The organism is Marinobacter sp. DSM 26671 (assembly GCF_900112835.1).
Classification (GTDB): domain Bacteria; phylum Pseudomonadota; class Gammaproteobacteria; order Pseudomonadales; family Oleiphilaceae; genus Marinobacter; species Marinobacter flavimaris.
Genome location: NZ_FONF01000012.1, coordinates 1 through 115343, shown reverse-complemented (window position 1 = coordinate 115343; position 115343 = coordinate 1). Strand labels below are relative to the sequence as shown.

At 55.5% G+C, this 115343-nt stretch carries 97 protein-coding genes, 2 tRNA genes and 1 riboswitch (1 of these 100 running past the window's edge); of the genes, 52 read left to right on the top strand and 47 right to left on the bottom strand.

Translation table 11 applies throughout. The features are described from left to right. The 4 genes from BM035_RS14255 to BM035_RS14240 all read left to right on the top strand — a co-directional run. Positions 1-694, top strand: partial view of a protein kinase domain-containing protein gene (locus BM035_RS14255; protein WP_092032714.1) — the 3' portion only. The gene continues 1145 nt to the left of window position 1, outside the view; 694 of the gene's 1839 nt are visible here — the last part of the coding sequence; its start codon lies off the left edge, out of view; it ends in the stop codon at positions 692-694. Between the two features lie 288 nt (positions 695-982). Further along, positions 983-1948, top strand: a complete 966-nt coding sequence (locus tag BM035_RS14250; protein ID WP_092032711.1) for an ABC transporter substrate-binding protein — start codon at positions 983-985, stop codon at positions 1946-1948. 256 nt (positions 1949-2204) lie between these two features. Continuing rightward, complete coding sequence (locus BM035_RS14245) at positions 2205-4070, top strand: methyl-accepting chemotaxis protein (RefSeq protein WP_254775514.1); 1866 nt, start codon at positions 2205-2207, stop codon at positions 4068-4070. 116 nt (positions 4071-4186) lie between these two features. Continuing rightward, positions 4187-5065, top strand: coding sequence for a peptidoglycan-binding domain-containing protein (locus BM035_RS14240; RefSeq protein ID WP_254775513.1), 879 nt, complete (start codon positions 4187-4189; stop codon positions 5063-5065). Between the two features lie 3 nt (positions 5066-5068). Here BM035_RS14240 and BM035_RS14235 read toward each other — a convergent pair whose 3' ends face one another. From BM035_RS14235 to BM035_RS14230, 3 genes are all read right to left on the bottom strand, one after another. After that, positions 5069-5320: a hypothetical protein gene (locus BM035_RS14235; protein ID WP_008171147.1), complete on the bottom strand. Its 252-nt coding sequence runs from the start codon at positions 5318-5320 to the stop codon at positions 5069-5071. Between the two features lie 234 nt (positions 5321-5554). Further along, a complete protein-coding gene (locus tag BM035_RS22640; protein WP_008171150.1) occupies positions 5555-5707 on the bottom strand; it encodes a hypothetical protein in 153 nt (50 codons plus the stop codon). Positions 5708-5877: 170 nt separating this feature from the next. After that, a complete protein-coding gene (locus BM035_RS14230) occupies positions 5878-6129 on the bottom strand; it encodes a YdcH family protein (protein WP_008171152.1) in 252 nt (83 codons plus the stop codon). A 167-nt stretch (positions 6130-6296) separates the two neighbouring features. On the opposite strand from BM035_RS14230, the gene BM035_RS14225 reads away from it, so the two are divergent. Both BM035_RS14225 and BM035_RS14220 read left to right on the top strand, forming a co-directional pair. Continuing rightward, the gene (locus BM035_RS14225) at positions 6297-7265 is read left to right on the top strand and encodes a beta-ketoacyl-ACP synthase III (RefSeq protein ID WP_092032703.1); all 969 of its coding nucleotides are present in this window, start codon (positions 6297-6299) and stop codon (positions 7263-7265) included. Between the two features lie 148 nt (positions 7266-7413). After that, positions 7414-7686: a YebG family protein gene (locus BM035_RS14220; protein ID WP_008171158.1), complete on the top strand. Its 273-nt coding sequence runs from the start codon at positions 7414-7416 to the stop codon at positions 7684-7686. A gap of 30 nt (positions 7687-7716) precedes the next feature. On the opposite strand, the gene BM035_RS14215 is transcribed toward BM035_RS14220, so the two are convergent. Both BM035_RS14215 and BM035_RS14210 read right to left on the bottom strand, forming a co-directional pair. Continuing rightward, positions 7717-10173 carry a YbcC family protein gene (locus tag BM035_RS14215; RefSeq protein WP_092032701.1) on the bottom strand — a complete coding sequence of 819 codons (2457 nt, stop codon included), beginning with the start codon at positions 10171-10173 and terminating at the stop codon, positions 7717-7719. Beyond that, positions 10170-11789, bottom strand: coding sequence for an NADH-quinone oxidoreductase subunit L (locus BM035_RS14210; protein WP_092032698.1), 1620 nt, complete (start codon positions 11787-11789; stop codon positions 10170-10172). The genes BM035_RS14215 and BM035_RS14210 overlap by 4 nt, the downstream gene beginning before the upstream one ends. 100 nt (positions 11790-11889) lie before the next feature. On the opposite strand from BM035_RS14210, the gene BM035_RS14205 reads away from it, so the two are divergent. The 4 genes from BM035_RS14205 (at position 11890) to BM035_RS14190 (ending at position 16138) form a co-directional block, all read left to right on the top strand. Next, on the top strand, positions 11890-12801 hold the full coding sequence (locus BM035_RS14205; protein WP_014577006.1) for a LysR family transcriptional regulator: 912 nt from the start codon (positions 11890-11892) through the stop codon (positions 12799-12801). Between the two features lie 84 nt (positions 12802-12885). Continuing rightward, positions 12886-14382, top strand: coding sequence for a flavin-containing monooxygenase (locus tag BM035_RS14200; RefSeq protein WP_008171165.1), 1497 nt, complete (start codon positions 12886-12888; stop codon positions 14380-14382). Positions 14383-14461: 79 nt separating this feature from the next. Further along, on the top strand, positions 14462-15139 hold the full coding sequence (locus BM035_RS14195; protein WP_008171167.1) for a FadR/GntR family transcriptional regulator: 678 nt from the start codon (positions 14462-14464) through the stop codon (positions 15137-15139). A gap of 3 nt (positions 15140-15142) precedes the next feature. Next, a complete protein-coding gene (locus BM035_RS14190) occupies positions 15143-16138 on the top strand; it encodes a bile acid:sodium symporter family protein (RefSeq protein WP_053115301.1) in 996 nt (331 codons plus the stop codon). 14 nt (positions 16139-16152) lie between these two features. On the opposite strand, the gene BM035_RS14185 is transcribed toward BM035_RS14190, so the two are convergent. Continuing rightward, positions 16153-16797 (bottom strand): molecular chaperone DnaJ, encoded by a 645-nt coding sequence (locus BM035_RS14185; RefSeq protein ID WP_092032695.1) that lies wholly within the window; start codon positions 16795-16797, stop codon positions 16153-16155. Between the two features lie 158 nt (positions 16798-16955). Between BM035_RS14185 and BM035_RS14180 the strand changes: the two genes are divergently transcribed. From BM035_RS14180 to BM035_RS14170, 3 genes are read left to right on the top strand one after another with little or no spacing between them, the layout of a single operon-like run. Continuing rightward, positions 16956-19079 (top strand): TonB-dependent receptor plug domain-containing protein, encoded by a 2124-nt coding sequence (locus BM035_RS14180; protein ID WP_008171173.1) that lies wholly within the window; start codon positions 16956-16958, stop codon positions 19077-19079. Between the two features lie 32 nt (positions 19080-19111). Beyond that, a complete protein-coding gene (locus tag BM035_RS14175; RefSeq protein WP_008171175.1) occupies positions 19112-20104 on the top strand; it encodes an ABC transporter substrate-binding protein in 993 nt (330 codons plus the stop codon). Then, the gene (locus BM035_RS14170; RefSeq protein ID WP_008171178.1) at positions 20097-22040 is read left to right on the top strand and encodes a HAMP domain-containing hybrid sensor histidine kinase/response regulator; all 1944 of its coding nucleotides are present in this window, start codon (positions 20097-20099) and stop codon (positions 22038-22040) included. Before BM035_RS14175 ends, BM035_RS14170 begins: the two co-directional genes overlap by 8 nt. 38 nt (positions 22041-22078) lie before the next feature. On the opposite strand, the gene gorA is transcribed toward BM035_RS14170, so the two are convergent. The 11 genes from gorA to gspE all read right to left on the bottom strand — a co-directional run bounded on the left by gorA (position 22079) and on the right by gspE (position 31974). Then, positions 22079-23440: a glutathione-disulfide reductase gene (gene gorA, locus BM035_RS14165; protein ID WP_008171181.1), complete on the bottom strand. Its 1362-nt coding sequence runs from the start codon at positions 23438-23440 to the stop codon at positions 22079-22081. A gap of 26 nt (positions 23441-23466) precedes the next feature. Then, on the bottom strand, positions 23467-24138 hold the full coding sequence (locus BM035_RS14160; protein WP_008171182.1) for a GNAT family N-acetyltransferase: 672 nt from the start codon (positions 24136-24138) through the stop codon (positions 23467-23469). Between the two features lie 56 nt (positions 24139-24194). Continuing rightward, a complete protein-coding gene (gene gspM, locus BM035_RS14155) occupies positions 24195-24725 on the bottom strand; it encodes a type II secretion system protein GspM (RefSeq protein WP_092032693.1) in 531 nt (176 codons plus the stop codon). A gap of 3 nt (positions 24726-24728) precedes the next feature. Next, complete coding sequence (gene gspL / locus BM035_RS14150; protein WP_008171184.1) at positions 24729-26033, bottom strand: type II secretion system protein GspL; 1305 nt, start codon at positions 26031-26033, stop codon at positions 24729-24731. 2 nt (positions 26034-26035) lie between these two features. Continuing rightward, positions 26036-27040 (bottom strand): type II secretion system minor pseudopilin GspK, encoded by a 1005-nt coding sequence (gene gspK, locus BM035_RS14145; RefSeq protein WP_008171185.1) that lies wholly within the window; start codon positions 27038-27040, stop codon positions 26036-26038. 6 nt (positions 27041-27046) lie between these two features. Then, on the bottom strand, positions 27047-27826 hold the full coding sequence (gene gspJ / locus BM035_RS14140) for a type II secretion system minor pseudopilin GspJ (protein ID WP_008171186.1): 780 nt from the start codon (positions 27824-27826) through the stop codon (positions 27047-27049). Further along, complete coding sequence (gspI, locus tag BM035_RS14135; protein WP_092032690.1) at positions 27823-28197, bottom strand: type II secretion system minor pseudopilin GspI; 375 nt, start codon at positions 28195-28197, stop codon at positions 27823-27825. The genes gspJ and gspI overlap by 4 nt, the downstream gene beginning before the upstream one ends. Further along, on the bottom strand, positions 28194-28724 hold the full coding sequence (gene gspH / locus BM035_RS14130; RefSeq protein ID WP_092032688.1) for a type II secretion system minor pseudopilin GspH: 531 nt from the start codon (positions 28722-28724) through the stop codon (positions 28194-28196). Before gspH ends, gspI begins: the two co-directional genes overlap by 4 nt. Positions 28725-28730: 6 nt before the next feature. Continuing rightward, positions 28731-29183 (bottom strand): type II secretion system major pseudopilin GspG, encoded by a 453-nt coding sequence (gene gspG / locus BM035_RS14125; RefSeq protein ID WP_008171190.1) that lies wholly within the window; start codon positions 29181-29183, stop codon positions 28731-28733. A gap of 67 nt (positions 29184-29250) precedes the next feature. Next, complete coding sequence (gene gspF, locus BM035_RS14120; protein WP_092032685.1) at positions 29251-30462, bottom strand: type II secretion system inner membrane protein GspF; 1212 nt, start codon at positions 30460-30462, stop codon at positions 29251-29253. 3 nt (positions 30463-30465) lie between these two features. Beyond that, complete coding sequence (gene gspE, locus BM035_RS14115; protein WP_092032682.1) at positions 30466-31974, bottom strand: type II secretion system ATPase GspE; 1509 nt, start codon at positions 31972-31974, stop codon at positions 30466-30468. Between the two features lie 166 nt (positions 31975-32140). Here gspE and BM035_RS14110 point away from each other — a divergent pair, with 166 nt between their 5' ends. From BM035_RS14110 to BM035_RS14090, 5 genes are all read left to right on the top strand, one after another. Beyond that, positions 32141-32791 carry a type II secretion system protein N gene (locus BM035_RS14110; protein ID WP_092032680.1) on the top strand — a complete coding sequence of 217 codons (651 nt, stop codon included), beginning with the start codon at positions 32141-32143 and terminating at the stop codon, positions 32789-32791. A gap of 8 nt (positions 32792-32799) precedes the next feature. Beyond that, positions 32800-33462: a transglutaminase-like cysteine peptidase gene (locus tag BM035_RS14105; RefSeq protein ID WP_008171198.1), complete on the top strand. Its 663-nt coding sequence runs from the start codon at positions 32800-32802 to the stop codon at positions 33460-33462. A gap of 123 nt (positions 33463-33585) precedes the next feature. Beyond that, positions 33586-35190, top strand: coding sequence for an FAD-binding oxidoreductase (locus BM035_RS14100; protein ID WP_092032677.1), 1605 nt, complete (start codon positions 33586-33588; stop codon positions 35188-35190). Between the two features lie 26 nt (positions 35191-35216). Continuing rightward, positions 35217-36815, top strand: coding sequence for a glycerol-3-phosphate dehydrogenase/oxidase (locus BM035_RS14095; RefSeq protein WP_092032674.1), 1599 nt, complete (start codon positions 35217-35219; stop codon positions 36813-36815). Beyond that, the gene (locus BM035_RS14090) at positions 36805-38364 is read left to right on the top strand and encodes an FGGY-family carbohydrate kinase (protein WP_092032672.1); all 1560 of its coding nucleotides are present in this window, start codon (positions 36805-36807) and stop codon (positions 38362-38364) included. The genes BM035_RS14095 and BM035_RS14090 overlap by 11 nt, the downstream gene beginning before the upstream one ends. Here the strand turns inward: BM035_RS14090 and BM035_RS14085 are convergent. Then, entirely contained in the window at positions 38345-39565 is a 1221-nt protein-coding gene (locus BM035_RS14085) for a D-amino acid dehydrogenase (protein WP_008171203.1), read from the bottom strand. The two genes, BM035_RS14090 and BM035_RS14085, sit on opposite strands and share 20 nt — an antisense overlap. A 163-nt stretch (positions 39566-39728) precedes the next feature. Then, a riboswitch (glycine riboswitch) is annotated at positions 39729-39821 on the bottom strand. Between the two features lie 105 nt (positions 39822-39926). Here BM035_RS14085 and BM035_RS14080 point away from each other — a divergent pair. Both BM035_RS14080 and BM035_RS14075 read left to right on the top strand, forming a co-directional pair. Continuing rightward, the gene (locus BM035_RS14080) at positions 39927-41024 is read left to right on the top strand and encodes a DUF3336 domain-containing protein (RefSeq protein WP_092032669.1); all 1098 of its coding nucleotides are present in this window, start codon (positions 39927-39929) and stop codon (positions 41022-41024) included. A gap of 124 nt (positions 41025-41148) precedes the next feature. Beyond that, positions 41149-42855: a putative bifunctional diguanylate cyclase/phosphodiesterase gene (locus BM035_RS14075; RefSeq protein ID WP_092032665.1), complete on the top strand. Its 1707-nt coding sequence runs from the start codon at positions 41149-41151 to the stop codon at positions 42853-42855. An 11-nt stretch (positions 42856-42866) separates the two neighbouring features. Here BM035_RS14075 and BM035_RS14070 read toward each other — a convergent pair whose 3' ends face one another. The 4 genes from BM035_RS14070 to BM035_RS14055 are packed head-to-tail and all read right to left on the bottom strand — an operon-like array spanning position 42867 to position 48536. Beyond that, complete coding sequence (locus tag BM035_RS14070) at positions 42867-43436, bottom strand: condensin complex protein MksE (RefSeq protein WP_092032662.1); 570 nt, start codon at positions 43434-43436, stop codon at positions 42867-42869. Then, positions 43429-44829, bottom strand: a complete 1401-nt coding sequence (locus tag BM035_RS14065) for a hypothetical protein (RefSeq protein ID WP_092032660.1) — start codon at positions 44827-44829, stop codon at positions 43429-43431. The genes BM035_RS14070 and BM035_RS14065 overlap by 8 nt, the downstream gene beginning before the upstream one ends. Continuing rightward, complete coding sequence (locus BM035_RS14060) at positions 44822-47761, bottom strand: hypothetical protein (RefSeq protein WP_092032657.1); 2940 nt, start codon at positions 47759-47761, stop codon at positions 44822-44824. The genes BM035_RS14065 and BM035_RS14060 overlap by 8 nt, the downstream gene beginning before the upstream one ends. After that, entirely contained in the window at positions 47754-48536 is a 783-nt protein-coding gene (locus tag BM035_RS14055) for a hypothetical protein (RefSeq protein WP_039881870.1), read from the bottom strand. The genes BM035_RS14060 and BM035_RS14055 overlap by 8 nt, the downstream gene beginning before the upstream one ends. A gap of 112 nt (positions 48537-48648) precedes the next feature. Between BM035_RS14055 and BM035_RS14050 the strand changes: the two genes are divergently transcribed. From BM035_RS14050 to BM035_RS14030, 5 genes are all read left to right on the top strand, one after another. Next, positions 48649-48873 carry an addiction module protein gene (locus BM035_RS14050; RefSeq protein WP_008171217.1) on the top strand — a complete coding sequence of 75 codons (225 nt, stop codon included), beginning with the start codon at positions 48649-48651 and terminating at the stop codon, positions 48871-48873. Beyond that, positions 48873-49163 (top strand): type II toxin-antitoxin system RelE/ParE family toxin, encoded by a 291-nt coding sequence (locus tag BM035_RS14045; protein WP_008171220.1) that lies wholly within the window; start codon positions 48873-48875, stop codon positions 49161-49163. The genes BM035_RS14050 and BM035_RS14045 overlap by 1 nt, the downstream gene beginning before the upstream one ends. A gap of 85 nt (positions 49164-49248) precedes the next feature. After that, a complete protein-coding gene (locus BM035_RS14040; protein WP_199185513.1) occupies positions 49249-49509 on the top strand; it encodes a hypothetical protein in 261 nt (86 codons plus the stop codon). A gap of 79 nt (positions 49510-49588) precedes the next feature. Next, the gene (locus tag BM035_RS14035) at positions 49589-50125 is read left to right on the top strand and encodes a CIA30 family protein (protein ID WP_008171223.1); all 537 of its coding nucleotides are present in this window, start codon (positions 49589-49591) and stop codon (positions 50123-50125) included. Next, complete coding sequence (locus BM035_RS14030; RefSeq protein ID WP_008171225.1) at positions 50122-50940, top strand: SDR family NAD(P)-dependent oxidoreductase; 819 nt, start codon at positions 50122-50124, stop codon at positions 50938-50940. Before BM035_RS14035 ends, BM035_RS14030 begins: the two co-directional genes overlap by 4 nt. Here the strand turns inward: BM035_RS14030 and BM035_RS14025 are convergent. Genes BM035_RS14025 through BM035_RS14015 form a run of 3 tightly spaced genes read right to left on the bottom strand, consistent with a single transcriptional unit; the run spans position 50933 to position 54480 of the window. Further along, positions 50933-52255: an NADH:flavin oxidoreductase/NADH oxidase family protein gene (locus BM035_RS14025; RefSeq protein WP_092032655.1), complete on the bottom strand. Its 1323-nt coding sequence runs from the start codon at positions 52253-52255 to the stop codon at positions 50933-50935. The genes BM035_RS14030 and BM035_RS14025 overlap by 8 nt on opposite strands. 28 nt (positions 52256-52283) lie before the next feature. After that, positions 52284-53966 carry a class I SAM-dependent methyltransferase gene (locus BM035_RS14020; RefSeq protein WP_092032652.1) on the bottom strand — a complete coding sequence of 561 codons (1683 nt, stop codon included), beginning with the start codon at positions 53964-53966 and terminating at the stop codon, positions 52284-52286. Positions 53967-53988: 22 nt separating this feature from the next. Further along, positions 53989-54480, bottom strand: coding sequence for a very short patch repair endonuclease (locus BM035_RS14015; protein WP_092032648.1), 492 nt, complete (start codon positions 54478-54480; stop codon positions 53989-53991). Positions 54481-54553: 73 nt separating this feature from the next. On the opposite strand from BM035_RS14015, the gene BM035_RS14010 reads away from it, so the two are divergent. Beyond that, positions 54554-56128, top strand: coding sequence for a DNA cytosine methyltransferase (locus BM035_RS14010; RefSeq protein WP_092032646.1), 1575 nt, complete (start codon positions 54554-54556; stop codon positions 56126-56128). A 158-nt stretch (positions 56129-56286) separates the two neighbouring features. On the opposite strand, the gene drmB is transcribed toward BM035_RS14010, so the two are convergent. From drmB to BM035_RS13965, 9 genes are all read right to left on the bottom strand, one after another. Continuing rightward, entirely contained in the window at positions 56287-58173 is a 1887-nt protein-coding gene (gene drmB / locus BM035_RS14005) for a DUF1998 domain-containing protein (protein ID WP_092032643.1), read from the bottom strand. Next, positions 58174-61857, bottom strand: coding sequence for a helicase-related protein (locus BM035_RS14000; protein WP_092032641.1), 3684 nt, complete (start codon positions 61855-61857; stop codon positions 58174-58176). A gap of 10 nt (positions 61858-61867) precedes the next feature. After that, complete coding sequence (locus BM035_RS13995; protein ID WP_092032638.1) at positions 61868-63586, bottom strand: nuclease-related domain-containing DEAD/DEAH box helicase; 1719 nt, start codon at positions 63584-63586, stop codon at positions 61868-61870. A gap of 3 nt (positions 63587-63589) precedes the next feature. Further along, a complete protein-coding gene (locus tag BM035_RS13990) occupies positions 63590-65056 on the bottom strand; it encodes a hypothetical protein (protein WP_139216050.1) in 1467 nt (488 codons plus the stop codon). A 74-nt stretch (positions 65057-65130) separates the two neighbouring features. Further along, entirely contained in the window at positions 65131-66000 is an 870-nt protein-coding gene (locus BM035_RS13985) for a hypothetical protein (RefSeq protein ID WP_217646354.1), read from the bottom strand. 693 nt (positions 66001-66693) lie between these two features. Continuing rightward, positions 66694-69333 carry an AAA family ATPase gene (locus BM035_RS13980; RefSeq protein WP_092032629.1) on the bottom strand — a complete coding sequence of 880 codons (2640 nt, stop codon included), beginning with the start codon at positions 69331-69333 and terminating at the stop codon, positions 66694-66696. Next, positions 69330-70454: a metallophosphoesterase family protein gene (locus tag BM035_RS13975; protein ID WP_092032626.1), complete on the bottom strand. Its 1125-nt coding sequence runs from the start codon at positions 70452-70454 to the stop codon at positions 69330-69332. Before BM035_RS13975 ends, BM035_RS13980 begins: the two co-directional genes overlap by 4 nt. Positions 70455-70590: 136 nt before the next feature. After that, positions 70591-73482: a formate dehydrogenase subunit alpha gene (fdhF, locus tag BM035_RS13970; protein WP_092032623.1), complete on the bottom strand. Its 2892-nt coding sequence runs from the start codon at positions 73480-73482 to the stop codon at positions 70591-70593. Positions 73483-73493: 11 nt separating this feature from the next. Further along, positions 73494-75209, bottom strand: a complete 1716-nt coding sequence (locus tag BM035_RS13965) for an NADH-ubiquinone oxidoreductase-F iron-sulfur binding region domain-containing protein (RefSeq protein WP_092032621.1) — start codon at positions 75207-75209, stop codon at positions 73494-73496. A gap of 212 nt (positions 75210-75421) precedes the next feature. Between BM035_RS13965 and BM035_RS13960 the strand changes: the two genes are divergently transcribed. After that, positions 75422-76405: a ribose-phosphate diphosphokinase gene (locus BM035_RS13960; protein WP_092032618.1), complete on the top strand. Its 984-nt coding sequence runs from the start codon at positions 75422-75424 to the stop codon at positions 76403-76405. Positions 76406-76469: 64 nt separating this feature from the next. Here BM035_RS13960 and BM035_RS13955 read toward each other — a convergent pair whose 3' ends face one another. After that, positions 76470-76976 carry a hypothetical protein gene (locus tag BM035_RS13955; RefSeq protein ID WP_008174494.1) on the bottom strand — a complete coding sequence of 169 codons (507 nt, stop codon included), beginning with the start codon at positions 76974-76976 and terminating at the stop codon, positions 76470-76472. A 245-nt stretch (positions 76977-77221) separates the two neighbouring features. Here BM035_RS13955 and BM035_RS13950 point away from each other — a divergent pair, with 245 nt between their 5' ends. From BM035_RS13950 to BM035_RS13925, 6 genes are all read left to right on the top strand, one after another. After that, on the top strand, positions 77222-78718 hold the full coding sequence (locus BM035_RS13950) for a DUF3375 domain-containing protein (protein WP_092032617.1): 1497 nt from the start codon (positions 77222-77224) through the stop codon (positions 78716-78718). A gap of 6 nt (positions 78719-78724) precedes the next feature. Next, positions 78725-79468, top strand: a complete 744-nt coding sequence (locus tag BM035_RS13945; protein ID WP_008174489.1) for a DUF4194 domain-containing protein — start codon at positions 78725-78727, stop codon at positions 79466-79468. Next, a complete protein-coding gene (locus BM035_RS13940) occupies positions 79465-82788 on the top strand; it encodes an ATP-binding protein (protein WP_008174487.1) in 3324 nt (1107 codons plus the stop codon). Before BM035_RS13945 ends, BM035_RS13940 begins: the two co-directional genes overlap by 4 nt. Next, positions 82772-83926, top strand: coding sequence for a Wadjet anti-phage system protein JetD domain-containing protein (locus BM035_RS13935; RefSeq protein ID WP_092032614.1), 1155 nt, complete (start codon positions 82772-82774; stop codon positions 83924-83926). Before BM035_RS13940 ends, BM035_RS13935 begins: the two co-directional genes overlap by 17 nt. A 139-nt stretch (positions 83927-84065) precedes the next feature. Beyond that, a complete protein-coding gene (locus tag BM035_RS13930; protein WP_008174483.1) occupies positions 84066-84302 on the top strand; it encodes a type II toxin-antitoxin system Phd/YefM family antitoxin in 237 nt (78 codons plus the stop codon). Beyond that, complete coding sequence (locus tag BM035_RS13925; RefSeq protein WP_092032612.1) at positions 84302-84736, top strand: type II toxin-antitoxin system VapC family toxin; 435 nt, start codon at positions 84302-84304, stop codon at positions 84734-84736. The genes BM035_RS13930 and BM035_RS13925 overlap by 1 nt, the downstream gene beginning before the upstream one ends. 57 nt (positions 84737-84793) lie before the next feature. Here the strand turns inward: BM035_RS13925 and BM035_RS13920 are convergent. After that, positions 84794-84867, bottom strand: a tRNA-Cys gene (locus tag BM035_RS13920). Positions 84868-84927: 60 nt separating this feature from the next. Next, positions 84928-85003, bottom strand: a tRNA-Gly gene (locus tag BM035_RS13915). A 224-nt stretch (positions 85004-85227) separates the two neighbouring features. Here BM035_RS13915 and BM035_RS13910 point away from each other — a divergent pair. The 4 genes from BM035_RS13910 to BM035_RS13895 are packed head-to-tail and all read left to right on the top strand — an operon-like array spanning position 85228 to position 88821. Continuing rightward, positions 85228-86394, top strand: coding sequence for an MlaE family ABC transporter permease (locus BM035_RS13910; RefSeq protein WP_175497400.1), 1167 nt, complete (start codon positions 85228-85230; stop codon positions 86392-86394). A 2-nt stretch (positions 86395-86396) separates the two neighbouring features. Beyond that, entirely contained in the window at positions 86397-87230 is an 834-nt protein-coding gene (locus tag BM035_RS13905; protein WP_441295079.1) for an ABC transporter ATP-binding protein, read from the top strand. Positions 87231-87232: 2 nt separating this feature from the next. After that, complete coding sequence (locus tag BM035_RS13900; RefSeq protein WP_092032603.1) at positions 87233-88171, top strand: MlaD family protein; 939 nt, start codon at positions 87233-87235, stop codon at positions 88169-88171. Beyond that, positions 88168-88821, top strand: coding sequence for an ABC-type transport auxiliary lipoprotein family protein (locus BM035_RS13895; protein WP_139216048.1), 654 nt, complete (start codon positions 88168-88170; stop codon positions 88819-88821). The genes BM035_RS13900 and BM035_RS13895 overlap by 4 nt, the downstream gene beginning before the upstream one ends. Here the strand turns inward: BM035_RS13895 and pgsA are convergent. From pgsA to BM035_RS13870, 5 genes are all read right to left on the bottom strand, one after another. After that, complete coding sequence (gene pgsA / locus BM035_RS13890) at positions 88754-89332, bottom strand: CDP-diacylglycerol--glycerol-3-phosphate 3-phosphatidyltransferase (RefSeq protein ID WP_092032598.1); 579 nt, start codon at positions 89330-89332, stop codon at positions 88754-88756. The genes BM035_RS13895 and pgsA overlap by 68 nt on opposite strands. 7 nt (positions 89333-89339) lie before the next feature. Next, on the bottom strand, positions 89340-91202 hold the full coding sequence (gene uvrC, locus BM035_RS13885) for an excinuclease ABC subunit UvrC (protein ID WP_092032595.1): 1863 nt from the start codon (positions 91200-91202) through the stop codon (positions 89340-89342). Then, positions 91186-91848, bottom strand: a complete 663-nt coding sequence (gene uvrY, locus BM035_RS13880) for a UvrY/SirA/GacA family response regulator transcription factor (protein WP_092032593.1) — start codon at positions 91846-91848, stop codon at positions 91186-91188. Before uvrY ends, uvrC begins: the two co-directional genes overlap by 17 nt. Before the next feature lie 100 nt (positions 91849-91948). Next, entirely contained in the window at positions 91949-92200 is a 252-nt protein-coding gene (locus tag BM035_RS13875; RefSeq protein ID WP_092032590.1) for a hypothetical protein, read from the bottom strand. An 84-nt stretch (positions 92201-92284) separates the two neighbouring features. Next, the gene (locus tag BM035_RS13870; protein ID WP_092032587.1) at positions 92285-93904 is read right to left on the bottom strand and encodes a methyl-accepting chemotaxis protein; all 1620 of its coding nucleotides are present in this window, start codon (positions 93902-93904) and stop codon (positions 92285-92287) included. 168 nt (positions 93905-94072) lie between these two features. Here BM035_RS13870 and BM035_RS13865 point away from each other — a divergent pair, with 168 nt between their 5' ends. Together BM035_RS13865 and BM035_RS13860 are read left to right on the top strand one after the other, a co-directional pair. Then, on the top strand, positions 94073-94777 hold the full coding sequence (locus BM035_RS13865) for an AzlC family ABC transporter permease (protein WP_092032584.1): 705 nt from the start codon (positions 94073-94075) through the stop codon (positions 94775-94777). After that, on the top strand, positions 94770-95099 hold the full coding sequence (locus tag BM035_RS13860; RefSeq protein ID WP_092032581.1) for a branched-chain amino acid transporter permease: 330 nt from the start codon (positions 94770-94772) through the stop codon (positions 95097-95099). Before BM035_RS13865 ends, BM035_RS13860 begins: the two co-directional genes overlap by 8 nt. An 11-nt stretch (positions 95100-95110) precedes the next feature. Here the strand turns inward: BM035_RS13860 and BM035_RS13855 are convergent, their stop codons facing one another. Then, positions 95111-95515 carry a DUF1330 domain-containing protein gene (locus BM035_RS13855; RefSeq protein WP_092032578.1) on the bottom strand — a complete coding sequence of 135 codons (405 nt, stop codon included), beginning with the start codon at positions 95513-95515 and terminating at the stop codon, positions 95111-95113. Positions 95516-95676: 161 nt separating this feature from the next. Here BM035_RS13855 and BM035_RS13850 point away from each other — a divergent pair, with 161 nt between their 5' ends. The 9 genes from BM035_RS13850 to BM035_RS13810 all read left to right on the top strand — a co-directional run bounded on the left by BM035_RS13850 (position 95677) and on the right by BM035_RS13810 (position 109141). Further along, positions 95677-96138 (top strand): (2Fe-2S)-binding protein, encoded by a 462-nt coding sequence (locus BM035_RS13850; protein ID WP_092032576.1) that lies wholly within the window; start codon positions 95677-95679, stop codon positions 96136-96138. Then, positions 96135-98468, top strand: coding sequence for a xanthine dehydrogenase family protein molybdopterin-binding subunit (locus BM035_RS13845; protein ID WP_092032573.1), 2334 nt, complete (start codon positions 96135-96137; stop codon positions 98466-98468). The genes BM035_RS13850 and BM035_RS13845 overlap by 4 nt, the downstream gene beginning before the upstream one ends. 152 nt (positions 98469-98620) lie before the next feature. Beyond that, positions 98621-99568 (top strand): AEC family transporter, encoded by a 948-nt coding sequence (locus BM035_RS13840; RefSeq protein WP_053115083.1) that lies wholly within the window; start codon positions 98621-98623, stop codon positions 99566-99568. Positions 99569-99904: 336 nt separating this feature from the next. Beyond that, complete coding sequence (locus BM035_RS13835; protein WP_175497399.1) at positions 99905-100978, top strand: tyrosine-type recombinase/integrase; 1074 nt, start codon at positions 99905-99907, stop codon at positions 100976-100978. Further along, a complete protein-coding gene (locus tag BM035_RS13830; RefSeq protein WP_092032566.1) occupies positions 100965-103244 on the top strand; it encodes a hypothetical protein in 2280 nt (759 codons plus the stop codon). The genes BM035_RS13835 and BM035_RS13830 overlap by 14 nt, the downstream gene beginning before the upstream one ends. Before the next feature lie 7 nt (positions 103245-103251). Beyond that, on the top strand, positions 103252-106020 hold the full coding sequence (locus BM035_RS13825) for a hypothetical protein (RefSeq protein WP_053115079.1): 2769 nt from the start codon (positions 103252-103254) through the stop codon (positions 106018-106020). Position 106021: 1 nt separating this feature from the next. Then, entirely contained in the window at positions 106022-106528 is a 507-nt protein-coding gene (locus BM035_RS13820; RefSeq protein WP_053115078.1) for a hypothetical protein, read from the top strand. A 1-nt stretch (position 106529) separates the two neighbouring features. Continuing rightward, positions 106530-106967: a VPA1267 family protein gene (locus tag BM035_RS13815; protein WP_053115077.1), complete on the top strand. Its 438-nt coding sequence runs from the start codon at positions 106530-106532 to the stop codon at positions 106965-106967. Continuing rightward, positions 106964-109141, top strand: a complete 2178-nt coding sequence (locus BM035_RS13810; RefSeq protein ID WP_053115076.1) for an ATP-dependent DNA helicase — start codon at positions 106964-106966, stop codon at positions 109139-109141. Before BM035_RS13815 ends, BM035_RS13810 begins: the two co-directional genes overlap by 4 nt. Before the next feature lie 218 nt (positions 109142-109359). On the opposite strand, the gene BM035_RS13805 is transcribed toward BM035_RS13810, so the two are convergent. Beyond that, positions 109360-109584: a helix-turn-helix domain-containing protein gene (locus tag BM035_RS13805; RefSeq protein WP_053115075.1), complete on the bottom strand. Its 225-nt coding sequence runs from the start codon at positions 109582-109584 to the stop codon at positions 109360-109362. Positions 109585-109700: 116 nt separating this feature from the next. Between BM035_RS13805 and BM035_RS13800 the strand changes: the two genes are divergently transcribed. The 3 genes from BM035_RS13800 to BM035_RS13790 all read left to right on the top strand — a co-directional run bounded on the left by BM035_RS13800 (position 109701) and on the right by BM035_RS13790 (position 111980). Continuing rightward, the gene (locus tag BM035_RS13800) at positions 109701-110252 is read left to right on the top strand and encodes a hypothetical protein (protein WP_053115074.1); all 552 of its coding nucleotides are present in this window, start codon (positions 109701-109703) and stop codon (positions 110250-110252) included. Further along, entirely contained in the window at positions 110249-111646 is a 1398-nt protein-coding gene (locus BM035_RS13795) for a DEAD/DEAH box helicase (protein ID WP_053115073.1), read from the top strand. The genes BM035_RS13800 and BM035_RS13795 overlap by 4 nt, the downstream gene beginning before the upstream one ends. Positions 111647-111761: 115 nt before the next feature. Next, a complete protein-coding gene (locus BM035_RS13790; RefSeq protein ID WP_082220585.1) occupies positions 111762-111980 on the top strand; it encodes an MbcA/ParS/Xre antitoxin family protein in 219 nt (72 codons plus the stop codon). A 382-nt stretch (positions 111981-112362) separates the two neighbouring features. Here the strand turns inward: BM035_RS13790 and BM035_RS13785 are convergent, their stop codons facing one another. From BM035_RS13785 to BM035_RS13775, 3 genes are all read right to left on the bottom strand, one after another. Continuing rightward, entirely contained in the window at positions 112363-113265 is a 903-nt protein-coding gene (locus BM035_RS13785; protein ID WP_053115071.1) for a GGDEF domain-containing protein, read from the bottom strand. Positions 113266-113513: 248 nt separating this feature from the next. Beyond that, the gene (locus tag BM035_RS13780) at positions 113514-114059 is read right to left on the bottom strand and encodes a GlcG/HbpS family heme-binding protein (protein ID WP_217646353.1); all 546 of its coding nucleotides are present in this window, start codon (positions 114057-114059) and stop codon (positions 113514-113516) included. A gap of 149 nt (positions 114060-114208) precedes the next feature. Then, positions 114209-115024 carry a hypothetical protein gene (locus tag BM035_RS13775; RefSeq protein WP_092032559.1) on the bottom strand — a complete coding sequence of 272 codons (816 nt, stop codon included), beginning with the start codon at positions 115022-115024 and terminating at the stop codon, positions 114209-114211. Positions 115025-115089: 65 nt separating this feature from the next. On the opposite strand from BM035_RS13775, the gene BM035_RS13770 reads away from it, so the two are divergent. Next, positions 115090-115343 (top strand): transposase (locus BM035_RS13770; protein ID WP_139216015.1); only part of this gene is annotated, 254 nt, incomplete at its 3' end.

The window sequence follows — 115343 nt, the reverse complement described above, 5'->3', positions numbered from 1 at the left end:
GGGCGAAACCGAAAAGGCGTTTCTGGCAGCCGTGAGCCGGCTCGGGCGCTACCCGGTGGAAGGTGGGCTGGCCGTGCGCTGGGAAACCGATGGCATCTACATCGACACTTCCCTGAATCTGCACGATCCTGCCTTGAAGTCGGCGTTTGTGCAGGCCGTCAACAATATGGTCTACCTGGCTCAGGCGATTTATCGCAAGGGGATTTTCAAAAGCTGCCTGTTCAACGCCCGCAATACCCTGCACTTTGATCGCGATGACCCAACCCACCCCTTTGTTGTATCACCGGATATGAAATTGCACTACGAGGTCAGCCCGGCGCCTGAGGTTGAAGACGAAAGCCGGGTCCACTCCTACTTCGAGGATGGGCCGGACCCGGAGGAATTCCTGGTGCTGCCCGACACCATTATCCATGCCCTGGAAGAGCTTAACGCCATCCATCATACCGGCATGATCATCTTCGAGGCCCTGCCCCGCCATCTCAAAATCCACAGCCATTATCGGCTGCTGGACCCGGATCGGGAGCAGGATTTCCGCCGACTACTGGACGTAATCCTGTCATCGGTGGAACAGATTAGCGGCCTGGGTGTCTCCGGATTCATGAAAATGCCCTACAAGGACACCCGCTTCTTCCCTCACATCGAACGCCTCCCTGAGCGGTATTACCCACGCAATCCAAGGACCGAGCTCGCGTAAACCTCGGCCCAGACTCGCTTTTCCATGTCCGATTTTTCGGACGCAATTGTCCGGTAAATCCAACACATTCAGCCCAGCACGCCGCCAACTGTCCAGTACACCGGACACATCACGCTAAAAACGGGAAACCAAACCCTCCATATCATTAAAAAACCCTTATTTTCAGTGAGTTGGCCAACTGGCACGGTTTCTGTATTCAAGCCGGTAACAATTATAAAAACTGCCTGAAGAACAAATCGCTAAGTATTCGGTTTTTCAACCTTGCTCGGACAATAATAAGGAACATCTATGCGTTTACTCTTCCTGGCTCTTTTGGTGGTCAGCCCCCTGTGCTTTGGCAAAACCGTCGTCATCATCCAGAGTTACCACCTCGAGTACAAATGGGACGCGGACTATATCGATGCGGTCCGCTCCGTACTCGGTCAGGATCACGACCTTCACGTGTTCGAACTCGACACCAAGCGCCTGTCGAAACCGGAATGGCCACAGAAAGTGGCTGAAATCCAGAGCAAAATTCCAAACGTTAATCCCGACGTTGCCATTCTGGGTGATGACAACGCCTTTACGTTGATGGCTGACCACCTCGTCGCCCAAAAGATTCCCGTGGTCTTTCTTGGTGTGAATGGTGGCCCCGTTCAGCACCCTACCCTTGAACACCCGCTGGTCACTGGCATCCTCGAACGCCCGTTCTTCTCCGAGAGTATCCGTCACCTGAGAAAGATACTCCGGCAGAAAGAGCGTTTCCTGGTTCTGATGGATGACTCACCTACCATGCGTAATGCGGTGAACGAATACTTTGGTGACAAGCGCCAGGCCACGATCTATGGTTCCGAACTGGACATCGTTCTGACCAACGACAGGGACACTTGGTTGGACACGGTCGTAAATGCCCACGAACGTTATGATGCTGTTGTGCTGGGCACCCACCACACCATCCGTGACAGAGATGGCGAGTACGTCATACCCCATGATCTGCTGAAGGAAGCATTTTATCGGGCTCAGCTCCCACTGTTTTCATTCTGGGATATCTTTGTTGGCGAAGAACAAAGCATCGGCGGATTCACTATCTCGGCCAAACAAGAGGGGCTCACCGCAGCCAGGCTGGCCTCGTTGATCCTCAATGGCATGAGACCCGATCAGATACCGCAGCTTAAATCCCTAAGTGGGCATTACGTGTACAGTGCGAGCGGCCTTGAACACTGGAATCTTGATCTCTCCCCCATGATTGCGAGCCAGGCCAACTTTGTCGAGTAACCGGGGCGCCGCTCAACCAGAGACGGCTGCGCCCAAATGAAACACCGGCCTTAAGGCTTCAGGTTTCAGTGGCGCTGCCGATAATCACTAAAACAACTTACTGAAGGATGACGTTTTGGCTTCCTCTGTCCTCTCATCTATAGAGCGTAAACTGGGTGTCCCAGGGAAACTGTTGATTGCGCCGGTATTCATTCTTTTGCTCTTTGCCTCGGTAACTTTTTTCAGTGTTTATGAATTCCAGGAACTAGACCGTCGAATGAACACCGTCGCCAGGGACTTGGCACCGGACACCTCTATTGGGACCGAATCGGTCATCAGCGTCTATCGGATGCGCCTGCGTGTTTTCGACTATTTCACCACTGGCGATGAAGAAACCCTTGCCCACTTCGGCGAGCTAGAAGCCGAGTTCAATGAGGTGATGGCGAGAGCGCAGGAGAACATCCAGGACCCTGATGCGGCCAAACTGGTGGATCGGATCAAGACCACCACCGATGAATACATCAAGGCATTCCAGAACGAGCTGGTTCCGGCCAAACGCCAGGTCCTGAAAATTATCAAGGATGAGCTGGACGTATACGGTCCAAATGCCACCAAGGCATTGCGGATGGCCCTTAACGGGGTTGCCAACCGGGAACCCGAAAGCGATTTGAGGGCCGGCCTCGAGCAACTGCTGAACGATGCCATGGTCATGCAATTGACCGCCCAACGCTACCTGACCAACGGTGATGAGGATTCCCGCAAGGCTCTCGGTTGGGCCATAGAAGACCTGACCGATGCACTGGAGCTGCTGCAACCTGAAAATGGCCCGGACTTTGTGCAGGTCTACATGCAAACCGTTGTCGAAGAGCTGGCAAACTATCAGGCTGCAGTTCAGAGAATGGTGGAACAGCAGAATATCGTCGTCAGCGTCAAGGCAGACCGACTCGATGTACTCGGGCCCGAAATCGCCCGCATGGCGCGCGAGTTGGAGGCCAGTATTTTCGCGTCTCTCGAGATGGAAGCGGATGAGGCAACGGCTGCCACTGATCTTGCACTCAAATTCACGCTCATCGCTTTTGTTGCTTCTGCGGTTCTCGGATTGATCGTTGCGGTATTGATGAGTCGCTTGATGGGCTCAAGCGTGAAGCGTGCGAAAACAGAAATTCTGGGCTACCTCGACGACATCGCCAACAATAACGGCGACTTGTCCACCAGGCTGACCCCGGGTCGCCCAGACGAAATCGGTGACTTCATCGACGCAGTCAACACCTTCCTGCAAACGCTTGAGGAAACGATTTCCCGAATTGTGACGGCGTCTCGCCAACTGACCGGCGAGTCCGAATCACTTTCCGGTATCACGGAGCGCACAACTGCCAATTCGGAGCAACAGCGCGACCAGATCACGCAGGTGTCTGCCGCCATGCAGGAAATGGTGTCCACCTCCGAAGAGATCGCCTCGAACACCAGTGAAACGGACGAATCGGCCCGTAAGGCCTCATCGCTTGCGGATTCCGGACAGGAAACCGTTGGCTCTGCGATTCGGGCGGTTACCAACTTGGCCAATCAGGTTGAGAAGGGGTCTACACGGATCCAACAGCTGGAGAACGAATCGGCCGAAATCGGCAATGTGCTGGCTGTTATCCAGAGCATTGCTGAGCAAACGAACCTTCTGGCGCTCAATGCCGCCATTGAGGCGGCTCGAGCCGGTGACGCCGGGCGGGGTTTTGCCGTGGTTGCCGATGAAGTTCGGGGATTGGCCAAGCGCGTTCAGGAATCAACCGTTGATATCGAGCGGATTGTGTCCCAGCTCCAGAGTGGCGCGGCCGGCGCAGTAGTGGACATGAGCAAGGCCAAGCAGATGGCTGAAGAGGCCAGCGAGGAGGCAAGCAAATCGGGCGAGGCTTTGACGGACATTCTCGCGGCGGTAAACAGCATTGTTGAAATGACCACCCAGATTGCGAGTGCCACCGAGCAGCAGAGAGCGACCGCCGCGGAGATGACCCAGAATGTGGAAATAAGCAGTGGCGCAATTGAGGAACTGGCCGGAGACATTTCCCAGGTGAATCACTCAAGCCGCTCTCTGGCGAACATGGCTGATGAATTGAATACGCTCGTGCGACGCTTCAGGGCCAGTGAATCCTGAACACACAATGGTTGCAGATGTTAACCAATTCACGAGAGCGCAGATGATTACCTGATACCTTTGGGTTTCAAGTTACACAATGTAACTGGAAACGGACTGCCCGGAGGTATCCCGCCATGACGCGCTCTCAATCACCCAGGAAGCAAGGCGCTCGCGGCCCTGTCATTGCCATGCTGACAGCGGCTGCCTGCCTCGGCACTGCTCAAGCCGCCGAACCCGAGAAAGTTATTTTCGCCGCCGAAAATGCACTTTACGGTGCCGGTCATGATATCGGACGTGCGGATGGGTGGATTGATGAGCAACTCCGAGCTGCCATACGCGCCTATCAAGCTCAAAATGGGCTGCAAACCAACGGCAACCTGGATACGGCAACACTGAAAGCGCTCGGCGTGGCCAAAACATCCAGCGCACCCATCACTGCAAATTCAGTCGGCAGTCGAAAGGCGTCATTGGCACAGCTCGGTTTGTCCCTCCCCGAGCCCGCGCCCAATACCCCGACCATTGCCATGGCTGAACCAAAGCCTGCACCAGAACCTACCCCGGACCCCATTCAAAAATCTTCCGAACAGGGCGAGCCAACAACTTCGCTCGATGCCGAACCTGATGAAAACCAGATAGTTACTGAGGTACCCTCGAAAAAACCTGAAGTAAAGGCACAAGAAAAAGTGGCGGAAGCAGCCCCGAAAGCACCCGAACCGGTAGCTTCAGAGCACCCTGCTCCAACTTCAGCTCCAACTCCCGCGCCGGAACCTGCGGTCGCCGAAGAAACAACACCAGAAGCCACCAAAGAACCAGACCCGGTGCTGGCCCAGCTCCCTGCAGAGCCCACCAGTGCGGGACCCGCCGAGCCGAAAGCAGCGGATACGAAGAAAGCCCAGCCAATCGAGGGAGAAACCACTGCATCGACAAATTCCGCGGTTGCCGATAATTCCCATAGCACCGGCGGCGGGTTTTTCAGCGTCTTATTCGATTTCTTGTTTGGCTGGCTGGTGTGAGCGTCAGCTCTGCAACCGGTCTTTAAAGACTTTCCAGTCAATCACGTTGCCGTCGGAATCGAAGTGGACGTATCCGCGGAAACTCGGATCATCTTCCCAGGCCTTCACAAAGCCTACGGTTTCACCGGAGTCTGAGACGATCTCAAAGGCTTCGCTGCGGGCATTGGCAATGTCTTTATCAGGCTCGGTATCTGAACGCTTGAGGCTTACGGAGGAGTCTAAGGGCAAATTGCTTTGAAGGAATTCCTGGATCATCGTCGAGCTCTCCTTTCAGGGTGAACCGGTCTGGTTCTGGAGGTAGCGTAACTATAGGACGATCCGGTAGAAGAGAATACAGATTCAGATCAATTTTCTTAGATTTTTTCGAGATAAAAGGGCTTTAAGAACAATGGGATATTTCATTCTTGTGACAGTCTGTAACCTTCTGGGCTGATTATTTTTCAACCAGTTCAGAAGGTTACCGAAAGCAGAGTCGATCAGTCACGAGGATCAGAATTTCCAGAACGGAGTGCTCAGTTTCTGTTCAACCAGTTCAGGGGAGAATCCCACATCGTTCAGCAACCGACGATCCATAGTCATCACCAGATGGATAAAGTTGCGCTTCATCCGCCAGCCTTTGTAAAGCGAAGCAGCTCTTTTCATTTCATTACTCCTTGGTCAACCCAGAATATTGGTCTCTGAAAACAGGGACCTTGTTTAATTAGGGTCCTATTCTAAGCTTGACGAGGAGCTTTCTGAATACTTGGAAACCCCTATAAACAGGGGCTCCAAGCATTATTGGGTGTCAGAATTGTGTACTTTTGATGGCAGTCTTATGACGCCTTGGCGTTTGAAAGTAACACTTGGTAAAGGTCATCTTTCAGCTGTGCGCGTTTCTGCTTCATGCGGTGGAGTTTGTCATCACCGATGGGAGAATCCCTCTTTTCCAGCCCTTCAATTTCGTGGTCGAGATGCGTGTACTCCTGAAGCTTTTCGTTGAACTTGAGATCATTGTTCTTGAGTTCCTGAATCAGTTCTCGGTACTGCGGGAATTCTACGTGAAGCTCATGGCTGGAAATGCCCATCGTATTCCTCTCCTCTTCTTTGCAGAGTGTTGATCAAGGCTGATCACCTTCAGCATAGACGAGCGTGCCAGTTTCTGGGCGTCTTTGACAAATCGCTAATTACGCACGACGTTGCATGGGTATAGCATGGTAGTACGTTATCCAGTTACGCCTCGGGACACTTGCGAATGACCTTTGCACGAATTACCGGCACCGGTTCCTACCTGCCTGAAAACATTGTTACCAACAAAGACCTCGAAAAAATGGTCGACACCACCGACCAGTGGATTCGCGAGCGCACAGGAATCGAACGACGTCACATTGCCGTTGAAGGCCAGACCACAGTGGATCTTGCGGAGCAGGCTGCCAGGAATGCCATTGATGCCGCGGGCATCAATGCGCAGGACATCGATCTGATCGTGTTTGCCACCTCCACCCCGGACAAGATTTTTCCGAGTTCCGCATGCATCCTGCAGGCGCGTCTTGGCATCCATGGCTGCCCCGCGTTCGACATACAGGCGGTATGCAGCGGATTTGTATACGCCCTCGCAACAGCCGAAAAGTTCATCAAGACCGGAAGCAGCAAGAAAGCCCTGGTCATCGGCGCTGAGGTCTTTTCCCGCATCATTAATTGGGAAGACCGTGGTACGTGTGTCTTGTTCGGCGATGGTGCCGGCGCGGTGATCCTGGAGGCCGACGAAGAAACCGGCATCCTTTCCACCCATATCCATGCCGATGGCCAGTATGCCGATTTGCTGCACGTTCCCTGCGGTATTGCCGATGGCTACGACCAGGTCAAGGCCGGGCGAGCATTTGTGGAAATGAAAGGCAACGAAGTGTTCAAGGTAGCGGTCAACACCTTGGGCAAGATCGTTGACGAAACCCTGGCAGCCAACCAGATGCAGAAATCCGAGATCGACTGGCTGGTTCCGCACCAGGCCAACCTGAGAATCATCTCGGCCACGGCAAAGAAACTGAACATGTCCATGGATCAGGTTGTCGTGACGGTGAATGAGCACGGCAACACGTCCGCTGCATCGATCCCCCTCGCCCTTGATGTGGCTGTGCGAGATGGGCGGATCAAGCGCAACGAGGTGCTTCTCCTTGAGGCTTTTGGCGGCGGATTTACCTGGGGCTCTGCACTGCTCCGTTACTGATCGGCCAGCTTTCTGATCGCCACTCGTTTTGAACCAAAGACGGGCTTCAGCTTTTGTTGAAGCCCATTTTTTCATTGTGTTTACCGCACCCTGTCAGATAGACTGTATTTTTATACAGTACCAATAACGCTCACTGCGAGGAATAACCATGGCAGTACAAGCAGTCTACTTTTCTGATAGGGACGGCCTGGATATGGCACTGAAAAATCCTGAGACGATGCTGTTCACTTCAAAAGCCGAAGCCGACGCCCGGGACAAAGTGCTCGAACTGGCGGAGGAAATTCAGGTATTCCTTGGCCGCAAGGTTGAAGGCCTGGGCGACGATCTGGCCGAACGCTGTGCCATGGCCATAGCGGAGGACAAAGACCTGTTCCAGAAAGCTCTCAAAAAGCCAGAGCTGCTGAACGCAGAACAGGAATAGCAGGACAGGGGCGGCGCGGCCGCCCTCCTCTCATGCCACGGCTACCCAGTTGCCATTGTCGTAACGAGCTACGCCCTGGCCAGACATCCGGTGCAGACTGACCCACTGGTTTTCCACCAGAGCCGCCACATCTGGCTGGCGGCGCAACACAGATTCGATCCGATCTTCCGGCGCATCAATCAGAACAGTAAGACGAACCGGTTCATGACGCCAATGCGTGCCATCGTGGACGGACTGCAGCGGCAGTCCAATTCTCAACCGTGCGTTATTACCTTCGACAACGCCGACATTCCCGCCAACCACGGAGTGCAGGAGCTTGTTACCCGAGCCATACACTTCGGGAACCGTTACCGAAGCGAAGTACTGAAGATTGATCCAGTTGGCGACGATCATCGGTGCCGCCAGCAAAGCCTCCAGAAGACCGCCATCTTCGTCCAGAGTCGGATCGTAATCGTGCAGGAATACGCGGCCGGACAGGTTGCAGCCCCGGGTCCTGCTGCGCTTCGCGAAGATGATTGCCGCGTTATTGGCCAGCCCCCACTCCGGACGAACCTCTGACCAGTCCCGGGTCCGGGTTTCCATGGCCTGCTTGAGGTTATCGTCGTCCAACCCGTTCAATTTCAGCGGCGTTGCCCGCTCTTTTCGAGCCCGGATGCCGGCTGTTTCGAATCCGGCTTCCAGATCTGCCAGGTGCTGCATGTGCGAATCCGGGATAAGATGGCGATCAGCAATCGTTACCTTGTCCGTCGCGGTGCAGTGCTCGGCAGCGACCGCCCAGGTGAAGTCCGGAATTCTGATACCTTCGTCGGCAAGCCCCGCCCTGACCTGTGGATCATTGACCAGGCTTGCTGCAAGCCGGGCGTTCACGCCGCCGCTCTGGCCGCCACATGCACCACAGTCGAGACCAGCCTGGTTCGGGTTGTTATCGGTATGACAGCCATGGCCAACAAGTACCAGCAAAGGCGCGAAACCACTGGTCAGAGACATCCCGCGGAGCATATTGGCCGCCAGCGCAACCCTCTCGGCATCAGAGAGCGGGTCGCCTCCGTGGCTATGGACCAGACGCCCCTCTACACTTTGGTCAGGGCGGGTTTTGTGGCCCTTTTTCAGAGTGTCTTTCACCAGTTTCCAGGCCCAGGCCAAACCGGTGGTCTCAACCAGCGTGAACGTCGACAAGCTGGTGTATTTCGCCTTTCTGACTGATTCACGGGCGATCTCTCTCTGATCGAGAGAGCGATTCACTGCCAGATCCTCTCGCAGGCTGCCCTTGGTATCAATCAACCGGAAAGACGCGGGCAACAGGCCCGGCAGTCGGCGGGCCGGGGCAAGCGGTCCGTGTTGCTGATGATCGATTGGCATTCCGAAAAAACCGGCGAATCCGAGCGTCTGCACGTCGGGGCACACTGCTTCAAGGTGGCGTCGCATCACTTCGGAGCGAACATCGATACAGAAAACCGCCTGGACTGCAGGAATGCCACGCCCGGAGTCTGGCAACGCCTGCTTGAGCGGCGCAGATTCAAGTGCCTGCCACAAGGTGCGCTGGTAACCAATCTCGAAGGCACGCTGCCACACCCACAGCCTGCTGCGGTCATCGTAGGCGCCCCTGCGACTCGCGCGGGCTCTCTGCCTCTGCCACTCTGCTTTCTGTGCCGTCGAGGCGAAGGCTACCCCTGCGGACTCCCAGACCAGCATGATCGCCAGAATGTCCTCACACCGATCGGATGAACGCCCCTCAAGGCCTGCCCGCCAGTCTTCTCCGCGACACCAGGAGGCCCAGCCGTTCACTCTCAACAACAGGCTATGGCACAGCGCTTCCAACTCATCTCCACGAGCGCCGATCCGATTCAGCGCCTCCTGTACTGCCTGATCCCTGCCGTCCGGAACCGTCTTGAAGAACGCACGGCCCCCTTTCAACCCGGTCGTAAAATCAAGCGCCAGATCCTGCCTGACTGATTCAAGCCAAAAACCGAACAACCCCCCATTGGCCTGGTTGCCCGAAACGGACCATCGGCTCTGGCGCTGATCGAAAAAGGCGCCGCAAACGCGAGAAACCTGGTCGCAAACGATGTCAGTCAGAACACCGGCCTCCTCGTGGGCATTCGCAACCGCAACGGTATCCAGAATGGAACCGCGCATTGGCGCAGTTATCGCCCCCTTTCGACCCAGCCAATCAAGGTACCAGGCGGTATTCCGCTCATCGCCGCGCTCCGCAATACTTGCCCTCAGATCGTCTTCCCGAATCCGGCCACCTTCCCAGGCTTCTCGATAAAACTCGGTTGGCATAAGCATACTGAAACCCGCGCGCTCGTTGAGCACCTGATCAACCCGCGGGGCCGGAAAATGTCTCAGCCCCCAGAACGGATTCACCGCTATCCACTGATCGAGAGGCCAAACAGGGGCGATCAGGTCGCAGGCCTGTTTAACCGGTTTACGCCAGTCATCGCTCAGCCACTGCAGTTCCGGTAACGGGGCGCTTACATCGCTCATGATCTCTCCTCCAGTCTGAACGGATGATGCGGAACCCTGCGGAACATGGCCGGCACCTTCAAAGCCTCCGCCGCCAGGAAGCGGGTCAACCGATCAAAGGGCAATTCCAGGTAAAGCCCCTGAAGAAAATGAACGCCCAGAGCGCGGGTGGCCGGGAAGCGAGCACCGAATACAATCATCAAAGAGCACACGGCGAGCAGCGTTACCAGAGTGGCGCCCGTTCCCAGAGCAATGCCGGGGACAGCAAACCCTTCCTGCTCGGGAACGGCCGGGCCGATGAGAAAGTGCAACAATGAGTACAGCGGAACCAGGAGCACTGCCAGTCCCGCAAGCTTCAGCTTCACCGCTTTGGTTGCTCCGGCCGGGATGCCCATGGCGGCCGCCGATACCGCCAGCACCAGCAATGCTCCGAAAACCGGATTGTTTTCCACGATCCACGGGAACTGAACCAGGATCGCCGCCGCCAACAGGCCGGTAAGCCCGGCCCAGGAGAGCCGGTTAGCAGAGGGAGATTCGGGAAAACGCGTTGCTGCCGATACCGCCACCGTGCGACCAGAAGCCAGGAACGAATGCGCCTTGTACAGCGAATGGGCCAGTAGATGCAGCAGTGCCAGTGTGTAGGCCCCCATGCCGATTTCGAACAGCATAAAGCCCATCTGCGCACAGGTTGACCAGGCAAGAGCATGTTTGACCGAGTACTGGGTCATCATGGTGAGAACCGCAACGACCGCCGTCATGCCGCCGATCACGAGCAGAATCATGTGGCCGGCCGTAAAGCCATCGAACACCGGGAATAAACGGAGCCAGAGGAAACCGCCAAGATTGATAACCCCGGCATGGAGCAGCGCAGACACGGGCGTGGGAGCCTCCATAACGCGGATGAGCCAGCCATGAAAGGGAATCTGGGCGCACTTGAGAACCGCCGCCAGAGCCAGAACCACCGAGGCAACTGTCAGCGCTGTTGAGCCACCGGCTCGGGCGCCCTCATTCTGGATGATGTCTGGCAGGTAAAAGGTGCCGTAATGCAGGTAGAGCGCCACCACACCAAAGACCACCAGCGCATCCCCCACCCGGCTGACGATGAACTTCTGAACCGCCGCCATTCGCGCCTGGGGCCGGTCCTGATAGAGGGTGAGCAAATGATGCAGGGCCAGACTGACACCAATCCAGGCGCCTGCCAGAATCAGCAGATGGTTGGTAAACACCAGTACCAGAACAGAGGCAACCGTCACCAGAAACCATGGAAGAAAACGGTCACGGCCAGGGTCCTGGCTGAGGTAGTTGTCTGCAAACCGAAGAATAACCCAGCCAATAAACGCCACCATCGTGGCCATCCAGACCGCTATCCCGTCTGGATACAGGCCGAAGCGCCCACCCAGGGTGGCTAAACGATTGCTGTCGCCTCCTGTATAGGGCTGAATCAGGAGGAGGATTCCCATCACGACCGAAACAGCCATGGAAGCCAACAATGCCCACCCGGCAAGTCGCCAGCAGTGGTTCACTTTCAGTGGATTCTTCAGCCAGCCAGTCAAACCGGCAAGCAGGAAGAGACCGACCGGCAGCAGCAGCCAGAGTGCGAGGATCGAGAGCAATGAAAATTCGGCGATTGGATTCATACTTGCAAACCTCCTGATTGCAAGTACTTTGCCGATCCTCGTCACATATAAAAAATGGTTTATACTTATCAGATCATTCGTTTTTAGAGAACGAAATCACATGAAGCTGAATTACCATCACCTTTACTACTTCTGGAAGGTCGCGCGAACCGGTCACCTGACGCGGGCAGCTGACTCGCTGCATATTTCCCAGTCGGCGCTGTCGGGTCAGATACGCAAGCTGGAAGACAGCCTGGGACACGACCTCTTCATTCGCGAGGGGCGGCGCCTCAAGCTGTCTGAAGCCGGGAGAATGGCATTCTCCTACGCCGAGGAGATCTTCCGCCAGGGTGAGGAACTGACGGCATTGTTCGCCTCCGGCGCTCAACCAAACCGCGAGATACTCCGGATCGGGGCGGTGGCCACCCTCTCCCGTAACTTCCAGGAAGGCTTTCTTCAGCCGCTGCTGAACCGCGAAGACCTTGAGTTGAGCCTGCAAAGTAGCCACATGGATGAGCTGCTAAGACGGCTCTCGGCGCATCGACTGGACTTGATCCTCGCAAACCAGGCGGTACAGGGAGATGAACAGAATCCCTGGCGGTCACGGCTGATTGCCAAGCAGCCGGTCAGCATCATCGGGCCGCGGGGAATAGACGTTCAGGGCGATTTTGTCGACGTACTGCGTGGCCGAAGCCTGATTGTGCCGGGCCCGGACAACAACATACGCCAGGCCTTCGACCAGTTGTGCGAGTATCACAGGCTGCGTCCCAACATCGCCGCCGAGGTGGATGATATGGCGATGATGCGACTTCTCACCCGGGATACCGGTCATTTCGCCATCATGCCTCCGGTGGTCGTGCGCGACGAAATGAAGAGCGGAACCCTTGCAGACTACGGCGCCCTGCCAGGCGTCTTCGAGGAGTTCTACGCCATCAGTATCCGGCGCCAGTTCGAGACGCCGGCACTCAGGGAACTGCTATCCCAGACTCAGGACAATTACCTGACCCGGACGCCGATTGGTCATTCTGACTAGCCCGAGTGGCGAAAAATGTCATCCATAAGGCTGACTTACATCCGTATACTGAAGCGGAAAGACCACAATAATAACGCCGGACATATGATCATGAGCCAAGCCAGCCTGCGAGAACACCCGTCCATTCTGATTATCGGTAGCGGTTTTGGTGGTCTGGGCATGGCCATCAAACTGAAACTGGCCGGATTCAATAACCTGACCCTGCTGGAAAAAGCCGACCGGGTTGGAGGTACCTGGCGTGATAATACCTACCCCGGTGCCGCCTGCGATGTGCAATCCCACTTTTATTCATACTCCTTCGAACCCAAGCACAACTGGTCGCGGAAATTCGGATTGCAGCCCGAAATACTCGGGTATATGGAGCACTGCGTTCAGAAATATCGCCTGGGCAGTCACATCCGGTTTAACTCCGAGGTGCAGGAAGCCGCGTTTGACGACGAAACAAATCAATGGTCGGTGACTCTCGCAAACGGTGAGCAGCTGACCGCCAACGTACTCATCACCGCCACCGGACAGCTCAATCAACCTGCCTGGCCAAACCTGAAGGGCCTGGACCTTTTCCAGGGCAAGATGTTCCATTCAGCCCGCTGGGATCATGATTACGACCTCTCCGATAAACGAGTGGCGGTCATTGGAACTGGCGCGAGTGCCATTCAGTTTGTTCCGGAGATTGCATCGAAGGTAAAGCAGTTGGACCTGTTTCAGCGCTCGGCGGCCTGGGTCCTGCCCAAGCCGGATCGGCCTTTCAAGCGCTGGGAGCAGACGCTGTTCCAGAAAGTGCCGGCCTGGGATCGCCTTTATCGATACCTCATTTATTGGAAAAACGAGAGTCGCGCCCTCGCTTTCACCAAATTCAGTGGCCTTCTCGAGTATTACGCGAACATGGCAAAGCGGGAGGCCAGAAAACAGGTCACAGATCCCGCCAAGCTGAAAAAGATCATTCCGGACTACAAGATCGGCTGCAAACGGATTCTGATTTCCAACGACTGGTATCCGGCCATCAACCGGCCGAACGTGAATCTTATTACCGACCCTATTGACCACATTGACGAGTCCGGCGTCATTACGCACGAAGGACACCACCATGAAGTGGACGCAATTATCTGCGGCACTGGTTTTCGGGCCTCGGAGTTCCTGTCACCCATCCGGATAACAGGCCGGGGCGGAAAGACCCTGAACGAGGCCTGGCAGAACGGCGCTGTGGCGTTCAAAGGCATCACCGTCAGTGGCTTTCCCAACATGTTCATGCTCTATGGGCCCAACACCAACCTGGCCCACAACTCGATTCTGTACATGCTTGAGTCCCAGTTTCGCTACGTTCTGGAATGTCTGGAGGCGCTCGAAAAGTACCCTCACTCCGCCATGGACGTCCGGCAAGACCGGCAGGACCGTTTCACCCATGTGGTTCAACAGGGCCTGGAAGACACGGTCTGGAGCTCCGGCTGCACCTCCTGGTACCTCGATGAGCATGGGCGCAATACCATCAACTGGCCGGGATTCACCTTCACCTACCGGTTCGCGACCCGCCGGGTAGACACCGCTGATTACCAGTTTCTTTACCCCGGCCAGACCGCGGGGTAATCGGGTGAAAGCCTTTGCCCTTGAACCTCGGCCATATTCATAGGATGATTGGGTTATAGGTTAGAAGGATGACATACACATGCTGGAACGTATTCGCAAAGGCTCGCTGGTCGAGACTGCTATCGAAAGTCTCAGAAACGCCATCGAAAAAGGTGACTGGTCGGTTGGCGATCGCCTGCCCGTCGAATCAGAACTTTCCGAATCCCTCGGAGTAAGCCGCAACACGGTTCGTGAGGCGGTTCGGGTGCTGGTACACGTGGGGATGCTGGAAACCCGCCAGGGGGATGGCACATACGTACGAGCGACACGGGACGCCGGGGAGACACTGCGGAGAATTGCCCGCACCCAGCTGGCGGAGCAGCTGGAGGTCAGGATCATGCTGGAAACGGAGGCCGCCAAGCTGGCAGGGCACCGGCGGACAGAACAGGATCTCCGGCACATGACCACAGCCCTCGATGCTCGCGCCAAAGCGGGAGATGACCTGCAGGCTCGCATCCGGCACGACGAAGCCTTCCATCATGCCCTGGTTGCCGCTTCTCATAACTCAGCGCTGATCGAGCTCTACGACTACTTTTCCCACGCTGTCAGCCAGACCATCGAGCAGACCGAAACCGACGCAGACCTGCCGGAACCCTCCCAGGAAGACCATGAACTCCTGCTCGCGGCGGTCCGGCGTCAGGATGAGGGCAAGGCAGAATCCCTGGCAAGGGCGCTTTTGAAACCCAGCCTCCAGGCCTTGAAGCGTCGGGAGTCCTGATTCATGAAATTCCGGATCGACACCTTTACCCTGCTGCTCCTGGGCGCCATCGTATTAGCCACCTTTCTGCCTGCAACTGGCCAGGCAGGCGAGGCACTGGCCACCGCCGGAACGGTCGCCGTCGCCCTGCTCTTCTTTTTCCATGGCGCAGCGCTGTCCCGGGACCAGATTATTGCCGGTGCCACCCACTGGCGGCTGCACATTCTGATCACTTCGCTCACCTTCGTATTTTTTCCACTTGCGGTGCTGCCGATTAACGGCCTCAGCAATATCGCACCATCCTGGATGCCGAAAGATCTTGGTTTGGGGTTTCTTTACCTGGGCGTCCTGCCGTCGGCGGTGTCCTCTTCCATCGCCTATACCGCGATGGCGCGGGGCAATGTTCCGGCGGCAATCTGCAGCGCAGCCGCCTCCAATGTCTTTGGCATGATGCTGACGCCATTCCTGCTGTTGCTGTTGGTAAGCACGTCCGGCGGTGGGGATTTCTCCGTAGCGGAAGCCCTGAAAGACATCGTTCTGCAACTGCTGCTGCCTTTTGCGGTTGGGCATGCGCTCCGACCATGGCTCGGCGGATTTCTTGGCAGAAACGAAACACTGATGGCCCGATACGATCAGTGCGTGATCTGGCTGATCGTCTACTCCGCTTTTTCACATTCGGTAGAGAGCGGACTCTGGGAGAATCTGCCCCTGCAGGCCATCCTTTTCGCCATTGCGCTGTGCCTGGGCTTGCTGCTGCTATTCATGGTGTTTGCCAGGTTCCTGGTACGGCGATTCGGGTTCAGCCTGGAGGATGAAGCCGCGGTGGTGTTCTGCGGCTCCAAAAAGAGCCTGGCGTCTGGTCTGCCCATGGCCAAGGTCCTGTTCTCAGGGCACCCGGGCTTCGGCATGATCGTGTTACCGATCATGTGCTACAACCAGATACAGGTTATCGTCGGAGCCTTCCTGGCCCAGAAGTACCGGGATAAAATTGAAAGGGCGAATGCAGAGAAAACGGGTTGATCTGGGCGGCGAAATCAACCGCCACCCATTCCGCCAAAGAGTGTGGCAAGAATCGCCAGCCCTACAATCCAGCCAATCACCGCCGGCCAGAAATTGACCATTTGCGGTGGCTGTTCGCCCTGCTCTTCAGCCATATCGGGTTCCGGGTAATTCCGATCGTCGGCCGCCTCAGGCGCCTGCTCCACAGTGAACCAGTCGAACCGCTCACCGAGAAACTGGGCCACCGGCGCCGGAAAGGTACCGTTTTCCGCCATCGGCCGTATCTGGGGCTCCAACTGGCGACCAATCTCGCGTCGCAACCGCGGCTGATCGGCGGGCGGCTCGTCCAGAATGGCTTTCCAGATGCCCGGGTCCTTGCTTCTTGAGGAGTCATTGAGCAAGGCCTTGATCTGGATAACCACCTCACGAACCACCTGGCCCTCGTTGGCATCCAGCGGACGATCAGGCTCCTCGTCCTGCACCTCGCGATGCGGTTCAGTCTGAACCGTGTCAGAAGCCTGCTTTACCGGGCCCGGATCGTCCCCGACTGCCTCCCGGAAAGCCGCTTCCAGGCTCTTTGCCTCGTCTTCCGAAGCAAACTTGAGCTGTTGCTCATACGCATCCTGGATCTTCCGGCGATCGCCGGTCGGCTCAATTCCAAGGATTTCCCAACAATTCATAAAGCTGCAACTCCCGGGCCTAGATTTATTACATTTCAGAGAGACAAACTGTCTGTAGTCCCTTACGATAGGACCTAATCATAATAAAACCGCTTTATCCTTTTTTCTCGGCAGATTATAGAACGTCAACCATGCATCAATCGACAAAAACGGCAGGAATGGGTGACCGCCGCCCTCTGGCAACCTGCTTCGGCATCAGCCTTGCCCTGTCCGCCCTGCTTCCGGCTACCGCGCTCGGCCAAACTGACACACCTGATTTCATGCCCGGCTTGCTTGCCCTCGAAGGCGAACAAAGCGAAATCCCCGAAGTACTGACTACGACACGATTGCGCCAGTCAAAACTCAGGGTTCCCGGCACCACCACGATCATCACCGGCGACATGATCCGTGACCTCGGCATCATGAACCTCGTAGAGGCATTCCGGCTGGTTCCGGGCATGGTGGTTGGCCACTGGGGAAGTACCAACCCGGTGGCAACCTATCGCGGTACTTCCCAATACGAGCAACGCCGCCTGCAGGTTCAGATTGACGGGCGAACCGCCTACAGAATCAGCCTCGCAGACGTAGATTGGCTGGGCATGCCGGTGGCACTGGAAAATATCGAACGTATTGAAGTGAGCCGGGGCCCAAATTCCGCCGCCTATGGCATCAACGCGTTTCTTGGAAGCATCAATATCATTACCCGCTCACCGCAAGACACGGCGGGGGTGGAAGCCTACACCTCGGTTGGGTCCCGTGGTCACCTTCGCACGTTTACCTCCGTGGGCGATACCGATGCCGACAAAAGTTGGCGGTTGTCGTACGAGAAGCGCAAATCCAACGGCTTTGATAGTCAGATTGATGGCGGCCAGGAGATCCCCTTTCACGATGGCCACGACATCAACAACTTCAATTTCGACAGCGTATTCCGAATTGACCGCCAGCATTCGGTTGACGTGCGAGCAGGCGTTCTGGATGGCGTAAATGAAGAAGATCTCGAGAAGTCCGGAAAGCTGGGCGCCACCACAAACCCGGACATTATCATGGATGACTACTACCTCCATGTCCGGTTCGACGGAGCGACCTCGCCCGACCACTTCTACCATATCCAGGCGAGCTATCAGAATCAGCGACAGAGGCAGCGGTGGACCGTTTCCGCGCCTGCAGCGGAGATCAATGCCCTGCTGCCGACAGGGTTCCCACCCTTCCCCGAGGATCAGGGTCCGTTCATCGCTGACCTGAACGAAGACCTGGAAGAAACCCGGCAGGAAATTGAATTCCAGGACACCATTATTTTCAGTGACCAGTTCAAGCTGGTCTCCGGTGTGGGCTATCGCAAGGACTCGTTCAATTCCGAAACCTTCTTTAACGGTAAAGGGGACAATTACCAATCCCGGGTATTCGCCAACGCTGAGTACTCGCCCTTTCGGTGGCTGACCTTCAACGCAGGCGGCAACTGGGAGCGGACCACGACCACCGATGAAGACTATTTTTCCCCCAGAGCCGCGGCAAATTTTATCCTGAACAACAACCACGCGCTGCGGTTTGTCTTTTCCCGGGCGGTCCGCACACCGGATGCCTTCGAGCAGAATCCGGACTGGTCCTATACACCGACCAACGTTCAGCCACCCTTTGAAGCACTGGATGGCCAGAGAATCAAAGTGGAAGACATCCTGGACCCGACTACGTCCACTTACGGGCAGGAGTTGGAAGAGGAGTGGATCACCTCCCGGGAGATCAGCTACTTTGGCCAGTTCCATCTGGAAAGTGCCCTGCTCTCGGTGGAAGTGCGCTACTTCAACGACGATTTCCATGACATGATCAGTGGCGTCATCAACGAAGAAGAATGGTATATCGCCAACAACGTTGATCTTGAGCAGGAAGGCGTCGAGCTGGAAACCTCGCTGGAGTTTTCCGGAACCAAGCTCCGGGCTACCTACGCGTATCTTGAGCAGGAAGGCAGATACACTGGCGACCCGGCCGCGCTTCCGGTCGACAAGCAGGAACGTGCCGTAGATCTTATGGGCCGTCTCTCCGCCCGTGACTCCGGTAGTTTTGCCTGGATCCAGGATCTGCCAATGGGCTTCATGACCTCAGCGGCCATGTACTGGACCAATGAAGTGCGCAATACCCGGTTCGAGCGGGCCGATTTCAGGCTCGCACGTCGGGTGGACAGAACCAACTACAGTTATATGCTGGCACTGACGATCCAGCATTACCTTAACCCCAAGCCATGGATCAGCCCTGACAACCGGATTGAGGATCAGAACCAGTTTTTTGTTGAAGCTGGGATTCGTTTCTGAATTTAACAAGGAAAGCGTGAGCCCTGGACGGTATGGAGCGAAGTACAGGCAAGGCAGATCAAAAACGGTCCATATGTGGAATCCGGAGTCTTTTCCCCAAGACCCTGTGCATTCTGCTGCTGACCGTTTTTTCCGTGTTTTCCGGCGCCCAGGAATCGCAAGGCCAGGAATCGCAAGGAAGAGTGGTTTACTTTGCGGGTTCGGGCAATGCCCCTCTCGACCAACACCTGATTCAGCTGCTGAGAGGAGAGCTGGCTCCAGCAACATCCCTGATAGAAATTACTGATGATCAGCTGGCCACCCTTGATTCCGGGCCGATCATCAGCGTGGGGCCCGCCGCCTTCTCCCGGGTCCGTCAGGCAAACCGCTCGGCACCCATATTGGCCATGCTGGTGGACAAGTCCTTTATCTCGGGGTTTGCAGAGCGGTCTCCGGGCCAGATCACCGGGGTGCTGTACAACGTACCCCTGATCCGCCAGGCCCTGACAGGGAAAGCCATCCTGCCCCAGGCCAACAAGATAGCCCTGCTGGCAACCGCAGACTCGGTGGAACTTTACGAACCGCTGATTGATGAGCTACCGGCCTATGGCATGTCGGCCAGAATATTTCTGGTAGAAAGCAACGACAACCTGATCTCAACACTTGTCCGGGCCCTGGGTTATGGAGATTTTCTGTTGGCCGCCCCAGACAGTGCCATATACAACCCCAGAACCATCAAACATATTCTGCTGACCGCCTACCGCCGTAACCAGATCGTCATCGGCCCCACTCAGGCTTATGTCAAGGCAGGCTCCCTGGCCTCCAGTTACGCTCCGTTCCCTGAAATGGTTGAGATGGCTGGCAGCTTTTTATCGACCTTTTTCGAAACTGGTGCATATCCGGAACCCTCGTATCCGGAAGAGTTTCGGGTCGAGGTCAATGCCCAGGTTGCACGTTCTCTGAACATTCCCTTGCCGAGCCGTGAGGATATTGCCACACGGGTGGATCGACAATTAGCGATTAATGGGGAGGCGTCTGATGAATAACAGCCACAGACAACAGCGCCCCATGTCCCGAAAGCTGCTGCTCCTCGGAGCTCTGCCAGCCATAGTCATGTTTATCGTGCTGATGGTGTTCTTCACGTCTGTGCGCCTTGAGGATGCGCGCCGGGATCTCTCCGACAGCAGCCAGATGCTTGCCGACAGCCTCGCCCCTGCCCTGGAATACGCCGTTGTCTCTGGCAACACTCTGGCACTGGACCAGATCCTTTCCCAGTCGCTGCGTCGCAGCAAAGCCGACTGGATCCGGGTTTCTGACGTTATGGGAGACCAACTCGGCTTCGTTTCCCACGAACCGATCAACCCGGGTGAAACACCCGAGCGCTACCAGATCTACGAAGCCGAGATTCTCCAGCAGCCCCTGGAATTTGGTTCGGAGCGCACTGCGGAGTGGTTTGAGCCAGACTATGGCTTTGGTTCCGGTTCTCTGAGGGTTGGCACTGTTCAGGTTGGCGTAAGTCAGGATGTTCTTGCCGAAAGGCGGCAGGATATTCTCTGGACATCGATCGCCGTTGGCGTGGCCCTGCTGCTGTTCAGCATTCTGATCATCAATCATTTCCTTGGAGCAATTCTGGCACCGATACGGGACCTCGCCGGGCGAATCGGTCAACTCACCGATGGTGACTACCAGGAACGTCCCCTGAATACTCACCAGAGTTCGAAGGAGATCGTTGCCATTGAAGAGCAACTCAACCAGCTGGCTCATCACCTGGCCGGCCTGAAAACAGCACGGGACCAGACCCTCGCCGCCTCCGAAGGTGCCCGGGAAAAGGCCGAGATGGCAAATCAGGCAAAATCCGAATTTCTGGCAACCATGAGCCATGAGTTGCGTACGCCCCTGAACGGGGTGCTTGGGATGGTCGATCTGATCCAGGAAGAACCGCTTACCCAACGCCAGCGCGAATACCTCAACACTGCCCGCCAGTCCACCGAGGATCTGTTGACCGTCATCGGGGACATCCTCGATTACTCGAAGATGGACAGCGGCACCCTGAAGCTCGACAGCCAGGAGTTTAACCTTCGGGAACTGATTTCCAACTGCACCGCCACCTACCGACACCTCGCCGAGCAACAGGGCCTAGCCCTCAACCTCAAGTTCTTTGGCGACTGGCCGGACAACCCCGTTGTCATCGGTGACCCCGCACGTCTGCGGCAAATTCTGGCGGGGCTGGCTGACAACGCCATCAAGTTTACCGGCGATGGCTTTATCAATATCCAGGCGGGCTTTTTCGCCCTGGAAGACAACTGCATCATTCTGAATTGCTCGGTCAGCGACTCCGGGTCCGGCATTCCGACCGAGCGCCTTCACGACATTTTCAACTCCTTCGAACAGGTCGACGGCGGAAACAGCCGGCTATACGGGGGCACCGGGCTTGGCCTGTCCCTGGTCCAGCGGCTGGTTGAACTCATGGGCGGGCACATTCAGGTGGAAACGGATCTGGGTAAGGGTTCCTCGTTCCGGTTTGAGCTGCCCTTCGAGTTGGCGGATCGACCCATCGATCCCGAGCCGACCGGGACACCGCCAAGGGAAACGATTAATGGCACCAGCCACGCCCTGGTGGTGGAAGATAACCCGGTAAACCAGCGCGTTGCCACGGCTATGCTCAAGCGATTGGGTTTCCATACCGATTCCGCCAACAACGGCAAGGAAGCACTGGACAGGGTGACCACTAACCACACAGGCTACGACATCATATTGATGGACTGTCAGATGCCCGTGATGGACGGATACGAGGCCACCCGCTATATCCGGGAATGGGAGCAGAGCAACGCGCAGATTGGGACACCGATCATTGCACTAACGGCAGACGTTCTGCCCGGCACGGAAAAGAGTTGTCTCGATTGTGGCATGAACGACTATCTGGCCAAGCCTGTTCGCAAGGAAATGCTCCGCGAAGTGCTCAGCCGCTGGATCAAGCTCTAGAAAGGTTCCGGCGCCCAGAACCGGACGCCGGCACTGAATCACGCCACCGGTTCGCGCATGGTGACAAACTCTTCGGCAGATGTCGGATGAATGCCCAGGGTAGAATCAAACTGGGCCTTGGTCGCACCAGCCTTGATGGCAACCGCCAGCCCCTGGGTAATCTCACCAGCGTCCGGACCCACCATGTGGGCACCCAATACTCGATCAGTCTCGTCGTCTACCACCAGCTTCATCAAGCTCCGTTCGTCACGACCACTGAGGGTGTATTTCATCGGGCGGAACTCCGAACGGTAGATCCGCAGTCGATGCCCCGCTTCCCGGGCCTCTTCCTCGGTCAGCCCAACCGTTCCGATGTTTGGCTGGCAGAATACGGCCGTTGGAATCGCCGAATAGTCCATTTCGCCTTTGCCATCGCCGAATAAACGTCTGGATAGCACCATGCCCTGTGCCAGGGCAACCGGCGTAAGCTGAGGAGTTCCAATCACATCACCCAGCGCAGTAATTGAGGGCACGGCAGTCTGGAAGTGATCATCCACGACAACATGCCCCGAGGCGCTGAGCTGAACGCCAAGATCAGTCAGACCAAGACCGTCAACCAGGGCACGACGGCCGGTTGCCGCCATCACCAGGCCAGTCTCCAGGGTTTCGCCATTGTTAAGTTGAACCCGGTAATGGGCATTTTCGGCCTCAACCGATTCGATGGTCACCCCGAACTGCAGGTTTACGCCTTTTTTCCGCATTTCCTGTTCGGTAAACCGTCGGATGTCGCCATCAAACCCGCGCAGGAACAGATCACCGCGATACAGCAAGGTTGTATCAACACCCAACCCGGCCAGGATGCCGGCAAACTCTACAGCGATGTAGCCACCGCCCCAGACCACGGCCTGCTTCGGCAGCTGCGGCAGGTAGAACATCTCGTTGGACGTAAGAATGCATTCCTTGCCGGGCACATCCGGAATCACCGGCCAGCTGCCGGTGGCTATCGTGATGTGTTTGGCCCGATAGGAGGTATCCCCGACCACCACGGTATTGGCGTCTGACAAGGACGCCGTTCCTTCGATGATGGTCACACCGGCGTTTTCCAGCAACCGGCCATAAATGCCATTCAGACGCTCGATCTCGGCATTCTTGTTGGCAACCAGCTTCGGCCAGTCGAAACTGACATCGTCGAGTGGAACCTGCCAACCGTAGCCGGCTGCATCTTCCAGCTCATCGTGAACGTGAGCGCCGTACACAAACAGTTTCTTGGGCACGCAGCCAACGTTTACGCAGGTTCCGCCAAGATACCTGGATTCAACCACGGCCACCCTGGCGCCCCGCTGGGCAGACATCCGCGCGAGGCGAACGCCGCCGGAGCCGGCTCCGATAACGATCAGATCAAAATCCTGCTGGTCAGACACAGCTTCTCCCGTTACACATTTTAAAATCAGGTTTGGCCGGAGGTGGCCGTTTTGGTTTCCGGATGCACTTCCCTGAACAACACGTGATCTTCGAAATCGCCGAGCTGAATCTTGCCAAGGCTCCGGAAGCCCTCGGATTCGTAAAACGGCAGATAACGGTTGTTACCCGTATCGAGCACCAACCCGCTGCCACGCGGGTTCTCGGCACAGAGTTTTTCAACGGTTTTCAGCAGCAAACGGCCGTAGCCGCGATTCTGGTATTTGGGATTAACCCCCATCATGGGCAACTGATGCGCCAATGGTTGTGGCAACATGTCGCGAATTTTCTCGTGGTAGTCCAGATACCGACGTGTAGAGGCAAACCCCGTCGTCAGCACCATACGAATCCGCCAGCTGATCTGATCAGCCAGGTTCATCCTTAATTCGGGATCCCCGATGAACGCAACGGCCACAAGCGTGTCGTCAACCATCACGCCAATGGCATCCTGTTCGAGCTCAAAATAAAGGTCTATCAGCTCCCTTATGGTCGCCCTCACCCTCTGATCGTAGCCGGGGCGCCGGTGATCAAACAGGTACTGGAACGTCGGTTCGTTCCGGTAGGCGTGAAACAGAATGGATCTGGCTTCGTTCCGCGCCGTTTCGTCCAGGCGAACAATGGCTGGCTCGGATTTGTTCTTGTTGTCGCTGCCGTTACTCATCGCTTCCCTCTCCTGCGTCAGTTCCGGACAAAAGGCCCGGAATCTGGTTTTCAGAATCAGATGGCCAGTGTGAGACGAACGGAAACCCGCCCTGGCTCACTGGCCCTGTCCATGGCCGCCTGGTCAATGACGACACCATGGTTGCCATTCAATCGCTCTAACCAAGCGGCAACCTCTGCAAAAGGCACATTCTCAAGCCAGACTCGGATGGCGTCTTCACCGCTGGGCTCAAAGCGCTGAAGTGACAGACCCGCCTCCCCGGCGGAACGGGTCACCAGCGCCATCAGGGCACGGCCATCCGCAGGTTTGTCTGCCGACGCCGTGGTGCTGGCACCGCCTGTATTGCCAAGACGCTGAATTGTCCGCTGGTTTGCCTGCATCCAGGCCAGCAATTCGCCGGCATTGTCTCTGGCAGCTTCCGCCTGGTCGTAGAACCCGGCCGCCGGTCGCCAGACGGAAAAATACAGAAGGCCAAGAAACACAGCGATGGCCAGCACCACCAAAGCCTGCTGGTCGCGACGGGGCAACTGGTCATACTGAGCAATGAGTTTGCCGACCGCCGGCTGATCCTTGATTCGGGAAAGCATACCTTAACCTCCTGAGACCGTCAGGCGGCCGCGGGCGCCGCTCGCTTCGTTCACCACCGAACCAATCTGCGCCTCCAGCCCCTGGTTCGCGAGGCCGTTGCGCAGAGCGCTCAAACGGTCATAACTATCGGCTCTCACGTCTACGACCAGCTCACCCCGTGAGCGGCTGTAATTCACTGAATTGAAATTCACTCCCTGGCTGCCCGGCAAACGGGAATACTGTTGTCCGGTGTATTTCATCAGGGTAATAAAGTCCACTTCCGGCCCACTTGCGCCGGCAACCCGCAACTGGCCTTCGATCACGCGCCGGACGTTGCCGGCATGGGTACGCCGGTCATTCGGAAACGCATCGCGATAGATTGCCATGGCCTCGTTTCGCAGTTTTTCTGCCTGATTCTGATAGTAGAATCCCATTCCGGCATTCAACGCCACCTGAACCACGAACCAGACGGCGGCAACTGCGATGAGGGGTTTCCATGGTTTGAGCGGACTCGCCTTGCCCGATTTGGACGAGAACATGCCCTGGCACAGGTTTACCGGTTCGCACAGATGATGGTGATGGGCGTAGGCCAGCAGTTCCAGAGGCATGAGTTCAAGAACTTCCTTGCGAACCGCAAGCCGACCAGAACCGTTCAACTCCGAGATGGCCGATTGCTGGAGATCAAATTCTTCAGCGGTGCCGTAAAGCGTGACCGGAATTTCAGCCACCACTTCCTCCGCAGACGGTGCAGCCAGCGTGTGAGCAAACATTCCCAGGTTCGCAGACTGCATACTCAGCCACTCACCGCGTTCGCTCACCATCATTGCCGTTTCGCCATCCAGGCAGACCGACCAGCCGCCTTCGGTGCGCGGCAACAATGAGGCATCCGGAAAAATCGCTTCCAGGCGAACATGCTCCCAGCCGCTGAACAGATTCACCCACTGCCCCATCCGTTCGCGATCAATGGCCGCTACGCGGTAGCCGTGATCGGTATGGGCGCCCAGCGCCAGATGAACAGAATCAATGTCCTGGGCAATCTGCTCCTCGACAGCGTAGGGCAACGCCTGATTGATAAAGCGGCTTTGCTTCGCGGGAATATCAGCCAGACAATAAATCGCTTCTTCGCCGGGGATAAGGCCGATCAACAGAACATTATCCAGTGCATTCTGGCCGAGGGTATGCTCGATGGTTTCCCGACTGTCGCCTGCGCCGCGAGCCTGCGCATCGCCACTGGCATCGTGCAGGACCCAGTTGAACATCTGGGCACCGGGGTCCTGGTCAGCGTCCGCAAACGGCGGTATTGGGCGGACGTAAAGGCGATAAGACATGATTATCCTTCTGAAATTGTGAAAGGCTCTTTGGTGATTCGGTTTTTCTGCCCGATATCCCTGTTAACCGTCTGGACTTCGCCTTCCGGAGTCCGGAACACGGTACTGACCATATTCACGACACGGTTATCGTAGGTAATCCGCGAGGCAACTTCAAAAAACCGGGTCTGCAACCCCAGTCCAACCGACTTGAGCCCGAGCCCGGCGAACTCTGGTAACGCCAGAAAGTCCTGGAGGTTCTCGAACCGTTCCTCTTCCCGCTTCTCAAGAATAGACGCAGCCTGGGCGTCCGTCAGCTCTTCATGGAGAGAGCGGATCACCATGGCCGTCGCGGTGTTCACGTTGATCCCCGCACCATTTACAGGAAGTGCCGCCACGTGGGGCCGCAGGGCCCGATAAATCTCTTCGGTCATGCCTTCGATCAGGCGCAATTCGGTCACCGTGGTAAACGGCTGGTTGGCAGCCCGGTAACCCTGCTCAGCCATCAGATACTGGCCATCCTCTGCGCCGTACGCCGTGACGGTCTGGTCGTTGGGGTCGATCCAGTCCACCAGCGAATCCACGGAAACTGCAGTAATCCCCAGTGCGGCAAACAGCTGAACGAAACGATCTCTGACGATGGGATCCACCTGGCCATTGGCGCCGACCAGGTCGTTCAGATTAAGCCGGCCTCCAAGGTCGTCAATCTGGACCTCAGCCACACCATTGTCATCCAGCGGCAGAACGGCTGCATTGGCGGCCCAGAACTCGTCAAGGCTATCGACCATCAGGTTTTCTTCCTTGTCCTCGTCATAATCCCTGCGCAGGATCTGGCGGGCGAACGCCTCGGCGCCAAGTGCGATACTCTGGCCCTGCTGTTGAGCCAGATAATGTCCCGCCTTGAACACTCGCAAGCTCTGCTGCTGGGTCATCCCCGAAGCAAGCATGACCACCAGAGCCATGGCCAGCAGCACCATGATCAGAGCAACGCCGCGCTGACGATTCGATAACCTCGGGGTCTGGCCCATCGCTACCTAGCCTCCCTGCCCCGTTGCACCGGTATTCTCTCCGGTTTGTTCTCCGGTAGCCTCTTCTTCTGTGCTTTCTTCTTCCGCTTCGCTGGCAGCCTGGTTGGCCTGGTTTACTGCACCCTGGGCAACGGCCGGATCAAAATCCGGTAATGCAAAGGTCCGCACCAGCGTTCCAAAACGCTCATGTTCCAGAGTCACTTCCATGCCCAGCGGCAGTGGAATATCAGGGCGGCTACCCGGGGTCAGTCCGGCCATCACCTCATCGGTTGGCCATTGCGGTTGCCAGCTCCGGTTGGCATCCAGAAACCTTATTTCCAGGCGCTTTACGCCTTCCAGCAGCAGCACGTCGCGGCTGTCATCTTCCTGGCCCTGATCCACCATGGGCCAGTACCGGCGCCGCAGTTCGCTGCCAGTATATTCCCAACCGACACGCTGCAGGCCACTGCGGCGAATGCCCAGGGGGTTACGCCAGCCCTGCCGGGTCAGCAACAGGGAAAAGTCGTCCGCACGGCTGGAGAGCGCTGGCTGGAAATCCCCGTAAATGTCCCTGGCCGGCCGGTTGACCACCTGCATGATATCCCGCTCAAGCAGGAGCATGGACCGCTGCAAACCGTCGAACTGTTCCGCCAGTTCGTTCACCCGATCGCGGGAATTGACCACTCCGTTGATAACCTGCCAAACGCCAAGCCCGATAACGGCGGTGATGGTAACCGCGATCAAAACCTCCAGCAGGGTAAAACCACGTTGTTGCGGATGGCAGCTGTGTGCGGACGGGAACCTCATTGTGCCCCCACGAAAGCCGACAGGGTATGGATCGGCTCCGGCGTCGCGCCTTCCTCGCGATAACGGGCAACCGCAACCTCCACACGACGCATCTTCGCCTCGGCGGTTGCAAGAATCGCGGTGGTCACCCGCCAACGATACGGCCCGAAGTCGGTATCCTTGGAGTTCTCGGAGATGCCCGGAATGTTTTCCTGCAGTCGAATTTCGTTTATTCGGTTATCTGCCAACCAGCTCGCCAGGGTTTTGTCCCGAACCCGTTCGTAACTGGAAATGTACTGGCTTCCAACTTCGGCCGCAGCCGTTGCAATCAGGCCGAACACAAGCAGGGCAATGAGTACTTCGATCAGGGTAAACCCTTTCTGCGTCCTCACCCGCTGCTCCCCTCATCGCCCGGTTTGCGCCAGTCCATGGGCGACACCCCATCCGAGGCCAGAACGTGCATCGTGTCTGACCCGTTTCCGATAGTGAACTCAAGCTCGAACGGCGTTGTCTCGCCACTGGAGAAAAAAACGACGTCCGGCAACAGGGTATCTTCGGATGATGCCAGCCTGGGCGCGTCGCTTTCGATGAACTCGGTGACAGTGAGCCACTCCGGCAGGCTCCGGGCCCGGAACATACGCTCACCGGAGGCCTTCCAGTCGCCAGTCTGATCCTGGTAAGCCACGAACTGGTAGCCGTCTTCCTCCAGCTTCAGGCCCAGCTCCAGGTTATTCAGAACCGCCTGCTCCGAGGCTGTCTGCATAAGCAGGTACAGCTCCCGGACCTCATTTTCCAGTTCGCGCTGCTGGGAGCTTCCCCCCATGGTAAACACGGCAAGCGAAGCCAGCAGACCCACAACCACCAGGACCACCAGTATTTCAATCAGGGTGAAACCGGTCTGTCGGGATCTGACCTGCACAGTGATTTAGCCCTCGGTGTCCCAGACGCTGATATCCGCAGCGTCGCCGTCGCCACCTTCCTGGCCGTCAGAGCCATAGGAATACAGATCGTAGGGACCTTCGGTACCCGGGCTTACGTACTGGTATTCAGAACCCCAGGGATCCTCCGGCACGCTCTTCAGGTAACCGTCGGAATTCCAGTTCTTGGGCTCCGGGCTGCCACTTGGCTTGGAAACCAGCGCCTCAAGACCCTGCTGGGTGGAGGGATAATGGCTGTTGTCCAGGCGATAAAGGTCCAGCGCATTGGCAATGTTGCTCAACTGGGTTTCCGCCACGGTGACCTTGGCCTGGTCACTCCGACCCATGATGTTTGGAGCCACGATGGCCACCAGCAGGCCCAGGATCACCATCACCACCATGATTTCAATCAGGGTAAAGCCGCGGTTACGGTTGCGTGAATTGAGGTTCTTGGTCGTCATTGTCTCACTCGTTATTGGCATGGATTGCTTTGGTCCGGGCTCGTCAACTGACGCTCCGGCGCGGGTTTCATCCCACGAGATTACTCATATTCAGAATCGGCAGCATGATGGCCAGCACGATGATCAGCACCACCACGCCCATCACCAACAGCATCATCGGCTCGAACAGCCCCACAATCGCAGCTATCTTTGATTGGAGGGTGTTTTCCTGCATGCGCGCGGTTCGTTCCAGCATGCTGTCCAGCTCACCACTGGCCTCCCCGCTGGCGATCATGTGCAGCATCATCGGCGGAAAATACCCGGTCTGATCGAGGGAACGGTGCAATGAGCCGCCTTCGCTGACCTTTCTGGCTGCGTCCCGCAGTTCCTGCCGCAGAAAATCGTTGGATAACACCTCACCGGCAATGCGCATTGCCTCTACCAGCGGCACGCCACTGGTCGTCAGTATGCTGAGGGTGCTGGCATAGCGGGCAGTGTTAACGCCACGAACCATCCCTGAAAACAAGGGGAGATGTAACAGACGTTTGTGAAACCGCAGTCTAAACCCGGGCTTGGTCAGGAAAAAGCGGAACACCATCAATGCGGCGACCAGCAGTATAAATAGATAGACACCGTAATCCGCCAGAAATTCCGACACCGCAAGCATGGCCATGGTCAGCGTTGGCAGCTCCTGCCCCTGCTTCAGAAACACATCAATGATATCCGGCACCACGTAGGTCAGCAGGAACACGACGATGGCGATGGCGACGATACTGAGAATGATGGGGTAGATGGCCGCCAGCTGAATTTTCTGGCGAGCCTCCTGACGATTTTCCGTGTAATCCGCCAGCCGGTTCAGAACCAGATCGAGATGGCCGGCGTGCTCACCGGCAGCAACGGTAGACCGGTACAGCCTCGGGAATGCCCGGGGAAACTCACCAAGGCTATCCGCCAGGGTGTACCCTTCCATGACTTTCGCGCGAATGGCGATCAGCATGCTGCGTATTCTGGGTTTCGGTGACTGCTGAGCGGCCGCCGATAGCGCCTGCTCAATGGGAATGCCGGACTGGATCAGGGTTGCCAGCTGGCGTGTAACCAGTGCCAGATCGGCCGCGGCCAGCGAACCCCGGCTGCTCAGGGGATTGCTTCTGGCCTGTTTCTCGGCGGCCGGCTCGACGGCCAGCGGCGTGAGGCCTCGCTCCCGAAGTTGCTGGCGAACGGCTCTCGGCGCATCGGCTTCCACGACACCTTGTTTTTGCTTGCCTCGGGAATCGAGCGCCTTGTATTCGTATGCTGGCATGGTTTACTGACCCCGGTGCGTAACGCGGAGTACTTCTTCCACCGTGGTCACACCATCCAGGATTTTCTGCACGCCGTCTGCGTGAATACTGGGCCCATGCTGGCGAGCCACCTTTTCCAGGTCCAGCTCCCCGGCACGTTTGTGGATCAGAGAACTGATTTCCTCGGAGATCTCCACCACCTCATAGATACCAATACGCCCACGGTAACCGAGCTGGTTGCAATGGCTACAGCCGGTTGCCCGGTAAATGGTCGGTGGGTTGGCAGGATCCCGCTGCAGAAACTCGCAGTGCTCTTCCGTGGGTGTATACGGCTCCCGGCATTCCTTGCACAGAACGCGCACCAGCCGTTGGGCAACAATGCCCACCAGGCTTGATGAAATCAGGAAGGGCTCGATACCCATGTCCATAAGCCGGGTAATCGCGCCAACGGCGGTGTTGGTGTGCAACGTGGAGAGGACCAGGTGGCCAGTCAGACTCGCCTGTACGGCAATTTCTGCCGTTTCCAGATCCCGGATCTCACCGATCATGACCACATCGGGATCCTGACGCAGGATGGCACGAAGACCCCGGGCAAAGGTCATGTCCACCTTGGTATTCACCTGGGTCTGGCCGATGCCGGGCAGGTTATACTCGATGGGGTCCTCAACAGTCAGGATGTTGCGGCTACGATCGTTGATTTCCTGGAGCGAGGCATAGAGCGTGGTGGACTTACCGGAACCCGTAGGGCCAGTGACCAGCAAAATGCCATAAGGCCGGTAAATCAGCTTGCGCAGAACCTTCAGGTCCTGCCCCGCCATGCCAAGGGATTCCAGCCGTATGGCACCTGCCTGTTTGTCGAGCAAACGCAGAACCACGCGTTCACCGCTAGAAGACGGCATGGTCGACACACGAATATCCACTTCCCTACCAGCGACCCTCAGCGCAATACGGCCATCCTGGGGCACCCGTTTCTCAGCGATATCCAGCTTCGCCATAACCTTGATCCGGGACACCAGCAGCGGGGCCAGTGCGCGCTTGGGCTCTACCACTTCACGCAACACACCATCCACCCGGAAGCGAACCACAAGGCGCTTTTCATAGGTTTCAATGTGAACGTCCGAGGCGCTGGTTTTCACTGCTTCAGTGAGAATGGCATTGATCAGACGGATGATTGGAGCATCGTCTTCCTGCTCCAGAAGATCCTCGGTTTCCGGCACGGAGTCAGCGAGTGAGGCCAGGTCCATGTCATCGCCGATGCCTTCCACCATCTGCATCGCTTCCGCAGAATCGTTCTGATAGGCGGAATTCAGGGCCTGGTCGAAACGGTCCGGATCGATGGTGGCAAAACGGGCACGACCGCCACTGATACGGTTCGCTTCCGCCAGCGCAGAATGGGACGCACCGGGCCGAACCAGAATAACCGGCTCACCGGCGTCCGAACGGGTCAGGATTACTCCGTTGCGCTTGGCAAAAGTAAACGGAAGACGGCCCAGCGGAGCATCCTGCGGCTGAAGTTCAGTGTCTGTGGTCAAGGTCGTCCTCGTTCGTGAAACCCTTTTCGATTCAACTAATTCAGAAAGGCTACCACAGGATATGGACCCGCTGAATAACTCTATACACTATACTCCCAATAAAACGTTGCAGTCTGATAACCTGTGAGCTTTTTCCCGGCCCACAAACTTGCATTCAGGATGATCAATGCTCCTAAACAATGAACGGTTTCCCCTGATTCTCGCGCTCGTGGCAGGGGCGGCCATGGTCGCCCTGACAGCCTGGCAGGGTTACCGTTTCTGGCAAATGGAAGGCCAGCAGGGACAGTACGATAACGTGCAGCCACTGGTCTCCGACCCGGCCGCCGGTCGTGAGCCACCCAGTGTGGACCTTTCCTCCCTGGATCTGTTCGGAGCTGCATCCGGCGAAAGCGAGCCGGTAGAAATGGATACCGAGAATCTCCCTGAAACCAACCTCCGACTGTTCCTTCGGGGCGTACTGGCCGCGGATGGTGATTTCCCGGGCAGCGCGCTGATCGAAGATGACAAAAGTAAAACCGAAGCCTACCTGGTGGGTGACGAACTGCCCGGTAATGCCACACTGCGCTCGGTACATCCGAACCGGGTGATCATTGAACGTTCCGGCAAACTCGAAAACCTCTACTTCCCGGAATCCGAAGACCGCAGCGGCATATCCTTTACGGCCGACCAGCAGGCAGAGCCTTCGCCCGCCGTCCAGCAGGCTGCATCCCCCTCACCCTCGAGAGCGCCCGCTTCCGCCACCAGCGATGAGCAGCGCCGGGAGGAAATCCGCCGGCGCCTTGAGCAGCTCAGGGAACGCCTACGGAACAATAGCTGAGGCGCGCTATGGAAACGGCCGCCCTTCAGATTCGCCGCCGTTCCACTCTTCTGCCTGCGTTATTGCTCGTGGTCTCTCTTGTGAGTGCCTTCGAGCTGGGCTCCCGTCTGATGAACTATGTTCAGGAAGAATTCGGAACCGAAGCCCACCAGCGCCTTGAAAACTGGCAGCGCCTGCATGCTCTTGCCGCAAACGCCCCCATCGACCGGCAGCTCCGGCTGGTGAACTCCTTTTTCAATCGAGTCACCTTTGTCAGCGATATCCGCCACTGGGGCGAGGAAGACTACTGGGCAACCCCGGTAGAACTGCTGACCACCAACGGTGGTGACTGTGAGGATTTCTCGATTGCCAAATACCTGACCCTCAAGTCCATGGGCGTGCCCGATGACCAGCTCCGGATCGTGTATGTCAAAGCGCTGGAACTGAACCAGGCCCACATGGTGCTGGCGTGGTACCCGGAGCCAGACGCCGATCCGTTGATTCTGGACAACCTGATAAATGACATTAAACCCGCCTCTCAACGCACTGATCTTGAACCTGTTTATAGCTTCAATGGTGAAGGCCTCTGGCTGAACCAGTCCGGCGGAGCGCGCACCCGGATCGGCGAAGCGGGCAAACTCTCACGGTGGCAGGACCTCAACAGCCGGCTGACGGAATCGCTCCGACCCTGAGAGGGTTGCCAAAGTCAGCCACTGGCGGCAAATGACAGGAACCATGGCGCCAAGCGACAGCGGCGAACGAAGCAGAGCCTATAGAATGCGCCACATTCGTTTTTAATCTGGAGAATAAAGCACATGCGACGCTGGAACGGCTGGGGCGACGAGGGATTCAATCTGGCAATGCCGGAACAGGGCCAGGACTTTCTGGCATCACGCATCGGTAGTGGCCGGCCTCTGGCGGACGCGACCCTGGATTCCGTTTGCGCCAAAGTACCGGAAACCCGCCTTACCCGGCCGGCAGATCTGGAATCACTGATCGATACAGGCCCGGAAGCGCGAGTGCGCCATGCCCGCGGCCAGAGTCTTGCGGACTGGCTGGCCATGCGCAGCGGCGAGTTTGGTGTGTTCCCCGATGGCGTGGCCTACCCTACCACCAGCGAAGAGGTTCAAACCCTGCTCTCCTGGGCCGCGGAACAACACATTCACCTGATTCCCTACGGTGGCGGCACCAGTGTGGCCGGGCACATAAATCCGGTGGATAAAGGCCAGCCAGTACTGACTGTGGACATGAGCCGGATGAATCGCCTGATCGACCTGGACACGGACAGCCAGATCGCGACGTTTGGTGCGGGAACACCCGGGCCACTCGTTGAGTCCCAACTCCGGGCCCATGGCTACACACTGGGGCATTTCCCTCAGTCTTTCGAGCTTTCCACCGTCGGCGGCTGGGTGGCCTCCCGATCCAGTGGCCAGCAATCCCTGCGCTATGGCCGCATTGAACAACTCTTTGCCGGGGGCCGGGTCGAAACCCTGAAAGGCACCCTTAACCTGCCCACCATACCGGCCTCCAGCGCCGGTCCGGATATCCGGGAAATGATTCTGGGTTCGGAAGGCCATATCGGGCTGATTACCGAGGTGAAGGTGCGGGTTACTCCGCTGCCCGAACACGAGAGCTTTCATGTGGTCTTTTTTCCGGATTGGGAGAGCGCCCGCACGGCCAGCCGCCTGCTGGTGCAGAACCGAACCCAGTTATCCATGCTCAGGCTCAGCAATGCCGTAGAGACCGAGACCCAGCTCGCGCTGGCCGGCCACCCCCGGCTTATCGGCATGCTCGAGCGTTTCCTTTCGCTGAGGGGCGCTGGTGAGGGCAAATGCATGATGACCTTCGGGATCACCGGCTCCCGACTGCAGACCCGAAACGCCCTGAAAGAGGCCCGAAGCATCTGCAAGGCCCAAAATGGCGTCTATACCGGCACGCGGCTCGGCGACAAATGGGCGGCCAAGCGTTTTACCATGCCCTATCTGAGAGAGGCCCTCTGGCAGATGGGCTATGCGGTCGACACTCTGGAAACGGCCACTGACTGGGACAACGTCCACAATCTGCTGGGTCTGATCGAGACCAGCCTGCGTGACGGGCTGAAAGACCAGAACGAGAACACCCATGTGTTCACCCACCTCTCCCATTTCTATAGCCAGGGCTGCAGCATTTACACCACCTATGTGTTCCGGGTGGGCGACAGCTACGAGGAAACACTCGCGCGCTGGCAAACGCTCAAAACCAGCACCTCCGAACTGATCGTGAACAACCGCGGCACCATCAGCCATCAACACGGTGTCGGTAAGGATCACGCCCCTTACCTGCCGGTGGAAAAAGGCGAACTGGGCATGTTGGCGATACGCTCCCTGTGCAGCACCTTTGACCCGGACGCGATCCTGAACCCGGAAACACTGGTCAAATGAGCGCAACGCCCAAAGGGAGCCCCAATATGAACCGGACTGACATTCTCAATGCGCTGCGCTCAGGGACCAACAAATTTGATGTGGTGGTGGTCGGCGGCGGAATTACCGGCGCTGGCGTGGCCCGGGAAGCAGCAGGCAGCGGGCTGCGCACGCTTCTGGTGGAACAGAAGGACTTTTCCTGGGGTACCTCCAGCCGGTCCTCAAAGATGGTGCATGGTGGCCTTCGGTACCTGGGCAGCGGGCATTACGGTCTTACCCGGGACGCCGTGCGCGAGCGGGAACGGTTAATGGCGGAAGCACCGGGGTTAATTGAGCCCCTGCGCTTCATCATGCCGCACTTTAAAGGCCAGTTCCCCGGACCGCGCCTGTTCCAGACACTGCTTCGGGTTTACGACTTTATTGCCCGCAACCGAAGCCGCCACTTTCTGACCCCGGCCGAATCCATGCTCTGGGTGCCGGGCCTGACGGGCGAAAAACTCGCCGGCGCCAGCGGTTTTACCGATGCAGTCACCGACGACTCGCGCCTGGTCCTGCGCCTGATTGCCGAAGCCCGGCGGGACGGAGCCATGTGCCTGAATTACACAAGAGCCGGTGAAATAAAGCGCAGCAACGGCGATGTATCCGGCTTGCTGATTCAGGCAGAGGAAAACGATACGCCCATTGAGGTCTTCGCGCCCCTGGTCATCAACGCCACCGGTGCCTGGGCAGATCGGCTGCAGTCCAGCGAGACCTCTGAAGACACCATGCACATCCGGCCCCTGCGTGGCAGCCACCTGGTGCTGCCCTGGTCCAGTCTGCCGGTGTCCTGTTCGGTTTCCCTGTTTCATCCGGAAGATGGCCGCCCGGTGTTTGCCTTCCCATGGCTGGGCACTACAGTTCTCGGCACCACCGATATCGACCATGAGGGCAACCTGGATCAGGAGCCGGTGATTTCTGAGTCCGAGACCGCCTACCTGCTTGAAATCGCCTCACGATTGTTTCCGGGCAGCCCCATTACCCGAAGCGACATCCTTTCAACCTGGGCCGGTGTAAGGCCGGTGGTAACCGATGGTACGGGTAAGGCGCCGTCCAAGGAAAACCGGGAACACGCACTTCGGGTGAATCGGGGGCTGGTCAGCATTGCCGGCGGCAAGCTCACCACCTTCCGGGTCATCGCCCGCGAGGCACTCGTCCAGGGGCTTGGAGAAGACGCCAGAAAGGTTCTGCGGCCCGCATCCAAACCGGTGTTTCAGGGCACAGATCACCCCTCAAGGCCAGCCACCATTAGCCACCAGTGCTGGCAGCGACTGCAGGGGTTCTATGGCCCCGAGCTTGATCAACTGCTTGCTTCGGGCCCACTGGAGCCTGTCACTCCAAATCGGGCTTCCGACCTGCTCTGGGCGGAGCTTTGCTGGGCGTGCCGAAGAGAAGATGTGCAGCATCTGGATGACCTGCTTCTGCGACGAACGCGGTTAGGCATGGTACTACCGAATGCGGGCGAAGCCCTTCTCCCGCAGATTCGTAACCACTGCCAGCCCCTGCTTGGCTGGGCTGACCAGCGTTGGGAGGAGGAACAGGCCCGCTACCTGTCGATCTATCACAACGCCTATTCGCTGCCACCCCAGGAGGCCTCCGATGCCAGCTGAGCCGCTCATCCTGGCCATCGACAATGGCACCCAGAGCGTTCGGGCGCTGCTCTTCGATACCAGTGGCAATCTGGTGGGCAAAGGCAAGCAGGAAATCGAGCCCTATTTTTCGAGAGAGCCCGGCTGGGCCGAGCAGCACCCGGACTACTTCTGGGAGCAGCTCGGGGAAGCCTGCCAATTGCTCTGGAACTCCACAGACGCGACACCGGATCAGGTTGCCGGCGTTACCGTGACCACCCAGCGCGGCACCGTCATAAATCTGGATGAAAATGGACAGCCTCTACGCCCGGCAATCATCTGGCTCGACCAGCGCCACGCAAAGGTCGAAGGCCCCGTCAGAGGGCCCTGGGGATGGCTGTTCAAAGTTGCCCGTCTGGCAGACACTATCAACCGGTTCCGGGAAAAAACCCAGGCCAACTGGATCGCTCAGAATGAACCCGAGATCTGGGCCAAAACCCGGCATTTCCTGTTGCTGTCCGGCTATCTCAACTACCGACTCACTGGAGAATTCCGGGACTCGACCGGCAGCCAGGTGGGATACCTGCCATTCGACTATAAAAAGCATCGCTGGGCCGGCCGGCGGGATTTCAAATGGCAGACGATGCCAGTCGAGCCTTCCATGCTGCCTGAGCTGGTTGCACCCGGCGAAACACTGGGCCATTTGACCGACGAAGCCTGCAAGCACCTGGGCCTGGCAAAAAGCCTCCCAGTAATCGCCGCAGCTTCCGACAAGGCCTGCGAAATTCTCGGCTCCGGCGGGCTGACACCCGATATCGGCTGTATGAGCTATGGCACCACTGCCACCATCAACACCACCAGCCAGCGTTACGTCGAACCGATCCGGCTGATGCCGCCCTATCCGTCTGCGTTGCCCGGCCATTACTCGACGGAGGTCATGATCTACCGGGGTTTCTGGATGGTGAGCTGGTTCAAGCGGGAGTTCGGGCTGAGAGAACAGAAACTGGCCGAGGAACGAGGTATCGAGCCGGAAGCGCTGTTCGATGAACTGGTCAAGGCAGTGCCACCAGGATCCATGGGCCTGATGCTTCAGCCCTACTGGTCACCCGGCGTGCGCCAGCCGGGGCCGGAAGCGAAAGGCTCGATCATCGGGTTCGGGGACGTTCACACCCGTTCCCACATTTATCGCGCCATCCTCGAAGGTCTGGCCTACGCGCTCAGGGAAGGAAAGGAAAAAATCGAGAAGCGAAGCGGCGTGAAGATCAGGAAATCGCGAGTGGCCGGCGGTGGCTCACAGAGCGATGCGGCGATGCAACTCACCGCCGATGTGCTCGGGCTGCCGGCCGAGAGGCCTCACACCTATGAGACCTCCGGGCTCGGCGCCGCCATTGATGCCGCTGTCGGGCTAGGGCTGCATCCGGATTTCGACACCGCCGTGGCGAAGATGACCCGGGTTGGCGACGTTTTTCATCCCAACGAAGAAACCCGGGCTCTTTACCAGCGGCTGTATTCCGAGGTTTATCTGAAGATGTACCCTCAGCTTCAACCCCTGTACCGGAAAATCCGCGAGATTACCGGCTATCCCCGGTAACGCTCTCAGCGACCAACTCAGCGGTAATCGCAGAGAGCGTCCAGCCCAGGTGACCGTGACCGGTGTTGTAGAACACGGTCGGCAGGCGACCTGGCCCAACCCTTGGCATCATGTTCGGCAGCATTGGCCGCAAGCCTGCCCAGGGCACTACCTTGCGAGTACAGACACCTGGGAAGCACTGCTCAACCCAACGGGTGAGCGGGCGGATGCGGTCGTCCTTGATATCGCGGTTGTAACCGCTGAACTCGGCGGTACCGGCAACCCGGAAACGACCATCGCCCAGGCGACTGGTGACGATCTTGGTAGCATCGTCCAGCAAGCTGACGGTTGGTGCCGCCTTTTGCGAGGCTTCGTCGTCCAGCTCCACGGTAATTGAGTACCCCTTAACCGGATAGATATTCACCCGGTCACCCAGCTTTTTCGCGAGCCCGCGGCTACCGACGCCGGCACAGATCACCACGCCGTCAAATGTGTCCCGGGACTGTTCGGTGCCATCGTGGGCGGTCACCCAGGCATTACGCTCATCGGCGCTCAGCTCGGTCACCGTGTGGCCATAACAGGTTTTAACGCCCAGCCGCTTGATGGCATCCGCCAGTCCATTGGTGAACTTGTGAATATCACCGGTGGAGTCACTCTCTGTGAAAAACCCGCCGTAATAGTTGCCGGCCAGGGTCGGCTCGATGGATTTCATTTCCTCCGGGGTCACCGAACGGCGCTCAAGGCCACCAGCCGCCAGCAGGCGCGATACCTTTTCAGCGTGGTCAAACCCGGCCTTGTCCCGGTAGATGTGCAGGATACCCTGCTTCTTCAGATCGAAATCGATGCCTTCTTCCTGCGCCCAGGCAAACAGGTGATCGCGGGCGGCAATAGCCAGGCGAGCGGTTTCCGTGGTGTTTTTCTCGTACTGGGGAATAGCGGCAATGAACTCGGCGAACCAGCTCAGCTTGTGCCAGGACGGCTTGGGATTGACCAGCAGTGGCGCATCCCGGCGGGACATCCACTTTATGCCCTTCATCACGGTCTGCCAGTTGTTCCAGACCTCTGCGTTGGAAGCAGAGAGCTGTCCACCGTTGGCGAAGGAGGTTTCCATCGCCGCATAGCGATGCTTCTCGTAAACCGTAACGTCAAGCCCGCGCTTGGCAAGGGTGTAGGCCGTGGTAATACCAGTGATACCACCGCCAATTACTGCGATTCGCTTCATTCCAATCTCCGTGAGCGCCAAGGGTTTCCTCCTTGCTCGAAATGGCAGAAAGCACCCCTTCCGTCACGGGACCTGAGAGATTCACGAGCCGTTTTAACGAAAACGGTCGTTTGCTCCTTCGGTGTGCCGACTGACGCGATTGTCGACAGCTCTTCGGAAAGTATTCATGCCAGCGGTCCTTTTGCCTGAGAGTTTCCGGGGCAGTTGCTCCTTCGGCGCTGATCGCAAGGGATTCAGTCTCTCCCGCAGACATGTCTGATTGGTAATAAAACCCAACCCACGGGCCTAAACATAGCAAATAACCCGGAGCCAGGAAACCAGCCTCTGCACAGCTTGGGCCGTATGGGTTAAGGTAAAAAGCATGAAACACGCCTTGAAGACCCGAAAACAGCTCCAGCAGCAACTGGAACAGGCCCACGACTACGAGCACTGGTGCGAGGCCGCTACCGCGCTCGATGACATGGACGGGCTGCTGGACTGGCGCGAGCAGGAAGAGACCGGGATGCTGCATGAAAGCCTGATGCGCAAGCACATGGGCCTCATGGACCATTGCCGGCAGAATGGCGACACGCGGCGACTGATCCGGATCCTTCAGGAGAGCCTCTACCGTCACCTGGGCGAATTATCCTATCCCGATCTTTACACCGTGGCGCGCAGCGGCACCAATCGGTTGGTGGGTGAATTCCTGGATGCCGTCGAGACGTCCATGGAATTCATTTGCGACCACCCTATTCCGGAAGTGACAACCGCCCGAAAACTGAAAATGTTTCAGGACGCCGAGCGGGTCTATGGCCGGCCGGCCCTGATGCTCAGCGGTGGTGCGGCCTTTGGTATTTACCACATCGGTGTCACCCGGGCGCTCTGGCGACAGGATCTGCTGCCGGATGTCATGGCCGGTTCCAGCATGGGTGCCATCGTGGCGGGTGCCATCTGCACACGGAACGACAAGGAACTGGCAGAGTTTTTTAACCATCCGGAACGGATTCACCTGAATGCCTTCCACTGGCTCGGCGTCACGGAAGGCTTGAGGGCTGGCCATGCCATGGATCCGCGCCAACTTCAGGAGCATCTCCAGCACAATCTTGGCAGCGTCAGTTTCAAGGAAGCCTATGAGCACAGTGGCCGAACTCTGAATATCTCCGTCTCCCCCACCCGCACCCAGCAGAAGCCACGGCCACTCATCGAGCAGGCCTACGCCATGACCAGTCAGCAATACCTCGGGGACATCAACATCCATTTCCCGCCCAGGGCGTCCCTTTACCGAAAGGTCCTCTCCAACCCGACCCCTGAAGATCTCGAGATGTATATCAATCTCGGTGAACAGGCCACATGGCCACGGCTGGCCATGATCAAGGACCAGACCAGGATCAGCCGGGCATTCGATCGCTGTATCGCCAGGCTGGAGCAAGAGCTGGAGCAGGAGCAGGAAACCGCAGAGCAGACTGCAACGCCGCTCTAGAGACAGCACCGCCCTACCAATCAGTAAACCAACTAGATAACCCTGGGGTCCCGAACTATTCTCATTCTATTGCATCATCGCTTCGCGAAACGTTTATCGCTAATCATGAGGATGCTGACCCGCAATGGATATTGGACAAGGAAGTCGATCGGCTACCGAGGACAGTGAAAACAGGTTTTACGAGCTGATCGAGAGTCTGCCCATGGTGGCTGTTCAGGGATACGACAGACACCGCCGGGTAATTTATTGGAACGAAGCAAGCGCGCGCATTTATGGCTATTCCCGGGATGAAGCGCTGGGAGAGCTATTGGAAGACCTGATCATTCCCGATCACATGCGCACCGGTGTGATCGAAGCGCACCGCAATTGGCTTGAGAAAAACATCAGCATTCCCTCCGACGAACTCGAATTGAAGCACAAAGAAGGGCACCTGGTCCCCGTCTACTCCAGCCATGTAATGATCAAACAGGACAGCGGCGAATGTGAGATGTTCTGCATCGACATCAGCCTGGAGGAGCAGAAACAAGCCAGAGACGAGCTTTACCGGCGCGCGAGTTTTGACGACCTGACCGGATTACCCAACCGGCATTTCATGGAAGCCGAGTTGTCGAGCCGACTGGATGAAGCAGATCGCCTGCATCAGGAAGTAGCGGTTGTTTTTATCGATCTGGACAATTTCAAAATCATCAACGATACCCGTGGCCATCATCATGGTGACAGCCTCCTGATAGCGGTGGCCGAAACTTTGAGGGCCGAACTTCGAGGCGGAGACCTGTTGAGCCGCTTTGGCGGGGACGAGTTTGTCTTGCTGATCTTCGATTTCGAAGGCCCTGAAGGTATTCACGAACTTGTTTGTCGGTTGATAGACGCTCTGGAACACAGAGTGCATCTGGAGGGCGATTGTTACCAGGTTACCGCCAGCTTCGGCGTGAGTCTTTTCCCGCATAATGGCACCACCGTGGCCGAGCTGATGGGCAATGCAGACGCGGCCATGTACCAGGCCAAAGAAACCGGCAAGAACGGCGTGTGTTTCTATACCCCCGACATCAACGACAGGCTGGTCCATTATCAAGAAATCACCAACCTGCTCAGAGACGCCTTGAATAACGATGGGCTGGAATTGTTTTTCCAGCCCCAGATCAGCCTGGCTGATCGAAAAAGCGACTCCTGCGAGGCACTTCTCCGCTGTTTTCACGGTCAATCCCGAGCAGTGTCGCCAGCTACTTTCATTCCAGTGGCTGAGAAGTCCGGTCTCATCAACCGGATTGGCGAATGGGTTATCGAAGCAGCCTGCAAGCAACTCGACGCATGGCAGGAAACCCCTCTGAAAAACCTGCGGGTTGATATCAACCTATCGGGACGACAGCTCACCAATCCACACCTTGCGAGCCATATTCTCGAAACGGTGGAACGTTACAATCTTCAGCCTCACCAGCTTGGGGTGGAGCTGACTGAAAACGAGGTTTTCGGCAGCGATGAAAACCAAACCAAACAGTTAGAAAAACTGAAACAGGCAGGCGTGCACATTTCGATCGATGACTTCGGTACCGGGCACTCCTCTCTCGTCTATCTCAGAAAACTCCCGGTTTGTGGAATCAAAATCGACAGGAGCTTTCTGCAACATGCGATGCAGGATAGCGCCGACATGGCCATCATGGAGGCAATGGTTACCGTTGGCCACAGCCTGGGCCTAAGCGTGCTGGTCGAAGGTGTTGAGACGGATGAACAGGCCCAATTGGTCACCGAACTGGGTTGTGATCTCGCTCAGGGTTTTCTCTATGCCAAGCCCATGCCGGCAAACAAAGTTGAAGAATTCCTGACCAGCTTCTGATCAGGAAAACACTACCCTTGTTCAAACTCCCGAACCAGCTCCTGCAGAAAATACAGCCCGGCCGAACTCAGGAAACAGCGCCCCGCACCCGCGCGAAACAGCAGATGGCGTTTTTCCAGGTAATCCAGCGCTTCCGGCACGCCCTTTTCAAAACGGGCTGCACGCAGAATTTCCTGATATTCCTCATCGCTAGCCAGGGAAGAGAGGTCTTGCTCATTCAACCCGGCATCGGGCCGGCCAAGGTATTCAAGATCCCGACCGCTGCGTGCGAAATAACGCCCGATCAGCAGCAGGATTACCTGCACCCGGAAGGCGTTCTCATCGTGCTCTTCGTTCTCCTCTTCGCTGCTTTCCTTGAGAAAGAAAAACGCGCCGGTTTCGTTGAACACCAGCTCACTGCCCAGGTGCTCATAGAAGGTCCGGAAATGGGACAGATGGTTATAAAGCAGGTTGTAGAGCGGATTGGCACGCAACTCGGAGCGGTTGCCGTCCCACACATCACGCACAATCACCCGGCCGGCCTGGAATTCCCGGTAGATTGCGGCGCTGTGGGCCGGGAGGATTTCTTCAAATTCAGACATTCTGTTGCTCCAGGCGACGCTTTCGGTAGACAAACTGTTCACTGTCGGATGACTGATCGAGGATTCGGAAGCGATTGGTAGTCACCACCTGCAAGCCCTCGGGGGGCGAGTTTACCAGCCGGTTCAACGCCGCCAGCAGGTCCGGGAAGCGATAGCCGGGGATAAACCCGTCCAGGCGCCCGTGAAGCTCACGTACCAGATCGGTTGTTGGCCGCAGCTCCAGGGTTTCCAGCCATTGATAGAGCTGGTTGATACGCTGGACATCAATCCGGGTATGGCGTCCGCTGCCATCAACTTGCTGCAGTACCGGCACCTCTGCCCTGCGGCGGAGGTCGTTCAGCCTCAGGTCCAGTTCGCTGAACAACAGCTGGTAGTAGCTGGACGATTCACCGAAGACGTAGTGTTTCGGGCGCTGCTGGGCCCGAAGGCCGATCAGAAAACCGGTGCTGCGGGCAAAGTTTCCACCTTCCAGCCATTTTCGTTTCAGGCTGAGGGTCTCGGTTTCCCCCTTGAGTTCCTGCAGCTTGCCGTAGAAATGCTCCATGGCGTTGTACTGGACCATGCCCTGGCGCGTCTTGCGCAGGAAGTGCTCCACCTCCTGGGCCACCGCCTGAATGGGTTTGTACAGGGCGTTCAAACTAATGGAGGAACGGAACAACTGATCTGCCAGGCTGTGATCGCCGTGATTTTCCAGCAACCGCACCATCGCTTCCAGGGTTTCGAACAGGTTGCTGCCATCCGGCAGCCGCGTATCCGGGTTCAAAAACACCAGGGTCGGCTTGATGTGGCGCTCGTACAGGGTAACGATCTGCTCAAACAGGTTCTGGCGGAACTCAAGGAATTTCTGGGGCGCCCGGCTGGCGTCGCCGGAGAGATCCGCAAGCTGCGCACTGATGGTCTGCATGCGCAGGACATTCTGGCGCAGCAAACCGATGAGCTGGCTCACCCGCTCGTTCAGATCATCCCTCAGTTCGGTGTAGTCCGGATCGGCGTCGCTGAAAGAGCTGGTCTCGAGCCGATTGCGCACGTCCCGAAGGGTTACAAGATGGCCGCGAAGCCGAGCATCCGTCAGTTCCTGGTACAGCGACGCGTTGCAGGCACGCATCAGGTTGATCAGGGCATCCTGAAACACCAGGCGCCGCTCACCTTCGGCCTTGATGATATCGATCACCAGGCCGCTGCGGAACAGATTGTCGGTATTCAGCGCAAAACGCACCCGATCCCGGTCGGCGTTGCCAAGGGTGCGGGTATAGTCCATCACCTCGGCCACCAGATCGCTCTCACGGATATACCGGGCTTCGTTCCGGTCCATCCGTTCGATCATCCGGAACAGGATCTTCGGGTGCTCGAACAGCAGCCGGGTGGTATCCAGGGTGCTGAACCGTTTACTCATCCACCTGCTCCATCAGGCTAGCCTGGGTCTGATCAGCCCAGTGGCTCATGGCCTCGCCGTTGGTAAAGCCCTCCGCTCCACCCCAGAACACCAGGGTACGTTGCGGGCTGTAAGGCTTCGCGGTGCGCATCTGCCCTACTTCCAGGTGTCGGCCGATCAGGTAAATCACTTCCGCGCTGGCGCTATGAGTGGCGGCAGAGAACAGGTTGAAGCCCTGCTTGCGTAACCGCTCCAGCAGCGAGGGCATCTGGCTGATGTCCACGCTGGCCAGCTCATCCAGCACCATGGGGAACGACAATTGAACGCCCGGGTACAACACCCGTTTCAGCAGCCGGTACACCAGTTCCAGATTGATCAGGGCCGTGGTGGAGGTGGACTGGCCCTTCTTGTCGAGGCTTGTGGCGTTTTCCTTCCGGGTTCTGTAGGAAATGCCGGTGATCACCTTGTCCATGGTCAGGCGCTTGCTGCCGCCCTCCCCGAAAAAGTCCGCCACGAACACCCGCAAACGGTCATAAAACGCGTCCGACTGCAGCTGGTTGCCATAGGGGTCGATGTTGTTCGCTTCTTCCACCAGATTGCGGAATTTCGGATCGGTATGAATATCCACGCGGATTTCCACCAGATCGTTGATGCGCACCCCTTCGAGCTCACGGTTCAGCTGCGCCTCGAAACGGGCAATGTGCTCGTGGTTGGATTTCAGGGCCTGCCGGTAGCTGGCCACGGTTTCATTGTGGATACCCACCTGCTGCTCCAGCACATTCCAGCGCTCTGCCATGCCGGCAAACAGATCTGAGAGGCCTTTGAACGTTTCCCGGATAGCCGATGACGCGGGGCTGTCTTTCTGCAGTTCGCCTTCGGTATCTTCGTGGATGCCGTGATACACGAACTGGCGAAGGTGGTCAAGGATACTGCGACGGCGCTCCTCCAGGTCGTCCAGCTGGGTTTGAAGGTCGTCAAACGCCGCCACAGACACCTGTTCAATGTCCAACGGCTGTTCCGCTTCCGCGGCTTTCAGATGCGGGAAGCGATGCTCTACCGTGCCAACGCTTCGGCTGAGACCTGCCAGCTCCCGTTCCCGCTCCTCGATCCGCTCTTTTTCGGCCCTGGCTTTGGCGGCCTTCTGCTGCACCGCATCCTGCTTTTCCTGCTCCAGCCGGGCCTGCTCTTCCAGCTTGGCCAGCTGTTCCTCTGCTGCCTGCTTTTCGTCGGTGGCGTCCCGAAGAGTGGTCGCGGCGGCCGGGAAACGCTGCAGCGTTTCCAGATCTTTCTCGATCGCACGGATCTCTTTCTCGGTGCGCTCAATCAACCGTGGCCGGTCATGTTCCTGGTTGGCAGTGGCCGCCAGCTCGGCCCGCTCCTTTTCCAGCCCACGAAGCTCACCTTCAATATGCCGGCGCTGCGCTGCAAAGTCGGTCTGCCGCGCTGGCTGGGCCTGATATTCGGCATCGAACCAGTCAAAGCCTTTATCGGTGGGTAAAAACAGCCGGGCGAATGCCTCGATGGCCGCCTTGCTGTCGGCATCCAGATCCTGGCCCGGGCTCGCCATCACCAATCGTGGGTCCACCGCCCGCAGCGGTGCGGCAGTGGCCTCGTCCAGCTGGTTCTGAAGCTGCCAATGTTGCTTGCTTTCCCGTTCCTTCTGGGATTCCAGCTTGCGCTCAAGCTCCTGCTTCTTTTTCTGGATCTGTTCCAGCCGGATCTCGGCCTGGGCGGCACTTTTCAGCGCGGCCAGGTGCCCTTTCTTGCCATCGAGTTCCTCTTTCTGGATGTCTTCGATTTCCTGAAGCGTATTATCTCCATATTGAGAGAGCAGCAGTTCGCCATCTTTCTGGTTCTGCTCCGCCTGCTTGATACGCCGATCGGCGGAACGGATCTCGCCCTTAAGGCCGCTGGCGTCCTGCTCCAGCTTTTTCAGAGCCTGCAGCACATGGCGCAGCGTCTCGTTCTGTTCGTTGAATGCCTCTACCGCGGCTTTACGCCTTGCGCCAATATCCTGCAGGGCATGGCTAACACCATCCCGAAACGCGGCAAAATCATGCTGACTGCGAAGCAGCGTCTGGTAGGCCTGGTAATCCTTCTGGAGCTTGTCAAACCGTGAACGCTCTTTCTCGATTCTCGTGAGCTGGGCTTGCTGCTGCTTCAACTGGTCGTGGCGATTGAGAAAGTCGTCGATGTTGAAATCGAAGGCATCGTCGGCGAATTTCTTGTCTGCCTCGATAATGCTGGCCACCGCATTGGACATGGCCTGATCGTCTGCCTTCATCTCAAACAGCAGCAGGATCAAGGTGCGCAGCGACTGCACCCGGCGCTCATCAGACTCACCCAGGGGCAGCACGGAATAGCGCACCGCATCGGCGTTCATCAGCTCGCTGCTGTACAGCATCTGCTTGAGTTTAGCCGGGTCATTCACCAATCGGGTTTCTTTGGAAAGCTTTTTCAAGGCCTCGGACAAACGGCTGAAAGACAGCTCCGGCACCGCCTGGCCAATGCCGTCCTCATCATTTCCATCCCAGAACAGTGGCCGCAGCTGATCGTAGCCCACCGGCACAAAAGCTCGGCCGTAGCTGAGCTGGCTGGCGCTGTCCCGATACAGGATCTGGCAATGCACCCCGGCCGGGTTCTCGGCCTCCATGATCAGGAAACTGAACTGGCTGGGAAAGTAATGCTGGTAGCTTTCCTCGTTGGTGTAAAAGCTACCGGCACTGGCATTTCGAAAGGCGAATTTCTTGCGGCTGTTCTTGAAGTTGTTTTCCGGCAGCAGGAACAGTCGCAGCGAATTCAGCAGACTGGACTTGCCCAGATTGCCCGGGCCCAGGATCAGGCCATGGTTGTCCACCGGAATTTCCACGTAACAGAAGCCGGCGGAGTCCACCAACACCAGACGGCGAATACCAAAATTGAAATTGCCTGGGCTCCCCTGGGAGTCACTCATCCAGAATCATCTCCTGTTCCATGAATTTGCCGGTTGCCCGGAAGGCCTCTGCGAGGGCAAAGAAGCCATGCCCCTCCGCCAAGGAAATCGCCCTCGTAAACCGTTCGGTGGTGTCCGGTAGTTTGCGGAACCGGCCCAGCCATGGTTGCCAGTCGGGCGGCTGAACAAAGGTGGCTTTGTCACCAAGAGAGGCTGCGACCGTCGAGAACATTTGCAGACCACCCGCATCATAATCGAATGCGCAGAATACTTCTTCATAGCCCTGCAACCAGTCGAGAATCGCGCGCCGGGTCACCCGGTTACCACTGCCCAATACCACATCGCAGTCCGCCAGATGCAAGGCCCAGCCAAGAGCCTCACCGGTAAACTTCAGCATCTGCTGATATTGGTAGAAGTTACGCTCGTTTTCTATTACCAGCACGGAGCCGGCGCGCTGAAAACCGATGTCAACAGAATCGCTCTTGATAACAACCACATCCGGACGGCTGGATGCCAATACCCCATGGTAAACCAGAAGAAAACTTACCTCAGTACCATGGCGATGAGAGTCACCTTTTCTAGCGGCGTCTACTCTGTTTAAGGGAGCCTCCGCGACGTTCTGCAGCTCCGCGAAAGCGGTTTCATCCCGGACCGTGACCAGCCATCGGTTGGACTGGACCTTTTCTGTGGCAAACATGTCCCGATGGCGCCGGCGAAACTGCTCCGGAAGCTTTTTCAGGAAGGCTTCATAATTAATCGGTTGGCCACGCAGGATTTTGTCGAGATAGTCGTTCAAGGGCGTACCACGGTTATTCTTGGATTTGCGTATGGGCTGGGAAGCAAAATAACTCATAAAGCGTTAATATGGATACCGTACTTGGCCCCTCACCACTCTTGGAGCAAAAAATATGCGCCTTCAGGATTTAATTGACGAGGCTAGCGCTCTTCCCGTCGACGAACGAGCGCTGGTTATAGAGTCATTATTGAAAAGCCTAAACCCAAACGAAGCCAGTATTGACGAAAAATGGGTAGAAGTTGCCAAGTGCCGCCTGGACGACCTGGATTCCGGCAGGGTGAATCCTGTGCCCGGCGATGAGGTTTTCAGAAAGATTCGGAGCAGGCTGCAGAAATAATGGATTATTCCTTTCACCCCGCAGCGGAAGCGGAATTGAATGATGCAATCGATTACTACGAATCAATTCAAACTGGCCTCGGAGTAGATCTCGCCGAGCAAGTCGAGCAAGCAGTAGCCAGAGCTGTCAAATTCCCCCAGGCCTGGAGCTTCATTCGAAAGCCTGTTCGTCGCTCACTCGTCAAACGATTTCCCTATGGCGTTCTTTACGTTGAAAAGAAGAACAGCATTTTCATTCTTGCTGTTATGAATCTTCATCGCGAGCCAGATTATTGGGAAAACAGGCAATAACCGAGGATTCCTCGGTAGTTACCGATAATTCCCGGAACACAGAAACAGCTGCACACCCATTGCACTTATCCTGGTGCCAAGAGGCATGTCCGTCACCAAGGCCGCCGGCTGGAGTATTTTCAGCAGCTTGCCGCAACCATTGATGGCCATTCCCGCTTACCTGTTCGTAAGTACCTTCAAACCCATGCTTCCCTTCGGCCTTGGTTTGGCTGCGGGTGCTATGATCTGGATGGTGTTTGCCGAGCTTCTGCCGGATGCTAATAAAAAGCTGGAGCCGGCTTCAGTTGGTGTTGTGATTGTACTGGCCTTTCTGGGCATGATGGTTTTCCAGCTCGCCATCCACTGACCGCGGAAGTACTGGATAGCCAGTAAGCTATTGCGGCGAACGACACTTAATACGTTTTTGAACTATCGAAGGTAACTCTATGCAGAACCGGGATATTTCCGGGAACGCCACGCAAAACCCGATACTTGTCTCGTTCCATTCAGAGGCAAGCCAGTTAACCTGGCAGCCCCTCGGTGACCGCGTGATGGGCGGGCAGTCTAACGGCACCGTTGATCTTGCAGAGGGCGGCGTTGGCGTCTTTCACGGCACTGTGCGACTGGACAACGGCGGCGGATTTTCGTCTGTGAAAGCTGACCTGCCGGAACCTTTCGATGCAGCTGACTACACCGGTATCGAGCTTCTTGCTCGGGGCGACGGAAAAACCTACAAGATCGGCCTTCGCAACAGCACCAACCGGCGCAGCATTGTGTACCAGCATGCATTCACACCAGGTACAGAAGAATGGAGCCGCATCCGACTCCCCTTCAGTGATTTCATCCCTACCTGGCGCGGCAAAACATTGACCGATGAGGCAGCACTGAATCTTTCGCACCTGGCTTCGGTCAGCCTTTTTGTTTCCGGACGACAGGCTGGTGAATTTCAGCTGCGGATGCAGGATTGGAGGTTGATCCGATGACCAAACTCGCTCTGATAACCGGTGCCAGCGCCGGCATTGGCCGTGAAGCCTGCGCCCTCTTTGCCCGGAAAGGCTACAGGGTGATCGCTTTGTCCCGACAGCCAGCTGGTGTCGAGTCTGCCGATCTGGAGCTGGCGCTGGATCTAGAGTCCTTTGACCAGATCGAAGGGCTTGCGGGCGCTCTGGACACGGAAATTGCAGCAGCCGAGCGGGTGATTCTGGTCAACAACTCCGGTTACGGGCAATTCGGCGCGCTTCGCGATCTCTCCGAACCCATGTGGCAAAAGCAGTTCAGTACCCACGTATTCGGCCCCATCAAGCTGGCTGCTGTCTGCCTGGGGCTCTGCGAACAGCACGGTAAACCCTTGCGGGTCATCGCGGTTAGCTCCGTTCTCTCCATCGCGCCCCAGAAAATGAAAGGCGCCTACTGTGCCGCCAAATCCGCGATGAACACGGCCCATGAGAGTTTCTGGTTTGATGAACAGGGCAGCAACAGCCTGGAAAGTATCTCGCTGGTGCTCCCGGGCCCCGTGGTGACCCGGTTCAGAGAGCATGCCCTGGCCGCGTTGCAGCCCGTGCTTGGCCAGGCCAGCGCCGTGCACCGGGAAAAGTACAAGGCAATGGAAGCAGCGCTCGCGCCAGGCGCCAGAATCAAGCCCTTTACAGCCAGTGCGTCGGACGTCGCGAAAAAGATTGTCAGGGCAGCAGAGGCGACACGACCCAAGCCTCGATACCTGGTTACACCCCAGACCTACGCTGCCGAATTTATCACCCGGTTTATTCCCCGGTCGATCCAGAGAATCATCTTTAGGTAAGGCGGGCCTTCTTCACCCGCCGGGACCGGCTCAATTCATCCTTAACAAAAGCCCCGACGGCCTTGAGGATACCCAGGTCCGGATCAGCCTCTTCGCCATCCGCCAGCCGGAAAATCTGCTGGTAGTACCATGCCTGGCCGCCCAGCACATTAATGACTTTAAGCGGCATCAGCGGACTCGCCGGTGAGAAAAACCCTCGTTGAGCAAGCTTGATGTGGTCTTCATGGCAAACCGTCTTATCAATGCGCCCTTCAAGCAGATCCCTGGGCGTATCGGGATCCGTGCAGAGTGGCCGGCCAAGGCCAATCACGTCGGTTTCGCCATTGGCGACTGCCTCCTCCATAAACGCGCGCGTCCGGAATCCACCGGTGACCATCAGCGGGCAATCGCACACCTCACGAATCGTCTGGGCATAATCCAGGAAGTAAGCCTCCCGCTTGCGCGTGCTTTCCCGCATGGCCGGCCCCTCGCTTGCCGTGTCGGCATCACCACTGTACCCGAGCAGCCGTGGCTGCTCATATGTGCCGCCAGACACCTCCAGCAAATCAATACCCTCCTCATTGAGCCAGCGCACCACCTTCACGGACTCATCGAGCGTAAAACCGCCCTTGCGGAAATCGTCGGAATTCAGCTTTACCGCCACCGGAAACTCCGGCCCCACAGCGGCGCGAGTCGCCCGCACCACCTCCAGCAGGAAACGGGCGCGATTCTCCAGTGAGCCACCCCAGCGATCGGTACGCTGATTGGTGACCGGCGACAGAAAAGACGACAGCAGATACCCATGGGCCCCGTGCACCTGAACGCCGGTGAAGCCCGCCTCCTTGGCGATCCGGGCCACGTTGGCGAAGCGCTGGATAAAATCGAGGATCTCCGGCTCCGTGAGTGCTCGTGGGCGGGCATAGTTGCCCATCAGCGATAGCTGGACTTCCGACGGCCCCATTGGACGAGTGGTCACGTAACGCGGCGACTGGCGACCGGCATGGGAAATCTGCATCCACAAATGGTTGCCGTTGCGGGTTCCCGCCTCGGCCCAGGCACGTAACTGCGCCATACCCGCCGGCTCGCCTTCAGCCGGCGCGGGATCAATCGCCACGTTACCCGGCCGCTCCAGCACCCGGTGATCAATCATCACGTTGCCGGTAATCAACAGCCCCGCCCCGCCATCGGACCAGCGACTGTAAAGGGTTTCATGGCGGTGGGTAGCGTGGAGCTGATCGTCTGCCAGCCCTTCGGTCATGGCTGCCTTGGCAATGCGGTTGGGCAGGACGGCTCCGCAGGGGAGCTTCAGGGATTGGGCAAGCGGTGATTCGGGCATGGATAATTCCTGCTGTTCAAGCATAAGTTTACAACCCCAACCACTCTGCCAGCTGAAGATTGGTTTTCAGCCTCAGTCGCTGCTGAAGCATCCCCTCAAAGACGCCTTCCACGGTTCGTTCCTGCCCCAGCAATGGCAGTGAGGCCTCAGCCTCTGAGAAGAACTGCTCCTCACGAGACGTGCCTACAATGGCTTGCTCCCACCAATTCACTACTCGAGGGTGCGCCTCCTTGAGCAGAAGGTCCCCAGGTAGCTTTTCGGACTTAGAAGCGTTCGCCGTATGAGTCGCTGGCATCAGATTCCAGAGATCGTTGTTGTTCCATCGTGACCACGGAAAACAGTGGTCGACGTCAAACCGCTTCGCTTTGAGATTTTGGGCCGTCCATACGCACTCGACCCTACCAGCCTCGAGCTGCTGGTTAATCATTTGACGGACAGCTGACGTATCGCGCCGACCTTCCACCCACTGTAAACCACGATGATAGTCATCCATGCGGTAACGCAGATCCCAGCTACCCATCAGATCTATCCATTCATAAACAATCGCAGGCTCAATCCAGCACGCATAGCGACTGAACGCATCCCAGAGAAATGAAGGAACACGGAAGGTACCGAACCGGGAAAGCGTTGCTTTGTCCAAACGCACCGACTCCTTACTGATGGTAATCCTGGCCGAACCACCCTCGAAGATGGGACGGTTACTCCCGGGCCAGGTCGTGAAATGGGCGGGGTTCTTGAGAATGGTTGAGCAAGCATCCCGGATAGCGCGAAGGACTACCGGTGCAACATCCGCCGACAGCGACATACCCACTCTGAAATCAAGCGGCGTGAAACTCTGCAGTTTGAAGAAATCCTCCGTGGCAAAAGCATAGCCACGGCTACCTGGCGCTTGCCGCAGCTGATGCCGGAGCACCAGAGGGTGATAAAGCATAATCCAGAACAGCCCGACCGCTCCGAGCGGAATATCCACCCAGTCATCAGTCCGCTTAAGCGCCAGACCGGGCGCACCGTCGGCGATCCGGACAAGGGTTCGCAGCAAACCCAACTTGTAAGTCGAGGACTTGTTATCGTTAACGATGATGTGGCGGACTGTCGGCAATGCGCCGGTGCCGTCGTCCGCCAACCGGAAAGCCAGTGTCTCCCAGGATACTTCGTCCCTCTGGAGCTCATCCTTCTTGCGCTCGACAGGCACCGGAAGCGGGATCAGTGCCCGGCGCTTGGCAAAAGCCTCCAGCTCTTCCCTACTGACGTCGTAAAAAAGTCGTTCGCCATCACCGGGCCCATGCCGGAGCGTAATCACCAGCATGCCACCCGGTGCCAAAAGCTCAGTCAAAATTCGAAAAGAACGTTCACGATCAGAGGGTGGGATATGCATCCAGACAGCGGAAACAAGAATCAGATCGAAGCGATAGCTCAGCTTCCGGATCTTACCTAGATCGGGTAATTGATCGTCTACCCAGTGAATGCTCTGACTGCGAGTGGCTTCCTGCCCCAACTCTCTTAAGCCGGCTGCGGGCTCTACCGCAACAACATCCCAGCCCTGCGCTGCAAGAGCGCTGGAATCGCGACCGCTGCCTGCGCCTACATCCAGAGCGAGGCCCGCCTTTTGGTCCAACTGAGGCAACCAGTCACTGTGCACTTGGTCGAAGGTCAGGGACTTGTATTGAACGAAGAAGTTTAGAGCGTTGCGGTTGTATGGGGCGATTGTCATTTGCGGCCCTTCACTCCCTGTTTCATCCGATATTTGTTAGCTGATCACTAATCGCTTGAGTTCTGCTATCAGGAATGAAGAGAGAACTTTCTTCACCTTTCAACCATTTCGATATGCTTTCGATTACTCTATCCAGGTGCTCTTCGTTTGCACCTTTGATTTCGCACTCCCAAAGCAGGCATACACGCCAACCCAGCCTCTTCAGCTCAGACAATTTTTGCTGATCCCGGCGAATATTGCCCTCTATCTTGTTCCTCCAGAATTCAGGCCTTGTTTTGGGCCATTTGAATAATCGACATTGATGGCCATGCCAGAAACATCCGTTGATCAAGATCACTGCCCGATATTTTGGTAGAACAATGTCAGGAGAGCCCGGCAGATCCTTACGGTGTAACCGAAACCTGAAGCCGCCAGCATGCAGAGCCTTGCGGATCAAAACTTCCGGTTTTGTATTCTTGCCACGAATGCCTGACATCATTCTGGAACGGGTTTTTGAATCGACTACATCAACCATTTGATAAATGCTTTCTGGAATTTAGGGCGCTACCTGGTATCCTACCCGCTTACCTGATTTTGGCGAACTTTGCATGACTGACACTATCAAAGTAATTGATCTTTTTGCTGGTCCAGGAGGGCTTGGTGAAGGCTTTTCCGCATTCAGAACTCCTGAAGGGAAATATCCTTTCAAGATCGCAGCTTCGGTTGAAAAAGAGGCCAGCGCCCACAAAACCCTCACTTTGAGAGCGTTCTTTCGCCAGTTCCTCGGGCACGAAGTACCTCCCGAATACTATGAATATCTTCGGGGCAGTCCCAAAGTCAGTGCAGAGCAGTTTTTCTCACATAAGTTTCCCAACGAGTGGGCTGCTGCCAAACAAGAAACTCTTGGTGGCCCAAAAGCACTTGGCAGCGAGGACCACAACGAGATTTTTTCGGCAATTGAAGAACAGATTGCAGAGCATACGGGAAAGAGAATAGTAATCGGCGGTCCTCCATGCCAAGCATATTCACTGGTCGGTCGAGCCAGAAATAAAGGTATTAAAGGTTATGTTGCCGCAGACGACCATCGCCATTTTCTCTACAAAGAATATTTGAAAGTTCTCGACCTGGTTCAGCCAGATATTTTCGTTATGGAGAACGTCAAAGGCATTTTGACCGCCAGGGTTAATGGAGAATCTATTTTTCAGAAGATCCGAGAAGACCTTGTTTGCCCTGCTCGCGCCCTTTGCAGTAGCAGAGACGAAGTTGAGTATGAGCTATTGCCTTTTGCTCACCCCCTTCAAGATCACAACCTATATGGCAGCTATCAGAACAAAGATTTCGTGATTCGTGCTGAAGATTATGGGATTCCGCAAGCAAGGCACAGAGTAATCCTCCTCGGTGTTCGGAAAAATTTGCTGCCTGAAGAGTTGAGTGGCGAACTGCTTTCAGACTGGAGACGTGATGATCCGGTTAATTTAGGGCAAGTCATCAATAATTTGCCTCGACTACGAAGTGGACTAACAAGAACAAAACCCAATAATTTCACGGCATGGAAAAACAACTTCGAGAGAGCGTTTCTCAAAGTTTATTCTGGGCTCGCCTTCTCGACCAAGGCTCAGGATAACGCTAAGAACGCGTATGAGTCTGCTACTGAAGAACTGAGTCAAGGTGGACGATGGGTCCCGGCCGAGCAAAAACCAAAAGGCTACCTGCCTGATGGGTTGAAGCATTGGTATGAAGACGAATGCTTGTCAGGCTTCGTAAACCATGAAGCCAGAAACCATATGGCGGAAGATTTGCACCGATATTTGTACGCAAGCTGCTATGCTGCTGCCAGAGATGGCACCTCACCACGCTCTCGTGATTACCCCGAAAACCTGGCTCCAAAACACAAGAATTGGACTACCGGAAACTTTATTGACCGCTTCAAGGTTCAGGCAGAAAACCGAGTAGCCAGCACGGTAACCAGCCACATATCAAAGGATGGTCATTACTTCATTCATTATGACCCAAGCCAGTGCAGAAGTTTAACTGTAAGAGAGGCCGCCAGAATTCAGACTTTTCCTGACAACTATTTCTTTGAAGGCACGAGGACTGAACAATATGTTCAGGTGGGTAACGCGGTCCCTCCTCTGCTCGCGAATCACATTGCAAAAGTTGTTTTCTCTCTACTCAAGGAGTAGAGATGAAGAAAGGGTAAGCTCCGAGTTGAAACCAATTCAATTCAGAACTCAACGGGCCCAACGCCGCCTCTTAACCGGGCAAACCATTTGACCGAAGCATAAGAACGGCTTCTCCTGACTCAAGCGAGACTAATACGGGGACAGGAGCAGTCGAATTGTTACTTACTCAAAAAACTACCGAAATAGCCTAAAGAAGGGTCTTCAGGCAAGCCCACTACCGCAGCCCGATCTAATCCGTTATTGATAGTTTCGCAAGCGGTTTCCGGCAAGAGCGCACAAGCATGACACGCTGCTTTGTTAACCAACCGGGACCCCTTACTTGAAATATTTTCTGAACATACTGGATCCGCAGAACACCAAACCGCCTTGTTGAGCGCCTTTGATAGTGTATCAAAAAACATTTCTCTTCTAGCTAGATTAACCAATCCTCCCAAACTGCCTTCCGAATCGCCTGAGGCGGTGTATACCAAGAATCCCGACATTGGGTTATCTTCGTCGTTTGAAATGAACAATCTTTCTTTTAGTGAGGCCGAAGAGTAGCCACAGTCAAAAACAACCTGATTGATTAAAATGTGACTGAGTGTATGTACAAGCTGATACTTTGCGCCCCAACGCCAGTCACAATTGTTCCGAGGAGGTAAAAGAATCTCTTCAGACGACATTCTAAGCACAAAGGCCTCATCATACCTCGATTTGAGTGCGTCAGAGTTTTGGTCCAACCATTGCTGTATCGAGTCTTCGTTTAGTTCAATATAAATCCCTTCCCCGTAGTTTTTGACCGCAGGCAACCATTGCTTATGAAGTTCGTTGGGGGGGTGTCTGAACAATTGATTCAATGCCTTGCCCGGCATCGCCCCCAAATCGATAGGCTGTCTCTCGAGTCGGTCAAATCCGCAAAAAACTCTAGTTTCACGCAGTCTTTCCACCAGGTTCACTCTCGATATATAGCCTGACAAGCTCTCATCCACTTCAGTGGTCACCACTCTGAGCTCTGAGCTCAGATCCTCTGGCACTTCATTACGAATTGTATTGTATTCTGCTCGTCGAAAAGCTAAGAGTTCAGAGTCCGACGCACAAACAGAACGATCATTAGGCGTTTTATTACCGTCGGAAAGAGCATTGTAAGCTCGTAATATTGTCTCATTACTACACTCTAATCCATTGTCGGAAAGTAGTTTTCTTAGCTTGTCGTAAAAAACGTCATCATCGCCCATATCCAGATAGACTTTTGCTTTGGTTACAGCCCAATCTGAAGAAACAAGAACCTCGATAATCTCAGAAACGTCTTTCTCAGATTCCGTCGGGGGTAAATAGATTGAAGAAATCGTATTTGGAAAATAAACGTTAGATTGGTTAACCAGAACACCGGTCAGCTGGGCTTCGCAAACATAGTCACGACCGCCTTCACCCAACCAGGGACGTTCACCACCGCATGCGATCCCCCTACCGGCAAGACCAGAGAATGTTTCCTCAGACCCAGCTCGAAGTGCACCTCTCAGCGTTTCGCTTTTATTACAATTTTCACAGTGGACTCGAATGGACGAAAGATCACCTCCTCCACCATCGTTTAACTTCAGCCCACTTTCTCCCGTGCATTCACACCCAACCCATGACTTCCACGGGAAATCTGCCAAATGTCCGTGGGAACAAACCGCCATAAACCTCACCGGCTTCCAGATTCCCTTGGCTGAGATTTTCCTGGTTTCAAGATTGAACCTAGCCAACCTCCGGTCCAGTGAGTTCACATACCACCGCGGGAATCTATGTCCCTGGACCATTACCTTCGTGAGCTCATCAACCTGCGAATTGGTAGTATAGGTCGGCGGTTCTCTTAACTCAGGGATTCGAAGCAAGCTTTGAAGTCGAGGTTCATTGATTGAACATATCTCCTGCAGCTTCGTGTTGTCTTTAACAGTGTCATCTGCATAGTGCTTGAACCAGTAATCCAAACCACAAATTACAGTCGGTACCCCGTGTTTGTCGACGTAAATACTTCCAGGACCAAATGGTGAAATGAGCTGGCTGCGTCGTATTTCACTACCCACCTATATTTCCTCCGCTGCATCGACATAAAGATCAGTGATCTGCATGTAGACCGATCCATCAACCGTTCTCATGCTGGTCGGAACCAGACAACCTTTCGCCCTCTGAAGATCAGATGCTGCCTGACCTGGCCATAAGAGCAGGTATTCACCGTCAGGTTTATGGGGATATTCCTCCCATTCCTGAGGATTTCTCTCCCATTTACTCGTCAATGTAGAAAATGCTTTTTCGATTGCATCAATCACTCTTGAGCGTTGATCATCGTTTTTTATGACCTTCTGAACACGCTCTGACATGACCTCTTTTATATAAGTGATATGGGGTGCGTAAGAAGCAAACTCCCCTCCCGGTCTTCCGGTTCGATAATGCTGCCTTGCCCAGAGAATGAACGCACCAACAGCTCCTCGATGAATAGCTTCTATCGAAAACGGGGTAGCTGACGTCGGCTCAACCTGCTCGTATAGCCTTCTGTGGTAGCTGTGAAACTGTTCAAAGTGAGACTGGTCCCGGCTTTTCGCTGGGTTATACATGGATAAAATCAGACCAGGTCTCTCCCACCAGCGCCGACCAACCCGACCCGTGACCTGAATGTACTGAGCCGTTGATTTAGGTTGCCCCACTATGGCCATGAGCGCTAATCGGTCAATATCAACTCCGACCTCTATGATGTTTGAGGCGAGACAAGCATCGATCCCGGGGTTCTCAGCGGTCCACTTTTTCGCGAGCTCGTCCATTGCTGCGACCAATTCCGCCTGGGTTCTCCTACTAGTTAACTCGTTTACACGATTAGCATGTCTGGCGATAGCCTTGGGCAATTCGTAGCGATAATTGTAATTGTTCAGTCGTGAATCGATGTCTGAAGTAAAGAGTGTTCGTCCACCACCCAGTTCCCTCAAGCTGTTATAAAAACACAAGAGTGTCCACCACGGATCTTTTTGGCCATCGGGGAAAAGCGCTGTTCGAAATATAGACGCTGTAAAAAGCCTTACCTGCGTTGTTAAGAATGATCGGTAATTCGTAGCCTGAATCCCCAAATAGAGGCGGCCAGAAGCTAACTTCCCATTGGGCTTCCGTTGATAGCGCCCAAAAAAAGAGTCGCTCATCTTGAGTCCGGGACTTGGGAACAGCTGGAGTTGATCCCTTCCATAAACACTGCTTACCTGCTGCTCCGCGCCCCGTATAGTCGCAGTTGAAGCTATGATTTTCGGTTTAATTCTCTGTCCAGCATTTGTCTCCACTGTACAGAGCTCCTCTATGGCCGTTTCATACAATCCATAGAGAGTCCCAAGAGGCCCGGAAATCAGGTGGAACTCATCTTGCAAAATCAAACCGGGAGGACGGCGGGCAAGCCCTACCGGCCCTTCTCTGCTTTGATCTCTGCCAAACAGCGAGCCAGCTTGGGGCCGATATGCGAGCATCGCGAATTTATCTGCCGTACCTATCACCAATGTCGGCGGCGATGCATAGATACGCTCGTCTATGACCTCAACCGGTATTGATCCAAATTCACCACCAAATTCACACTCGTCATCCGAACACTTGAGAACCACCTGCTTCCCTCGAGCATCCTGCCCAAATCCTGCGTGGCCTACTCTATTCCATGGCTTACTGCCCTTCTTCCTAGGTCTCGGATCTTCTGCAAGGAAACCAATTTCGCTTCGGCACCATGGACACTCTGTGAGGACCAAAGGGTTCCCATGCTCTCCGTTTGCTCTGAAGTACTTCTGGACTCTGGAGTGGGCGTCGTCAACTTTGTTTGGAGCCCCGTCGCTCCCGATCCACAGTCCTAACGAGAAGCGTCTGTCACCAAGTGAGCTCTGGCCCTTCTCCTTCTCCTTCTCCTTGGCACGGATATGCTCCAACGCCACTATCAGGCTCGCGGCGCGCTGGAATTGCTGAGTAGTGAGCATCCTCAGGGTGTACCGCATAAAAACACTGGTACCATCGCGAGGTAATTCATGCTCATCATCGCTGTTCATCAGCAACCTTTGCATCACCATATAAAAAGCAGCAACCCCCAGATACGCTTCAGTCTTGCCGCCCCCGGTTGGAAACCAGATCAGATCGACGATCCCTCGATCGTCGGAATCGGTCTCATTCACCAAACCTTGAATGCTCATTAAAAAAAACGCGATCTGAAAAGCGCGCCAATTGCCCAAATCAGAAATCTCTTCCGTGAGAAGTTTTTCCGGGTTGGATTTAGAGGGATCTTTCGGTGGAATCGGTCCAACGTACGCGCTATTCCAATAAAGAGGCCTGTGTTCAACCCTTTTGGTTGCGAGCTGCTGCAGATACATAGCCTGATTGGCTACCTGAAACGATTTCAGCGCGGTCTGGTTGCTCTTCAGTACTTCCAAACCTTCTTTCATCCGCCGAAGGCAAGTCTCGCAACGATCTATATTTCTGTTCGCGATTTCTGTGTACCTCGGATTTAGGGAGGGAACCTGCAACCGCTGCTGTTGTATCCAATTTTCATAAAGGTCCACCAGAGACGACAGATTCTCCAGCCCTTCACTCGGCGCTGAGGCCAGTTTGCTCATCGAGATGGTCAGAGGTACCCCTTCAGCATCTGTTATATCTGGAGTCATACTTGGGAGTTCAGTTGCTGGAAGAAAGTCAGCATAGAGACATCGTGGTGTTTCGCCGCTCTCGCTGTCCCATCCAGCAGAACAAGAATGACCAACCGCCCAAGTAGCGGTATCGGAGTACAGCAGGGCCAGTGATTGCTCTTCCTCGTCCAATTCGTCGAAGGGCCGGATGCTTTCCGGGTAAGGTGATGGTGCGGTGTCGGGAAACCTGATCTCAAAATAGCTCTGAAATAATGTCCTGTTCAGCAGATCTCTATCGGACATGTTCTCAGGTCGAGAAACAAAATTTCTTAGAACTGCGGTAACAACCCATTTGCCTTGCGCTTGACGGGCATACAACTGAGCTTTCAGCGTAACAGGAGCTGAGTCTGCAACCTTCAAAACAAAAGTCTGTTTTCTTTCATCACGCAACTTCTCCAAATCAATCAACTTTCGCGTTGATGAATCGGTAGCAGGCATTCTTAGCCAAGCACGTCTCTGCGTCTGGTTGCCAGACTTATCGGTTACGTTTTTCACTCCAGTACGATAGAAACCATTGACCAGAAAAGGCTCATCCACCGCTTCTTGCCAACAAAACTTCACTTCTGGAGGGACCACAAATTCAATGCTTCCCTTCATTTTATCTAGACAAAAAGATATCCCCATCGTCGAAGGTTTGAACTGATCAGTGTTCGATATATCAAATTCAATACCTTCGCTAGCATCAACGCCCACTTCTTCCGGATTAGTGAGAGCTCCATTCTCAGAAACATCTTCACTCACTGCAGTTAGTTCTACTTCTTCAGCTAATGAATGCTCCAAAGCGCTGGCTTCATTCGCCGATGGTCCAGAAGACGAGCGGTTTACGCCATCAGCGAACAAAAGCCCAACCCCATACTTCTGGAACGGTGACTCTTCCTGAAAGTGCAGTATCTCCTGCCAAGGAGTTTCTTCGTTGGGTTTCCAGAATAATGGAATTCCCCTGGGGCATTTTTCAGGCAAAGCGAACTCGAATGAATTGTTTACTTGCACCTTGTCTGGGGCTTCAAGAATCGAACGAGCAGGGCCCATCAAATCGCTTCGTATAAATTCTATCTGTTGCTCTCTTTCTAGAAACATAAAGCGCTTCCTAGCTATCCATCCAACTGATAAGAGAATCTTTTGAGGTTTCTTTGCAGAAAATAAACAACCTTTCTGTCGCCCTCGTCATAGCGGTATAGAAAAGGCGTCGCTGATAATCAATTTCGTTGGGAGAAAAGAAGACATCGGACAAGATTACGATCTTGGCTTCCAGTCCTTTGAATTTCTTGACGGTGCTGTAGCGCACACCAGCTGATTCAAAATTTTCGGCATTTACGATGTCATGCTCTGAATTTTTCAGATTTTCGTAAATTGAGCTGCGATGCGGATTGAAGCTCAGGACGGTGATATCTGTTGGATTGAATCCTTCGGTGAGTAGTCTAGAAATGAGTTGTTCGATCTTATCCTGCTGATCACCCGGATCTTTGTAGGTTTGTATTTTCCATGATCCCACACCTCCTCCAGCTCTCATAAAACCAGACCAAGGCTGTTTTTCAAAACCCGAGAGCAGTAGGGTCGCATCACCTATCGCTTTGTAATTCCGACAATTCTCATTCAAAACCCAATTAGTTGAAATATTTGAAAGTTCCATCAAGCTAGCATCAATTATTTCTTTATCAACGGACAACGACTGCAGTTCAAAATCGCCCAGAAACAAAAAAGAAGAATTGCTCACACCATCGACAAAGAGCCCCTTCAAGCATTCCCATAGCATTGGCCGTGCCAATATGTCCTGAAGCTCATCGACGACTACATAGTCGAACTGAGCTATTCCCCTTAATTCGACAGATGTCAGCTTATCGAGTATCTGAATCGGAGCTTCATTTTCCCACCAATCGGAATCCGGATGCTGAGGCGGCTGTATATCAGCGATTTGAAATAGGACCTGATAAATTGGACCCGCCACCAAGTTTGGCCGAGCAGTCTTCTGGAGTTCGCGGGCAGCCCATTTGCCAATTAACCGGTTGTAACATAAATAGGCTACGCGCTTGCCTTCACCGGCCTTGATCTTCGCTACTTCAACTCCGATCAACGATTTACCGGTTCCAGCAGCTCCCGTGACTAGTACTTTTTCGTTAAGTTCTACTAGCTTCATAACTGGTGCTTGCTGAGCACGCAAAATCGAATCGAGTCGGTTTTTGCTCTCTAAAAGCTCTTCGCTAAACTCAGGAAGTCGTTTACGGATAGGCCTGCAGAAAAGAACTATTTCGTCGATCTCCTCCGCAGTTAACCCCCTCCTCATCACCGATAAATCTGGATCTTGGTCAATTGCAGTCATGAAATATCGCTGAATTTCATGAGGCAATATCTCGTGGGCATCCGTCTTGTCGAAGGACCTCTTGTCGATAAAATCCCAGCTCTTAACGGAGACATTTGAGTTTATCTCGACACGAGAGCAAGGAAACATAACCAAAGGCAATATTGGGACTGAGCGATACTTCGCTCCAAATGCATCGATGATTCTTCGTCTGAAAGCCGAACTACCATCCCTCGCTTGCACAAAGGGATCTCGGTACTGGAGGGTTCCCGGCTGCCAACCCTTTTTATCCAGATAAACATTCTTATGTGATTTAACCTCAACACACACAATGCCTTTACCTGGCATAATGATAAGGAAATCGATTTCGGTTCTACGATTGCGGTTGTAGGGCGCCAAATCCAGAGAATGTACTACCACCCAATCTCTATCAGCACGCTCTAGCAAGGAGAACAACTTTTTTTCACCCGGCGGAGATCTGTCTTCACAGTAGCTTGGTAATAGCTGCATAGATTACGCGTCCTCTGCTCTAAACAAGTCAACTTCTGATCTATGAACTAACACGCCCGTTTTCTCTCTTGGAGCAACAAATCCACGGTTAATGCTCTTAATCTTCAAGAATTTCAAAGGTCCATCCCCCCAAGGCTCTTCCAGATCGACCGCAAACTGTTCACTGCCTGCTGCACAAGCTGCTATCTCTTCGAGATGATCCTGAAGTGTATGCTGGACTTGTTGTCTGAATGCTTCGTGCTCCAACCTTCCCTCTTGGATAGCTTTTGCTCTATAGGCCCTTATTTCACTCCAAGCCTCTTTCCAGGAGTGCCCTTTCAAGGTATTCACTGGAAGCACTTTCTCAATCAACAGGCTGAAATGGACTGGGCTCTGAGGTGCATGCAATCCTTCTGAAACTGGTCTGCGCCAGCTCTTCAAGGCTCCGTCCAAATTCTTGAGATCGATCCCGGCATTCTCGCAGTTAGCAATCAGCGCCTGATACTGATTTCGATACATTGAATCCAGCGCGGCCTTCCACAACTCCGTCATCTCTGTCTTATCTGCGACTACAGACTGACCGTGAATATGCATATCCATATGGATTAAGTAATCTCCGATTCCGAATTCGTGGGTTTTCGTCTCCCTAACGCTTTTAAAACCGTCTGTGGATTTCAAGACTAGGTGAGAGGACCCTGCCGGTAGCAAAATAGACATCTGGTCAGCAAGATCAACTGCTAAACAATCGCCTTCAGAAGAAATACCGTGATTGGGGGTAAAATTCAGAATATCTTCCAATTCAATATGATCAGTATACAATTCAGACTCAACTGGAGCCGAGCTATCTGAAATCGTTTTTACGTTTCTATTAAAAAGGTCTGTCCGATAATCAATATCAGGGTTGAAAGGGTCTTGTCCCACCACTTCATCATCTTCCACGAGGGCCAATTTTATCCGACGGAAAACTTGATATTTAGGTATGGATATTAGGACCTTTGGCACTTTTGCCCAACCAAAACATCTCAGTGGTCCAATTTTGAAAAGCGAATAGAACGGATCAGAAGCAAGGTACTGCTTTTTCGAAGTTATAAAGTTCTCGGCTGACAAAGATAACAAACTGACATCGAACAGACTCTGAAAAAGAGAGATCTCCGCCCTGTGACAATATATCCGAAAACCGGCCAATCCCCCTTCAGCAACAAGCTCCAGAATTTCTTGCCTTGCGAGATCCCGGGTGGCTAAAACTTGTTCTTCAAGCCTGCCCAATATTTCATAAATGGTACGACAAGCTTCTTCAACGTTGTCACCCCACACTTTCCTTACGTGGTCTAAGTCGCCAAAACCTAAATTCATGAGCATGTCTTTATCCGGAAGGTAAATACTGCTAACAGTCTTCAAACCTTCGACTCGAATCGAATTAGCGAGATCACTGTCAACTTCCGATACAATCGAACTTACATATTTCAGCTGTCGAAGAAGTTGCTCAATCAAGGGTGATTGAACATTAACTAAATGTTCTTCGACTGGCGACTCTTCGTATCTTTTTATTAACAGGCTGCTAATATTTATAAGTCACCTCGAATCATCGATTTTACTGCAATAAGTCCTGATGGGGGTGTCAGCTCCACAACCTTGAAGTCTTTGTAATACCTCGATTTCTCTTCCAAGCCCGCCGAGAGGGATTCGATTGATTCATCAGACTCGTCGCGTGAGGCGATAATTACCAAAGAACTTCTTTTGATATGTTGCAACGCTGAAATAGCACAATGCGGTCCGTCTACTGCAGCCAATGTTGGTTCGTCAGAAAGCTGGCTCAATCTTTCTGGGGGGTTAAAATGTACCCTGGTGTGAGTTTTTTCATCCGAGGACAATAACAACAATGAGTCCAGAGAGAATTTTTTATTCGAGGCCAGAAATGCTGTACTCCTGAGCTCCTCTCTGAACCTGGTGGTGTCTGACGACGCTCTTGCAATGATTGCCACTTCATCAGAGCGAAAACGGAGGGATTCACTGAAACCTTCTAACCCGGCCGCTAAGTTTTCGTATAGGCTGAGTATGTCGTTGGAGAGTTCACCTTCCGGCCTGGATTCATTCTCGAAACGCCATTTCATGCAATTAGCTTCGAGAATAAAACCCAGAACCGAGCCGTTTAATAGATCTTCAGAGAGCACTTTCGCAGACTTTCGCTTTCGACTTCTTTCCACCTTAAGAGATTTGACTTTAATTACTCGCATCTCGTCATCGACAGCAACGGGTAACCATCGATCACCTTTCTCATCGATGAAATTTACTTCCGAATTCTCACTAAGATATTGACGGGCTCGATTCGCGAGGTAGTCGAAATAACCAGAGTTCGTCAATGGCTTCTCCGTCAGCGAAGCCTCCAGCATTGCACCTAACCCGACAAGGCCTGCCGCAGCAGATTTCCCCGGCATCGATACTACGGTGATTAGTCTAGGACTGTTACCTGAACAACTGATCCTGTAATGGTACCTGCCCAAGTCGATCATCCAGTTTACCCAAGCTGGAACTTCAACGAATTCCTGGTCACGCTCTATAAACCGGGGCATTTCTGTTTCTTAAAGGTAGGAAGAGTTGGTAACAGGTGAACCCTGGCTGGCTCACAGGTAAGCACTGACGGAAGGTCTACCGCCTGAACTATGTCAAAAGCGGCACTCCCTTTTGATGACCACTGGGGGGAAGGGACGTTCTCGTAAACGACCAGATGGAAAGAGGTCGAGACTTCGTACAGGGCTGGCTGGACGGAAACCGAGACATCCCGTTCTTCCAGCAATTCAGCCACTTCTGACGCCGCTATTGTACTTGGGTACGGCGGATCCAGCCGCATCGTGGTAAAGTCTCTAACTGCCGTGTCGGACATAATTTACTCTTATTATTCAGTAGCATGAGATTATCAGTGGAAGGTACAGCTGTAAATGACCGTCCTCGCCGTTTGGCTAAGGCTGCGGGTAAACCTAGTTAGCACGCAACCTGTCAGCTTGGTCACAACTTACTGCCATTCCGCTAGCGCCGTCAAAAGCTCGCAAACGTCATCAAAGTCTTTAGGTAGTTTGTCGGCGGAGAATTGGTCCAATTTGGGTGCTATCCACACCAATCAGATACAGGGATTAAGCCCCTTGCTCCTTCGATGCCTGAATATCCACCGGCGGCACCCCCAAGTCCTGCCACTTCTCCGGATGACAGCTAAACAGCAGTATCTGATGCCGACTGGCCGCATCAAACAGGATGCGTTTCATGTCTTCCAGGCGCTCGTTGTCACTGTGCACCAGGGTGTCGTCCAGAATGACCAGCGTTGGCCTTCCGGCTTCCCTTAGCAGATCGGCGTAGGCCAGGCGGCTGATCAGTCCCATCTGTTCCCTAGCGCCAAAACTCAGTTCGGTGATCTGTCCCAGTTCGCTGCCCCGGCTGAAGGTGCCGGGCCGGAGCTGTTCGTCGACTTCCAGTGAGGCTTCCGGGAAAAGCACCGACAGGTAATGGTTGAGGTGCTTTTGCAGCGGTGCCTGCAGGCGGCGTGTGAGGGCCTGGCGTTTTTCTGTGAGCAGGTTCAGCAGCAGATCCAGGGCCTGGGCGCGGCGGTGCAATTCCTGATAGCGGCGATTGCACTGGTCGTACTCCGCCTCTTTCTCATTGAGCTGTTCTTCCAGCCCTTCGGCACCCCAGGCTTCAAGCCTGACTTTGATATCCCTGAGCTCACGCCCGCGGTTTTCCTGGGTCTGGCGTAGTTGATTGACCGCATTCTGGTAGCGTTCGATGTCTTGCTTGAGAAAGTCCGGTCGGGCTTCGCGGATTTCCCGTTCGCGGCGTTCGAGGCTGGCTTGCAGCTCGGCCTGTTGTTTTTCGAGGTTCGCCAGGTCGGTGGTGATTTGCTGAAGCTGCTGTTGCCGTTCCGGGCTCTTTTCTTCATCCGCCAGCCGCTGCCATTCGGTTTTAGCGTTGTCCCGCGCCTGCTTCAGTGCCGACCGCTTTGCCTGGTGCTCACGCTCATCGGATTCGGCCTTATCCAGCGCGGTGCCTGCCTGACCAAAAGCGGCTTCTGCCTCATCCAGGGCGGGTACGTTCTCTTTCTCGTCCGGTACTGGCGTGGCCTGCAACTGGCTTTTGGCTTTCTCCAGTTCGCTTTCCGCCTCACTCTGCTGGGAGACAAGCTGCTCAATGCCAGCCGGTGCCACGGACTTCAGCAAATCTTCAGCGTGCTTCTGGGCTCTTCCGGCGCTTTCAAAGGCTGACAGCCGGTCTTCGGACTGTTCAACGGATGCCACGCCGAGGGTTTTCAGCTGTTCGGCGAAGCTGTCCTCGAGGGTTTTGAGCTTCCGGCGAGTACTGGCCAGCTCTTCGCCGCCGGGGGTTATGCCCAGGGTACCCACGCCCGGGATCACCAGGGTGGATTCTTCCAGAAGCTGCTGCTCGCCTTGCCCGGCCAGTTGCTCGTTGTTCAGCGTTAACGACGCGCTGGCTTCCAGCTGCCAGCTCAATCGGGTGGCGATGGTTCGTGAACGGATAGTTTCTTCGTTCAGCTGTTTCGCGGTCGCTTTCAGGTTTTTGACCGCGGCGGAATCAATCCGGTTGTCTCTGGCCTTCTGCCTGGCCTGCTCCAGCTGCTGGTGGTAGTCCTTTGCTTTGGTGAGGTTGTTGGTCAGCACCTGTTTCTGTTGCTCGAGCCGGCGGAAATCCTGCTCCAGCCGTTCACGGGTTTGCAGCAAGCCGGCGAGCTTGCGCTGCTTCTCCGCCTGTTCATAAGCGGTTCTGGCTTCTTGCAAACGGCCTGCAATCATCGGCGTTTGCGTTTGTGCGGTGGCGAGGTCTCGCTCCGCGCGGTCCAATTCGGCTTTTCGACCCTCAAGCTGGCGACTCAGGCCTTCCAGGTGTTCCTTGTTCTGTTGCAACAATCGGTGATTCTGCTGCAGCTGGCCGAGCGTGGCCTTTTCCTGGGCTTGCTGTTGCTCGAGGCGCTCCACCTGCTGATAGCGCGTGCGGGCTTGCTCCAGCTGTCGCTGAGCCTCTTCCCAGGGGCGCTCGGCCTCGGCCTGGTCGTAGTCCTGGGTCAGTCTGCCCAGCCGGTCGACCTGCTCCTGGTATTTATGCACCCGCTCCTTCAGCTCTTCGATTTCGGCCTCATACAGGGCGCGGTCTTTCTCCAGTTTCAGGTAATCGCCCCGGGGCTTGACGGTGCCGGTCAGCAGGGTGTCCCGCTGGCTGCGAACGGTCTCGATCAGGTCGTCGCCGCCGGAACTGGCTACCTCTCCCACCATGGAATTCAGGGCGGACTTCAGATGGTCCCCGGCATGCTCTATGGCCTGTTCGATGTCCTGCCCGGTGCCCTGCTCCACCCATAGCAATCCGGGTATGCCCCAGTGTTCGGCTTTGCTGGCACCGCGCTTCGGGTACTGGTAGCCCAGCAACTCGGCCAGTTTTTCTTCCGCGTCGTCTTCGCTGTAGGTGTCGGTGCCTACTTTCAGGTCACAGCGTTTTCGCTGCAGGAAGCTCTTGGTGAGATGCCAGGAACGGCCCTCGTGCTCAAAATCCAGTTCAACGGTGGGCGCCGCGGCGGAATCCCCCCAGGGGCGCAGGTCGTCAACGGCGGTTGAGCGGTAGCGCTCGAAAAATGCGGCACGGATGGCACGCACCAGGGTGCTTTTGCCGGACTCATTGGGACCGTGAATCAGGTTGAGGCCGGGTTGCAGGTTGTCCAGAACAAAGGGTTTGCGGAACTGGCGGAGCTGCTCAATGCGCATGCGCTGCAGTTTCATTGGCTGGCCTCCTGTTCCCGCTCCCTGAGCAGACCCGCCAGAATGGCCAGCGCGTCCCGGGCGGCATCATCCTGCGCGCCCTCTTTTTGACGCTCGCGCAGGCTCTCGACGACTTCGCCCACGTATCCGTCCGCTTTCAGGGCGGCGATGTCCTCGTCGGTCGGCGCAAGCTGAAGCCCGCTGCGTTCGCATCGCAGGCTGCGGAATCGAGCTTCAGCCACCGAGAGCGCCTTCAGTAATGTTTCTTCCCCGGCGAGGGTTATCGACCCCTCAAGCCGCAGATCAACAACGGCAGATTCGGGCAAGGCGTTCAACCGCTCCAGCAGTTGCTCCAGATCAGACTGCACCGCCAGGGTTTCCCGCCACTGGTGCCATTGATACCGACCGGTGGGTAGTCGGGTTACCGTCGGCGCTGCCCCTGCCTCGGGCACTTCAACAATCAGGGCGTTGCCGGCTTCGTTATTCCGAAAGCGTTCGGGCTCGGGGGTGCCGCTGTACCAGGTGCGTTCATCAATCTGTTTGGTGCCGTGCCAGTCGCCCAGGGCAAGGTAATCAAGCCGGCTGGCTTCGGCACGGTTCGGCGCGATGGGATTGGTGGAGTCAATCTCGTCCGGCAGCAGGCCCTGGACACTGCCGTGGGCCAGGCCGACCCGGAGGAAGCCTTCCGGTGACTCGTAGCCGCTGAACGGGTCAGTCAGATCGCCGTAGGTGTGGCGCTGGGTCAGCGGCGCGCATAGGATGCTGAGGCGCTGCGGTTCCAGGTTTATAACGCCGGGCTGCAGCGCCAGGTGTACGTTCTCAGGTACTGCACCGAGGCGCTGGGCCCGGGTCCACACGCTCTCTGCCAGGGCGGCGTCGTGGTTGCCGGGCAGCATGACCCAGGGGCCGGCGAACGCCTTTGTGGCATTGAATACCCGCCGGATCGTGCGATCAGACACCGTTTGGGCATCAAACACATCACCGGCCACCAGAACGGCATCGCACTGATGTTCATTGGCCAGCTGTGCGAGCGTTTCGATGGCCTCAAACCGGGCTTCGACCAGCGCGGCTCCGTCTTCGGTTTCAAAGCGGGTAAACGCCCGGCCCATCTGCCAGTCTGCCGTGTGCAAAAACTTTGGCATTTTATCTACCTGAGAATTCGGGGAATTTTGGCGCCATTCTAGACCAACCAACGATACTTTACAGACGCAAGGCGACAATGCGCGTCGTTCTGAACAAGCTTGGCTATCCCAGCTCTAGCCCAGCTCCAGCCCGGCACTAGGCCGGGGTCAGCCGGCAGGCGGCGTACTTGAATTCCGGAATCTTCCCGAACGGGTCCAGAGCCGGATTGGTGAGCAGGTTGGCCGCCGCTTCCACAAAGGCGAAAGGCACGAACACCATGCCTTCGGGCATGGTCTGATCAGCCCGCGCCGTAAGGGTGATGCTGCCCCGCCGGGTGGCGACGTGGATGTTCTCTCCAGAGGCAACGCCCAGGCGCTCCAGTTCTGATGGCGCCAGGAATGCCGCCGCTTCGGGTTCGCGCTCATCCAGTACCCGGCTTCTGCGAGTCATGGCGCCCGTGTGCCAGTGCTCCAGCAAACGCCCGGTGGTCAGCACCGTGGGATAGGCCTCATCCACTGGCTCGTCGGGTGGCAGGGGGCTGGCCGGAGAGAACTTGGCTTTGCCCCCGGATCTGGGAAACGCATCGGCGAAGACCACATCATCGCCCGGCGCGTCGTCGGCCCGGCACGGGTAGGTCACAGACCCTTCCCGCTCCAACCGGGACCAGGAGATATGATCCAGTGAGTGCATGCCCTGCTTCATCTCGGCAAACACTTGCTCGGGGCCGTTGTAGTTCCAGGCCAACCCGAAACGCCGGGCGATTTCCTGGATAATCCACCAGTCCGCTTTTGCTTCACCTGGGGGCGCCAGCGCAGCCCGGCCCATTTGCACCTGCCGGTTGGTGTTGGTGACGGTGCCGGATTTTTCTGACCAGGCCGCTGCCGGCAGTATCACATCGGCAAACTGGGCGGTCTCTGTGGCGAACAGATCCTGTACCACCAGGTGTTCCAGGGCAGCGAGCGCGGACCGGGCGTGGGTGAGGTCCGGGTCGGACATCGCGGGGTTTTCGCCGAGGATGTACATGCCCTTGATGGTGCCGGCCTTGATGGCGTCCATAATCTCCACCACGGTGAGCCCCGGCTTCGGGTCCAATTCAGTGTTCCAGAGCTCTTCGAAGGCGGCGCGCAACTGGGCATCCCCGACCGGTTGGTAATCAGGCAGTACCATTGGGATCAGGCCGGCATCGGAGGCGCCCTGCACATTGTTCTGCCCCCGCAACGGGTGCAGGCCGGTTCCGGGCCGGCCGGTGTGGCCGCAAGTCAGCGCCAGGGAAATCAGGCAGCGGGCGTTGTCGGTACCGTGCACATGCTGGGAAATGCCCATGCCCCAGAAGATCATCGCGTTATCGGCCTGCGCGTAAGCACGGGCCACTTCCCGAATCGTGTCGGGGTCGACACCGCAGACCGGGCTCATCACCTCCGGGGTCATGCCTTCGATACTTGCCGCGAGCGCCTCGAAGCCTTCGGTGTGGGTATCGATGAAGTTCTTGTCGAAAAGCCCCTCGCTGATGATCACATTGAGCATGGCGTTGAACAGTGACACGTCGCCACCGGGCGAGAAACGCACGCTGCGCCAGGCATAGGCGTCCAGCGACTGGCCCCGGGGATCAATGATGATCAGTTTGGTGCCGTTGCGTGCTGCCTGCTTGAAGTAGGTAGCGGCGACCGGGTGATTCACCGCCGGGTTGCAGCCGGTCAGAATCACCACGTCTGCCTGGAGCGCCTGCATGAAGGAGGCGGTTACGGCCCCGGACCCCAGGCACTCCATCAGCGCCGCGACGGAGCTGGCGTGGCAAAGCCGGGTGCAATGGTCCACATGGTTGGAGCCGAAACCGGTGCGCACCAGCTTCTGGAACAGCCAGGCTTCTTCGTTGGAGCACTTGGCGCTGCCGAAGCCGGCGAGCGCATCCGGTCCGTGCTGTGTTTTAAGTTGGGTCAGTCCGTTTGCCGCAAGATCCAGCGCCTCTTCCCAGCTGGCCTCTCGAAAATGCGTTAACGGGTTGGCCGGATCAAAATTGGGATCGAGCCCTTTGGGGACGCCCTCCCGGCGAATCAGGGGGCGAGTGAGCCGCGCCGGGTGAGACGGATAATCAAACCCGAAGCGGCCTTTCACGCAGAGCCTGCCCTGGTTGGAGGGGCCGTCTTTACCCTCCACAAAGAGAATACGCCCTCGCTGCTCGCCCGCTCCAGACTGGGCACTCGCAGGCTCGTCTTTCACGTGATAGGTCAGTTGGCAGCCCACGCCACAATAGGGGCAAACGGAATCCACCGTGCGGTCGGCCGTGGCGGAGTCTCCGCGGCCCTGGGCATCCATCAGGGTGGCGGGCATGAGCGCGCCCGTCGGGCAGGCCTGCACGCATTCGCCGCAGGCAACGCAGGTGCTGTCGCCCATGGGATCATCGAAATCAAATACGATCTTGGAAGCGGCACCGCGATGCGCCAGTCCGATGACATCGTTGCCCTGCACTTCCCGACAGGCTCGCTCGCACAAGCCGCAGGTGATGCAGGCGTCCAGATTCACGTTCATGGCCGAATGGGTGGCGTCGTGGCCGCCTGCGTGTGGCAGCGAATCGGAACGGGGTTCAACGTGGTGTACCGTAGGCTCGTCCCGGTCTGAACGAGCCGGCAGGCGCTGGCGCACGGCAGCGGCATCGATGGCCAGCTGGTCCGCCGTGTTCCACAAATGGCTGGACCGATCAGGGCTGCTCTCCCGCTCAGGCTGGTCGGCCAGCAGTAATTCCAGAACGCCTTTACGGGCTGCCTGAACCCGTGAGGAGCCAGCGCTTCGCACGACCATGCCGGGTGCGGCCTCCCGAATGCAGCTTGCGGCGAGTACCCGCTCGCCTTCCACTTCCACCATGCAGGCCCGGCAGTTGCCATCGGCACGGTAGCCCGGCGCGTCTTTGAAGCACAGGTGCGGGATGGTTTCTCCGGCCCGCTTGGCGACCTGCCAAAGGGTTTCGCCGGGGAAGGCCTGAACTTCCACGTCGTCCAGTGTCAGGGTGAAGCTTGTGGTCGCATCAATCATGGCTGTTTTCGATTCGCTCATGGCTGCCTCCCCTAACCCTTCGCGATCAGGTTGCTGCTGGCGAGTTCGCTGCGGAAGTCCCGCAGCAGGCTCAGAACCGGATTGGGTGCGGCCTGGCCGAGACCGCAGATGGACGCATCCGCCATTACTCCGGCCAGTTGCTGGAGCGTCTGTTCATCCCAGGTATCCCGCTCCAGCAAGGTGAGCATTTTCTCGGTGCCCACACGGCAGGGCGTGCACTGCCCGCAAGATTCGTCCGCGAAGAAGCCCAACAGGTTGGCAGCCGCAGCCTGCAAATCGTCCTGATCAGACAGAACGATCACGGCCGCAGAACCAATGAAGCAGCCGTGTTCCTGCAGGGTGTCGAAATCCAGCGGAATGTCGGCCTTGCTGGCCGGCAGTATGCCGCCGGAGGCCCCGCCGGGCAGGTAGGCCAGCAGGCGATGCCCTTCGGCCATGCCGCCACAGTATTCCTCGATCAATTCATGGAGGGTGATGCCAGCGGGTGCGACATGCACACCGGGCCGCGCGACCCGGCCGGATACCGAAAAGCTGCGAAGCCCCTTGCGACCATGCCGCCCCTGGCTGGCAAACCAGTCTGCGCCCTGGGCATGGATGCGCGGAATCCAGTAAACGGTCTCGACGTTGTTAACGAGTGTGGGCTGGTTAAACAATCCCTTCTGGGCTACGAACGGCGGGCGATGCCGTGGCTTGCCGGGCTTACCTTCCAGGGACTCGATCAGGGCGGATTCCTCGCCGCAGATGTACGCGCCCGCGCCCCGGCGCAGGATCACAAAACCGGCTTCTATGATGCCGGCAGATTCCAGTTCGGCGACGGCGTCTTTCAGCACACCGAGGAGGCCGGGATATTCATCGCGCAGGTAGATGTAGAGGGCCTTCGCCTCAACCGCCCAGGCGCTGACCAGTGCACCTTCCAGGAACACGTGGGGTTCTCGTTCCAGGTGATAGCGATCTTTGAAGGTACCCGGCTCACCCTCGTCGGCATTGATCACCGCGTAGCGCGGCCCGGGTTCGGCCCGCACGGCCTGCCACTTGCGGTACGTGGGGAACCCGGCGCCGCCCAGGCCGCGCAGGCCAGCCTGCTGAAGTTCTTCCGCAAGCGACTCGACGGTAATCCGACCGTCGCGGCATTCCTTCAGCAACTGGTAACCACCTACCGAGCGATAATCCGCCAGCTTCTGCCAATGGATCTCGTCGGGTTGAACCTGCTTTTGTTCGACTGCCGCGCCAACCGTCTGGACAGTGGCGTTGCCTACATGATGTTGTCCCACGGCCACCACAGGTGCTGTATCGCAGCGCCCCATGCAGGGTGCGTGGACCACACGCACCTGGCTCGGGTCCGTCCCGTCGGCCAGTGCCTCGTGCAGTGCGCCTGCGCCCGCCAGTTGGCAGGAAACCGAGTTACACACCCGAAGAGTTATCTCAGGCGGCGGGGCTTCTTCATCGTGAATGACGTCGAAATGGGCGTAGAACGTGGCCGTTTCATAGACGGCGGCCATGGGCAGGTTCATGAAAGCGGCAAGGGCCCGAAGGCGGGGCATGGAGAGGTAACCGTCTGCGTCCTGCAGTACATGCAGGTGTTCGATAAGGCGATCGCGGTCCCGCAATGACGAATCAACACGTTCGTCACCGATCAGGTCCCGCAGCTCCGACAGTACCGCCGGTTCCAGTTGACGGCCACGTAGAGCAGAGCGCCGGCGTTTGACCATCTTATCGTCTGTGCTCATTGTTGTTGACCAGGCGCCGAGGTATCAAAGACAGCCTTGCCGACTGACTTGATTAGTTACCGATCATTGAAGCACATCAGGCCGGGATTACGCCAGACGATGGAAAGTGGGACGAAGAGTTCGAAAACTCGGCCTCGTATATCTTTATCCGCATTTTGACTAGAGTTAAAAGAGCAATTGATACACTCAGCCAAAGCGAACGGACTGGCCCCATGAAACCGGACGACCGAATAGCACTCTTCAGTCTTGATTGCGGCAGCGACTTTGCCTCGCAAGTGGCCGTCCACCTGGGCGTGCCCCTGGGCAAACATGAGGAACGGGATTTCGAAGACGGCGAGCACAAGATCCGCACGCTGGAGACGGTTCGCAACCGGGATGTATTCGTGGTCCAGTCCCTCAACAGCAGCGATGGCCTCAGCACCAACGACAAGCTCGTGCGTCTGCTGTTTTTACTGGCCAGTCTTCGGGACGCTGGCGCCGGCCGACTAAATGTCGTGGCGCCCTACCTTTCTTACTCCCGCAAGGACAGGAGAACCAAGCCCCATGATCCTGTCACCACCCGCTATGTCGCCCAGCTCTTCGAGGCTGTGACGATCGACACCATGGTGACCGTGGACGTTCACAACCGCGCCGCTTTCGAAAATGCCTTTCGCTGCCCGACAGTGCATTTGAGCGCCAGGGAAGCGTTCATCGACTACCTCCTGCCGGAACTCGGGGACAGGGAAATCACCGTAGCGTCCCCGGATATAGGGGGCGTAAAGCGTGCGGAACTGTTCCGCGAGTCATTGGCGAATCGGCTGGAGCGCCCCGTCGGCAGCGCATTTATGGAGAAGCATCGCAGCCAGGGCGAAATGAGCGGTTCTGCCGTGGTTGGCGATATCCGCAACCGCACCGTCCTGATCCTGGACGACCTGATCGCAGGAGGAGGCACTATGCAGCGGGCTGCGGAAGCGTTCAGAGACCAGGGCGCGGAGGACGTGATCGCCATCGCCACGCACGCTGTGTTCACTGACGATACCGGGGAAAAACTGGCTTCGCCGGCATTGTCCCGGGTGATTCTCGGCAATACGGTCACTCCGTCACTGCCGTCCAAATCACTGAAGACCAAGGTTGAGCTGGTGGATATTACTGCCGGCATAGCCGATACCATCACTGCATTGCATGAAGGCAGGGATGTGACAGATCTGGAGTCCTGAATCCGGGTTTCTTGGGCGCCATCGCTTCAGCCGCCAGCACCTTTGCCGAAATCGGAGGCTATGTTCAGGTAATCCAGCGCTTTTTGCCGCCATGGCCCGCGCCTCTCGCGGAAATCGTCGTCCAGGTGCCAGATCGCCAGCTTGGCCCGTTCTGTGGCTCGGTCAGGCAGACATGCTCCGGCCGCAAATCACCATGGGCCTCAACGAGGATGCCGGCCTTTGCGCGATCCGCAAAGACCGCCGAGTGTTTTTCAATCAGTGTCATTTGCTGGTCACGGACCCGTTTGACCCTGTCCTCCGGAAGGGAGTAATCAATCAACTGTTGGTAGTGATCGTCGATGCCCTCCCGCAAGCGCTCCAGGTACTGGTTCCCCGAGAGCCGGACGCTTGCGGCATCCAGATAAAAACGGGCAAGCAAGTCGGCCGCCGCCGTGACGCGCTGGTATTCCACGGCTGAGGACTTGATCTGTTTTTCCAGCATCGCAGTCTCTGGCAGGCGATGCATGACCACCAGCCAGTCGACGGGAATGCCCTCCGTGCCCAACCTCAGCTCACCACCTGCCTCAATCACAGACTCTAGCAGAGTATGTGACCCGGGTAGATAATGACAAGGGCGGCCTGGTGTCGGCCTGGAGAATAAAGGTGGCACCGGATAACAAAGCGCTCTGGTGAAACCGCCCCTGTGGTGGTCTGATGGGTATTAAGTTGTTACGGTCGCTATCACACCGGTACTATTATGAACGCCATATAAATGCCATTATCAGGCCCTGTTTGCTGCCACCCGTTATCCAGATACCAGATAAAAGCACACTGCCGATGGACGAACAAACCCACCTGAGAACCCGCTCCTACCTGGTGGCCCGTCACCAGCATCCGGCCTGGAAGCTTCTGTCTGCCACCCGCGGGCCCCTGGTACTTAGTTGCCTGCAGGCACTGATGGAAACAAACCGGGAAGAAATCCTGTTCGAGGATGCCCAGCAAATGCTGACGGATATCCTGCGTGAACACGCCAACAGCGACGACCTGAAGCTGTCCCCCGACGACCCGGCAGCCGATGCCAGGAAAGAACTACGCTCCTGGATTCGCAAAGGGCTGATAGTGGAACGGGACGGCCGGCTGATGGCCACCGATGCCCTGCAAAAAGCCCTGGCCTTTGTTGAGGGCCTCGATGAAAAGATCATGACGTCCACCGCCTCTCGCCTCGCCACGGTACAGCGGGAAATTGAAAACCTGGAAACCCGTCTGAACCCGAATGCCCAAAGCCGTGCGGACCATATACGCCGCAAAATAAGAGACCTGGAGCACGAAATGGCCGACGTGGAAGCCGGTCGATTCAAGGTGCTGGAGGGGGCCGAAGCCGCAGAAGGCATCCGCGAAGTCTACAATCTTGCCACCAGTCTGCGAGCGGACTTTCGCCGGGTGGAGGACTCCTATCGGGACGCAGACCGTCAGTTACGCCAATCCATCGTCAGCGAACAGCATCACCGTGGCGAAATCGTTGACCGCTTGCTGGACGGCCACGACACCCTGCTGGAAACCGCCGAGGGCAAGGTATTCCACAACTTCAGTGAGCAACTTAGCCGTTCCATCGAGCTGGACAACATGAAACACCGGTTGCGTACCATCCTGAAGAATCCGGCAACCCGCCACGCCCTGTCCCGACAGCAACAGGATGAATTGCGCTGGCTCGTGATCCGGCTGATACAGGAGTCCGCTGCTGTCATCCGCGCCCGGGCCCGCAGCGAAAAAGACGTCAAAGGGTTCCTGAAAACCGGGCTGGCCGCCGAGAACCACAGAGTCGGCGAACTGCTCAATGGTATACTGAACACCGCACTTAACATCGACTGGTCCAGCCACAAGGTCCGCAAAGGCGACACGCCTCTGCCGCCAATTGCCGTGGCGGTTTCCAGCCTGCCGCTGGTTGAGCGGCTCAGATTCAAGTCCGCCACTGAAGAGCAGGCACAAGGCCTCGAGTTGACCGATCAGGGCGTCAACCTCGACGACGTCGACGAAGAGTTCTGGCGGGCATTTGACGGTCTTGACCGGGAAGCCCTGTACCAGGAAACCCTGGAACTGCTGAAAGTCACCGACCGCCCCATGAGCATCGGCGACCTGGCGGCTCACCTGCCGCCCACTCACGACCTGGAAACCATTGCCCTGTGGCTGGCCATGTCCCGTGAGGCGGAGGTGGAAATCACCGACGACCGGGAAGCCGTGGATATTACCGACAGCAACGGACACCGGCTGCGCTTCCACGTGCCGCAACTGGCGCTAACCCGACAAGACGCAGAAGCCATCGACTGGGAGCTGTAAACCCGCATGTCTGACTATTTTGACCGCCTGACAAGCCAGGCAGACGACCAACAAGGCCGGGACGAGCCGCAACAGACATCAGAGGCACTGGCCCATGTCGATCAGCAAACGCCTCTGACGGAGGCCAGCCACTACACGCCCGGCAATGTGAAAGCCACCGCCCAGGAGCTGCTGAAATACGGGTTGCTGGAAGCAGACCGTAAGCCCAACCTCTACCAGGTTGCCACCACCCAGACCGCTGCGATCAACCAGATCCTGGAACCGTTCGACCTGCGCCTGAAAGTGGACGACGTACGTGGACTGGCTTTCCTTGTCGTGTCAGACCGGCTCTTCAGCGAAGGCCAAGAAAACGACGACGAGTGGTCCCACCCCCTGGTGCGCCGCCAGCGTCTGACCATGGAACAGTCCCTGCTGGTGGCCATACTACGCCAGCACTTTATCGCCCACGAACAGGAAACCGGTCTCGGTGCCGGCGAAGCCACTGTGGAACTGGATGAGCTACTGCCCCAACTGCAGCTGTACCTGGGCGACACCGGCAGCGACACCCGCGACCAGAAACGCCTGCGCAGCCTGCTGGACAACCTCAAGAGCCACGGCATTGTCTCGGACATCGACGCCAACGACCAGGTGGTCGTTCGCCCTATCATCACCCACCTGGCGAACCCGGAAAATCTGCAGAACCTGCTCCACCATTTCCGACAAATGGCCGGCCAGTCCGCCCCGCAAGACGCTGACGGAGAGGATGTATGAGCCTGCCCCAGACCGACCTCTTTGCCGCTGACATCCTGCCGCCCACGGCCTATATCCTGACCCACCTGGACCTGTATAACTGGGGGCCCTTCGGTGGACGGCACTGCGCGGAGATCGACCCGAAAGGCACCGCCATTATCGGCCCCACCGGCAGCGGCAAGACCACGCTGGTGGACGCGTTGATGACCCTGTTGACTCACCAGCCCCGGTACAACCTGGCCTCCACTGGCGGCCATGAAAGCGACCGTGACCTGATTTCCTATATTCGGGGCGTATCCGGTGCCGGTAACAATACCGGCGACAACAGCCATATCGCACGCGCTGGTAAAACCGTAACAGCCGTGAGCGCCCGCTTCTCCAACGGTAACAACGCTATTCGCATCGGGGCGCTGTTCTGGATCGACGGCAGCAGCTCTGCCGCCAGCGACCTGAAACGCCTATGGCTGTTTTCAGAAAGGGATGACCAGAGTCTGGACAACTGGCTGGCCATTCACCACGAGGGTGGCGCCCGGGAGCTCAAGCAACACGCCGGGGATAACCCAGGCTTACAGGCCAACGACAGTAAGAAAGCCTACCTGGCCCAAGTACGGCGATTTTTTGAAGTGGGGGAAAATGCCTTCACTCTGCTCAACCGCGCCGCGGGCCTGAAGCAGCTCAACAGCATCGACGAAATCTTCCGGGAACTGGTGCTGGATGACCACTCGGCGTTCGACCGGGCGGCAGAGGTGGCCAGTGAGTTTGACGACCTGGCCGCGATCCACAGCGAACTGGAAACCGCCCGAAAACAACACCAGTCGCTGCTACCCATAGCGGAAACCTACGAAAAGCACCAGAGTGCCACCAGAGAGCTTGACCAGCAGCTGTTATTGAAAGACATCCTGCCGATCTGGTTCGCACAAACCGGCTACGAGCTGTGGAGCACCCGCAAACAGGACCTGGAACGCCAGCTTGATAAGGGCAGAGAAACCCTCGAGTCATTGAGCAGCAATGTTAAGCAACTCAACAGCAAAGCCGATACCCTGAAAGACATATACCTGCAGGCCGGTGGTGCCAGCATAGAGCAGCTAAAGGAGCAGATCTCCCAACAGAAGCGCTGGGTAGGAGAACGGGGCCGACACGCCAGGGACTACCAGACCCTGACCGGCAAGCTTGACCTGGACAGCACACTGAGCTCCGAAGCACTGGCCCGGAACCGCCAGCTCGGTGAGTCAAAGCTGGCCGAACTGTCCGAACTTGCGGACACTCAGGACGAATTCCTGCTCGACCTGCGTTTTCGTCACGGTAAGCTCAATGAAACCCTGACGGAAATCACCGAAGAAATCGACCGCATCAAGGCCCGGCCCGGGTCCAACATCGACGGACGTTACCAGGAATTCCGCAGCGAACTGGCCCAGGACCTGAACCTGGACGAAAGCATTCTGCCGTTCGTGGCAGAACTGGTGGAAGTCAAAGCCGAAGAACGTGACTGGCGTGGCGCCATTGAACGGGCTATCGGCGGGCACCGCCTGCGCCTGCTCGTGCCACCGGCCGCCATGCAATCGGCCCTGGACAGGGTCAACAGCCGTGACAACCGCCTTCATGTGCGACTGCTGGAAGCCCAGGCACCCCAGGCCACGGCACAGTTCATGAAGGATGGCTTCACCCGCAAGCTGAACTTCAAGGACCATCCTCACCGGGAAGCCCTGAAACAATTGTTGGCCGAAATCGACCGACACTGCGTGGACTCTCCCGAAACCCTGCGCCAGACACCCCATGGCATGACCCAACAGGGCCTGATGTCCGGCAAGAAGGGCTATTTTGAAAAACGGGACAACCAGCGGCTCGACAAGGGCTGGATGACCGGCTTCAACAACCGTGACCGTCTCTCCGCGCTCAACAACGAACTGAGCGAAACCCGTAAGAAAGCGGACGCTCTGGGGCGGCAACTCGAATCAGCCCGCCGTAATCTCAGGGACACAAATGATCAGATAAGGCTTTACGAACTCCTGGGCGAAACCGAGTTCAGCACCATCAACCTGCCCAGCGCACAACGTGAACTCGATGCCCTGCAAAGCCGGCTGGAAGCACTGACCGCTCCGGACTCGGATGTGGAAAAAGCACGGGGGGAATTTGAAGCGGTTCGCCAGCAACTAGAAGAAGGCCGACAACAGCTGTCGAACCAGGAAACCGCCCTCGCCCTGCTGAAAGAAAAGCGCAACCAGGCCACGGACCGCTGCACAGAACTGCTGGACCGGCTTGGCGATGGCCTCACAGACGACCAGCAAAGCCTGGCAACCAGACACTTCCGCACCCCGAAAGCGGACCAGTACGAACGACTGGAAGCCCTGGAGCGGGACCAGCGAGAGCAACTGGACAAAGTCATTGGGAAGCTGGGCAAACAGATCCAGAGTTTTGAACTCAGCCTGACCCAACTGATGGAAAAGGCGCTCACCATTGATACCGGGGCGCTGATTGAAACCGGCAGTAATATCCAGGACATTCCGGAATACCTGGAACGCCTGCGGGTACTGGAGGAAGAAGCCCTTCCCCAAAAGCTGGAGCGATTCCTCAGCTATCTGAACCAGTCGTCGGATCAGGGCGTGACCCAACTGCTGGCTCACATACAGAACCAGGTGGCCATCATTGAAGAACGTATCGCCGATCTGAACGCCACACTGCGGCGGGTCGACTTCCAGCCTGGCCGCTACCTGCGCCTGGAGCCCCGCCGGGTTACCCATGAATCCCTCCGCAGGTTGGAGCGCGCACAACGGCAGCTGCGGGCGGATGCCCTGAAAGGCGACCAGGGCGAAAGCCATTTCAAGGCTCTGCAAAACATGGTGGCCTTGCTGCGGGACGCGGCAGACAACAAGCGCACCGTGGGTGCCCGGGCTCTGCTGGACCCGCGCTACCGGCTGCAGTTCGAAGTTTCGGTGCTGGAACGCGAGTCCGGCTCGGTGATCGAGACTCGCACCGGCTCCCAGGGGGGCAGCGGCGGCGAAAAGGAAATCATCGCCAGCTACATTCTTACCGCCTCCCTGAGCTATGCGCTTTGTCCGGACGGCGCCACCCAGCCACTGTTCGGAACCATCGTGCTGGACGAGGCCTTCTCCAAGAGCTCCCACGCCGTAGCCGGCCGCATCATCTCGGCTCTCAACGAGTTTGGCCTGCACCCACTGTTCGTCACGCCCAACAAAGAGATGCGACTGCTACGGGCCCACACCAGCTCTGCCATCCTGGTTCACCGCAAGGACCTGCGGGCCACCCTTACCTCACTGAGCTGGGAAGAACTGGAGGCCCACGCGGAGAAAATGACCCGGAAAGCCCATGAAATCCCCGGCTGAACTGGCAAGCCGCCTGGCCCGCCAATGGCAGAACGCGGACCTGCGCGAACAGCGCCTGCTCCGGCCTCAGGGCTGGCCATTAACCCTCCCCATCGGCAAGCCCACGGGCGCGACGGTACGGGAGAAGGTCACACAGGTACGAGAACACCTGCGGCAATGGCGGGAGGTCACCACCGGGCAGGTCCAGTGGCAGCTGGTCCGCTTCAAGAGCACCAGCGAAGCCATCGACATTCCCACCCACTGGACACTGGACACTCCCAGCCAGTGGGTGCAGGCCGCAGGCAGCAGTGAAGTCAGGCGGGAATACGACACACTCAGCCGTCTCGCCTCTGTTCTGGACCCGCGATTTCACTCACTGATCATACGCCGGCGCAGCCTGGTCATGGATAAGCCGGAAAGCGACGTTATTCGCAGCGGCAAGGTTGCCCTTCAGCTCCAGCCAGGCTGCGCCGAAGGAAAACCCCTCAGGGCACTGTCTATTGCCGGCACCGACAGCAAGTTCTTCGAGCGCAACCGCCAGCTTGTAACGCTGATGCTGGACATTCTGTTCGACGGCCAGGCCAGCGAAACCGGGCTGGAAGCCTTTCTGGGCGCTGAAGACGACGGCCACCACTGGTTACTGGTCGCCGACCTTGATGGCTCGTTGTTGCCCTTCACGCAAATGCGGGTCCGGGCCCACGAACTCCAAAGCACGCCTTTACCTGGCGAACGGTTGATACTGGTTGAAAACGAACGCTGCCTTCACCAGTTGCCCAGGGTCTCCGGTACGGTCTCGGTACTTGGGTCGGGCCTGAACCTGTCCTGGCTCAACGCAACATGGCTGAAAGATCGGGCGACCGCCTATTGGGGCGACATCGATACCTGGGGGCTGACCATGCTGGCCAGCGCCCGGAAACACCTCCCGCTTCTCACACCACTGCTGATGGACAGGATTACCTTCGACACGTTCGCCGACGCAAGTGGTGTTGAAGAACCACAGCCTGCCCCCTCGATCACTCCGCCAGGATTGACCGGAAGCGAGGCTAAGCTTTACCAACGTCTGAGACAGGCAGACCGGGGCCGGCTGGAGCAAGAGTTTCTGCCGGTCTGTGTTGTTCATAGGGCCATTGGAGACTGGGTCGATCGCTCCGCAGAATAACATCAACAAAATAGTCCAACGCGCTCAAGATCTTGCGCAGTGCTCACATGTATCAGGTTTTAACGATTCTTCGGCGTTGAATTGCAAGCCAAAACTCTATCGGTGTACACTGCACGTGTACACAAAAGAAGGAGAAAGCATGCAGACCATTAATGTCCGGGAAACGCGGGAAAAGCTTTCCAATCTATTAGACGCGGTAGCCGCTGGAGAAGAGATTGTTATCCTTCGCCATGGTAAACCAGCAGCGCGCCTGACGGCAGCCTATCCGGAAACTATTCAGTTTCTGGATCGTTCAGGGCTAAGAGCTTCGCTACCGCCTTCTCGAGAAAGTTCTGCAAAGACGGTGCGAGAGCTCAGAGACGAAGAGCGCTATTGATGTACTACTTCGACACCAGTGCCGTTCTACCCTACTACCGCCAAGAGCATGCTAGCGATAGCATTCAAGCCTTGCTTGAATTGCAGACCAAGCCAGTTCTGATCAGTCATTTAACAGAAGTGGAAGTTGCAAGTGCTTTGGCCCGTTGGGTTCGCATGGGGGAGCTTAGTGAGCCCCAGGCAAATCGCATCGAAAGTGCCCTCCATGATGATGTCAGCCACGGCCGCTTCACCCTCTGCTCTATTGAATCAGACCATTACCGTCGAGCCGGGCATTGGATCGGGACACGAAAGACAAGTCTGAGGACACTGGATGCACTCCACCTGGCCTGCGCGGAGTCTAATCAGGCTTGTTTGATCAGTGAGGACGAAGCGTTGCTGAACGCGGCCGTTTTTTTTGGCATAGACGCGCGCCTTGCCTCAAATCGCAGCTGAGCACTATAGGCAGGAAGCTGAGTCTACTTAACCTGCTGTAACAACACGGAAATAAATTGGAGGCGCGGGTCGGAATCGAACCGGCGTACACGGAGTTGCAGTCCGCTGCATAACCACTCTGCCACCGCGCCGGAAAAGATCGAAGGGATCGGATCTTTGTGCTCTCAGGTGGGCAATGAGAGACTTGAAATTGGAGCGGGAAACGAGATTCGAACTCGCGACCCCAACCTTGGCAAGGTTGTGCTCTACCAACTGAGCTATTCCCGCTCTTTGTTTCCGGGGCATTGCCTCGTCAACGGCTGCGTATTCTACGGATTACCGTTCGGGCGTCAATAGTTTTTTATCAAGTTTTTGTTTTACTGGAGATTGTGGGCAAAGTTTGGCCAATTGCGCGGCAGCATGCAAACATGCACCTTCGTCACTGGCAGAGATCCCCCGCACTCTTTAAGCTAGGGATTGGCAGGCAACATCACTCAGGGATTCGACAGAACGTGCCCAGTCCTGATTCATCCGAGCAGACCGATCCACAACAACCGACGTCCAGCCCCGGATCCGTCACCGTTGAAGCCGGCACTCTGAGTGTTAACGGCGACTGGCTGTTGAGCCATTACCGGTCTCTGGCGTCCCTGGCGTCGTCAATGTCACCCAGGGATATGAGTAAACTGTCGATCGACCTCTCGGGGCTGACGCGGATTGATACCGCCGGAGCCTCACAACTGGCCACCCTGATCGGCCCAGAGCGTTTGCTCGAAGCCGCCTCGGCCGATAGCGAATTGCCCCGGGAAACATCCGCCCTGATCGCTGCTGTCTGCGAGGCCATGAAAAATCAGCCCGAGACGGATCGGCGCGCGCCTTCCCTCGTTTGGAGCTTTGTGACCGGAACCGGCCAGAAGGTGGAGAGCATCTTCCGGCTTTTGTGGATCCTTGTGGGCTTTATTGGCCAGACGCTCGGCACCCTGGCCTGGAACCTTCCCCGGCCCTGGCGGTGGCGGATGACGCCCTTTGTGGCTGCGGTTCATGACACCGGCCTGAATGCCCTGCCCATCGTGGCACTGCTGACGTTTCTGGTGGGCGCTGTGGTGGCTTTTCTGGGTGCAACCGTGCTGGACGATTTCGGCGCCACCATTTACACGGTGAACCTGGTGGCGTTCTCCTTCCTGCGGGAATTCGGGGTGCTTCTGGCCGCGATCCTTCTGGCGGGCCGAACCGCCAGCGCGTTCACCGCCCACATTGGCGCCATGAAGGTTAACGAGGAGCTGGATGCCATCCGTACCCTGGGCCTGAACCCCATCGAACTGCTGGTGCTGCCCCGGGTAATGGCCATGATGGTGAGCCTGCCCATTCTAACCTTCGTGGGCATGATCTCGGGTATGGTGGGCGGCGCCATGGTCTGCGCGCTGGTGCTGGATATAACGCCGACGCAGTTCATGGCCATCGTTGAGCGGGACATCGCCCTTCAGCATTTCGTTGTGGGCATTGTTAAGGCGCCGATCTTTGCCTTCCTGATTGCCGTGATTGGCTGCCTGGAAGGCTTCAAGGTGGCGGGCAGTGCCCAATCGGTGGGTGAGCACACCACCTCCAGCGTGGTTCAGTCGATCTTCATGGTGATTCTGCTGGATTCCATTGCTGCACTATTCTTTATGGAAATGGGCTGGTGATCATGGCGGATATGGCGGCGTCTCCGAATGGTCAAACAAGACATGAGCCGGTCATCGAGGTGCGGGACCTGTGCAACCGCTTTGGCGATCACATTGTGCACGAGGACCTGGACCTGGATCTGCTGCGTGGTGAAATTCTGGGCGTGGTCGGCGGTTCGGGCACTGGCAAGACGGTACTTTTGCGCAGCATCGTCGGCCTGAATACACCAGCCTCTGGCCACATCCGGGTGTTTGGCGAGGATCTTATCCAGCTTTCGGCAAGGGCGCGTTCGCGCATAGAGCAACGCTTCGGTGTGCTGTTCCAGGGTGGCGCCCTGTTTACGTCCCTGAACCTGCAGGAGAATATCGCCGTTCCGCTGATCGAACACGCGGGCCTGAAACGGCCCGAAGCGGAAAAACTGGCGCGCATGAAGCTGGCGCTGACCGGATTACCGCCTGACGCAGCGGTTCGGTATCCGTCCGAACTTTCTGGCGGTATGGTAAAACGCGCAAGCCTGGCACGGGCCCTGGCCCTTGATCCTGAGATACTGTTCCTGGATGAGCCCACCGCTGGGCTGGATCCGATTGGCGCCGCCGCCTTCGACAGACTCATCGTCACGCTGCGGGACGCGCTGGGTCTGACGGTATTTCTGGTCACCCATGATCTGGACACCCTCTACTCAACCTGTGACCGGGTTGCGGTACTGTCACAGCGCAAGGTGCTGGTAGCTGATACGCTGGAGAAGGTTGCGGCCACGAAGGACGATTGGGTCCAGGACTACTTTAACGGGCCCCGTGGCCGGGCAGCGAGTTACGCATTCAGGGATCATCTGGAAAAACGGAATCAGGAGCAGTAACCATGGAGCCGAGGGCCCACCACCTGATCATTGGCCTGTTTACCATCCTGGCCTTTGCCGCCGCCTTGATCTTTTCTCTGTGGCTGGCGAAATCCTCCGCCGATCGGGAATGGGGCTACTACGAGATCGTGTTCGACCACGCCGTCGGCGGCCTGTCCGAAGGCAACCCTGTGCTCTACAGCGGCGTTCAGATCGGCGATGTGGTGGAGCTGAGGTTGGACCCGGACAATCCTGGGCATGTGCGGGTTCTGGTTCGGGTGGATCAGTCGGTTCCCATTCGGGAGAACACGAAAGCCGGCCTGGTGCTCGCCAATATCACCGGCAGCATGAGCGTCCAGTTCAGCGGTGGAAGCCCCGACAACCCCGCGTTGAAAGGTGACGAGGACAACCCGCCGGTGATCATTGCCGAGCCCTCGGCGTTCACCAGCCTGCTTTCCAACGGCGAGCAACTCCTGGCCAAAGCCGACCAGCTGCTTACCAGCGCGACGGCGCTGTTATCGGCTGACAACATCGACAATGCATCGGCCATCCTGGAAAACACACGGGAAGCCACAGACGCCCTGCTCGACCGTCGCGACCAGCTGATCGCCCTGCTCGAACAATTCGATGCCGCTGCCATTCGCGCCGAGGAAGCGGCCATCAAGGTGTCCAATGTCTCGGATAACGCCAACGAACTGCTGCAAAACGATGGCCAGCGGGTTCTGGAATCCATGGACCAGGCCCTTGCGGTTATCACCAGCACCATGGCGCGGATTGATGAGCTGACCCGTAACAACCAGGGGGCAATGGATGCCGGGCTCCAGGGCATGGGAGAGCTCGCACCCGCGCTGCGGGAGCTGAGGGCAACCCTGCGGAGCCTGAACCAGTTTACTCATCGCCTGGAGCAGGATCCGACTGGCACCCTGTTCGGCAATGAAACCATGAAGGAGATGGCACAGTGACATTGGGGTCAATCAGAAACCTGACACTTCTTCTCGGTGCTGTCGTTGCCAGTGGCTGTACGGTGTTTCCGAACCCGGAGCCACCGAGGGTTATGGACCTGGCCGCGGTCCAGACGGTGCCAGCGGCAGAGCAACGGATTCAGGCCTCCCTTCGTGTTGATACACCCTACGCCTCAGAGCCTTTTAACGGGTCGCTGATCCTGGCGAAACCCACGCCTCAGGAGTTCCGGGCCTACGAGGGGACCCGCTGGCGGGACACGGCACCGGTGGTGGTCCGGGATACGCTGGTCAACAGCCTTCGTCAGAGTGGCGCCTACACGAACGTGATTACTGATACCAACCCGGCGCAGGCTGAATTGACCCTGGTCACCGAACTCTCGGCGTTTCATTCGGAAACCCCGGAATCCGGTCCGCAGGTGGTTATCGAGCTGCACCTGCAGATGGTTCACAACCGTTCGAGGGCCAGCCTGTGCACTCGCACTGAACGGGTTGTGGAGCCGGCATCAGGCACATCGGTTGACCAGATTGTTGAGGCCTTCGGAACCGCTGGCAGCGACCTGGCCGCCAGGGTGATTGAATGGGCTACGAGGTGTGAGTATCCGTCTCGCCTGAGGCCTTCTCCGGAAACAGATCCGCCCAGGCAGCCTTGAGGTAGAGGCCCATGGACCAGAGGGTGAGAATCGCGGCGATATAGAGCAACGCCAGGGCGACATTGGCCCAGAGTACACCGGGAGGAAATGCCAGAAGACCCACAATCGCGCACATCTGCGCGGTGGTCTTGATCTTGCCGATGAAGGAAACCGCCACACTGTTGCGGCTGCCAATTTCCGCCATCCACTCCCGCAAGGCGGAAATGACAATCTCACGGCCGATAATAACGGTGGCCGGAATCGTCAGCAGAATCGCCGAGTGCTCCTCGATCAGCACAGCCAGCGCAACGGCTACCATGAGCTTGTCTGCGACCGGGTCCAGGAAGGCGCCGAAGGGGGTGCTCTGGTCGAGTTTTCGCGCCAGGTAACCGTCCAGCCAGTCCGTGGCCGCCGCCAAGCCGAAAATCGACGCGCTGACGAGGTAGCTCCACCCCACCGGAAGATAGAAAATCACCACGAACACCGGGATCATGATGATGCGGGAAAGGGTGAGGATGTTTGGTAAATTCATGCTGTCCTTACTCGTCGTGCAATGCTGCGTATATGGTTTCGGCCAGTGATTTGCTGATGCCCTGCACTTTGGTCATCTCATCAACCCCGGCCTTGCGGAGTTCCTGTATTCCGCCAAAATATCGAATCAGGTCGCGACGCTTCTTCGGCCCCACGCCCTCAATGCCTTCCAGTGTAGACTGCCGGCGCTTTTTGTCCCTCCGGGCCCTGTGCCCGGTAATAGCAAAACGGTGGGACTCATCCCGGATATGCTGGATCAGGTGCAGCGCTGGCGAATCTGCCGGCACCCGGAACACATCCCCGGTCATCGCATCAATAAGCTGCTCCATGCCTGCACGACGGGTCACGCCCTTGGCGACACCGATCAGCGGGATATCGGAAATCTCTAGTTCATCAAAAACTTCCCGGGCAATATTCAACTGCCCCTTACCACCGTCTATGAAGACCAGATCCGGGCGTTTGCCCTCGCCGGCCACCATCCGCTTGTAGCGACGGGAAAGCACCTGGCGCATGGCGGCGTAATCATCGCCGGCCGTAACCCCCTCGATATTGTACAGGCGGTAATCACTCTTCACGGGGCCATTCTCATCGAAAACCACGCAGGATGCGACGGTATTTTCCCCGTGGCTGTGGCTGATATCGAAACACTCCATGCGTGACGGCGTCTCCGACAGCTCCAGAAGATCCCTCAGGGCCAGCAGGCGCCGGTATACGGTCTCCTTGCTCGCCAGGTGAGTGAGCAGGGTCTGGCGGGCGTTGGTCATGGCCAGTTCCAGCCACCGGCGGCGTTCACCGCGAACATTGCCCCGAATCCGGGTTTCCCGGTTTGCAGACTCGCTGAGGGCCTGGGCCAACAATTCCTGGCCTTCCACCTCAACCGGCACCAGGATATCCCGCGGAATCTCCCGCCGGGTGTTGCCGCCGAAATAGTACTGCCCGAGGAAGGCACTGAGCAGTTCGCCCTCGGTCTGCTCGATGGAGTAGCGAGGGAAGTAGTCCTTGGTGCCGAGCACACGGCCACCGCGCACGATGATCACTACGATGCAGACGATACCCGCGTCCTGGGCAATTGCGATGACATCCGCATCGCCGCCCTCACCGTCTACCGACTGCTGTTCCTGGACATGGCGCAGATGATTGATCTGGTCGCGATAGGCCGCCGCTTTCTCGAACTCCAGGTTCTTGGAAGCGGCCTCCATGGCGTTCATCAGATCGTGGAGGATCGCAGGGTTCTTGCCTTCCAGAAACATGGTGGCGTGGCGGATGTCCTGGTGATATTCCTCGGGTGTGATATAGCCCACACAAGGTGCGGTACAACGGTTGATCTGGTATTGCAGGCAAGGTCTGGTTCGGTTCCTGAAAAAGCTTTCACTACAGTTTCTTATGCGGAAAATCTTCTGTAGTACATTAAGACTTTCCTTGACCGCCCCGGAGCTTGGAAACGGCCCGAACCAGGTACCGCCACCCTTTTTGGTTCGCCCACGACGAAACGTCAGCGAGGGGTAATCGCTGTGGGAGGACAGATAGATATAGGGATAGGATTTATCGTCACGGAGCAGGATGTTATAGGGCGGCCGTAACGATTTGATCAGGTTCTGTTCGAGCAGCAGTGCCTCGGTCTCACTGCCGGTAATCGTCACCTCGATAGAGGCAATCTTGCTGACCAGAGCTTCCGTTTTCGGTGCCAGGCCGGTCTTGCGGAAGTAGCTGCCAACCCGTTTTTTCAGGTTGCGGGCCTTGCCCACGTAAAGAACCGAGCCACCCTCGTCGTACATTCGGTAGACGCCGGGCCGCTCGGTCAACTGTTTCAGGAAGTTCTTGCTGTCAAACTCCCCGATGTGGGTGCTTTCAGGGTCAGACCTTGTCGGCATCAAGCAACCCGAGCCGCACCGCCATCAGGGCCAATTCAACATCACTGGAGATTTCCAGTTTCTCGAAGATCCGGTAGCGATAGCTGTTCACCGTTTTCGGGCTCAGGCACAGCTTGTCCGAGATGTCCTGCACCTTCTGGCAATCCACCACCATCATGGCAATCTGCATTTCCCGCTCGGAAAGCCGATCGAACATCGACAGTTCGCCGTCTTCATCGCGATCACCGCCGCCCAGCTGTTTCAGGGCCATTTTCTGGGCAATTTCCGGGCTGATGTAACGCTGCCCGGTGTGGGCCATGCGGATAGCGCGGACCATCTCTTTGATATCAGCGCCTTTGGTGATGTAGGCGGTGGCGCCGCTTTGCATGACGCGGGTCGGATAGGGATCGTCGGCGCAGGCGGTTACTACAATCACCCGAATGGAATCATCAATGCGGAGGATACGACGGGTTGCCTCTAGGCCCCCGATGCCCGGCATTCGGATATCCATCAGTACAATGTCCGGCCGCTGCTGGCGGACGAAATCGATGGCATCCTCTCCGGATGACGCCTGCCCGATGACTTCAATGTCCGGGTTGTCGGCCAGCATCCGGGTAATACCGGACCTCACCAACTCATGGTCATCTACAACCAGTACCCTGATCAAAATTCACCTCGCACACGGCTTTCGGGAAAACAGCGCGATTGTAACGTTTAGTTCCGGCCCCGGGTAGGTGCAAACACAAATACCGTGACACACCTGACGCCTAACCCGGCACACCCAGGCCGGCTGTGTTCTCCACCGGGTCGAACCACACCACCAGATCGCCCCGACGCACAGCAGACATCACCCGGCTCTGCTCACCCATGGGGTTTTCGGTATCGTTCAGCCCGTGGTAGCGGGTGCAGTATTCTTCCACCAGGCCCTGAAGCTGGTCTTCGCTCAGCAACTCCGTGTCAACGATGAACTTTTCCTGTCTGGGGTCTTGCTCTGGCTGGTTTTCGGTACTGTCAGTCATACTACCTCCTGCGCAACCTCCATGGTAAGAGTAATAGCGCTGAGGTAGAAGCCCGGAGAGGGGTTCCGGGCAAACAATCTGTGATCAGGCAGTTTCTTCGGCCGTTCGAAAGCGTGCGATCAATTGTCGCATGGAAACCGATTCCTGCCTGAGGGCATCACTGATGGTTCGGGTTTGCTCGACGGCTTCGATAAGGAAATCGGCGCTTTCGTCGAGTGCTGTTGAACGGCGGCCTACCCGGCCGATCTCGTCCCGTTGCAACGCAACGGCAGAGCTGATCTCGGCACTGTGTTTCTCAAGATCCACGAACTGGCCCTGCAGGGATTGAAGGTGCCCCTTCAGTGCAGCCAGGTGCTCGCGGTTGCTGCTGCCCGCATTGCGCATCTCCTCCAGCAGCCCATCGACGCTGCTTACGCCGGATACAAGGTCCTGAACCCACTGGGAAATATCCCGGGTAGAGTCGGAAGTGCGACGAGACAGAGTCCGAACCTCATCGGCCACCACCGCAAAACCACGTCCATGTTCCCCTGCGCGGGCCGCCTCGATAGCAGCGTTCAGCGCCAGCAAATTGGTCTGCTCGGCGATGTCGGCAATTACCCCGATGACCTGCTCAATCTTACCCGTGGATTCGTTAAGGGCATGAATGGATCCTGAAACGCGCGAAATGACATCCACCGTATGTTCCGCAGCGCCCTCGCTGGTGGTGAGTCGGGTCTGCACTTCTTCATTGGCCGCCACCGCCGATTTCACCGTGCGGCCGGACTCGTCCGTGGCCCGCTCAATGGCGGAGGCCTGGTCGGCGATGGCGGCCATGGACTGGCTGACATCGCGGATCTGCTTCCGGGTCTGCTCGGATGCTGCCTGCAGAGACTCGGCCCCGTTATCCAGAGCACCGGAACGCTCATCCAGACCACCGGCGGCCTGGCGGATGTCTGCAATAAAATGCTCGAACCGGGAGACCAGGCCGCCCAGTGCCTTTGCGACTCCGGCCACCTCGTCCTGCCCCTGCAAGACAGGCACCCGCGTGAGGTCGGCGTTTTTCTCCATGGCAACCAGGTCGCTTTCCATACTCTGCAATCGCAGAATCACCGACTGCCTCAGCCACCAGGTCATGGCGATAACGATAAGCAGGAAGGACACGGAACCCACAATCAGAAAGTTCTGCTGGCCAGCCAGGAACGACAGCAACTCGTCGGCACCCTCGGATACGGATGTTCGACTCTGAAACTGGCGCTCGGCAATGGCTTCGAGCATCGGCTCCATGGCCGGGAAAAGATCGAAATCCACCACCTGGCCGACACGATAATAGCTTTTCTCAGCAATGCCCTCTTTCATTCGGGCTATAAGCGCCAGTACCCGCTGGAAGTCCTCCCGATGGTTTTCCGCCCAACCGGTCAGCCCTGGCTCCGCCTCCAGGTTCTGCCAATGCGCCGGCAGGGCGGCTTCAAGTCGGCTGAACTCGGTCTCGATTTCATCCCACAGCATAAGCTGGGCCTTGATCTTATAGGCGAGGTCCTGCAAATGCCGGTGGTCTTGCTCCAGATCCGCCAGCAGCCATGCCTGGTTCAGGTTTGTCTGGATCAGGGTTTTGGAGGCGTCTTCCGCTTTCAGGATAATGCTCCAGGAGAGCGCGGCGAGCCCAGCAAGGGCAGAGACTGAGAGAAAGGCGAAAAACAGGATTCGGGTTCTTACTGTGCCGAACATGACAACTCCAACAGCGGGCTATGCCGCGAATGGTATGCCGATTTTATGACACTTTTATTGCACCCAATGCGCCAGCTATTCAGCTCTCACGCCCGAGAGTGCTGTTAGCCACTTCAAAAAACTCCACCGATTCTCTATGATCGCCGCTTTCTGACCGTTTGGATGCTAATGAACCAGTCCGTTTTCAGACTCACTTTACCCATCTTGTTCGGCTACCTGCCGCTGGGCATGGCTTTCGGCGTGCTGTTTACAACCCAGCTCGACTACGCCTGGTGGGCGGCGCCGTTGATGGGCATTGTTATTTACGCCGGAGCTGGCCAGATACTGGCCGTGAGCCTTCTGGCCGTAAATGCCGGCCTGCTGGAAGTATTCATCGCGATGTTTGTTCTGAACGCCCGCCATCTGTTCTACGGGCTTTCACTGCTGGGCCAGTTCAAGGGGGCGGGCTGGCGCAAGCTCTACCTGATTTTCGGATTAACGGATGAAACCTATTCCCTGCTCACCAGTCGCCCAAGGGGAACTGATCGGGCTCATGAACAGGAGGTGGATTTCCGGATTACCGGCTTCAACCAGTGTTACTGGGTGGCAGGATGCGCGATCGGCGCACTGCTTGGCGACAACGTCGCATTTGACAGCACCGGCATCGAGTTCGCGCTGGTGGCTCTGTTCATTGTTCTGGCTCTGGAGCAATTCAAATCATTGGGAGAAGGTTTCCCGATCTGGCTGGGAGCGGCTGCAGCGGGCGTCGCCATGCTGATTCTGCCGCCGGCGCACCAGTTGATTGGCGCCATAGCGCTGGTCACCGCCGTGCTCTTGCTGGAATACCGGAAAAGTCGCGGGCAGACGCCGCACAAGGAGAGCAACCATGGGTGAATCCGGCTATCTGGCAGCATTCATAGCGGTAGCTGCCATTGCAACCTTTGCCACACGGGTGATTCCCTTCCTGTTTTTCGAGAGGCATACGGAACACCCGTTGGTCCGCCATCTTGGGCGCTACTTGCCTGCGGCGGTTATGGCATTGCTGGCGACGGTATTCCTGCAGCGTTCGGCGGACTGGTCCGGTTCATGGATGGGATTCGACGCCCTGCTTCCAGGCGTCCTGGTGGTCATTATTCACCTGTGGCGCCGCAATGCCCTGCTCTCCATTGCTGCGGGCACAATCAGCTACATGGCCATCCAGCAAGCCGGGCTCTGACCCGGCTCTGCCTACATCCGGTTTTCGAGATTGGCGACCAGCCGGGAATCCTGCAGGGCGGCGGTTCGATGCTTGACCACGCCTCTGTATTCCGGGCTTTCGATCATGGCCATGAAGGCGTCGATTGACGGGTAGCGGACCAGCAGTACCTGATCCCAGGATTCATCCGGGGGCGCAATCAGCGAACCAACGCTGCGCCCGGACCAGATGACATCCGCGCCTACCGATCTTACGCAGGCAGCAGCCTCTTCCATATACAGCGAGTAGGCTTCACGGCCGGTTCGCTCCGGCGCCTCTTCCTTGTAATTGGCCTGATCGCGGAAGCGCAGTAGATTCAGCATGACCACGGGCTGGTCTTTCGGGGTATCCACCAGGACTTTCTGCAACTGTTCGGGGGTGGGATTAACGGCGTCCATCCTTATCCTCTTCTTCTCATGTTTCCGGAGCCTACTATAGCCCAGGCCCGAGGCGTCCACGCAAGCGATTTCATTACCTTTCATTCAGTTTGCTCTTTTTGCCTTCTCTGTTCGTAGGGCTACAGTTAAGGAGACACAATACTCATAAACGAGAGGACGATATGGCTACCCTCACGATTAACGGCGAGCGTTATGAGCTCGACCTTCCCGACAACATGCCCCTGCTCTGGGTTATCCGCGACGTTGTAGGCCTCACGGGAACCAAGTTTGGATGCGGTATGTCCCAGTGCGGCGCCTGCACGGTTCATCTGAACGGAACGGCAATCCGCTCCTGCGTAACACCGGTCTCTGCGGCCAGCGGCGAGATCACCACCATTGAAGCCATGGCCGACGACCCGGTTGGCAGCAAGGTCCAGCAGGCCTGGCTCGATCTCGGGGTTGCCCAGTGCGGTTACTGCCAGGGTGGCCAGATCATGAACGCCACAGCCCTCCTTAAAAAGACGCCGAACCCTGAAACCGGAGAGATTGTTGATGCCATGGCAGGCAACCTGTGTCGTTGCGGCACCTACAACCGGATCCTTGCAGCGATCGAACGGGCTTCCGGCAAGGAGGGTGAAGCATGAGCGCCGATGACAACTTGATGATCGCCAACGTCAGCCGCCGACGTTTCCTGATGGGCCTGGCTGGCGGCTCTGCCCTGGTGCTTGCGGCCCGCTGGGATGTCGCCCTGGGCGGCAATGAACAGGCTCAATTTGGCGCCGGAGCAATGCCCGGCGGCTGGGTGGACGACCCCAACGTATTCATCCACATCGATGCGGATAGCCTTGTCACCATCGTGAACAACCGGTCCGAAATGGGCCAGGGTATCCGGACCAGTCTGGTGATGGTCGGTGCGGACGAGCTGGGCGCTGACTGGGATCAGGTGAGAGTCGAACAGGCCGAAGGCGATCACAGCAAATACGGCAACCAGAACACCGACGGTTCCCGCAGCATGCGCCACTGGTACCAGCCCATGCGCCGCGCCGCAGCGGCTGCCAGGCAGATGCTGGAGCAGGCAGCCGCCAACGAATGGGGCGTTCCCGTTAGCGAGGTGCAAGCTGGCGTACACACCATCGTTCACAAACCTTCCGGCAAGGAACTCGGCTTTGGGGAACTCGCAGCCAAGGCTCGGGAGCTCGACGTTCCCGGGCGCAATGCACTGGTACTCAAGCGCGACGATGAGCTGCGATTTGTCGGCAAGGAAACCGGCCTCATTAACGGCGAGCTGAAGTCCGCATACCCTAAAGCCATCGACGGTGAGGATATTGTCACCGGTAAGGCGGTGTATGGCGCTGATGTTCCCTTCGAGGACCTGCTCTATGCGGTGATCGCCCGTCCACCGGTTTACGGGGCTACTGTTGGCGATTTCGACGACACCGAGGCCCTCAAGGTGCCCGGTGTTGAGAAGGTACTCAAGGTTGAGGGCACCGGCCAACCGGCGGGCTTCAGCCCGCTCGGCGGTATTGCCGTGGTGGCATCGAATACCTGGGCCGCCATGGAGGGTCGCAAGGCTCTGAAGATCGACTGGAATCTGGAGCCTGCCGGCGACAACGCAAGCTATACGTCGGCCACTTACAGGGAATCCCTTGAGAAAGCGGCGCAGCAACCTGGCAAGGTCGTCCGTCAGCATGGCGATCTGGACACAGCTCTGGAAAACGCTAGCGAGCGGGTCTCCGCCACCTACTACATGCCCCACATGGCCCAGGCTCCCATGGAGCCCCCGGTGGCGACCGTGCGGATCAAGGACGGCAAGGCAGAGGTATGGGCGCCCGTTCAGAATCCGCAGGCGACCCGCGATACCGTGGCCGGGCGACTGGGCCTGGATGCGAAGAACGTGACCGTTCACGTTACCCTGCTTGGCGGTGGCTTTGGTCGCAAGTCCAAACCGGATTTTGCCATTGAAGCGGCCAGTATCGCCGAGGCCTTCAAAGGTCGGCCGGTCCGGCTGCAGTGGTCACGGGAAGATGATATTCACCACGCCTACTATCACGCCGTGTCTGTGGATTATCTCGAAGCGGGACTGGACAACAACGGGCAGGCCACCGGCTGGCTGCACCGGACCCTCTCTCCCAGTATTGGCTCGCTGTTTGCGCCCGACCCGAAACACAAGGGCGAATTCGAACTGGGCATGGGTTTCAACACCATGCCGTTCTCGGTGCCGGCCCTGAGGCTGGAGAATCCACCTGCGCCCGCCCATGTGCGAATCGGCTGGTTCCGCTCGGTCTACAACCTGCCCCATGCCTGGGCGATCCAGAGCTTTGCCCATGAGATGGCTGTAGCCGCCGGCAAGGACCATCGCGACTACGTGCTGGACCTGCTCGGCCCGGACCGGGAGATCCACAATCTCACCGTGGGCGATGGCTGGAATTATGGCGAAGACCCGGATCTCTACCCTATCGACATCGGGCGCATGCGTAACGTAATCGAGCGGGTAACCAGGGAGGCAGACTGGGGTAAATCCACCGGCAAGAATCGGGGGTTGGGCCTCGCCTTCCACCACAGCTTCGTATCGTACACCGCGATTGTCTTTGATGTGGAAGTCGATGATCAGGGCGAGCTCACCATCCATCGGGCAGACATTGCCTTCGATTGCGGCCCGCAGGCCAACCCGGAGCGGATTCGCTCCCAGCTGGAAGGCGCCATAGTGATGGGCATTGGCATCGCGCTGCAAAGCGAGGTGACATTCGAAGACGGTGTGGCGCAGCAGGGTAACTTCGACAAGTACCTGATCCCGCGCATGCCGGATGCACCCAAAACCCTGCGGGTTCACCTGGTCGACAACCCGGATGAGGCCATGGGTGGTGTTGGTGAGCCAGGCCTGCCTCCGGTAGCGCCGGCATTGTGCAATGCGATCTATGCCGCAACCGGCAAACGCATCCGGCGCCTGCCCGTTGGCGACCAACTGAAAGCCTGAAAGTGATCAGGGCCCCTCGGGGCCCTGTTTTTTTTACGGCACTCCCCCTCTCCGCCCCATACCTTCGTGGTATTCCCATAGCATCCTAGCTTTCTCCCCGCTTATAATTCAGGTGAACCCAGTCACTCTCCTCGACCCGACGGCCACTCTTGATGAACCTGATCGATCTGTTCCTGCAAACCATGGAAACGACACTGCCCGTGTTTGCCATGGTCTTTATCGGCCTGGGACTTCGCCGGATCGGCTGGATCGATAACGCGTTTGTGAATACTGCTTCGGCGCTGGTGTTCAAGGCCACCCTACCGACCCTGGTATTCTTGAGCATCATCCGGGCCGATCTGGATACCGCGTTCAATCCCGGCCTTTTGGTCTTCTACCTGGTCGCGACTCTGGGGAGTTTCGCCATCACCTGGCTCTGGGCCCGCTGGCGTGTGGTTCGGGAGGATCGTGGCGTTTACGTGCAGGGCGCGTTTCGGGGTAACTGCGGTATCGTCGGCCTGGCGCTCGCCGCCAATCTCTACGGAGACTTCGGCCTGTCGGCAGGTGGCATCCTGCTTGGCCTGGTGATCATCTCCTACAACATACTGTCGGTGATCGTGCTGGTGGCCTACCAACCGGGGCAAACAACGGACTGGACGAAGATCTTCCACGACATCATCCGCAACCCGCTCATCCTGGCAGTCTTCGTGGCGATTCCCTTCGCTGCCCTGGATATCTCACTGCCGGGCTGGGTCATGACCAGCGGCGATTACTTTGCCTCACTCACGCTGCCCCTGGCGCTGCTTTGCATCGGCGCAACCGTATCCCTGAGCGCCATCCGGAGTGACAGCAAAACAGCCTTGGGTTCCAGCCTGTTCAAGATGGTGATACTACCGGCGCTTTGCACCGCCGCAGCGTGGCTGGCCGGTTTTCGGGGTTCGGAGCTGGGCCTGATGTTCCTGTTCTTCGCCAGCCCGACGGCGGCCGCCAGTTTCGTGATGGTGAAGGCGCTGGGCGGTAATGACCGGTTGGCGGCTAATATCATCGCCCTGACGACCCTTCTGGCAAGCATTACTGTCACTCTGGGAGTCTTCGTGCTTCGCAGTACCGGCCTGATCTAGGCCCTGCCCCGGCCTATTGCTTCAATCGCGGCAAAACCCAGCTGGCAACCCTCCAGGTAACCACCTCCGAACAGGTTGTAGTGGTTCAGGTAATGAACTACTCCCCCCACGTTCATGAAAAATATTTGTATGTTGCTTCCAAAGATGTTGCCATTATGGGCTCACCCTCTGTTCGACTATTTTTGTATGCATAGATTTCGATCTGAGAAGCATGATTGCTCGCTATTCACCAAGGACGACTTGAGTCTCGTCCTCCTTCCTTGTTTTTTTAGCCACATGCTTTGTCGACGGAAAACGGTCTTAAGCGTCGTTAGCAAGGCTGATGAATCGGGCTTCTTGTCGACGAGTCTGACGGAACTTACCGTCGACGCCACCACTGTCGATATTATTATTTACAGGATCTTTTCCTTTCTACAATGGGTCGATAATTACGGGAAAGGTAGCAAGCATATTTCGATAGACACGCATCACAACTTGCCCACCGAAATTATCAATTCATACCTCAATGATTACCTTCTTCTTGAGCGTAGAACGAGCGAAATAGCTATCAATCAGCACTTGATGGCGCTGAATGCCTATTATAACTATCTGACAAGCATTGGATTGACCAATTTGAAGCGTCTTTACATTCGGCCTGATTTGAAGCCGCTTGCTCGTGGAAATGTTAAAAGACGAAACGTTGTTAAGTATTTGACCCCTGAGCTGAGATCACTTTTATACAGGAATGCAGGGAGCATCCGAGACGATCTTTTGCTGCGGACAGCCGGTGAGATGGGTTTGAGAGCAAAAGAGAATCTTGGTTTTCTGATAAACGATTTTCAGATTGCAGATCAGAAGTATGATGGCCTAAAAACACTCTTTCGCAAAATGAAAGTAGAAAACGAGAAGGAAGAGTTTGCGTATTACCTTCAAGGAAAATATAGCAAAAGCAAGCGACATTCGGGCGGCGAGTCAAGATGGGTGTACTTTCATCGAGCACTTCTAGAACGGTTCGAAGATTACTATATTAAAGAAAGACCAAAATGCCCGACAAATACGTTCTTCGTAAACACTTCTCCAACCCAAAAAGGCACTCCAATTTCAAAGTCCAGGCCCTCCAAAGCATTCAAAAATGCTCGCGATGCGGTGATGAGGAAACAGCGAGATGGGCAACTACCTTTCGAAGGTCAGCTTCTCGAAAAAAACCACACACATCATATCCTTCGGCATAGTTTTGGAACTGACAAGTTCTACGAATACGCTCAGAAAAACGGTATCTTGTTTGATGACGTATCACCGACCTCACAGCCATATTTAACTGTCGCTGCCCTTCTGGGACACAGCGCGAGTCATCGTTCCGCACCGACAACAACGGCCAGCTACATCAGAAGCTGCCACATAAAAGAAAGGTTCGAGCATGGACAGCAATAACGATAGCGCTTTAAAGACGCATGAACGTCTCCAAGATGAGTTGCTCGACCAGCAGAGCAACATGCTCAAAGAACACCACGGCAAACAAGTTGTACAGCCAATACATTATAAATTCGGAAGTTATCTGATAGCTGTTCCTGGTGCCGGAAGCCTAGCAGCTATTAGGATTGACCTTCCAAAGGAATCAACAAGAAAAAAGCAGGTCATTTTCTTCGCAATGCACCATGCGGCGCACGAGTTCTTCTTCACTGATAAACACCCTTACCACAAAAAAACTAATTTTCTTTATTTCGGTAGAAAGTTCTTAGATTATATTTCTGATTTAGACAACATAGACGAAATAACCGTAAACTTGCTCAAATTATTCGAGACACATAGGGTAAAAGTCGACAAAGTCAAAACGCAATCTTCTGGCCTAGCATTTATTAAAAACTGCATCCAACTGGCTCTGTCTAAGCCTGAGTTTTATCGCAACCTTTCAAATATAGAGCAGAGCTACCTGGCTGGGCTAACAAAGGTAAAAGCCGCTGCACGCGATGAATCGACGCAAAAAACCTTAACAGCGTGGTTCGGTGAGCATGGATGGCTAAGACGCGAAGACGTGGGAATAGGACATGAGCTCTATTCAAGAGTTGCATCTCCCAGAATACTGATTCAGTCTTTCCGGATAATGGTAGCATCTAGCCTTATAGGCCTGCAATCTGCCAAAAACGTTCTATTGGATTTATTGCAGGACGCTAATATTACGAGTTCCGATCTTGAGCTTTTTCAACCGAGTGAAGACTTTTCTTCTAAAGCCGAATACAGTAGTTATAATAGTAAGGTTTTGGTTAATCTACTTCAAAAGTTAAAGATTTTCCACGATAAACATATTGAAAAAAGCATTGAAAATAAACAAGCAATTCTCATTTTAATTAGGTCATTGGTCTCCGATCCTGTTCAGAAATATATCGAAGAGGCATTCTTCTCGCAAGGTCATCTTAATCATTCGTACCGGCAAAGACGGATATGGAGGTCGCCAGACTTTTTTGGAGAGCCACTTTTTTCCATCTCATTTTTGTCAGAGCTCATCGATTATGGCGAGAGCTCAAAAAAAGCCAATATTCCAGTGCCAGTATGCTTTACCGAAAATTTATTTTTTAAGTTTTTGATGGCAGATCAGACCGTTCGTAGAAACGACATAAATAAACTCACTGGCCGTGATTTTAGATTTTTAAAAAATCGTAGGGGTAAGGTTACTCATATAGATTTTGAGTATTTTAAGTCACGTTCGAGGAAACGCCATGAGACCAGAATTATTGATACCAAAACACAGATAGGTCAAGCACTTCTTTCTTTTCTCGATGACCGAATTACTCATCATTCTATCGATAAGCCTTTGGTTCGTTCCGATTTCAATACAAAAATTGAACATAACTTTGGACCAAATACACCCCCGGTTTATGGAATTGTAACTTGCATTGAGGTCTTTCACGCAGAAATATCGGACAGAATGTATCGTGAAAAGGCATCCAATGTTTTCCCTAAAGCAATAATAAAGATGGTGAATCAAGGCAAGGTATACAGACCAAACATACATAAAAAAAGAGAAATTTTCTTATTGGAAGTTGAAACTCCTTTAACAGGTTCTCTATTTTCGATTTCTGCAATAAAGAACTCTTCAATTCACTCTAAGTCCGCCAACTTCGATCCTTCTCAGTTAATAAACTTTAATTCGCATAGCAATTCTATCGAAAGAAAATTTTATCTGTCACCAGAGAACGAAGAATGGTTGAACAACTGCGGCCTGGTGACGCGAATGGTGATGTTAGATTTGGCCAAGAATCTTTTCAGTTTTTCTAAAGCCAAAGATCAGAAATTTAATCATCAGTTTCAATTACTGACGGAATTCGTAGAAACCAATTCTATGGATACGTCCGTGCGAATTCAGGTGATTGACGAAAAAGATGCTGGGAAGGCTGACCGCTTAGGCTTGTGTCGCCCGGTAGGCCTAAGTTCTGCCCCCACAGATGCAATTTTTATCGTCGATGCTAAGGAAACAGTAATGAAGCTTCTGCATTACCTTGGCGAGGCAAAGAAGAATTATACTTTGGTTGGAAAAAACAACCCTGACTATTTACTTTACACGATGCTACCCACAATTGAATGGATCGAAAACCTATTTGATTTAGGGCGATTTTCACCTCAATCCGTTGATGATGGAGAGCGTCTATTTAATCTTTATGGCGAGTCTTTGCCTCCTTTATTTCTGGCGCAAACAGGGTGAAAAGTCGATGTTAGTCCTAGAGAACGAATCGGATCAATTTGCATTATTTACTTCGTACTATGGGGAACGTCTAAAAAATTTCCCTAAGCCGGAACCCTTTGCCTTCACGAACCCGATATGGTCCTTTGTCTCTGAAGGCAGTAAAGGTTACGTGCGAACCTATGATTTCATTAGTCTCAACGAGATCTTTGTAAAGTCTAACGGCCATTGGGATTTAGTATTCCAGGGCTACCGACTGTCTGTGTCTACGGAGGTTCTCGCAAAGGCTTTATTCATTGATATGCTAGAATCAAAAGGCAAAACATTTGGTGCTTTGAACGAAACTTTTCAAATTATTGCGCTGACCTTTTGCTACCTTTCGGAAAGCGGTCTGAAAATTATCCGGAACGATAATCTCGCTGACTATTTCTCTTACATTCTTACCCATGACCTAGACGAAGGTTTCGCGAAAAAAAGACAGACGATACCCAGTTGGTCCTCGCGATTATCGCACATTTCCTTTACAAAGCTATCAGCTAATCTTCGAAACCTGGGTTGCGGGGATGTTTTAGAGAGCTGTCAACTGGCTGTGTACCAGAAGTCGTTAAATGATACCACTCTTGCATTACTTGACATGACCCTGTCCGATTACATCAAAGGCAAGAGCTTCAATTATCTTGGCCTTGATATCGGAAAACACTACATTGATCACTGCTCCAATGTCTTTGAAAGTAGATTTCAGGTCGCCTATGCCTTCCGTAAGACGAAAAAAGGTATTGAAACAGATGGGCACGAAATACTAGGTCTGAAAACTGATTTAACGACGTATGCCGGCAAAGTCCTGATGGGAAGAAGTATAATGTCGGACGTCGACATGGCATTCGACAAATGGTCGGAAGAGAACAAAACGCTCATAGAGGATTTTGTTTGTGGAACGTTTAGAAAGAATTTTAATGCAATTTCCTTCCAGTTACAGGCATTTAAGCAAGAAACATTTGAGAGTATTTGTGAGCTCGCGAAACTTCCTGCTCGGTTTGATACATTCGAATTTTTAAGAGCTTTCATGGTTTCGGAATATATTGGTGCTACTTCTAAATCGAGCCGAGCACTTTTTCTGGAATATGTTGCATGTTTGCAGCGTTGTGACTTTAATTACCAGCTTGACTTCGACAGTTTCGAGGCGATTTGTCATCAGGCGGTCCGTAAGTTGAGTAGATCTTTAAGAAATTCTAAGCGGGAAATTCTGAGATTTTTGCGCGAGGAATACGCTAACCACACAAAGGCGAGGTCTTATAGCGAATCCGTGTCGCCAGACGAGTTAACATCTAACGTTGGTATAGATTACGTCAAGTATTATTGTAACTGTGTTGAGGCTGGAGGTATCACGTTGACCCTCGGCTTAACCGGCTGGAGGAAAAGCGAATTTGGATTTCCCCTCAACGCTTTCAAATTGGAAGCCAATCACGATGTAGTCGACAACTACTTTACGCCATGGCGGGTTTACGTGAATTGGACATCGAGGAAAGGGAGCAAGACCACGCCCCTTAAACGAGAGGTTACCCTCCAAACCTTCATCATTGCCAACTTATTGAACAAACTGAACAGTGATGACCCCAGCAAGCCAGCGCTTTATCTGCCCAAGACCACTCGGAACGTGTCGCGCTCTGAAGCTTATTTAGATGGACGGGTAACGCTCCTATGGGCCGACTTCTGTCAGAACTACGAAGCTTTCACTCAGCTTGACGCTTTGGAACAGCTTAAAAATGCGAGTACACAAACAGAGGTAGTTAAATCAGGTTTAAAACGCCTTGAAGCTTTGTACGATCTAGATTCCAGTGAAACGAAACAGCTTCTTAAAATCAGGGATGATGTTAGAGATTCTGCCGCGGTTTGGCGGTTGGTTGATAACCAACCGCTAGCTAAAATACTGCAAAAGTATCGCGATGGTGAACTTGAAGATAACTTTAGAAGGGTATTGGAACAGACGCTGAGTGAGGATTCTCTGGAGTTTGTCAAGGGTTGTTCCGGCGAAGTCCATCGGTCAAAAACAAAGCGGCTGCGCAGTGAGATTTTGGCCGGTATTAGTTATCCAACACCTCACGCATTTCGGCACATTTGGGCTGAGGCTGTCTTGAGACGGTATCGCGGTGACGTCGGTAAGTTTATAAGGGCCAACTTTAAACATTTGGATGAGCGCTTCTTCATGGCATATCTGCGAGACAAGGAGACCAACGCCGTCTATCAGGTGGCCAAACGGACTGTAATTAACAGTATCGTCCGCCAGGAGTTAAGAGCTCTGTCAGACCGAAACAGAGACTTTGCCGGTCAATTTGAAAGATATTTGTCCAAAGCTGTTTCGCTTACAAAGGTCGTTTCCCCAGACGACTACGAGAAGCTTGCGCATAGAATTGCTAGCGACAAAGTTGCTGATCTCAAGGCAAATCCTTGGTCTACGTGCTTTTTAAGATTTGGCACCGAGAAATTTGCTAAGTGTTCCCAAAACGGTACTCCACAGCGGCATAACGCCAGTCCGGAGCTGTGTTTGGGATGTATTAACGCCGACATCGCTAGCGGCAATTTCAACGGAATTGTCGTCTATACAAAATATGATATTGATGTTTGTCGAAATCCGAATCTGCCTTTTTTTATAAAAGAGCCACACATTCAGACGGTTAAACTTGCTTTAAAGAGAGTTGAGGATTTGAGGCGGAACAGTAACAACAAAAAATACGATGAATTTATTGACTATCTCATTGAGTCTTTAGAGATGGCTGCAAAAGAATGTGAGGTTTTGTAACGTGCCTACTGATTATTTTGAAAATTTTCTCGATAAGAATGAAGTCAGCGAAGAGAGTCAGTTTCCCAGTTGGGTTACACCGAAAAACAGCTCTTTGAAGGCTTTTAATGCCTTGATTGGGCTGGAAAAGCAAAAGAAAGAGTACATCAGGCGACATTCTCGAAAATCCCATTTTTCCAAGAAGTCTGATTATCTCATCCAAAAGAGCGAGCTTGGTCGTGCCATTGGAGTCGCTCCTCAGCCGCTGTTCAATAGCGTCTCCTATTCGTCAGATCTTACGGAATACCTTGAGCAGATCAATCAGAAATTGAACGCCGCCAAAGAGAGGAGGCTGGCGCATGTTGATAAAGGCCTTCAGAAGCAGAATAAAGAATACTTAGTTAGACTTCTCCAGTCAGAGAGAAAGGCTTCCCAGAATCAGCTGAACGGCACCGTGGAGGCGGTGTATCAAAGAACTATAGAAAACCTATCCCTCGATGTTCTTCGTATGCTGAGGTTAAGGGATTGAGATGGCAAATGGTCAACAGAAAGCCCTAAGGAATTCAAGCGCTTTTGACATTTGGTCGGCGACACAGAACGATGAAGACTTTAGGCAAATTGTTCATCGCGGCCAACTTAACCGTGGTGAAATTGCCAAAGCTATTGGCATCGGAAAAAGTGCTTTGCGCCAAAATCCAGCGATTAAAGAATCACTGGAGAGATTGGAGCAAGAACTGCGAGATCGGGGAGTCCTGCCCTCACTCACGAAAAGTGCACAGGCCCAGCCAAGCGAACCGAAGCGTTATGATGCGGGGGCTAATAATCGTGCCGCTGAGTCGAAGCGCCTATCCACACTCGAACAGGAAAACGTAGAACTCAAAGCCCGAGTGGCAACATTGGAGGCTCAACTCAAACGTTATGCAGAGCTGTCCGAGGTCCTTTACGAATTTGGGGTAGCACCCCAATGAATCAGGACTTCTTTCGAGTCACCAGTTGCCAGCACCACAGCTTCAAATACACGATTTTCTCAGGCGTACCCCTCACCGCCGACAGCTATCGCGTAAACAGCGGTAAATACATTGTCACTGTCAAATGCGAGAGCGATTCGCTGCCTATTCAGCCCTCAATCGGGCAACAATGGCGCGTTCGCGGTTTGCGACAGCTTAAGACAATTCAATCCGGCGATTACGAACTGCAGCAGCATCTCTATCAAGCACCTCAAAGGATGGAGTGTACGCTTCCTGAAACTGGAGAGGCGCTGATTCGTTTCATCGCCAGTGAAAGAGATTTTTCCGGTATCGGCGAGTCAAAAGCTAGGGAGCTATGGGAGGCCCTTGGCAGCGCGCTTCATAAAATCCTGGCGTCGGACGTCCCCTGCCACCGAAAGCGGCTCCGGGAGCTACTTAGCGAAGTCTCCGTTAACGCTCTCTATGCGGGTTATGCCAAGTACCGCAACCTCGCTCACGCCAACTGGATGGCCTCTATCGGCATCCCTTTAAGCATTCAGCACCGCATGCTGAAGTATCACGACGAAAGAACGGTAGAATTGATCAGAACGAACCCTTATGCCTTATTGGGGTTCGGCATGCAGTTCAAGGATATCGACAAGATAGCGAGCGGCCTCGGATTCTCGATAGCTGATCCGGTGCGTTTATCAGCCAGCGTAGAACATGCCATACGTAAACAGGTTGAGTCGGGCCATACATACTCTACCCATCAGACACTCAAGCCGATGGTCACAAAGCTGCTGGGAGATTCGGCGCTGGTCTCCAAGGCCTTTGGCAATGGGTACCAGAACGCCCAGTTCATGCTGCACCCAGAGTTAGGGACCTATCATCCAACGGCGCAGTACATTATGGAGTCGGTCGTAGCCAATCGACTCATGGCTCTGGCGGCAACACCAGATGTAGATGAAGCGGTCTTCGAGGCTCTGACCAGTGCGGTTTTGGAGCTTCCGTACGACCTAACAGACCGGCAATTAGAAGCGGTGGAGTCCAGTCTTACCCATGCCATATCCTGCATTACCGGTAGTGCTGGTACGGGCAAAACCACCGTACTCAGGACAGTCCTCAAAGCCTATGAGTCGCTAGGCTATGAAATCCATGCCGTCGCGTTGTCAGGCCGGGCAGCCATGCGGCTGCACGAAAGCATCGGGTTCTTCACCATGACGATTGCTCGTTTGCTGAGAGAAGAGCCGATCTCGCCCTCACTGGATCAGCCAAAACATCTCTTGATCATCGATGAAGCCAGCATGATCGACTTGCCGACGATGTATCAGATCGTCACACATCTGCACCCGTCAGTACGCATCATCTTCACCGGCGACCCGAATCAGTTGCCGCCGATTGGCTGCGGCAAGGTGCTCTCTGATTTGGTTGAGTCAGACGAAGTCGCCACCGTAGAATTGAACATCGTCAAGCGTCAGGAAGACTCAACGGGCATACCGGAATACTCCGCAACAATCAATCGAGGTGAGGTGCCTCCATCGCTATCTGTCGGGGCGATTGCTTTTCATGAAGCGCCTCCGGATCAATTGGTGGAAAAATGTAAGAGTCTCTACGCAGATTCGCCCCGCAACACTCAAATCATCGGGGCCACTAAGGCCCTCATCAGCAAGTTGAACGTCGAGTGTCAAAAGCTGATCAATCCAGATGGAGAACGGCTGCAATTCAGGTTGCACGGGGAGGACTACTTCGTAGATTTAAGATTGGGCGACCCGATTTTGTTCACCAAGAACAACTACAACATCGGCATCCAAAACGGCGCCCTTGGCATCTTATCCTCAACTAAACGGGGCTATGAGGATGAGCAGGAAACGTTTGGTGTCGTCACTCTGGATACCGGTGAAGCCATTCCGATCAACGAAGAAGTGCTCGGCTGTATGGAGCTTGGTTACGCCATCACCCTTCACAAGGCCCAAGGAAGCCAATTCCCGAGAATCATCGTGGCTATCAAGATGGGGAGAATCTCTGACCGCGCCTGGCTCTACACAGCAGTCACTCGTGCCGAAGCCGAAATACATATCGTTGGTCAAGCCAAAGAATTTGCAGCTATCGTTAAATCGGAGAGCAACAACAATCGGCGAGCCAGCTTTTTAAGGCTGTTGCTGGAAAGTAGGAAAAGGGACTCGGGGTTTGGCTGATGCCAGCACAAGATGCCCCCCTCATCGCCGTTGGAGGTGATCGGGACCTGTCCCTGTTCCGCTACTTGACCTTAATCGATCATTGCTGGACTTCAAATAACTTGGGTGAATCGCGAAGCGCGAGAAAAGGTCAAGCCGCTCTTGACCACAAAAATAGCTAATTCACCACGCCGGTATTTGAAGACCAGCAATCTGCTCAGGAAACCAAAGAGTAGCTTCTAAAGCTGATTAAAGTCCGCTATCAGATCTTTTGGCGAGCACTCAAGCAGCCGAGCGAACACATAAATTTTTTCGAGTGTAATGTTGACCTCCCCTCTCTCGATCTTGCCAACATAGCTTCTATCTATCTCAGCATCATGCGCTAAGCGCTCTTGGGAGAATCCTTTTGATTTTCGAATTGCTCGAAGATTCCGCCCGAAAGCCTCACAAACAAGAGAACCCATTTCTTACCCTCATAAAGAGTAAGACTATGGTTCCTTGAGGCATATGGAGCCACGGCATATACTACCCATTTGCAAAGTCGACCCGATCGACCGTCGCACCAAATTAGGACTCTCCAATGAACGAAATGAAGCAAATTCGCGTCGATCACATTTTGCTTTCGCTCATGAAGCAACTGGCAAACAGCCCCTTTTCAACGACTTCAATTCGCGATCTTTACGTAGCTCAGATCTCCCCCTCAGAGGTTCCTGATCGAAATTCGATTCGTAAATACATCTATAAAGAATTGCTCCGTCTAAAGTCTGCGGGTGTTATAGAAAGGCACGAAGGTGAGACAGGAAGAGGCTGCAAATTCATCTACCGAGGTGTGCCTTCCGGAATTTCTTTGAAAAACAAACGCTCCCCTTCTGCTCAAACAACGCGGAAAAACGAGCCCTTAATGGATCCGGCGACACTGAAAGGGTTGAAAGAGGAGCTTTCGAAGCGAAAGGTTGAATTAATGACAAGTATTGGCGAGGCGGAAGAATACCAGCGCCTCTACAATCAATTTCCAGCTCTTCAGCACGCGGTCAGGACCCAATACTTCGAGTCTCGCGACCGAAGCACAAAGCTCCTGGGTCAGCTGCGTGCTGTGGAAACAATACTGGCAGATATCGGATGTAATTCATGATCCCACTCCGCGAATGGCAGGTTGAATGCATTGAAAGAGCTCTGGTCGTCTATCAGAACCAGTCCCACTTTCTCTGCCACGCGACACCTGGCGCCGGCAAAACGGTGATGGTGGCGTCGGTTGCCAAGGCACTTTTCCAGCTAGATGAAATCGATTTTGTAATTTGCTTTTCGCCATCTCGCGCTGTTGCTAACGGTGTTGCAGCCACATTCCGCCAAACTCTTGGACGGAGCTTTAATGGCCAGATAGGGGCGGCGGGCGGATCTTACACCTACCAATCCATGGACACTCTGCCAGAAGAACTATGGGAGGTATTGCGCGAACATCGCGTCCTGGTGGTGCTCGATGAAATTCATCACTGTTCAGGACTCGTTTGGGAGAACTCCCCGATTGGCAATCGCTGGGGACGAATAATTTTGGAAAAGATCCAAGGGAGAGCACGCTACACCATGGCGCTCTCAGGCACTCCGTGGCGAACTGACGACAGCCCAATCGTTCTGTCTCAGTACACGACATATAATGGACAGATATCCTGTGATTACGAGTACGGTCTGCGACAAGCTGTTCTGGATGGCGTATGCCGGGCACCGAAGATCGTTCTTACAGACAATCGCGAGATAAACCTAAAGTCTGCCGAGTTCGGGTGTAAAACGTTCGCCAGTATCAGCGAGTCTCTCAAAAGTGAGCACATCACCTATCAGGATTTCTTATTCAGAGATGAAATCATTGACCAGGTTCTCTCTAAGGCTTCAGAGAAATTGACTAGCATACGCGATCATACGCCTTCCGCAGGAGGGCTTGTTGTCGCAGCATCTGTGGCACACGCTGAACAAATAGCAGGACGCCTTGCGATGGCCGGAGAGCATCCAGTCATCGTTACCTATCAAACGCCTGAGGCACAGCGCATTATATCCGATTTCAAGACGGCGTCTGATCGTTGGATGATCTCGGTTGGAATGATCAGCGAAGGTACCGACATTCCGAGACTTCAGGTTTGCTGCCACCTCAGTCGAATCCGAACGGAACTGCATTTTCGGCAGGTTCTCGGCCGGATTCTCAGGCGACAGCCAGAGGATCCGGCAGATACAAGTGCTTGGCTTTACGTGCTGGCTGAACCAAACTTAGCGGAATTTGCTCGCAGTATCGGAGAAGATCTTCCGGGAGACAGGGTTGTTTCATTCGCCCTGGATTCGGAGACTCTGGGCACTCAGAAATCGAAAGCAATGAAATCTTACCAAGACGATAACTTTGCCCTCACATTAGATCTGGGTGAGCAAGCGTCAGTTGAAGATCCTGATCAAGTTAGCAAAATCCAAAATGAGGAGGAAGTGGATCTCCGTATTAGCAATCAGTACTGGAATGAAGTTCTCGCCCTTTTTGCTACTGGCACCTAAGTTTCTTGGGAGTGCCAAGGGCCAGAATCAGGCACAGCGGACCAGATATCCGGTAGAACAAGATCTGCCAAAGTGATTATCGGACAACGCGGTCATTTGAGAATGGTGCAGGTTTATGTGTGAAAGAAAAGCTGAAATGCACGATATTTCACCGGTAACGGTACAGCAGATGGCCGAGACGGTGTTTGAGTCTGGAGAGATCGCTCTGAAATGGTTAGAACGCCCGGTCAATGCGCTAGGAGGATATACCCCCAGCGAGCTCCTCAGAACAACTAAAGGATGCAGGCGGGTTTGTCAGGTTCTCGCCAAAATCGAAGCAGGCGACTTCAGCTGAGGCATCTCTAACTCCTCAACTTTCAGATAGCGGCAAACTTTATGTCCGAAGGTAACCCGTTTTACAATCTCGCGGGGTTAATTACTCAATGTGACCCCGATTCACCCATGCCCCCGGAGTTGCCCTAGTTCTAAAGAACTGGAATGGAGTTTTCGAGGTATAGGATGCCATCCGAAGGGGATAAATTTTTCGACTCTGCGGAGAGGAGATTGGTGCTGATAGGGCGCAGCGCGGATGTTCGCTTTTGTTTAGCTGTCGCTTGGAATGCGGAAAGTCGTTGAGCGGATATTCTGATCCAAGCCGGAAAGGCTTCTTTCCAAAACCGCGCAAAAACATGCGTAAGAAGGAAGTCAAAAACGAGGTCTGAGGATAATAGACCATGTCATGCAGTCACAATCCTGTCCTTGCCCAGACGTTTAGCTTTGTAGAGGGCATCGTCAGCGCGTTTGAGAGTGTCTTCATAGGAACGATCTTCAGAGCTTATGTTGGCGGCACCCAAGCTGATTGTTGCAGCAATATCGCCCACTGAAAAATCCATCAAAGCCTGCCGCAAGTCCTGCTGCAATCGCTCTGCAAACTTTAATGCGCGATCTGGCGCGGTGTTGGGTAGGCAAACTACAAACTCATCCCCTCCGAAACGACAAGCGATGTCGGTTTTTCGAAGTTCTGACCGACAGGTATTAGCCACTGCAAGGAGAACTTCATCCCCTACATGGTGCCCCTTGGAGTCATTGATCTTTTTTAGGTTATCCACGTCAAATATCAAAACTGTAGTCGGCACGGCATGACGCGTGAACGTTTCAAAATGCAACGCAAGGTCGTGCTCCAGTTTCCGCCGGTTGAAAAGTCCCGTTAGCTGATCTGTGTCACTTAGCTCCCGCAGTCTGATTTCAAGTTCGTGTCGCTCTGAAATATTACTTGCGACCCAAAGCACCAAAGGCTCTCCATCTACCTGAAAATCTAAAGCCTGAATGCGGCCTTCAAACCAGATGGGGTCTTCCGGCCCTTCATCCGGCAAGCCCCTAACATCCCTGTTGCTTAACTCGTACTCTTCAACCAATAACTTACACGATTCAAGCGCACGGCCTATCTGTTCAAGAAACCACTCAGCTTTGTCGGGTTTGACCAAGTCTGAAATATACTTCCCGATTAGCCCGGTGCCATCGTGGTAATACCGTGCATCACGACCGCCAAACACCGCTATATATTTACCGCTGCGTGACAAGATAAAGGCGGGGTCTGGTAGGGCTTCCAGAACTGCTCTCATTTGTTGAAGATCGATCATGGCAAGCATCTTTAAGGTGTCGCGAGAGAATACATATTATGCGCAATGAAGGCGCATCTGAAAAGAAGTACACAAGCACCGCGAAGAGCTGCAACTGTAAACAGCGGTGGTTTCGTTGCGGTCGCAAAGCGAACGTTCAGATTTCGGAATAACGCCTGAATTAAGCCGCGCCGCGAAGCGGCGTCGGCTTGAATGAATTGTTAGGCGCCACTCCGGTCTTAGCCTTGCTCACAAGTATCACGGCGCTGTCAGAACCGGGCGAAGGACTCAGCGATTCGTGTCGCGACTGTCTGGTCGTTCTCGCCGGAAGAGCCGCTGACGCCGACCGCGCCAATGACCTCTCCGTCGAAAACAACCGGGATGCCGCCCTGCAAAGGCAGCAGCCCTGGCGTGGTCGCCATGGATGGCTGGCCAGAATTGATCATGTCCTCGAATACTTTTGATGGTGCCTTGAGAAAGGCCGCAGTCCGCGCCTTGCCCACCGCCACGTCAATCGTAACGATCGAGGCTCCGTCCATCCGCACGAAGGCCAGCAGGTTACCGGCGCTATCGACGACAGCAATCGCCAGTCGCATCTCGCGCTGCCCGGCGATCTCCAAGCCATTAGCAAGGAGCCTTTGTGCCGACGCAAGCGAAATCTCGCGTACGGTCTTTACGTACTCGGGCTGCGCCTTGGCGGTTCCCATTGCGGGCGCACTCTGGGCGACAGCCTCTTGTGTAGGAAAGCCCGCACCGATCGCCAGTGCCACGCAGAAGCACACCATTCCGTGTGCGTTTGGGAGAATCTGTCTCATGTCTCACCTCTTTTCTAGTTGAAATGAACTTCGATGCAACAAGCTGAGCCAACGCAGCGGGTGCGTGGGGGACGCCTAACGCTTGGCTTTGCGGCGCGCCGGAGCGCCAGCGTAGGTGCGTCCGACAACAGCCACTTGTTAGGCGTCGATTACTGGGATGCACTGTCGCACATTTTATTTAAGAGTGCGTTGGCAATCATCTTATTTTGAGGAACACCATTCATTTCTATTGCTTGGAATTCAAAAGACTGTTCACTTTCATTTATTTTTAACTGGAGTGTGGCTCTAACTTCCTTATTTGCGTACATAATATCTCCTTCTATATTTACAAACTCAACTCCACTATCAGATACTCCAGACGCCCAAGAAGGATTGCCCATAAAACTATTTACCAATTCTTCTACTGTGTGACTTTTACATGTATAAAGGCTTCCGTCCTTAACCATTGCTACACTTGGATCATCTGAAGATAAGTTGAATCCAGACTTGTTCGTTGACTCAAATACCGCCGTTACTATAATTAGTGAAAAAATTAATCCTATAGCTATTATTATTGGTTTAAACCATCCCTTTTTTTCGTATTCATCATTATATTTTTCTTTTACATATTTTGTTTGACTTTTGGACGCGGTGAAATACCAAAATAGAAGCCAGATAATACCAATTCCACTTCCATATTTTGCCAGTCCAGGGACAATTAATACTAGAAAAATTATTAAACAGCCGAGGTATACCCAAAGCATCGAACTTTTTGATTTATTCTGCTCTCCAAGACTCTTCCAGTTTTTGGCCTGAAGAAATGCGCCAAAGATTGGGCTAAAAAGTAGGCTCCAATTCGCGGCTGCAGTTGGATTCCAAATTTCTATTGACTGGGGTCCAGAAGCAGTGTCTTGGCTATTGCCAGGACTAAGAATTTCAGCCTTCTTCCTCTGAAACTCTTCTTCCGTTAATGTAGTAGCCCCCATTTAAACCGGACACCTTGGTAGAAGCAAAGGCCTAGGCATAGACCTAGTGCAAAGGAGTGTCCAAGGTGGAGAGAATCGAAGTCATAACCGGAGTGCAGCGCCGTCGCCGGTATTCCGCGCAGGAGAAAGCATTCATGGTTGCAGAGTGTGAGCAGCCAGGCATGTCGGTATCGCTTGTAGCCAGGCGTCATGGTATATCAGCAAGTCTGTTGTTCCGTTGGAAGAAGCTGATGAAAGACGGTGGCATGTCCGCGATTGAATCCGGTGATGAGGTTGTAAGCGCATCCGAGGTGAAAGCCCTGAACAAGAAGGTTCGGGA

What these genes read in the sequence shown, in the direction of transcription:
- BM035_RS14250 (WP_092032711.1), top strand. Translation starts at nt 983, where the DNA reads ATGCGTTTACTCTTCCTGGCTCTTTTGGTGGTCAGCCCCCTGTGCTTT.
- BM035_RS14245 (WP_254775514.1), top strand. Translation starts at nt 2,205, where the DNA reads ATGAACACCGTCGCCAGGGACTTGGCACCGGACACCTCTATTGGGACC.
- BM035_RS14240 (WP_254775513.1), top strand. Translation starts at nt 4,187, where the DNA reads ATGACGCGCTCTCAATCACCCAGGAAGCAAGGCGCTCGCGGCCCTGTC.
- BM035_RS14235 (WP_008171147.1), bottom strand. Translation starts at nt 5,320, where the DNA reads ATGATCCAGGAATTCCTTCAAAGCAATTTGCCCTTAGACTCCTCCGTA.
- BM035_RS22640 (WP_008171150.1), bottom strand. Translation starts at nt 5,707, where the DNA reads ATGAAAAGAGCTGCTTCGCTTTACAAAGGCTGGCGGATGAAGCGCAAC.
- BM035_RS14230 (WP_008171152.1), bottom strand. Translation starts at nt 6,129, where the DNA reads ATGGGCATTTCCAGCCATGAGCTTCACGTAGAATTCCCGCAGTACCGA.
- BM035_RS14225 (WP_092032703.1), top strand. Translation starts at nt 6,297, where the DNA reads ATGACCTTTGCACGAATTACCGGCACCGGTTCCTACCTGCCTGAAAAC.
- BM035_RS14220 (WP_008171158.1), top strand. Translation starts at nt 7,414, where the DNA reads ATGGCAGTACAAGCAGTCTACTTTTCTGATAGGGACGGCCTGGATATG.
- BM035_RS14215 (WP_092032701.1), bottom strand. Translation starts at nt 10,173, where the DNA reads ATGAGCGATGTAAGCGCCCCGTTACCGGAACTGCAGTGGCTGAGCGAT.
- BM035_RS14210 (WP_092032698.1), bottom strand. Translation starts at nt 11,789, where the DNA reads ATGAATCCAATCGCCGAATTTTCATTGCTCTCGATCCTCGCACTCTGG.
- BM035_RS14205 (WP_014577006.1), top strand. Translation starts at nt 11,890, where the DNA reads ATGAAGCTGAATTACCATCACCTTTACTACTTCTGGAAGGTCGCGCGA.
- BM035_RS14200 (WP_008171165.1), top strand. Translation starts at nt 12,886, where the DNA reads ATGATCATGAGCCAAGCCAGCCTGCGAGAACACCCGTCCATTCTGATT.
- BM035_RS14195 (WP_008171167.1), top strand. Translation starts at nt 14,462, where the DNA reads ATGCTGGAACGTATTCGCAAAGGCTCGCTGGTCGAGACTGCTATCGAA.
- BM035_RS14190 (WP_053115301.1), top strand. Translation starts at nt 15,143, where the DNA reads ATGAAATTCCGGATCGACACCTTTACCCTGCTGCTCCTGGGCGCCATC.
- BM035_RS14185 (WP_092032695.1), bottom strand. Translation starts at nt 16,797, where the DNA reads ATGAATTGTTGGGAAATCCTTGGAATTGAGCCGACCGGCGATCGCCGG.
- BM035_RS14180 (WP_008171173.1), top strand. Translation starts at nt 16,956, where the DNA reads ATGGGTGACCGCCGCCCTCTGGCAACCTGCTTCGGCATCAGCCTTGCC.
- BM035_RS14175 (WP_008171175.1), top strand. Translation starts at nt 19,112, where the DNA reads ATGGAGCGAAGTACAGGCAAGGCAGATCAAAAACGGTCCATATGTGGA.
- BM035_RS14170 (WP_008171178.1), top strand. Translation starts at nt 20,097, where the DNA reads ATGAATAACAGCCACAGACAACAGCGCCCCATGTCCCGAAAGCTGCTG.
- BM035_RS14160 (WP_008171182.1), bottom strand. Translation starts at nt 24,138, where the DNA reads ATGAGTAACGGCAGCGACAACAAGAACAAATCCGAGCCAGCCATTGTT.
- gspM (WP_092032693.1), bottom strand. Translation starts at nt 24,725, where the DNA reads ATGCTTTCCCGAATCAAGGATCAGCCGGCGGTCGGCAAACTCATTGCT.
- gspL (WP_008171184.1), bottom strand. Translation starts at nt 26,033, where the DNA reads ATGTCTTATCGCCTTTACGTCCGCCCAATACCGCCGTTTGCGGACGCT.
- gspK (WP_008171185.1), bottom strand. Translation starts at nt 27,040, where the DNA reads ATGGGCCAGACCCCGAGGTTATCGAATCGTCAGCGCGGCGTTGCTCTG.
- gspJ (WP_008171186.1), bottom strand. Translation starts at nt 27,826, where the DNA reads ATGAGGTTCCCGTCCGCACACAGCTGCCATCCGCAACAACGTGGTTTT.
- gspG (WP_008171190.1), bottom strand. Translation starts at nt 29,183, where the DNA reads ATGACGACCAAGAACCTCAATTCACGCAACCGTAACCGCGGCTTTACC.
- gspF (WP_092032685.1), bottom strand. Translation starts at nt 30,462, where the DNA reads ATGCCAGCATACGAATACAAGGCGCTCGATTCCCGAGGCAAGCAAAAA.
- BM035_RS14110 (WP_092032680.1), top strand. Translation starts at nt 32,141, where the DNA reads ATGCTCCTAAACAATGAACGGTTTCCCCTGATTCTCGCGCTCGTGGCA.
- BM035_RS14105 (WP_008171198.1), top strand. Translation starts at nt 32,800, where the DNA reads ATGGAAACGGCCGCCCTTCAGATTCGCCGCCGTTCCACTCTTCTGCCT.
- BM035_RS14100 (WP_092032677.1), top strand. Translation starts at nt 33,586, where the DNA reads ATGCGACGCTGGAACGGCTGGGGCGACGAGGGATTCAATCTGGCAATG.
- BM035_RS14095 (WP_092032674.1), top strand. Translation starts at nt 35,217, where the DNA reads ATGAACCGGACTGACATTCTCAATGCGCTGCGCTCAGGGACCAACAAA.
- BM035_RS14090 (WP_092032672.1), top strand. Translation starts at nt 36,805, where the DNA reads ATGCCAGCTGAGCCGCTCATCCTGGCCATCGACAATGGCACCCAGAGC.
- BM035_RS14085 (WP_008171203.1), bottom strand. Translation starts at nt 39,565, where the DNA reads ATGAAGCGAATCGCAGTAATTGGCGGTGGTATCACTGGTATTACCACG.
- BM035_RS14080 (WP_092032669.1), top strand. Translation starts at nt 39,927, where the DNA reads ATGAAACACGCCTTGAAGACCCGAAAACAGCTCCAGCAGCAACTGGAA.
- BM035_RS14075 (WP_092032665.1), top strand. Translation starts at nt 41,149, where the DNA reads ATGGATATTGGACAAGGAAGTCGATCGGCTACCGAGGACAGTGAAAAC.
- BM035_RS14070 (WP_092032662.1), bottom strand. Translation starts at nt 43,436, where the DNA reads ATGTCTGAATTTGAAGAAATCCTCCCGGCCCACAGCGCCGCAATCTAC.
- BM035_RS14065 (WP_092032660.1), bottom strand. Translation starts at nt 44,829, where the DNA reads ATGAGTAAACGGTTCAGCACCCTGGATACCACCCGGCTGCTGTTCGAG.
- BM035_RS14060 (WP_092032657.1), bottom strand. Translation starts at nt 47,761, where the DNA reads ATGAGTGACTCCCAGGGGAGCCCAGGCAATTTCAATTTTGGTATTCGC.
- BM035_RS14050 (WP_008171217.1), top strand. Translation starts at nt 48,649, where the DNA reads ATGCGCCTTCAGGATTTAATTGACGAGGCTAGCGCTCTTCCCGTCGAC.
- BM035_RS14045 (WP_008171220.1), top strand. Translation starts at nt 48,873, where the DNA reads ATGGATTATTCCTTTCACCCCGCAGCGGAAGCGGAATTGAATGATGCA.
- BM035_RS14040 (WP_199185513.1), top strand. Translation starts at nt 49,249, where the DNA reads ATGTCCGTCACCAAGGCCGCCGGCTGGAGTATTTTCAGCAGCTTGCCG.
- BM035_RS14035 (WP_008171223.1), top strand. Translation starts at nt 49,589, where the DNA reads ATGCAGAACCGGGATATTTCCGGGAACGCCACGCAAAACCCGATACTT.
- BM035_RS14030 (WP_008171225.1), top strand. Translation starts at nt 50,122, where the DNA reads ATGACCAAACTCGCTCTGATAACCGGTGCCAGCGCCGGCATTGGCCGT.
- BM035_RS14025 (WP_092032655.1), bottom strand. Translation starts at nt 52,255, where the DNA reads ATGCCCGAATCACCGCTTGCCCAATCCCTGAAGCTCCCCTGCGGAGCC.
- BM035_RS14020 (WP_092032652.1), bottom strand. Translation starts at nt 53,966, where the DNA reads ATGACAATCGCCCCATACAACCGCAACGCTCTAAACTTCTTCGTTCAA.
- BM035_RS14015 (WP_092032648.1), bottom strand. Translation starts at nt 54,480, where the DNA reads ATGGTTGATGTAGTCGATTCAAAAACCCGTTCCAGAATGATGTCAGGC.
- BM035_RS14010 (WP_092032646.1), top strand. Translation starts at nt 54,554, where the DNA reads ATGACTGACACTATCAAAGTAATTGATCTTTTTGCTGGTCCAGGAGGG.
- BM035_RS14000 (WP_092032641.1), bottom strand. Translation starts at nt 61,857, where the DNA reads ATGTTTCTAGAAAGAGAGCAACAGATAGAATTTATACGAAGCGATTTG.
- BM035_RS13995 (WP_092032638.1), bottom strand. Translation starts at nt 63,586, where the DNA reads ATGCAGCTATTACCAAGCTACTGTGAAGACAGATCTCCGCCGGGTGAA.
- BM035_RS13985 (WP_217646354.1), bottom strand. Translation starts at nt 66,000, where the DNA reads ATGCCGGGGAAATCTGCTGCGGCAGGCCTTGTCGGGTTAGGTGCAATG.
- BM035_RS13980 (WP_092032629.1), bottom strand. Translation starts at nt 69,333, where the DNA reads ATGAAACTGCAGCGCATGCGCATTGAGCAGCTCCGCCAGTTCCGCAAA.
- BM035_RS13975 (WP_092032626.1), bottom strand. Translation starts at nt 70,454, where the DNA reads ATGCCAAAGTTTTTGCACACGGCAGACTGGCAGATGGGCCGGGCGTTT.
- fdhF (WP_092032623.1), bottom strand. Translation starts at nt 73,482, where the DNA reads ATGAGCGAATCGAAAACAGCCATGATTGATGCGACCACAAGCTTCACC.
- BM035_RS13965 (WP_092032621.1), bottom strand. Translation starts at nt 75,209, where the DNA reads ATGAGCACAGACGATAAGATGGTCAAACGCCGGCGCTCTGCTCTACGT.
- BM035_RS13960 (WP_092032618.1), top strand. Translation starts at nt 75,422, where the DNA reads ATGAAACCGGACGACCGAATAGCACTCTTCAGTCTTGATTGCGGCAGC.
- BM035_RS13950 (WP_092032617.1), top strand. Translation starts at nt 77,222, where the DNA reads ATGGACGAACAAACCCACCTGAGAACCCGCTCCTACCTGGTGGCCCGT.
- BM035_RS13945 (WP_008174489.1), top strand. Translation starts at nt 78,725, where the DNA reads ATGTCTGACTATTTTGACCGCCTGACAAGCCAGGCAGACGACCAACAA.
- BM035_RS13940 (WP_008174487.1), top strand. Translation starts at nt 79,465, where the DNA reads ATGAGCCTGCCCCAGACCGACCTCTTTGCCGCTGACATCCTGCCGCCC.
- BM035_RS13935 (WP_092032614.1), top strand. Translation starts at nt 82,772, where the DNA reads ATGAAATCCCCGGCTGAACTGGCAAGCCGCCTGGCCCGCCAATGGCAG.
- BM035_RS13930 (WP_008174483.1), top strand. Translation starts at nt 84,066, where the DNA reads ATGCAGACCATTAATGTCCGGGAAACGCGGGAAAAGCTTTCCAATCTA.
- BM035_RS13925 (WP_092032612.1), top strand. Translation starts at nt 84,302, where the DNA reads ATGTACTACTTCGACACCAGTGCCGTTCTACCCTACTACCGCCAAGAG.
- BM035_RS13905 (WP_441295079.1), top strand. Translation starts at nt 86,397, where the DNA reads ATGGCGGATATGGCGGCGTCTCCGAATGGTCAAACAAGACATGAGCCG.
- BM035_RS13900 (WP_092032603.1), top strand. Translation starts at nt 87,233, where the DNA reads ATGGAGCCGAGGGCCCACCACCTGATCATTGGCCTGTTTACCATCCTG.
- pgsA (WP_092032598.1), bottom strand. Translation starts at nt 89,332, where the DNA reads ATGAATTTACCAAACATCCTCACCCTTTCCCGCATCATCATGATCCCG.
- uvrC (WP_092032595.1), bottom strand. Translation starts at nt 91,202, where the DNA reads ATGCCGACAAGGTCTGACCCTGAAAGCACCCACATCGGGGAGTTTGAC.
- BM035_RS13875 (WP_092032590.1), bottom strand. Translation starts at nt 92,200, where the DNA reads ATGACTGACAGTACCGAAAACCAGCCAGAGCAAGACCCCAGACAGGAA.
- BM035_RS13870 (WP_092032587.1), bottom strand. Translation starts at nt 93,904, where the DNA reads ATGTTCGGCACAGTAAGAACCCGAATCCTGTTTTTCGCCTTTCTCTCA.
- BM035_RS13865 (WP_092032584.1), top strand. Translation starts at nt 94,073, where the DNA reads ATGAACCAGTCCGTTTTCAGACTCACTTTACCCATCTTGTTCGGCTAC.
- BM035_RS13860 (WP_092032581.1), top strand. Translation starts at nt 94,770, where the DNA reads ATGGGTGAATCCGGCTATCTGGCAGCATTCATAGCGGTAGCTGCCATT.
- BM035_RS13855 (WP_092032578.1), bottom strand. Translation starts at nt 95,515, where the DNA reads ATGGACGCCGTTAATCCCACCCCCGAACAGTTGCAGAAAGTCCTGGTG.
- BM035_RS13850 (WP_092032576.1), top strand. Translation starts at nt 95,677, where the DNA reads ATGGCTACCCTCACGATTAACGGCGAGCGTTATGAGCTCGACCTTCCC.
- BM035_RS13845 (WP_092032573.1), top strand. Translation starts at nt 96,135, where the DNA reads ATGAGCGCCGATGACAACTTGATGATCGCCAACGTCAGCCGCCGACGT.
- BM035_RS13840 (WP_053115083.1), top strand. Translation starts at nt 98,621, where the DNA reads ATGAACCTGATCGATCTGTTCCTGCAAACCATGGAAACGACACTGCCC.
- BM035_RS13830 (WP_092032566.1), top strand. Translation starts at nt 100,965, where the DNA reads ATGGACAGCAATAACGATAGCGCTTTAAAGACGCATGAACGTCTCCAA.
- BM035_RS13825 (WP_053115079.1), top strand. Translation starts at nt 103,252, where the DNA reads ATGTTAGTCCTAGAGAACGAATCGGATCAATTTGCATTATTTACTTCG.
- BM035_RS13815 (WP_053115077.1), top strand. Translation starts at nt 106,530, where the DNA reads ATGGCAAATGGTCAACAGAAAGCCCTAAGGAATTCAAGCGCTTTTGAC.
- BM035_RS13810 (WP_053115076.1), top strand. Translation starts at nt 106,964, where the DNA reads ATGAATCAGGACTTCTTTCGAGTCACCAGTTGCCAGCACCACAGCTTC.
- BM035_RS13805 (WP_053115075.1), bottom strand. Translation starts at nt 109,584, where the DNA reads ATGGGTTCTCTTGTTTGTGAGGCTTTCGGGCGGAATCTTCGAGCAATT.
- BM035_RS13800 (WP_053115074.1), top strand. Translation starts at nt 109,701, where the DNA reads ATGAACGAAATGAAGCAAATTCGCGTCGATCACATTTTGCTTTCGCTC.
- BM035_RS13795 (WP_053115073.1), top strand. Translation starts at nt 110,249, where the DNA reads ATGATCCCACTCCGCGAATGGCAGGTTGAATGCATTGAAAGAGCTCTG.
- BM035_RS13790 (WP_082220585.1), top strand. Translation starts at nt 111,762, where the DNA reads ATGTGTGAAAGAAAAGCTGAAATGCACGATATTTCACCGGTAACGGTA.
- BM035_RS13785 (WP_053115071.1), bottom strand. Translation starts at nt 113,265, where the DNA reads ATGATCGATCTTCAACAAATGAGAGCAGTTCTGGAAGCCCTACCAGAC.
- BM035_RS13780 (WP_217646353.1), bottom strand. Translation starts at nt 114,059, where the DNA reads ATGAGACAGATTCTCCCAAACGCACACGGAATGGTGTGCTTCTGCGTG.
- BM035_RS13775 (WP_092032559.1), bottom strand. Translation starts at nt 115,024, where the DNA reads ATGGGGGCTACTACATTAACGGAAGAAGAGTTTCAGAGGAAGAAGGCT.